The following is a 107159-nucleotide window of genomic DNA, read 5'->3' on the forward strand; positions in this document are numbered from 1 at the left end:
CGACGACGCGGACGCCAGGATCCGGCAGATCGATGAGCTGAGGTACGCCCTGCGGTCGGTGCACAAGAACGCGCCGTGGATCCGCCGGATCTTCATCGCCACCGACTCCACGCCGCCGGACTGGCTGACCGCGCATCCGAAGGTGACCGTGGTACGCGCGGTGGACCACTTCCGCGACGTGAGCGGCTTGCCGGTGTTCAATTCGCACGCGGTGGAATGCCAGTTACAGCACATCGAGGGGCTCAGCGAGCACTTCCTCTACTCCAACGACGACATGTTCTTCGCGCGGCCGGTGCGTCCGTCGATGTTCTTCACCCCGGGCGGGGTGAGCCGATTCATCGAAGCGGACCTGCGGATCGGGCCGGGAAGCAACCACGAGCGGCGCAGTGGTTTCGAGAACGCCGCGCGGGTGAACCGGGCGCTGCTGGCCGACCGCTTCGGTCACGTCATCACCCGGCATCTGGAGCACACGCCCGCGCCGCTGCGGCGCAGCGTGCTGCTGGAGATGGAAGAGGAATTCGCCGCGGACTTCGCGCGCACCAGCGCGAGCCGGTTCCGGGCGGCCACCGACATCTCGGTCACCAACTCGCTGTATCACTACTACGCCCTGCTGACCGGTCGAGCGGTGCCGCAGGAGACGGCGAGAGTGCGTTACGTCGACACGACCAGCTACAACGGGCTGGCCATGCTGGACGGGCTGGCGCGCCATCGCGACGTCGACTTCTTCTGCCTCAACGACGGCAGTTTCCCCGAGGTCGCCGAATCCGAGCGGGTGCGGATCGTCTCCGAGTTCCTGGCCGGGTACTACCCGGAGCCTGCGCCGTGGGAGCGGCTCAGTAGACCGCCTCGTCGTCCGATTCCGCAGTCGACGCCGGGCGCCGCATGACGTGCGGGATGCGCGCGGCGGGCGGGATCACGATGCCGTCCTCCGCGAGCCGCCGCCGCGCCTCCTCCGGCGTAGCGGGGGCGCCGACCGTGCGGCCGCGCTCGATGGGCACCACCGAGTGCACCACGGTGTCCGGGTAGATGTGCACGTAGTTGAAGGCCTGCGCGCCGTCCTGGCCGCGCAGGCCGCCCTGCGCCACGCCGAGATCCTGGCTGTAGCAGGTGGCCGACGCCACCGAGACCGGGATGCCCGCGAAGGTCGCGCTGGTGGAGAAATGCAGGTGTCCGGCGAGGATGGCGCGCACGTCGCTGCCGTCCAGCACGTCGGCCAGCCTGCGCTGGTCCCGCAGTTCCACAGTGACGGCGAGGTCGACCACGCACGGCACCGGCGGATGGTGCATGGCCAGGATGGTGCCGAAGGGCGCGGGCTCGGCCAGCACCGAGCGCAGCCACTCCAGCTGGGCGTCGGAGATCTCCCCGTGGTGGTGTCCGGGAACCGAGGTGTCCAAGGAGATGATGCGCAGGCCGTCGATCAGGTGCACCCGGTCCAGCGGGGATGTCGTGGGGTACTCGCCGAGCAGGCGGGCGCGGAGGGCGGCGCGGTCGTCGTGGTTACCGGTGACCCAGACGATGGGCGCCTGCAAATTTCTCGCGAATGGCTCGACGATCGACTTCAGCTTCGCGTACGCGGCGGGCTCGCCCCGATCGGTGAGGTCGCCGGTGAACACGATCGCGGTCGGGCGGATCCGGCTCGCCGCGGCCTGCTCGAGCAGTTGCCGTAACCGCAGGTCGGCGTCGACATCGCCGTACAGGGGGTCGTCGCCCGCGATGAGATGTGTGTCGCTGAAGTGGAACAACACGTGATCCGGACGCGGATACTCCGCGACTCTGGTGATGGACACCGGACCGAATCCCTCCTGGCGGCTTGCCGCCATTGGCTTGGCTCCGTCGCCACGATAGCGTCGGTTACGGACAGGTTTCCCGACGGTTGGTGAAGACACGCTTGCGGGAAGGTGAGTTTTCGGTGTCGAACGCTGGGCAAACGCAGGCCGGAGTGGTTTTCGTCACTGTCCGAGGGCGTCAGCGGTGCGCAGGGCGTCCACCACCATCGCGGCGTTCACCGTGAAGGGTTCATTGTGGATCGTCTCGCCCGCAGCGGTCGCCCGGTGCGCGATGGCCGAGAGCGTCGCGTCGTCGGCGTCGGCCAGCCCCAATGCGGCGAGTGTGGTCGGCAGGCCCACCTCGGCGCAGAAATCGACCACCACGTCGATCTCGGACGTGGGCGCGCCCTCCAGGACCAGTTGGGTGAGGGTGCCGAAGGCCACCTTCTCGCCGTGCAGGAACGGGTGGGTCTGTGCGGCGGCGGTGAGGCCGTTGTGTACCGCGTGCGCGGCGGCCAGTCCGGACGATTCGAAACCGAGCCCCGACAGCAGGGTGTTGGCCTCGACCACGCGCTCCAGCGCGGGAGTGACGCTGTGGCCGCGAACGGCGGCCAGCGCCTGCGCGCCGTCGGCGAGCAGGGTGCGGTAACACAGTTCGGCCAGCGCGGTGGCGCTGCGCGTGGACGCGCCGCCGCGCATGTTGCGCACCTGCGCGGCGCTGCACGTGCGCGCCTCGAACCAGGTGGCCAGGGCATCGCCCATGCCCGCGGCGAGCAGCCTGGCCGGTGCCTGCGCGACGACCGAGGTGTCCACCAGCACCAGCGCCGGATTCCGCCGGACCAGCTGATACGCCTCGAACTCGCCCGCCTCGGTGTAGATCACCGACAACGCGCTGCACGGCGCGTCGCTGGAGGCGGTGCTCGGGCAGCTGATCATCGGCAGGTCGAGATCGTCGGCGACCGCGCGCGCCGCGTCGAGCACCTTGCCGCCGCCCGCGCCGAGGACGACCGTGCTGCCGGTCTCCACGACGGCATGGGCGATCCGGGCGATCTCCGCCCTGCTGCATTCCCCGCCGGACAGGTGGATCGAATAGGCGATCTTCGCATCCGTGAGCGCGCGCTCCCAGGTGCTGGCGAGCAGCCGGAAAGCGCTGGAGCCGCACAGGATGAGTACCGGGCCGCCGATGCCGAGCCGGGTCATCTCGGCGCCGAGCGCGGCGGTGGCGTCCCGGCCCTGCACGTAATGTCCCGGTGAGGAGAACACGCTCAGCACCTGGCACCTCCCGATCCGAGGGCTGCGAATCGCACGCGCCATCTCAGTCCGACGACACCTCAACGCTACGTGACGCACGGCATTTCGCGGACATGGTCGACGAACACGCAGCGCACCAGGCGGGCCACGGGACCGCGCCGCACGGTGGCGTACGACGCGTCCGCGACCCGGTCAGCTCGGTGTGGTGAGGGTTTCCGGAAGCAGGCGCGGGCGGTCCCGCTCCATGCCGTCGAGCAGCGCGAAATAGCGGCGCAGCATGAGGATCGCGGTGGTGGCCAGGCCCGCGGTGAGTCCCCACCAGACGCCCGCGGCGCCGAGGCCGGCCGGGTAGGCCAGCAGCAGGGCGACCGGCAGGCCGACGCCCCAGTAGCCGATCAGCGACAGCCGGAAGCCCGCGTTGGTGGCCTTGAGGCCGCGCAGCAGGCCGGTGCCGATGTTCTGGGCGGCGTCGAAGAATTGCAGCACGATGCCGATCAGCAGCAGAGTGTGCGCGACCCAGATGGTGCCGGTGTCGGAGGACTCGAGGAACGGGCGCAGCACCAGATCCGGCGCGATCACGTACACCGCGCCCGTCACCGCCGCGATCACCGCGGCATGGCGCAGCGCGAGCCAGGCCAGCGCGCGGGCGTGCGCGTGCTCGTCCCGCGCCACGGCGTGGCTGACCAGGATCGACGCACCGTGCGACAGGCCGATCGCCACCTGGAAGACGATGTAGATGATCTGGTAGACAACGTTGTGCGCGGCCAGCGCCGCCGGTCCGATGCTGCCCATGACGAGGGCGAGCACCGAGAACATGCCCGCCTCGGAGCCGTAGGTCAGCGCGATCGGCGTGCCCAGCCTCAACTCCGCGCGAATCGTCGTCCAGCGCACCGGCAGCGGGGTCATCGGCAGGGTGCGGCCGAGTTCCTGGTCGCGCCACACCATCGCCCAGAACACGCCGAAGGTGATCAGGAACACCAGCGAGGTGGCGACGCCGATACCCGTGAGTCCGAGTTCGGGCAGTCCGGCCTTGCCGTGGATGAAGCCGAGGGCCAGCAGCAGGTTCAGCACCACCGAACCCAGTGTCACCAGCAACAGCGCCTGCGGACGCTGCATGCCCACGGTGTACTGGCGCAGCACCTGGAACCACAGGCAGGGCAGCAGGCCGGGCGCGAGCGCCACCATCAGGGGCCGGGCGTCGGCGAGCACTCCGGGGTCCTGCCCGAGCCAGGGCAGCACCCAACCGAGCCCGATCAGCAACGCGCCGCCGACGAGCCCGGCGACGGTGGCGATCACGAAGCTCGACCGCAGCAGCTCGCGGATCTCCGGATCCGGGGATTCACCGCGCTTGCCCGCCGCGCTCACCGCGGTGGCGATCTGGTTGCCGCTGCCGGTGATCAACCCGACGCACATGGTGCGGATCTGGTTGAACAGTACGATCGCCAGCCCGCCCGCGGCCACCTGCCGCACGCCGAGCGTGCCCATCAGCGCGATGTTGGTGGTGGATACCGCGATCTGGGCCAGCTGGGTCAGTGCGATCGGCGTCGCGAGGGCGGTGAGCCGCCCGCCGTCGCCGCGGAAACTCGTCACGATCACCGGTCCTCCTTCGCAGATGGCGGGCGGGTCGCCCCGCGCGGGGGAAGCGTCGCGCCGTACGAGTGCCCGGAACTCACCGCACCTCCACCAATGTGTTGCGGGCGGCGGGCGTGTAGCGCCGCAGCATGTCCGCGACCTCGCGTTCGGCATCGGCGTCGAGCAGGTCGCGTTCGATCATCCACTCGTCGTCGAACACCGTGTCCAAGTACTTTTCCCCGCCGTCGCACACGATGGTGACCACGGTGGAGCCCGGCGGGAACTCCTCCAGCCGGGTGAGCGCGGCGTGCACCGACCCGCCCGCCGAGCCACCGATCATCAGGCCCAGTTCGGCCGCCACGGCGCGCGCGGTCGCGAACGCCGCCACGTCGGTGACCTTGACGCCTTCGTCCAGCAGCGAGTAGTCCACCGCCGTACCGATGGTGGCCCCCGGCGGGGTGCCGGTGCCCGACTGCCAGTACGGGCCGCCCGGCCCACCGAAGGCGATCGAGCCGACCGGCTCGACGCCGATCACGTAGGGGACGCAGCCGAGCTGGCGCAGCCGGGTGGCGGTGCCGAACAGCGAACCGCCGGTACCCACCGCCGAGAGCAGGATGTCGACCCGCTCGACGTCTTCGAGCAATTCCTCGGCCACCGCGTAGTAACCCACCGCGTTGGCGTCGTTGTTGTGCTGCTCGGTGAAGAACGCGTCGTCGCGCTCGGCCGCCATCGCCTCGGCCAGGTCCTCCCGTGCCGAGGTGGCCAAGTTGTCGTCGCCCTCGTCGGCGACGTACACCAGTTCCGCACCCATTGCCCGCATCGCGCGCAGTTTGTCCTTACATGCGTGATGGTCGACCACTGCGGTGAAGCGATACCCACGTTCGGCGGCAACTACCGCGAGGCCGAGCCCGGTGTTCCCGGACGTGGACTCGATGATATGTCCGCCACTGCGCAGCAAACCGCGACGCTCGGCGTCGAGCACCATCTCGCGCGCCATCCTGATCTTGGCCGCGCCGGTCGGGTTGAACTGCTCGAGTTTCAGTAATAAGCGGGTGCCTGTCGCAGTGGCCGCGAGCTCGAACAGCGGCGTGCGACCGATCAGATCCGTCACGCGCGTGACGAGCGGCATTGCTATCTCCTGGTTCGTGTCGGGGAAGTCGGGCTCAGCTGCCGTCGCGGGTCCAGCGGAAGCGGTCGCCGGGCGCGTCGTGCAGCACGACTTTCGGTGGGATGGGCAGGTCGTGGAAGGCGGACTCGTTCGAATCCATCTGATAACCGGCGGTATTCGGATAGATCAGCAGGTCGCCGACCTCGGCGGGGCGGGGCAGCGGCACCCGGCGCCAGCTGAGCATGTCGGAGTCCAGGCAGGTGGCCGCGCCGACGCTGGTCGGTGTGACGGCGCCCGGCCGCGCGGGCCACAGCAGCGGATCGGGCAGGTACTCGCTGTCGAACCACTGTTCCGAGAGGCTGAGGCTGGTGCCGTCGACGGTGAGCAACCGGTAGGGCTTGCCGTGCGCATGCCTGGTCTTGCTGCCCTGGACGCGGAAGATGGTGCACCCCGCGTGGGCGAGCAGCGCGCGTCCCGGTTCGATCGCCAGGCGCACGGCGTTGTCGCGCAGCCGTCCGGCGAGATGCTCGTGGTCGAGGATCTGGGCGAGCATGGCCGCACCCGGCGCCGGAAAGTGGTACGGATAGTAGGAATCGAAGGATTTCCCGGAGTGGAACCACTGCCTGCCCACGCCCTCGGTGAACTCCATCGCGGCCTCCGCCGCCACGTAGTCGACGCCGAAGCCCCCGCCGATCGATACGGTGGTGGCCGGATGCCCCAGGGTGCGCGCGTGCAGACAGCGGGCGATCAGCGCGCCCGCGAGTTCCGCGCGCGCCACCGCGTCGTAACCGGACAGGTGGAAACTGAAGCCCTCCAGCCGGATCGAATCGTGCCCACCGCACACCGCGAGCGCGTCCTCGATCTCGCCGGAGGTCATGCCGAACCGGCTGGCCGAGGCCGCGGGCAGCACGCGGATCAGCACGCGCGCGGGCGCGCCCTGCGCCGCGAGCGCGGCGAGTCTGCCCAGCTCATCGAGATCGTCCACGGCGATCAGCGCACCGTGCCTGGCGGCCAGCCAGAGCAGCTCGTCCGCCTTGGCCGGGCCGGTCACCATGAGCTCGTCACCGCGCACTCCTTGCGCCAGCGCGGCGGTCAGCTCCCCGACGCTGGCGACGTCCACGCCCGCACCGTGTTCCGCGCACGCCCGCGCGACGCACGCGGCCTTGTTCGCCTTCTTGCCGTAGTAGATCGTGCCGTGTACTCCGGCGTGGGTGAAGGCGGCGTGGAAGGCGCGGATGTTGTGCGCCACCCGCTCCGGGTACATCACATGGAACGGGCCGCCCATCGCGAAGGCGATGTCGCCGAGCAGGGACGGATCGGCGAGCAGGCGGCGCTCCCACGGATCGAGATGCGCGGGCATCGGGGAAGCGCCGATCGCCTCGTGCGCGTCCGCCCCCGGTTCCATGGCGATGCTCGCGTGTTCTAGGTCCACCGGTCGCCTCCGTGCGCTAGTCCCACAGCGGCACCTCCGTGCCACGGCCTTCCGCGATCGCCCGCTCGGCCAGTGCGTGGGCCACCGCGATATCGGTCAGCACGAGCCCGCTGTTGTAGACGAAGACGCGCTCCTCGTCCGAGCGGCGCGCGACCGCACGGCGATTCAGGATCTGCGGCAGCTCGGCGTCCACCGCACGCAGCGTGCCGTCGGGTCCGGCCATGTCGGTGCCGGTCAGCGCCATCTGCTCGGCGCTGGTCGCGATCACCCGGTCGGCGTCGTTCAGCGCCGAGGGCGCGAGCCCGTAACCGACCAGCACCGCCACCGAACCGGGTGCCAGATCACCGGATTCGAGCGCGACCTCGGTGGCCGGGCCCGCAGTGGCCAGCACGACATCGGCGGCGGCGGCCGCCTCGCGCGGATCGGTCACGGTCTCGAGCAAGGCGTGCGGATGGTGTTCGGCGAGTACGCGGTGCACGGCTTCCAGCCCCTCGCGGTGCGTGCCGTAGACCATCAGTTTGCGCAGCTGCGGGTTCGCGGCGAGCAGATGCGGAAGCGCGTTGCGGCCCTGGGTTCCGGTGCCGATCAGCAGGACGCTCTCCGCGCCGCGCCGCACGGTCTCCCGCACCAGCAGGGCCGACACCGCCGGGGTGCGCAGCGCGCCGACCCGCGCGCAGTCCATCATCGCGATCGGCGCGCCGGTGGCGTCGTCGTAGAGCGTGATGGTCGTGTAGTACCGCTTCGTGCTGCGGTCGTGGCCGGGGTCGAATTTGTAGGAGGTCTTCATCGCCACCACGCGTCTGCGGCCGTCGCGGCCGAGCATGGCATAGGCGACCGACCACCCATCCGGGTTGGCGACGCTGAGCTTGCGCGGGTTGTCCGAATCGCCCGCCGCGAAGGCCAGATACGCCTCTTCCACCGCGCGCACCACCGCCGCCGGTGTGATCGGCACGTCGGCGAGGTCGCTGCGGCTCAACACCCGCAGGGGTGTGCTTCGGTCACGCGTGCTCAAGGGGTCCTCGATCATGTCGTACTGCATCCCGCTCATGAGTGCCGCTCTCGACCGGCAGGGTGTCCGCCGCTCGGAACGGGGCCACGATTTGTTGCCCGTAGCCATTCTCGTCGGCTTCCTCGGTCCGCCGCCGTCGTTCCGGAAGCCGGATGTTCACTCGCTTGAGCCACCGGTCGGTGCCGTCGTATCGCGCGGTGAACGGCACCCGGCCGTGCACCGCGACGTCGTTGTCCACCAGCAAAAGCTCGCCGGGGGAGAGCACGGCGGTGACGCAGACGCGTTCGAGCTCCGCGGTGAGTTGTTCGTAGGCGGCGCGGAATTCGGGGTCTGCCTGCTCGAGCGGGGTGTATGCCGGATCGTAGCGCAGGGTCAGCTGGTCGGGACCGGCAGCGCTCCACAGAGTCGGAATCGGTGCGGCGGAATAGGTTTCGTGGCCGCTGCCGTAGGAGACGTCCGGCAGGATCGGCAGTGCGGGCGTACCGAGCAATGCACGCTGCCGGGACGCGAGCTCGATCCGGCGCACCGACGAGACGGTGGTGCCGACCAGGTCCGGATTGCGCAGGCAGCCGAGCATCAGCAGATGTGCGCGCCGCGGGTGGAAGGCGTCCTCGGTGTGCGGGCTCAGCAGAACCTTGCTACTGGCGCCGGACTGTTCGTGCTCGTGACCGGCCGCGGGAACGATGTTGTTGACCAGCCGTCCCTCCTGCTGACCCTGCCAGCCGAACGGCTCACCCGCGCTGCGCGCGAGCAGCAGCATGGCCAGGTCGAGTTCGAACGAGTGCGCGCGCAGCGCCGGATCACCGCTCCAGCGCGCCGCCTCCCGCCAGCTCGGCGGCGTGGGCCCGAATTCGTTGTCCTGCAACGGAAGGCGACCGACGACGGTGGCTCCGGCCGTGGTGGCGGGCGGGCGCATGGTGCGGCGCACCTCGGCGGGCAGTTCCGCGACGCCGGCATCGATCCGTTCGATGAGCGCCGGATCCGTGAGGGTGCGCGCGGCGGCGGCCGGATCGGTGAGGGCGAGGTCGAGTGTGGCGGATATCTCTTTGGCGATTTCGCGCACCGACCGGCCCGCTTCTGCGGACAATTCGCGTCGTTCGAGGTTTTTGGGGTGAAGCGTCTTACGTTCGGAGAGAACGCTTTTCACCGGGTTTCCCTTCTTCGCATCGGTTCGAAAAGCAGGGGTCGCGATTGGTAATGCGAAGGTAGCCCTTCCGGGCTAGTGAAGCAAGGCTTACCTAAGCGATTCGGCGAAAAGATAGCCGAATCGTATGACTTCTGCCCGGTAGCGGCTGCCGGGCGAGGGAGGAATCCGGGACCGCGGTCGGGGGTTTGCGGCCGGTACGCCCTTGCGCTGCCGTTTCGGTGCCGGTATCGGCGAGTCGCGCAATCCATTAGGCTAGCCTGTCCTGATCAATACACTAGTTCGCGGGTACCGCAGTGCGTCGGTTCAGGAAGAAGGCAGTGCAATGGTTTTGAATCGACGACAACTGCTGCGCTCGAGTCTCGGGGTCGGGGCGGTACTGCTGGTGGCCGCTTGTTCCGACGAAGCCGACTCGTCCGGACCGGCGCGGCGCGGCGGCACGTTGCGGGTCGGCGCGCTCGGCACCGCGGCTCGCCTCGAGCGCGACCCGCATGCCAACCTGAGCAACGACAGTGATTTCCTGATCGCCTCCCTGGTCTACGACGCGCTCACCGTGCCGGGCGGCGACCCGAATGTCGTGCCGCGCTTGGCGACGCGATGGGAGGCGGACGCCGACCGGCGGCGCTGGAGCTTCACCCTCGCCGAGAACGCGACCTTCCACGACGGGTCGCCGGTGACGTCCGAGGACGTCGTGTGGTCGCTGCGCAGGCTGCGCACCGTCGGCGGGGCGTCGAAGATGCCGGTGGCCGTGCAGGACATCACCGCCGACGGACCGAACCGGGTGATCCTCGCGGTGCCCGAGCCGAATACCCAACTGCCGCTGCTGGTCCGGTTGATGACCTTCACGGTCAAGAAGGACACCACCGACTTCACCAAGGCGATCGGCAGCGGACCGTTCCGGTTGGAGTCCTACCAGGGCGGAAACGCCCGGCTGGTGCGCAACGACCGGTGGCACGGCACGCCGCCGCTGCTGGACGCCATCGAGATCACCATGTTCGAGAGCGTCACCGCGCTGGGCAACGCGGCGCTCGGCGGGCAGATCGACCTCGCCTCCAACGTCGGCGCCATCGCGGGCCGCACCGCGGAGGGGCGCGGCGACCTGACGGTCGTGCGCCGCCCGAACGACACGATGCTCGGCGTGGCCATGCGGACCTCCGACGGGCCGTTCGCCGACGCACGGGTACGCACCGCCGTTCGGCTGGGTGTCGACCGCAAAGCCCTGGTCACGCAGGTGCATTCCGGCTACGGAACGGTGGCCAACGACATTCTCGGCACCGGCGACCCGCTCTACGACACGTCCATCGCACAGCGCACCCGGGACACCGACCGTGCGAAGGCGCTGCTGCGCGAGGCGAATTTCGACACCGGGCGCAGCTACCCGTTCGTCACCAAGGCCGAGGCGCCCGGCGAGGTCGAATCGGCGAAGGTCATCGCCACTCAGCTCGCCGAGATCGGCGTCCGGCTGGACGTGGTGACCCAGGAGTCGAACGCCTTCTACGACCAGACCTGGCTGAAGGCGCCGCTGTACACCGTCTCCTGGGGAACCAACGATTCCGCCCTCTTCTTTGCCAGCAGACTGCTGGCCGGCGGATCCAACCGGAACGAAACCGATTTCAAGGACGCGGCATTCGACGCGGTCACCGTCAAGGCGCTCGCCGCGCGCAGTGACGCGGAGTACAAGCAGGCCGCGCAGGAGTTGCAGCGCATCCAGTACGAGCGCGGCGGCTACCTGGTCTGGGGCATGGCCGACGGCATCGACATCGCGTCCTCCCGAGTGCGCGACCTGCCCACGCTGGGTGGGTTCGCCCGGGTTCAGCTGGAAAGGGCTTGGCTGGCCGGGTGATCTCCTTCGCGCGACTCCTGCTGCGGCGCGTCACCCTGCTGGTGACGTTGCTGGCCTGCGTCTTCGTCGCCGTGGACCTGCTGCCGGGCAACACCGCCCGCGCGGTTCTCGGCCGGGAGGCCACCCCGGAGCAGATCGCGGCCAAGGAACGCGAACTCGGACTGGACCGCCCGCTGGCGGTGCGGTTCTCGGACTGGATAGCGGGCGTCGCGACCGGCGATTTCGGGCGAACCGCGCGCGGGCGGCCGGTCAACGACCTGCTGGTGGACAAGTTCCCGCCCACGCTGCTGCTCGGCGGGCTCGCGCTCGCGGTGACCGTGCTCGCCTCGCTCGCGCTCGGCGCGTGGTGGACGACCCGTCCGGGCGGTGCGGCGGCGCGGGTGTTGCAGCCGACGACCACCACGGCGGTGGCGATTCCCGAGTTCGTGATCTCCACGGTGCTGATCCTGGTGTTCGCGCTGGCGCTCGGCTGGCTGCCCGCGGTCACCATCACCGGCCGGTCCGGATTCCCGGCGGGCCCCGAGATGCTGGTGCTGCCGGTGCTCGCGCTCGCGCTGCCCCAGATCGGCTGGAACACCAGGGTGGTGCGCGCCGCCCTGTCCGACGCGGCGACCGCGCCGCACGTGGAAAGCGCGGTGCTGGACGGGCTTTCGGGCCGCGTCGTGCTGGCGCGGCACGTACTGCCGTTCGCGTTGCCGACGATCGTCGCCAGTTTCGCCACCACGGTCGGGATGCTGCTCGGTGGCGCCTTGGTGGTGGAGACCATCTTCAACTACCCCGGTCTCGGCGCGGTGCTCGCCGGTTCGGTGGCCGACCGCGACACCGCGGTGGTCGCCGCGGTGGTCGCGCTGTCGGGGGTGGTCATCATGATCATGCTGGCCGTCGCCGACGGCATCCGCAGCTGGTCGTTGCGGGGGCGGCGATGAACGTATCGATCGACCTCGCGCGTCCGGTCCGGCGACGGCTCGGCCGGCTGATCGCCGCTCCCGCCCTCTTGGTCACCCTGCTGGCGGCGCTCGGGCCGACGCTGGCGCCGCACCCCGCCGAGCAGGCGATCGGCATCCCGTTCGGTGATCCCGGCGAGGGCGCGCCGCTGGGCACCGACCGGCTCGGCCGCGACGTGCTCAGCCAGCTGCTCTACGGCGGTTGGGGATTGCTGCTGGTGGCGGCGATCATCGCGGTGCTGGTGACCGGGTTTTCCGGCGTGCTCGGCGCGGTCGCCGCGCTGCGCCCGCGGATCGGCGCGTGGATCGAACTCGGCACCGATTTCCTCCTCCTCGTCCCCGCGGTGCTGGGCATCCTGCTCGTGCTGACCTCGTGGCCGGACGCGGGCGTCCCGGGGCTGATCGTTGTGGCACTGCTGTTCGGAGTTCCCTATTGCGCGCGGATCTTCACGGCCGCCGCGGCGGGGGTCGCGGCCACCGGATACGTCGAGAGCGCGCAAGCAGCCGGGGAATCGCTGGCGCATTTGGTGTTCCGAGAAGTGATCCCGAATCTGCGTGCCGTGTGGACGACTCAGCTCGGGCTGCGTTTCGTCGCGGGCGTCTACCTGGTCAGCACCGCGTCCTTCCTGCAACTTCCCACGACGCTCGGTGCGAGCAACTGGGCGGTCATGGTGCGCGAGAACGCCTCCGGCATGCTGCTCAATCCCTGGGCGGTGCTCGCCCCGAGCCTCGCGATCGCGATCGTCGCGGTGAGCGTGAATCTGGCGGTGTCGGCGTTCGGACGAGGGGAGCGGGAATGAACGTGAGCGTCACGAAGCGGGACGGCCGGACGGCGGGAGCGGATGATGCCGAACCGGTGACCGGCGCCCTCGTCGCGGTCGACGATCTGACCGTGCTCGGCCCGGACGGGCGGGAATTGGCCGGTCCCGCGACGTTCCGGATACCGGCGGGCACGGTCACGGCGCTCACCGGTCCGTCCGGTTCGGGCAAGACGACGGTGATGCGGGCCTTGCTCGGACAGCTGCCCTCCGCCTCGGCGCGAGCGACCGGGTCGGCATCGGTCGCCGGGCACGACGTGTTCACCCTGGATCCTGCCGCACTGCAGCGGTTTCGGCGCCACCACATCGCCTACGTCGGGCAGGATCCGGGTTCCGCGCTGAACCCGCTGCTGCGGGTGCGCGCCCTGCTGCGCGAGGTCGCGCCCAAGGCGTCGGAGTCCACGCTGACCGACACACTGGCGCTGGTCGGCCTCTCGTCGGAGTATCTGCGCCGCCGCCCCGGTGAACTCTCCGGCGGCCAGCAGCGCCGTGTCGCTCTCGCCAGGGCGCTGATCCGCCGGACGGGCGTGCTGGTGCTCGACGAGCCGCTGGCCGGACTGCACGGCGCGCTGCGCACCGACATCGCCGGACAACTCGCGGAGATCGCCCGGGAGCGGTCGTCGGCGATCCTGCTGTCCGGTCACGACACCGCCCTCGTGCACTCGATCGCGGACGATGTGGTCGAACTGGGCGCCGTCCACCCATCCGTGTTCTCGGCTGCGATTCGACGAGAAGCCCGCACGCCCACAGCACGTTTCGGCGTCGCCGCCGAGTCGGCGAAGCACCCGTATGCCTCGTCCGCGGTCCCGGCCGACGGCCCGGCGCTCAGTGGTCGGGCCGAACCGGTGCCGGTGCCGATCGGCGGCGAATCCATCGGCGGACGCGAGCCGAAACCCGCTGTGCCCGAGGCATGCAACGACCGCGTCCGTGACGGCGACGGCGAGCGCGTCCGCGACGGCGACGGCGAGCGCGTCCGCGACGGCGACGGCGAGCGCGTCCGCGACGGCGACGGCGATCGATACGGCAGTCGCGATCACTACGGCGTCCGCGACGGCGACCTCGCCTCGGCTCGGGCGTGGGACGTAGCGGTCTCGCGCAACGGCCGCAGCTCTCCGGCCGTCGTCACGACGGACAACCGGTCGCCCGAGGTCGTGCTGCGCGCCCGGGACATCAGCGCCTCGATCAGCGGACACCAGGTGCTCGCCGACATCGACCTCGCCCTGGGCGCGGGTTCGGCGCTCGCGGTGGTGGGCGCGTCGGGCGCGGGCAAGACCACCTTGGCGCGCGTGATCGCGGGTCTGCACCGGTCGGCGACCGGATCGCTCGAGCTGCGCGGGCACCGGATCGCCGTGGGCGTGAAGAGGCGAATCCGCTATGGAGCGGGCGGCATTCAGCTCGTCACCCAGAACCCCAGGTCCGCGCTCAACCCGCGCCGCACGGTCGCGCAGACGCTCGGCCGCCCGCTGCGGCGGATCGGAGGCGTCGCGCGCCGGGACCTCGCAGGGCGGATCGCCGAACTCCTGGCCGCGGTCGAGCTGTCCGCCGACCTGGCCGACCGCTACCCCCAAGAGCTGTCCGGCGGCCAGCGCCAACGGGTGGCGCTGGCCCGTGCCCTCGCCGCCGAGCCCGCGGTGCTCCTGTGCGACGAGATCACCTCGGCCCTCGACCACACCACCGCGGTAGCGATCATGGGCCTGCTGGACCGGATCCGGGCCGAGCGCGACACCGCCTTGCTGGTCATCACCCACGACATGGCTTTGGTCGCCGAATACTGCCCGGCGCTGCTCGTTCTGGATCACGGGCGCATCGTCGAATCCGGTTCCACCGCAACGGTGCTCGCCGCGCCGGCGCACAACGCCACCGGCGAGCTGCTCGTCTGAGCCGCCCCGGCCCGAGGCCATGCGCACATCCGACACGCGGTGGACCGCGTCACCGGATCACCGCGGGCACGCGCCGTCATCTGGATCATGGAAAGGGTGTTGCGAAAGATCGGCGTCTCGGCCGCCGTCGTGGTGATTCTCGGGCTCGCCGGTTGCGGAATCGACCGCACCCCGATCCCGGAGGGCATTCCGCCCGGACCGGGCACGCCGCTGCCCGTGATCGACCTCGACGCGCCCGGCCGCACGGCCGTCCAGTTGCGCGGCTGGGCCGGCGATCAGGCCGGTCGGCTGGGCATCCCCTCGATCGCCCTGGAGGCCTACGGCTACGCGGCGGCCGTGATGACCAGAGCCCGCCCGGACTGCGGCGTCGCGTGGACGACGCTGGCGGGCATCGCGAGTGTGGAGAGCAAGCACGGCACCCATCGCGGTGCCGAGGTCGGCCCGGACGGTTCGGTCCGCCCGCCGATCATCGGCGTCCCGCTGGACGGTTCGCCGGGCGTCGCGCTGATCGAGGACACCGATGGCGGCGCGCTCGACCACGACCCGGTGCACGACCGCGCCGTCGGTCCGCTGCAGTTCATTCCGGAGACCTGGAAGCGCTGGGGCGTCGACGCCAACGGCGACGGCACCGCCGATCCGCAGAGCATCGACGACGCCGCGCTCACCGCGGCCAGGTACCTGTGCGCCAGCGGCGGCGACCTCACCTCCGAGCACGGTTGGCAGCGGGCGTTGCTCACCTACAACCAGTCGCACAGCTACCTGCTGACGGTGCGTGACCGGGCCGCGAGCTACAGCGTCGGCCGCCGGGTGTGATCGGCCGGTCCCCGGAGTGCCGGTTACCCGCCGCGCGGCCGGGACGATAGGCTCGCAGCGCACGGCCCATCCCGTGAGACCAACCGTGTCAGCAGCCGAAGGAGTGTCGTTTTCGTGGCCATCATCGAACAGGTCGGAGCTCGCGAGATCCTGGATTCGCGCGGAAACCCCACCGTCGAGGTCGAGATCGCTCTCGACGACGGCACCCTGACCCGCGCGGCCGTGCCCTCCGGCGCGTCCACCGGCGAGCACGAGGCCGTCGAACTGCGCGACGGTGGTGAGCGCTACGGCGGCAAGGGCGTGCGCAAGGCGGTCGAAGGTGTGCTCGACGAGATCGCGCCCGCCGTCATCGGCCTGGACGCCGTGGAGCAGCGCACCGTCGACCAGGTGCTGCTGGACCTGGACGGCACCCAGGACAAGTCCCGGCTCGGCGCCAACGCCCTGCTCGGCGTGTCGCTGGCGGTGGCCCGCGCCGCGGCCGAGTCCTCGGGCCTCGAGCTGTTCCGCTACCTCGGCGGTCCGAACGCGCACGTGCTGCCCGTCCCGATGATGAACATCCTCAACGGTGGCGCGCACGCCGACACCGGCGTGGACGTGCAGGAATTCATGGTCGCCCCGATCGGCGCGCCGACCTTCAAGGAGTCGCTGCGCTGGGGCGCGGAGGTCTACCACGCCCTCAAGGCGGTGCTCAAGGCCAAGGGCCTGGCCACCGGCCTCGGTGACGAGGGCGGGTTCGCACCCGACGTGGCGGGCACCAAGGTGGCGCTCGACCTGATCAGCGAGGCCATCGCCAAGACCGGTCTGAAGCTGGGCAGCGACGTGGCGCTCGCGCTCGACGTCGCGGCCACCGAGTTCTACACCTCGGGCAGCGGCTACAAGTTCGAGGGCGTGGTGCGCTCGGCCGAGGAGATGGCGCAGTTCTACGCCGAGCTGATCGGCGCCTACCCGCTGGTGTCCATCGAGGACCCGCTGTCGGAGGACGACTGGGACGGCTGGGTGACCCTGACCGACCAGATCGGCGACAAGGTCCAGCTGGTCGGCGACGACCTGTTCGTCACCAACCCGGAGCGCCTGGAGGAGGGCATCGCCAAGGGCGCCGCCAACGCGCTGCTGGTGAAGGTCAACCAGATCGGCACGCTCACCGAGACGCTGGACGCGGTGGAGCTGGCGCACCGCAACGGCTACAAGACGATGATGTCGCACCGGTCCGGCGAGACCGAGGACACCACCATCGCCGACCTCGCCGTCGCGGTGGGCAGCGGGCAGATCAAGACCGGCGCCCCGGCGCGCAGCGAGCGGGTCGCCAAGTACAACCAGCTGCTGCGCATCGAGGACGCGCTCGGCGATTCGGCGCGCTACGCGGGCGACGTCGCGTTTCCCCGCTTCGCGTTCGAAGGCTGACCTGCGGTGCGAGCGGCGGGCCCGGCGGAGGTGGCGTGCGTGACCTCGCAGGGCCACGGGAGTACCGCGAAGTAGAGACCGAGGCGTGAGATGACGGAGCGACGTGCGCGTGGGACCAGTCCGGCCGGACGCGGGGACCGCCGCACGTCGCGTGCCGCCACGTCCCGTCCGGCCGACTCCGCGGCCAAGCGCGGGCGCAGGCGATCGGAGGCCGCGGAGAAGCCGAAGCCGCGCAAGAGCGCGTCGCGTTCCGCCGCTGACCGGCACGACCACACGTTCCTCGGCCTGTCCACCGGCAAGGCGGTGATCCTCGCGATGGTGGTGTGCGGGCTCGCGCTGACCCTCGCGGTGCCGATGCGCACGTACTTCACCCAGCGCGCCGAGGCCGCGCAGCTGGCGCAGCAGCGCGCGGAACTGGAAGCGGATCTGGCCCGGCTGCGGGATCGTCGCGCGCAGCAACAGGATCCGGCTTTCATCCGCACCGAGGCGCGCGACCGGCTGCGCTTGGTGATGCCGGGGGAGACGCCGTACATCGTGCAGGTGCCCGGCATCGAGGCGCCCGCCCCGCCCCCGGCGCCCACCCGGGCGCGCGAACCCGATCCCTGGTACACCGAACTGTGGCGCAGTATCTCCGAGCCGCAGCCCACACCGGCGGCCGCGCCGCCCGCCGCCCCGCGACCGCAAGCACCGGAAGGACTGGAAGGACCCAGGTGACCGCACCGAACGACCAGGATCTCGCGATCATCGCCGAGCAGCTGGGCCGTGCCCCGCGCGGCGTGCTCGCCATCGCCTACCGCACCCCGGACGGGATCCCGGCCGTTGTGAAGACCGCGCCGCGCCTGCCGGACGGCACCCCCTTCCCGACCCTGTACTACCTGACCGATCCCCGGCTCACCGCCGAGGCGAGCAGGCAGGAATCCGCCGGTGTGATGCGTGCGATGACCGAGCGGCTCGCCGCCGATCCGGAGCTGGCCGCCGCCTACCGCGCCGCGCACGAGAGCTATCTGGCCGAACGGGACGACATCGAATCGCTCGGAACAGATTTCACCGGCGGCGGAATGCCCGAGCGGGTCAAGTGCCTGCACGTCCTGATCGCCCACTCGCTGGCCAAAGGGCCGGGGGTGAACCCGCTCGGTGACGAAGCCGTGGCGCTGGCCGCCGAGCACGGCCTGCGTGGCACCGCGATTCCGGCCGACTGGCCCGCGCCTCGGCCGACCGGCCCGCGAGAGACTGGAGCACAGCGATGAGTGACCGGGTAGCCGCCGTGGATTGCGGCACGAATTCCATCCGCCTGCTGATCGCCGATGTGCTCGGCGACGGGCGCCTGGCCGACGTGCACCGCGAGATGCGCATCGTCCGCCTCGGGCAAGGGGTCGACGCGACCGGCTCGCTGGCGCCGGAGGCGATCGAACGCACCCGCGCCGCCCTGGCCGACTACGCCGCGCTGATGCGCGAGGCAGGGGTCGGCCGGGTGCGCATGGTGGCCACCTCCGCCACCCGGGACGCCGCGAACCGGGAGGACTTCTTCGCCATGGCCCGGGCCGAACTCGGCACCGTGGTCGCCGGCGCCGAGGCAGAGGTGATCACCGGTGACGAGGAGGCGCGGCTCTCGTTCGCCGGCGCGATCGGCGAACTGTCCGAGGCGGCAGGGCCTTTCGTCGTGGTGGACCTGGGCGGCGGATCGACCGAGCTGGTGTTCGGGGACAGTGCCGGGGTGCGGGCCGCGTTCTCCGCGGACATCGGCTGCGTCCGGATCACCGAGCGCTGCCTGGCAGGCAACCCGCCCACCGCCGAACAGGTCGTCGCCGCCCGCGCCTTCGCCACCGAGCGGTTGACCGAGGCGTTCACGCACGTCCCGGTCGACGGCGCCCACACCTGGGTCGGCGTCGCGGGCACCATGACCACCCTTGCCGCGGTGGCGCTCGATCTCCCCGAATACGACTCGGAACGGGTGCACCTCACCCGGCTGGCCATGGACCAGATCCACGACGTCTGCGACCGGCTGATCGCCATGGATCACGATCAGCGCGCCGCGCTGGGCCCGATGCACCCCGGCCGGGTCGACGTGATCGGCGGCGGCGCGGTCATCACCGAGGTGCTCGCGGAGGAATTGTCCCGGCGTGCGGGCATCTCCGAAATGGTGGTCAGCGAGCACGACATCCTCGACGGCATCGCCCTGTCGATCGCCTGACCGCCGCCCAGTAGGAGCCGGTCCGGCGCACGCTCGGTCAGCCCGGCGGAAGGTGTCCGTTCAGCTTCACCTCGGCGTGTGGCTCGTCTCCGGCGCGAACCGCGGTCCCACTCTTGTGGCGAGCCTTGCCGACCGCGATATCGGCGAGCCGGGAGAGCGATTCCTTGTTCCGGGGCACCAGCAGGAACTCTTGCAGCACGTTGGGCACCAGAACGCCCAACCCGCGTTCGGCATGCTCGTACATCCGGATCTGGGTCTCCTCGGGCGCGGTCTCGACCAGCTCCAGACGGATCCACGCGGCGCCCAGCGGCGAGAGCTTGGCCTCGAGTTCCAGCACGTGCGGCGGATTGACGGCGACGACCTGCGTGGTGTCGTTCGCGGTGATCGGCCACACGCCTGCGCTGTAGTGCAGCTTCGAGCCGACCGCGGGCCAGTTGTCATCGACGTCGCGGATGTGCGTCGCGCCGACCACCCAGGCGCAGAACAGCCACCCGTCGGCCAGGACGGCGAAAACCTCATCCGGTGTAGTCGGCACGGTGATTTCCACGTGGACCATCAGCTCAACGCTTTCTGGGTGGGGGCCTCGGCTGGTTTGCCTGTCGCTTGCGGGGTGCCCGGACGTGCGGCGGGCAAACCTCCCTCGCGGCCCGGTCCGGTCGCGCTTGAACAGAACACACGAATCCTCCGCCGCACCGTCTCGGATGGGACGCTTCGGAGCATGCTTGAAGCGCCAACTACGACTACCGACGGCCGGGACCCGGCCGGGGACACCGCCGTGGTCCTCGTCGGCGCCCATGGCGGCCCCGGCTACTCGTCCACCGCGCTGAGCGGCTGGTTCGCCAACCGATTGCTCGATTCGGAACGCCTGCTGTTTCCGGCGGCATGGTGCTGCGGCCGGGCGCTTCGACCTGGCGGGGCACTGGTGGCGCTCGGGCCGGACTTGCCGTGATCACCCGGTTCGCGCCGGAAGCTTTCCGGGCTCAGGAGATGGCACTGTATTTTTTCTCGGTTGGTACCGAAACGTCGATGTCGGGTAATTTCGCCCGGTTCTATGACCCAGATCACGGGTTCGCCTACTCCGGTATCACCGGAAGGGTCTCGGTGCGTGCGGGGCTGATCGTCGCCGCCAGCGCACCGCGGGTCAGCGAACCCTTGGCAGGCGTGCATCGGCGCGCCGCATGGGTACAGAACACCAAGCACAGCAGCACGATCTAAGGAGAACGCGTGACCAACCCCGGGCCACAAGCCGATCCGACGGGTGACGTCTCGTCTCGGTGGGGCGGTTTGTTCCGCACCAAATCCATCGAACAGTCGATTCGCGACACCGACGACCCCGACTCCAAACTCCGCAGGGACCTGACCGCCTGGGATCTCACCGTCTTCGGCGTGGCCGTCGTGGTCGGGGCCGGCATCTTCACCCTCACCGCACGCACCGCGGGCAATGTCGCGGGTCCGTCCGTCTCGCTCGCTTTCGTGTTCGCCGCGATCGCCTGCGGGCTGACCGCGCTCTGCTACGCCGAGTTCGCGTCCACCGTTCCGGTCGCGGGCAGCGCCTACACCTACTCCTACGCCACCTTCGGCGAGCTCGTCGCCTGGATCATCGGCTGGGACCTCATCCTGGAGTTCGCGCTCGCCGTCGCGGTGGTGGCCAAGGGCTGGTCGCAGTATCTCGGTGAAGTGCTCGGCACCACCTCCCCGGTCGCGCACCTCGGCTCGGTGAGTTTCGACTGGGGCGCGGTGCTGCTGATCACCGTGCTCGGCGTGCTGCTCGCGACCGGCACCAAGGTGTCCTCGCGGGTGTCGGCGGTGGCGGTCGCCATCAAGCTGGGCGTGATCGCGCTGGTGCTCGTCGTCGGCCTCACCTACTTCAAGTCCTCGAACCTCTCGCCCTACATTCCGCCGTCGCAGGCCGGTGAGCGGGGTGAGGGCCTGCGGCAGTCGCTGTTCTCCTACATGACCGGCGCCGGGGACAGCAACTTCGGCTGGTACGGCCTGCTCGCCGCGGCCAGCCTGGTGTTCTTCGCGTTCATCGGCTTCGACGTCGTCGCCACGACGGCGGAGGAGACCAGGAATCCGCAGAAGGCGGTGCCGCGCGGCATCCTCGGCTCGCTGCTCATCGTCACCGTCCTGTACGTCGCGGTGTCGCTCGTGCTCACCGGCATGGTGCCCTACACCGAGCTGTCCGGCGGCGACGCGACGCTGGCGACCGCGTTCGGCATCCACGGGGTGACCTGGGCGAAGAACATCATCTCGATCGGCGCCCTGGCCGGGCTCACCACGGTGGTCATGGTGATGTACCTCGGGCAGACCCGCGTGCTGTTCGCGATGGCGCGCGACGGCCTGATGCCGCGCAAGCTCGCGCACACCGGCAAGAACGGCACGCCGGTCCGCGTCACCGTGATCGTCGGGGTGGGGTGCGCGCTGCTGGCCGGGTTCGTCGACTTCGGCACGCTGGAGGAGATGGTCAACATCGGGACGCTGTTCGCGTTCGTGCTGGTGTCGGTCGGCGTGCTCATCCTGCGGCGCACCCGCCCCGACCTGCCGCGCGGCTTCCGGGTTCCGCTGGTGCCGCTGATTCCCGTCCTGGCCGTGCTGTCGTGCCTGTGGCTGATGCTGAATCTCTCCGTGGAGACCTGGCTGCGGTTCCTGGTGTGGATGGCGATCGGCTTCGTCGTCTACTTCGCCTACTCCCGGCGCAACTCCCTGCTCCGGAAGACACCGGCCGCGTAGTCACCTACGGGCCTGTTCGGGCTCCTCGGGTATCGGCGGATAGCCTGACGCGGTGTCGCAGCGTGAGTTGGTTGTTCTCGGTACCGCGAGCCAGGTGCCGACGAAACAGCGAAACCACAACGGGTACCTGCTCCGGTGGGACGACGAGTCGATCCTGTTCGACCCCGGTGAGGGTACGCAGCGGCAGATGACCTACGCCGGTGTCACCGTCACCGGGCTCACCCGGATCGCCATCACCCATTTCCACGGCGACCACAGCCTCGGCCTCGCCGGAGTCGTGCAGCGGATCAATCTCGATCGGGTGCCCCATCCGGTGGATGTCGTCTTCCCGGCGTCGGGCGCGGCGTATTACGACCGCCTGGTCAACGCGACGTCCTACTATCACCGCGCCGAGCTGCGACCGCGTCCGATGATCGGCCCCGGCCCCGTGGACCTGCCCGAGGCGCCGTTCACGGTGACCGCGGTCCGGCTCTCGCATCCGGTGGACACCTTCGGCTATCGGCTCAGCGAGCCGCCCGGCCGGCGCATCCTGCCGGACCGGTTGCGCGCCCTGGGGCTGCGCGGCCCCGTCATCTCCGAGCTGCAACAGCGCGGCAGCGTCGAGTTCGGTGGGCGCACAGTCACTTTGGCGGAGATCAGCGAGCCACGATCCGGCCAGAGTTTCGCCTTCGTCATGGACACCCGGCTGTGCGCCGGTGTCCAGGAACTCGCCGCCGACGTCGACATGCTCGTCATCGAAGCCACTTTCCTGGACGCCGATGAAAACCTGGCCACCGAATACGGCCACCTCACCGCAGGCCAGGCGGCGCGGGCGGCCGCCGACGCCGGTGCCCGCGCCCTGGTCCTGACCCACTTTTCGCAGCGCTACCGCGACCTCGACGAGCACTTCACCGAAGCGGCGAAGTACTTCTCCGGCGAGATCCACATCGCCACCGACCTCGCCCGAATCCCGCTGCCGCCCCGCCGCTGACGGCCCGCCGCAGAATTCGCCGCGCCGAGATCCCCCGCGGACGCTAACACCAGCCCGCCGCCACCGATCTAGTTCTCTGGGACGCCTGCCGACCCGGGTATGGAACTACCGCCACCGGCGCCGGTCAACCGACCACGCCGTCCGGCACCCGGCCACGGCCGACGCCCCGCCACCCCGACGAATTGTCGGAATTCCGGTACAGCCGTACGACTCGGTACGCTGTCCCGGACGCCCCTATAGCCCAATTGGCAGAGGCAGCGGACTTAAAATCCGCCAAGTGTCGGTTCGAGTCCGACTGGGGGCACCACGAAACCACAGGTAGACCGTCTTTCCCGCCGGCCGACTCAGCCGCGTCGGCACCCCGCTCCGCAGTGAGTCCGCAGAAGTTGGTGCTGCCTGGGTTCAGCCCGTCCCAACCGGTCCAGGTCCATCGACCAGGAGGCGGGCTACGACTGCACGATGAAACGGTCGGGCGCACCTGCGCCGTTCAGCCGGGCCGAGGCGACTTTGCCCGCGACGGCACGGAACAGCACGCCGTCCGGGCCGGTCTCGGGGCGGATCGTCTGAGCGGCTTTTCGAGACGAAGGGTGTGCTCGGTCCGGGACACGTCGGTGTCGGCGCAGCGGACCGTGCAGCGCCATCGATCGGTCGGTTGGTTCAGGTGCGTCAGCGCGAAAGGCCGTGGGCGCGGGCGATGATGCGTTCCATGAGTGTGCGGGGGAGGAGGCGGCGGAGGGCGAAGAGGGCGGGGGCATTGCTGCCGATGGCGTAGAGGGGTTGGGGATGGTCGGCTTCGATCGCTTTGACGATCGTGGTGGCGACCTTTTCCGGGGTGATGCCTTTCGCCTGCTTCTCATCGAGTTTCGCCATGAAGGTCGTGAAATCCTCGGTGTGGGGCGAACCCTCGGTGAGGTATTTGGTGCGCCGCTCGCGGAGGCCGGTGTCGATCTGGCCGGGCTCGACGGCGGTGATCCAGACGCCGAAGGGGGATTCCTCGAAGCGGGCGGCGACCGCGAAGCCGCGTACGGCCGCCTTGGTGGCGACGTAGGAGGAGCGGTAGGGCATCGGGAAACTGGCGAGCATCGACCCGACCATCACAACCCGCCCGTACCCGCGTTCGCGCATGCCGGGCAGCACCGCTTTGGTCAGGGCGACCGGGCCCAGCACGTTCAGCTGGAACAGTCGCTCGACGGCGTCGGTGGGCAGTTCGGCGAGCGGGCCGGCCTGGCTTTCGCCCGCGTTGTTGACCAGTACGCCGACCTGGTCCAGACCGGCTGCGAAGGCTGCTATCGAGGTCGAATCGGTCAGGTCGAGCGCTCGGTACTCGACCCCCGGCACGAGGGCGTCGGAGCCGATGGCATCGGGGTTACGGCTGGTTCCGATCACTCGGTACCCCCGCCCGGCAAGCGCGGCGGCCGTGGCCTTACCGATTCCGGACGACGCACCGGTGACCACAGCGACGCTGGACATAGCGCTCCTTTCGACGGCAATACACTGACGATATCGTCAGTTCACCGATTCGCGCTACCTGGGGGTAACTTCGCGACGCCCGCGATGTAGTCGCCTCGGGCGCGCGGCCATCTCGCCACGAGTGCGCCTGCCCGGTCCGCGCCGCGGCGGGAAACGGCAATACAACGCGTGGTGGCGGAACGGGGATTGCCCATTGAATTCTCCATGGCGGCTTCGGGGCCGCACGCGGCAGCACGGCCACGCCGCGTGCGTCGTGCTCCGACCGGTCGCGGGCCTGTGAGCTGGGCGGACGGCTTCGCCGGTGGACGCGAGATGTGCACCGGCGCAGCCGAAATCGTTCACTGGCGGGAAGTCCGCGCGGATGTCGGTGGTCGTGTGATGGGGCTAGTGTTGGCCGGCGCGGTGCAGGCCGGAGACGCTGCCGCGTTACCCCCGACGCCGAGGAGAATGTGGTGGTAGTCGATACCGTCCGCGAGGAACAGGCGATTCGTCAGATGACGGAGCGACTGGTCGAAAACTACACCGAGACTTATTCTCCGGAGCATATCGAGAGCACCGTGGGTGCGGCCCGGCAGAAGTTCGCCGGTCGCCCGGTGCGGCAGTTCGTGCCGATCCTGATCGAGCGACTGGTGCGCCGGGAACTGGAGAAGGCCCCCGAAGCGGAAGTCCAACCCGCGACGGTACCGATGGAGAAGGCTCCCGAGCCCGCGGCGGCCGCTACCGGGAAACTGCCGGATCTGCGTGAGCTGTGGTCGTCGAAGAAGCGTTTCGCGCCGTACGCGGTGGGCGCCGTCGTCATCGTGACGGTGATCGCCGTCGTACTCGCCGTACGGCAACCCGCTCCCGAGGCTCCCGCGGCCGCCCCGGCCCCTGCCGCGCCGCTCACGGTGGTCCACGGTGTGGTCGGGTCGGAGAAGATGGCGTTCTTCCAGGACCCGAAGGTGATCGACGCGCTGGCCCGCAACGGCGTGCGCGTCGAGATCGAGTCCGCCGGGTCGCGGCAGATCGCCACCTCCATCGATCTCACGAAGTTCGACTTCGCTTTCCCGTCCAGCGAACAGGCGGCCGAGCGGATTCAGCGGCAGCGCAACGTGACCGCCAAGTACACGCCGTTCTCCTCGCCGATGGCGGTCGCGACGTTCACCCCGATCGCCGATCTGCTGGCGAAGACCGGAGCGGTGCGACCAGGGCCGGTGTCGACGCTGGACCTGCGCCGCTACCTCGATCTGGTCCGCAGCGGCACGCGCTGGGACGAACTTCCGGACAACACCGCCTACCCGGTGCGCAAGAACATCCTGATCTCCACCACCGACCCGCGCAGCTCGAACTCCGCCGCCATGTATGTGGCCGCGGCGAGCTATGTCGCGAACAACAACACGATCGTGCAGGGCCAGAGCGCCGAGCAGGCGGTCGTGCCCGCGTTGTCGCGGCTGTTCGTCGGCCAGGGTTACACCGAGAACACCACCGAGGGGCCGTTCAACAACTACCTCGCCACCGGGATGGGTCCGACGCCGATGGTCTGGATCTACGAGGCGCAGTACGTCGAGGCGACCGTGCGCGGACAGACCAAACCCGAGATGACGCTGTTGTATCCCGCACCGACGGTGTTGTCCCGGCACACACTGGTGCCGTTCGGCGCGACGGGTGACCGGCTGGGCCGCCTGCTGTCCACCGACCCGGAGTTGCAGCGGCTGGCCGCCGAGCACGGCTTCCGCACCAACGACGGCGCGCAGTTCGCGAAGGTCGCCGCCGAACGCAAGGTCCCGGTCGCACCGGATCTGCTGGACGTGGTCGCCACCCCGACCTACGACACGCTGGAACATCTGCTCGACGGAGTCACCAAGACCTACAACTGAAGCCCGTCGCGCTCGCGTTTCGGTGCAGACGATCCGGGCATCCTCTTGGCATCAGATGCCGCAACCACGGCGGGCATCGCGGCGGGAGGGAAGCACAGTGACAGCGGACGACGGGCCATGGGAGATACCCCCGATCGATGACGCTCCGGACATCGCGCGCGACAGCGCGCCGCAACCGGGAGCGGCGATGGCCGACACCAGGAACTGGCCGGGCTACGGATTGCTGCTGGTCGCCGCGGCGGTCGCGATCGTGTCCGCGGTGTTCGCGGGCTGGGGGTTCGGCCGTCTGTCGGTCGTGGCGGCGATCATCGCCGTCGTCTTCCTGATCGTCGGGGTGGGCCTGATCGTGCTGGAGCAGGTGCGCGCCCGAGCGAAGGCCCGGCAGCACACCGAGCAACCCGCCGCGCAGGCAACCGTGCCGCCGGGATACTGACGATTCTCAATCCCGGGGCAAGAAGCCCGATTCGATGAATTCCCGCACGAACGTGTCCACCACCGTGCGGTCCACCGCCGGGCAGTCCACTCCGGTGCCTGCCAGCGCGGCGCGGCTGTGCGCGTCGGCCCAGTCGATGTGACTGGCCAGCTCCGCGAAATCGGTGCTCAGCAGCGCTGCGCGCACCAGCGAATCGTCGCCCATCGCATCGCGACGCCGGGCCTCCCTGACCAGACCCGCGCGCACTGTGTCCTCCGGCACCGTCGCCACCGGCAGCCCGTGCGCACGCAGACTGGCGAGGATCTCGCCGACCGCTACCGGAGCCCGATTGACCAAGTGGTAGACGGTTTCCGAGCGCGGGCGCACCGAGATCTCGACGATCGCGCCGGACACGTAGTCCACCGGAACCAGGGAGACGGTGGCGTCGCCGACATCGGGCGCCATGCCGAGGGTCGCGGCGGCCCGCACCATGTTCCACAGCGAATCGTCGGTGCTGTTCACGCCGACGCTCGGGCAGCCGCAGATGGTGCCCGGCCGGTAGATGGCGATGGGCACCCCGCGCTCACCGGCCTGGCGGACCAGTTCCTCGGCGGCCCATTTGGAAGCGAGATAGCCGTTGCCGGATACCTGGTCGGCGCGCAGGCGGACGTCCTCGGTGACCACCGGCGCGTCCGGCTTCGTCGCGACGGCCGCGCCCATGGTGGAGACCAGGTGGAACGGCTTGACGCGCCGAGTCGTGGCCAGCCGCAACAACTCTCGGGTGCCCTCGACGTTGGCCTGCCGTAGCCGCGCGTACGGGTCGAGGTGATTGACACGCGCGCCGTTGTGATAGATCGCGTCGATGCTGTCGGCGAGGCGGTCGTAATCACCGGTGTCGAGGCCGAGGCGCGGTGCGGTGAGGTCGCCCGCGACCACCACGATCCGCTCCGCGGCGCAGGTCCCGTTGAGCCGGTAGCGGTTCAGCGCGGTGAGGATCCGGTCGATTCCTTCCTCGGCGTCGTCGGCGCGCACGACGCACCACACCCGCGCTTCGGTGCGGTCCAGCAGTTCTTGCAGCAGATGGGCGCCGAGAAAACCGGTCGCGCCGGTCAGCAGAACCTCCTGCGGCGGTCCGGTGTGCGCGGGATCGCATCCGCCGATGCCGATTTCCGGTTCCAGGACGGCGTCCCGCTCCGGTGTCGCGGCGCTGGGCGCGGCCGCCCCGGCCAACCGCGCGGCGAGGCCGCCGACGGTCGGGGCCGCGAGGATGGCGGACATCGGCACGTCGCGCCGCAACCGGGCCGAAAGCCGCTGGTGCAAGGTGAAGGCGAGCAGCGACGATCCGCCGAGTTCGAAGAAGTCGTCCCCGGCCCCTATCGGGGACACCGCGAGCACGTCGGCGAAGACTTCCGCGATCGAGCGCTCGAGCGGTGTGCCGGGGCGGGAGCCGGTGCGTGCGGCGAACATCGGCTGCGGCAGCGCGGCACGATCGAGCTTTCCGCTGGTGTTCACCGGGAGCGCGTCGAGGGCCAGCACCGCCGACGGCACCATGTACCCCGGCAGTACGCGCGAGACCACCTGACGCGCCGCGTCCGGGTCCACCATGGCACCCGGCGCGGCTACGACATAGCCGACCAGTCGATCTCCGCCGTCGGAGTGTTTGACCGCCACCGCCGCCCGGCCGACCGCCGGATCGGCCAGCAAAGCCGCCTCGATCTCGCCGAGTTCGATCCGGTGGCCGCGGATTTTGACCTGGAAGTCCGTGCGTCCCAAATAGTCCAGAGAGCCGCCACGATTCCAGCGCACCAGGTCGCCGGTCCGATACATCCGCTCGCCGGGGTGCAGCGGATCGGCGAGGAAGCGTGCCGCGGTCGGGCCGGGCGCACCGTGATAGCCGCGGGCCAGCTGAACGCCACCCAGATAGAGCTCGCCGGGTACGCCGACCGGAACCGGCCGCAACCGCTCGTCCAGCACGTGGCATCGCGAATTCCATTCCGGCACACCGATGGGGATGCCGGGTGCGGTGCGGTCGGCGTCCGAGACGGCGTGCTGGGTGATGCTGACCGTGGCCTCGGTCGGCCCGTACAGGTTGTGCAGGCCGGCCCGGCACACCCCCGCGAAGCCGCGCGTGGTCTCCGGGGACAGAGCCTCGCCGATGACGAAAACGGCTCGCAGCGACGACAACTCGTCCGCTGTCGCGTGCTCGGCGAAGATCGTGAGCATCGCGGGAACGAAATCGGTGAGCGTCACTCGATGCTCGGTGATCAGGCGGCACAGCGCCGCCGGGTCGCGGTGTTCGTCCGGCCCGGCCAGGATCAGCCGTGCGCCCGCGCGCGGCGGCAGGAAGTAGCCCCACAGGGACACGTCGAAGGTCGCCGGGGTCTTGTGCAGATACACGTCGGTGGCGTCGACGCCGTATTCGGCCTGCATCCAGGCGAGTTGATGCACGATCGCCCGGTGCGTGACCACCACGCCCTTGGGGCGGCCGGTCGATCCGGAGGTGTAGAGGACGTACGCGGGGTGGTCGGCGTGCCATGGCGCGCGGCGCTCGGCGTCGGTCACGGGCGACGGATCGAAGCGGTCGAGGTCCAGGGTGTCGACGTCGTAGGCGTCGGTGGCCGTGAAATCGTCCGCGCCGGTGGTCAGCACGCACCGTGGCGCCGCCGATTCCAGGACGTACCGGACGCGTTCGGCGGGGTGGCCGGGGTCGATCGGCACCCAGGCCGCGCCCGCCGCCACGATCGCGTACAGCGCGACGACCTGCGGGATCGACCGCCGCATCGCCACCGCCACGACGGTTTCCGGACCGACGCCTTGTTCGAGCAGCCATCGAGTCAGGCGCGCGGACCGCTCGCGCAAGTGCGCATAGGTGAGCGACTCTTGCCCGCACACCACCGCGATCGCGTCCGGTGTCGCCGTCGCTTGCCGCTCGAACGCGGCGGTGAGCGGTTCGGCCGGGACGTCGTGCTCGGACCCCGTACCCCAGAACCGGATTCGCTTGTGCTCGACCGGATCCATGATGTCCAGATCGCCCACCGCGGCGCCGGGATCGGCCGCGACCTGGAGCAGGATGCGGATGTAGCCGTCGAGGAAACGCTGCACGGTGTGTTCGTCGAACAGGTCGGTGCTGTAACCGAACCGGATGATGATCTCGTCCGGCTCGCCGTCGGCGTCGCGGGTGTCGGCCACGCCGATGTGCAGGTCGGTCTTCGCCGTGTCGGCGTCCACGTCCAGGAACGACACGCTCGGCCCGGACAGGTCGAGGGTGGCCTGGGTGAAGTTCTGGAACGCGAAGCCGACCTGGTAGAGCGGGTGCCGCCCCGGCGAGCGCGTCGGGTTGACCGCGTCGACCACGTGCTCGAAGGGAACGTCGGCGTGCGCGAAACCGGCCAGGTCTCGTTCCCTGGTGCGGTGCAGCAGCCCGGCGAAACTCTCGGCGGAATCGGTGCCGGTCCGCGAGACGGTCGTGTTGACGAACATGCCGACGACATCCGCGAGCGCGGGCTCGGCCCGATTGGTCATCGGCACGCCGATGGCGATGTCGGTGCTTCCGGAGAGGCGGGCGAGCAGCACGGCGAGCGCGCAGCGCATGACCATGAACAGGGTGGCGCGGTGGGCGCCGGCGACGGCGAGCAGGTCCCGGTGCAGGGCCGCGGGCACCGAGCGCTGAATGGCCGAGCCGCGTAGCGTGGCCACCGCCGGTCGCGGCCGGTCGGCGGGCAGATCGAGTTCGTCGGGCAGACCGGCCAGCTCACCGGTCCAGTACGAGAGTTGCCGCGACAGCAGCGAATCCGGGTCGTCGCGCGAACCGAGCAGATCCCGCTGCCACAGGGCGTAGTCGGCGTACTGCACCTCCGGTGGCTGCCAAGCCGGCGGCGCGCCCGCGGCCCGGGCCGCGTAGGCCATGGCTACGTCGCGGGCCAGCGGCGCCAGCGACGACCCATCGGCGCAGATGTGGTGCAGGGCGCAGACCAGGACGTACTCGGTGGGCGTGCGCAGCAGCCGGACGCGCAGCGGCACCTCGGCCGATACGTCGAAGCCCTGCCGCAGGATCGAGCGCACCCGGTCGGTCACCGCGTCGTCGGGCACTTCCTCCACCGCGAAATCGGCGGCCACACAGTCGGTGGCGAGGATCTGCTGCCGTGGCCCGGCTTCGTCGGCGGGGTACATCGTGCGTAACGACTCGTGCCGTTCGACCGTGTCGGCGAATGCCGCGCGCACGGCCGGGACGTCCAGCTCCGACAGCCGCAGCGCGAAGCCGATGTTGTCCACCGAGGACGTCGGGTCGAACTGGTTGCGCAGCCAGAACCGCAGCTGGGCGGGGGAGAGCGGGATGCGCGCCGGTCTGGTGCGTGCGCGCAGTGCCGGGCGGGCCGTGTCGAACCGCTGCGAGCGGATCGCCGTCGCCAAGGTGGCGGCCGTCGAATGGTCGAACACCAGCCGCGGCGGTATGCGCATCCGCCAGGTCTCGCTCAAGCGCGCGGCGACCTGGGTCGCCAGCAGCGAATTGCCGCCTGCCGCGAAGAAATCGGAGTCGGCGCCGAACCGCTCCCGGCCGAGCACGCGGGCGAAGATCTCGGCGGCCAGTTCCTCGCCGAGGTCGGCGGCGGGCCGGTGGTCCGGCTCGTCGAGGGCACGTACGCGCAGCGCCGGCCGATCGGCCTTGCCGGTCGGGGTGCGCGGGATCCGTTCCAGGACCGTGATCGTGTTGGGCACCATGTACTTCGGCAGCAGCGCCGCCAGCACGTCCGCCAAGGCGACGGGGTCGGGCACGTGGCCCGGTTCGGGCTGGACGAACGCGGCGAGCGTGGTCTCGCCCGCGGCTGTCTTGCGGTCGACGGTCACCGCCAGCCGGACGCCGGGCCGTGTGGCGAGGATCGCGTCGATCTCGCCGAGTTCGATGCGGAAGCCACGTATCTTCACCTGGTCGTCGGCGCGGCCGAAATAGTCCAGGTGACCGGTGGTGGTGCGCCGGACGAGATCGCCGGTGCGGTACATCCGGCAGCCGGGCGGCCCGAACGGATCGGGCAGAAACCGTTGCGCGGTCAGGCCCGGTCGTCCGTGATATCCCCGCGCGACCCCGGGCCCGGACACGTACAGCTCGCCGACGACACCGGTGCCGACCGGACGCAGCCGGTGATCGAGCACCTGGCAGCGCATACCGCGCACGGCGGATCCGATGGTGAGCGGTGCGTCCGGCGACAGCGCCGGGCTCAGTGTCGCCATGATGGTGGTTTCGGTCGGGCCGTAGGCGTTGTGGAACAGGCGCCCTTCGGTGGCCCAGTGCCGCGGCAACATCGGGGGGCAGGGCTCGCCGCCGACCATGACCGAGCGCAGCGCGGGCAGTCCGGCGGGTTCGATCGAGGCCAGGGCGGAGGGTGTCAGGAAGACATGGGTGATCGCTTGCCGCGCGAGCAGTTCCACCAGGGCGCTACCGCCGTAGACGGTGGGCGGGGCGACGACCAGCGTGGCGGTGCAGGAGATGGCGAGTAGCAGCTCCAGCACCGAGGCGTCGAAGCTCGGCGACGCGAAGTGCAGCACCCGCGCGGGCTCCTCCAGCGCGCGCCGCGCGGCCAGTTCGGCGCACAGCGCGGCGAGCCCGGCATGGGTGACCGCGACGCCTTTCGGGCGTCCGGTCGATCCCGAGGTGTAGATCAGGTACGCGGTTTGGGCGGCCCGCAGGCGTGCGGGCCGTTCGAAGTACGCGATCGGGTTCGGCGGGTTCGCCGCTACCCGCGCGATCACCTGCGCATCGTCCAGTGCGAGCCAGTTCACCTCGGTGGGCAGCGTCGCCGCGTGCCCCGAGCGAGTGAGTCCGAGCGTGGCGCCGCTGTCGATGACCTGAAACCGGATGCGGGACGGCGGAAGTGCCGGATCGATGGGCACGAAGGCGGCGCCGGTCTTGGCGATCGCCCACACCGCGAGCACCGAATCGGCCGAACGCGGGAGTGCCACCGCGACCGCCGTTTCGGGGCCCGCCCCCGAGGCGAGCAGCAAGCGCGCCAGCCGGGACGAGCTGGCGTCGAGGTCGCGGTAGGTGATCTGGGTGTCGTCGCACATCACCGCGACGCGGTCGGGATCGTGTTCCGCCGCGGCGGCGAGCAGCGCGGCGAGCGTGGGCGGGCCCGGATCGGCTGACCTGCGGCGGCGTCCGCCTCGGACGGGTGGACGAGGATCCCGGATACCGCTGGTCATGACTTCGTCCGTTCCGCGTAGCAGCAAACGCGGAGATGCTATAGCCGCCCGGCGGTATTCTTCACCGATGAGAAGGCGCCGCTCACCGACTCCGGCCCCGGCGCTCGCGTCATCCGGCGGCGATCGCCGCGCTGCCGGGCACTACGCGGATTTGCCCGAAGGCGAAGCGCTGGTTTGCGTTCCGATCCCGCGCCTCGCGCACACCCGCGCAAACCGGGGAACTCACCACCCGCGTCGGGGGACGCCCGCTTGTCGCCGTTCGTTCTCGTGCGACCGGTCCGGCGCTCGGCTCGATCGCCGACCGACTGCCGGGCGACCGCACTGAGGACGCACGCCTGCACGGTGTCGACGACCGCGGCGGTGCCCGCGCCCGCAGGACTGGTTCGAACGGCTACCCGCTAACGGGTGCCGTGCCCCTGGCATGCCGTCAGTGCGGTGTTCTTGGTGGCGTTGAACCGGTCGATCGCCGCGTTCAGGGTGTCGGTGTCGGCGCGGCGGTCCAGGGTGTCGGCCAAGGCATCGGTGTCGTCGCGGTAGGCGCGCAACGGGTTCGCGATCGCGGACGGTACCTCTCTGGACACGTTCTGGTCGACCGAGCGCGCATTGTTGCGCAGCGTCGAGACAGCGGTGTCGGCTTTGCTGTTCGTATCGGGGTCGCTGCGGCCCTTTGTGTTGCTGGCATCGATGTAGTCGTTGAACGCCCGCACCGAGCTGCCGTTCGCGGCGAGGAAGGCGTCGCACGCCGATCCGGTCGCGCGTTCGACTGCGGCGGTCCGCGACGACGAGGCGGCGGCCGAGGAGGAGGTGACCTCCGAGGCGTACGCGGCCAGGTCGGTCCGGTTGACCTCGGCGGTGCCGGAAACCTGCTGTGCGCAGGCGCCGATGATCAGCACGCCCACGGTGGTGGCCGTCGCGGCGGCGAGCAAGCCGGCGCGTTCGAGTAGTCGCATGGTCGGTCCCTCACTCCCCTCGGAAGTCCGGCCGGGACAGATGAGCAGAGCCGGACATTCCGACCGTACGTTGTGCGCTCGAGCGACGCGCGCCCGCGCCGATATCGATGGTCAACCGATATCGGCGCGGGCGGCGGTTCAGCTCTGGCCGAGCATGGCCCGCATCTGCTCGATCTCCGCCTGCTGGGCGGCGATGATCGTGCCCGCGAGCGCCTTCGCGTCGGGGTTCGCGCCATCGGCCAGTTCGGTTTCGGCCATGGCGATCGCGCCCGCGTGGTGCTCGATCATCATGGTCAGCCACTGACGGTCGAAGTCCGGACCCGATGCCGCTCGCAGCGCCGCCATCTGCTCGGCGGACATCATGCCGGGCATCGCGTGGCCGCCGTGCCCTTCGCTCGGAGTGGGCGCCGGCTTGCCGAAGCTCTGCAGCAGGGTGGTGATCTGCTGCATCTCCGGCGCCTGTGCCTGTTCGACCTTGGCGGCGAGCGCGCGCAGCTGCTGGTTGTCGGTATGCGTGGGCACCAGCCGCGCCATTTCGACCGCCTGGGCGTGGTGCGGATACATCATCTGCAGGAACATCACGTCGGCGTCGTTGTGCTCGGCGCGCGCGGCTGTGCCGGGGGCGGCCGGAGCGGTCGTCGAGGTGCCGTGCTCGGTGGTGTGCCCGGTGTCGGCGTCGCCGCATCCGGCGAGGCTCACCGCGGCGGCCGCGGCGAGCGCGAGGGGCAGGCGGGTACGGGTGGAGAACATGGGTTGGCTCCTAGCGAAGTGCGAAGTCTGAGGACGGAGTGGACAACGCCGCGACCGTGGTTCGGACACACGGCGGCGGCGGACCTGTCAGATCCGCAGAATCGCCAGTTCAGCCCTGGTGAGCACGGTCCACGGCGGCGGTCGTTCCGGCCGCGGCCGCCAGTGCCGCGGTCGCGCGACACCGTGGCCGGGGCGATCGACCGCCATGCGGTAGAGCAGCACCAACGCGACCAGTGCGACGAGGGAGACCAGGATGAACACGCAGCCGTGCAGGGCGCTGTGCGCGCCGTCGCACCCGCCGCCCGCACAGTGGGAGTCGTCCGCGAGGTGGGCCGCCGCGACCATCGAGCGTGCTGTTTCGGGCCAGGACGCGCGGCTGGTTATCACCGCTGTGACCTGCGCGGCATAGGAATCGGCGGAAGCGACTATCGGCGCTTCACCTGCGCGCGAGGGCGCACTGCTGTCGGGGCGGGTCGCCTGCCGTGGCTGAAGCCGGTCGTGGCCGATCGAAGTGCTGTCCGCGGGCGACGGAACGTCTCGATGGTGCGGTCCGGTCTCGTCATGGTCGGAGGCCGGTCGCGGAGGGGAGGCGGCCGGTGGTGCGCCAGGCCGTTCAGGGCCGCCGGAAGCGGAAGCGGGGACCGCGTGTGCACCGGTGGCGTGGACGTGCCCCCCGGACCCGAAGATCACCGAGTGCATGGCGACCACCCCGGCGAGCAGCGCCAGCACACCGAGCAGCCGGGCGAGCCCGGCGGCGCGGCGGATGCGGCGTTCGACCACGAGAGCCGAGTCTAGTCGCCGCCGATCCGCCGCTGAAAATACCCCTTGGGTGTACCGGTATCTACGGGCTCGCGATGTCGATGACCAGCCTGGTCGGGTTGGACAGCGCGCTGACGCTGAAGGCGGGCCGGTCGGCCTGGAGGCCGATGAACGACTGGGTGGCGCCTTCGAACACCGTCGTCCGATAGACGCCCGCGATGCCGGGCACCGCCGGGTCGACGGCGGGGTCCGGGCCCGCGTAGGGCGTCACGCCGCTGTCGAACGGGTAGGCCGAGCCGAGGATGCGCACTTCGAGGATCGACCGGCCCGCCACGTCCACGGGATTGCCGCTGCCGTCCTGCACCGCCGCGTCGGTGTAGCGGACGAGCCAGCCGGGCGTGCCGACCCCGCCGAGGTCGTAGACCACGCGATCGAAGCCGGGCTGGCGCCCGAGGCGAATGTCGGTCACCGTCAGCGCGGCGTCGCCGGACGCCTTGCCCTGTTTCGGCGCGGTGTCCTGGGGTAGTGGAGCCTGCGCGACCGCGGCCGACGTGCCTGTGATGGAAGCGACCGGGAGACCCGGCGTGGACTGGTCGTCACCACAGCCCGCGAGAAGTGCCGTCGCGACCGCGACCATGAGCACCATCCTGTTGCGCATGGCCCGATGCTACTCAGCGGAAGGGCTCGGATGGCGTAACCGGAGAGTGTTGCGGCTGATTCGCGCTCAGGTGGCCGCACGCGCGGGCGAGTGTGGACGCGGCTGGTCTGCCGATGCGACCACGCTGATTGCTAATCGATTGCCATTCCTGGTGTTCGGAGTGTAAGGGTCCTGGAGCCACGCGTGTACCGGATGCCGTCGGCAGTTCACTTTTTCCGGGGACGCCGACTGGAGCGGATGTCTGCGGCGACGCAAGGTTCCGGTATCGAATTGCGGGGCTGTGGTTTACGGATGCATCAGGGGTTGCTCGCGGGCGGCGGTCCGCAGAGAGGAGGGCGGCGCAGTGTGGCGGCCGAGCCGGGTCCGCTGGCCGGGTCGACGGCGCAGTCGATCTCGCGGACGGTGTGCTCGGGCGTCCGGAGCGTCAGCGGCGCCATGCGCGTCGCGACGATGTCCGCCCGCCACCCTCCCTCGCCGACGAGCGCATGCGGCGGTCGCTTCTCACGATCCGGTGACGACGGGCACATGGCGGTCATGCCCGCTGTTCGTCGCCGCGAAACAGTCTGCCGGCGTGCGCTTCAGCGCGCGCACCGGCTCGCCGCGCAGGTCGCGAGATCGATAGGCCGGGGTGGGCGCGACCAGTGGGCAACGATCTAGCACACTTGAGGTGTGGGACATGTCGAGGACGTACTGAGCCGGCTGCGGCGGTATCCGGACGTGGAGGCACTGAATCTCTACGCCGTGGACGCCGCTGATCGGCTGCTGCTCGACGTCGCGGCCGACGCCTTGGCGACCGCCGATAGCGGAAAGGTAGCCATTATCGGTGACGCCTATGGCGCGCTGACCCTCGGCGCCATCGCGGGGCACGATCTGCGCGACGTCCGGGTGCATCAGGATCTGCTCACCGGCGAACTCGCGCTGGCCAACAACGCTCGCGCGGCAGGTCTGTCGGATCGCTACACCGCGCACCCACTCGGAGCGGGGTTGCTCCATGATGCCCAGGTGGTGCTGCTTCGCCTGCCCCGGGTGCTGGCGGGGCTGGCCGAGGTCGCCGACGCCATCGCGCGCTACGCCGACCCGGCGGTCGAGGTGTTCGCGGGCGGGCGGGACAAGTATCTGACCAAGGCGATGAACGACGTTCTGGCCCAATCGTTCTCCGAGGTGCGCGCAAGCCGGGGCAGGCAGAAGTCGCGGACCCTGCTGGTGGCCGGACCCAAACCGGTGGCGGGTCAGCCGTTTCCGGTGCGCGATCGGCTGGACGAACTGGGTCTCGAGGTGGTCGCGCACGGCGCGGCCTTCTCCGGGGCGCGCCTGGACATCGGCACCAGATTCCTGCTCGAGCATCTGAAGCTGATGAAGCCGGACGCCCGCGACGCCATCGATCTCGGCTGCGGTACCGGCATCCTGGCCGTCGCGCTGGCCACCGCGCGGCCGGGCATCAAGGTGACCGCCACGGACCAATCCGCCGCCGCCGTGGCCTCGGCGCGGGCGACCGCCGAGGCGAACGGTGTCGCCGACCGCGTGTGCGTCGTGCGCGACGACGCGATGTCTTCGGCCGCGGACAACAGTGCCGATCTGGTGCTGTGCAATCCGCCGTTCCACGTCGGCGCGGCCGTGCACACCGGATCGGCGATCAAGATGTTCGCCGAGACCGGGCGGGTGCTGCGCCCCGGCGGAGAGCTGTGGACCGTGTACAACTCACATCTGAACTATCGGGCCGTGGTCGAACGGATGGTGGGCCGGACCGAGGTGGTCGGCCGCAACCGGAAATTCACGGTGACTCGTTCCGTGCGTGGTCTGCACGATCCACGGCAACGGTAGAGTCCGAATTGTCTGGTCTGCGGGACTCCCTCGGGAACCCGCGACGGATGACAAACGTTGGACAGGGCAGTTGGATATCGAGTGGACCATCTCGATGATCAGCGGCAACGACTCCAGAAAGGGACGCCGTTCACATGCGTACCACGAGCAATCTGGTGGTACGAAAACCACTGCACTAGAGTAGCCTTCACCACGGCAGCCGTCCAGGGCTGCCGTAATGCCGATGGAGGCTACCGTGAAGCGAGCCGCTGTCTACCTCCGCCAGTCCGAAGACCGCGACGATGATCAGCTCGCCATCTCCCGCCAGCGCGAGGACTGCCACATGCTCTGCGCCCAGCGTGGATGGGATCCCGTTGACTACGTCGACAATGACACCTCTGCCGTCGGTATGAAGCGGAAACGGCCGTCGTGGGATCAGATGCTCGCCGACATCGACGCAGGCATCATTCAAGCCGTCGTGTGCTGGGACCTCGACCGGCTGTACCGCGAGCCGATCGACCTGGAGTACCTGATTCCTCTGGCTGATCGGATGGGGATAGCGCTCGCTACCGTCACCGGTGATGTCGACCTGTCAACCGACAACGGCCGAATGATCGCGCGCATCAAAGGCGCTGTGGCCCGCGCCGAGATCGACCGGCGATCGGCTCGTCAAAAGCGCAAGATGCGCCAGCTGGCCGAAGCGGGGGAGACGTGGACATCGCGGCGCCCATTCGGTTACAACCTCGACGACACCACGGTCCCGGAGGAGTTGGCCGCGGTGACCGAGGCGTACCAGATGATCCTGGCGGGCCATTCCTTGATGTCGATCGTCCGGGCATGGAACGCGCTCGGCCTGAAGTCGACGCTGGGCAACGAATTCAAGAGCCAGGTGTCGATCCGGAAGATCCTCCAGAATCCGCGCTACGCAGGACTGAGGGCGTACAACGGCGAAATCCTAGGCAAGGCGAAGTGGCCGGCCGCCGTGACGGAGGACGTGTACCGCGCGGTGTGCGACATCCTGGCGGACCCGACGCGGCGCTCCGGAACATCGACGGGCCGCGTGTATCTGCTGACCGGGATCGCGCTGTGCGGGCTGTGTGGTGCCGCAATGGATGTGACGGGCACGACCCGTACGCGGCGTCCGGCGTACCGATGCCGGGGATGCTTCAAGACCCAGAGGCAGGTGGACCTGGCTGACGATCATGTGACCGAGCTGGCGGTTGCTCGGCTCTCGCGTCCGGATGCCGAGGACCTTCTGGTGGACCAGAATCGGCCGGACATCGAGAAGTTGCGGCGGGAGGCTGCCGCGATGCGGGAGAAGCTGAAGACGATCGCGACCAAGTGGGCCGACGATCTGTTGACCGATGAGCAGGTGTCGGCGATGACGAAGCGGGCGAAGGCCCGGCTGGACGCCGCGACATCGGCGATGGAGGACGCGAACCGGGCCAGGTTGTTCAAGGGCGTGGTGGGTAAGGACGCGGGAGAGTTTCGGGGGCTGTTACTTGACCGCCGGCGGGCGATCGTGGACGCCTTGATGGTGGTTACGTTCCAGAAAGCGTCTGGGCCTGGGAAGTTCGACCCGGAATCGATTCGGGCGGATTTGCGGATGTAGAAACAACCGACTGCCCAGTATGAATTCCGGTGGGCCAGTAACCTTCTGGTAGAACATGTTCCATGCTGAACGTTTGCCGATCCGGCGTGATAACGGTTTGGAATTGACCGGACCGTAACCCGCGTAAAGGTATCGTAAAGCTTTCAATCGCAACTATTATCCACTTCACACTGGTGACACGTAAAGAAAGCTGCGTGCACGGCGTCGCGGATAGGTCGGGAGATCGGAAGGTCAGGGGCGTTGTTTGGGGCAGGGCAAACAGAGGGCGAGCTACCTGGGATAGCTGAGCGCCCAACGGTACTGGTCGAATCCGTCGCGGGCATCACGGAAGCGGCGCCCTCAGGAGAGATCTTGGCAGGCGACGTCTGGACTGTCATCGCGACAGTCATTCTCAGACGCGGGAAGGTAGTGAAGGTGCCTTGTTACGGACTGACGACGGCGCAGCAGGTTGCTCTAGACGCCGCCGCAGAAGCGGTCTGGTTGCACGGCCGTGACGTTCTAACCGGTTGGCAGTATCACTCCAGGGTCGGATGGTTCGCCGACATCAGAGTTGCTACCCATCGGCAGTGAGGTCGTCGCGCTCCAGGATGCTGGAGAGTCGGTCTTCGCTGGTTGGCGTGCCCGAAACGTAACTGGGGTCGGGTCGCCCGTCTGGTAAGTACCGCACGGCATCGCTGGCCTTGATCTGTTGAAGCAGAGCCAACAGCATCCCCCGCCCGTTCTCGGACAGCGTCGGGTCGGTCCGGATAGCGGTCTCCGAGTCCGCCTCCGGTTCGGTGAGGATGATTCCCATATCAGCCAGTGCCGCCCGCGCCACCGTTGCCGGTGTGACACCCAGCCCCGCGGCCAGTCCGAAGATCGTGCTCCGACTCAGTGAGGGGTTGTCGCCGCCCGCTACCCGTCCGATGTTGGACTTGCCCAGCTTTTCCCCCCGCGCCTTCGCTCGCGCGACCATCTGTGCGTCGGATAAGCCGTTGAGTCTCTTCTGCTGCTCGATCAGTGCACCCAGGTGCGACTCATGGCGTGTGGCCATGCGGTCCTCCTTCGAGGGCTCAGGCTCTATGTCAGGACATCGACGCGGTCACAGGACACGGCCGGATTGTGGTCGACGTGCCCAGGTGGACACCATAACTATGCCACGCCTTAGTTGGGAAGTATGCAGGTCGGAACGCATTGTTGCGTCCGATGGCCCGGCGTTTGGTTGCTGGGTGGACACCACGCGGTATCGAACTGGCCAGAATTACTGGACACCATGGCCATAGGCGAGTAGCTTCAGATGGACAGGATCCGCTAGCGCAGGAGGTGCCGATGATCCTGAAAGACCACAAGAAGCTCGAAAGGCTGATGGTCGTCCAGGGCGTTAGCCACCGCCAGTTGGCCACCGCAGCGGGGTACAAGGCGCACAGCCACGTCAGCCGCCTGGTTCGCGGCGAAGCTCGCCATGTTGCAACGGACGCCGCCCTCCGGATCGCCCACCAATTGCGGGTGGCCGTGGAAGACCTTTTTTTGCCCGAAGAGACCAGTAATTCTGGCCGTAAAGACCATAAGAGGGCGTCATGACCATCGGTGACGAAAAGTACGAAGCGGCCAAACGGGCATGGATCGAGAAGCAGCTGGAGAACTGCCCGCCACTGAACGAGCGTCAGCGGGAATTGATCCGTTCGGCATTCGCCGCCCACCGTCGCGAGAAGCTCGCCGCCGCGCAGAAGGGAGCGGCGGCATGAGCGACATCGCCCGCATCAACGATGCCTCCCCGTTCGACGCGATTCGTCGTACCCGTCCGGATGGCTCGGAGTACTGGTTGGCGCGCGATCTGTGCAAGCTCGTGCAGTACGAGACGTGGCGGAACTTCGCGGCCGCGATCGACCGCGCCAAGCTCGCCTGCGAGAACAGCGGAGCCGCAGCTCAGGATCATTTTGTCGGCGTCGGCAACATGATCCAGGTCGGCAAAGGTGGACGCCGCGAGGTCGAGGACTTCGAACTCTCCCGCTTCGGTGCCTATCTGACCGTGATGAACGGAGATCCGCGTAAGCCGGAGATCGCCGCCGCCCAGGCGTATTTCGCCATCCGCACTCGTGAGGCGGAAGTGACCGCGCTGGAGCCTCGTCGGCAGGCCGAGCTTGTCACGAAGGCAGACCTCGCCCGCATGGTGCTGGAGATCGAAGAGGAGAAGGCGGTCATGGCCGCCGCCCTGGAGTCGGCCGCCCCGGCCGTCGCCTACCACGATCGGTATGTCGCGAACGACGATGCGGCGACGGTGAAGGTGTGGGGCGCGCAGCACGGTCTGACGCAGCCGCAGGCGTTCGCGCTGCTGGTGGACAGGAAGCTGATCTACCGCGTGCTGATCGGTGAGCGCTGGTCGGAAACGGAGCAGCGGAAGATCGCCGAGTACGAATACCGCGCGTACGCGAAGTATCTCGGCTGGTTCGACCTTCGTCCGCAGCATGAAGCGCCCCGGCATCACAACGGGCAGGTGCGCCAGACGCTGTATGTCCGCCAGCAGTTCGCGTTGCAGGTTGCCGAGAAGTGCGGACTCTCCGGGCAGTTGCGCCTCGATGGCGGTGCGGCATGAGTGACCAGCTGATCACCGCTACCTGCATGGTCTGCGACACCGGCATCCACTGGTTCGAGTGCCCCACGGGCGGCTGGTGGGCGCACGACGTACATCCCACCGACCATCACGACGCCGCGACGCTGGTCGAGGTCGAAGAGGACATGACCAACGACGGCCTGTGGATCACCGTCGGCATCAAGGGCGGTGCGTCGTGATCCTCCTCCTGACTCCTGTCGCCGTCGGCTTGATCCTCTCCTTCCCTGTGCATCTTCTCGTCGCTCACGCGATCAAGAGGGGGCGGAGATGAGCGCGCCCGAGCGTAAGCCGTTCGGCGCGCACGCTGGCCGCGCCTGGACCGGGTTCGCGATCGAGGACGCCTGCCCCTGCCCGCAGGAGCCGTGTGGCCTGGTCGATCCCGGTCTCGCCGACCCGGACTGCCCACACCACCCGCTGGTTCGGTCGAAGTCGTTCCGTCAAGGCCACGCAGCCAAGGACTGCCCCGGCACGCGGATCGGCCAGCTGATCGAGCAGTCGTCGCTCGGCAGCCCTACTGCCCGCGCGCTCCGGCGCGGCGTGTCGGTGGAGGTCGCGCAGGAGATCGTCCGGCGTGCAAATGCAAAGTCTTCCGACTCCCTCGGCGCGGTCCCCCCTGCCGCCGAGGGTGGGCGTCCCGGCGGTGATGGCAGCGGACCCCTCGCCGCGCCCCGCCGCTGGTACGACGCGCTGTTCCTGATCGCGAGTAACCCCTGCTCGAACGGTGATCCGGCAGTGGCTTGCCCCGACGAGTTCGGTGCCGACCGGAAGCGGTGGTGCAGCTACTGCATCGCTGCCGATGCCTTGAATCCCCGCGTGCCCGATCAGGGGGTGCAGCGATGAGCGACCGCGAACAGATCACCGAAACGCTGGCCCGCGCGGCATACACGAAGGGCCGCACCACCGGCCCCGAGTGGGAAACGCTGGACAACGCTTGGCTTCGCGACCACTACCGGGCGATGGGCGAGTACTACGCCGACGCCCTCACTGAGGCCGGTCACCTTCCGGAGTCCATCGGGTTCCTGTTGCTGGCGAAACAGGGCAAGAACCTGCGCATCGTCCGGGATCTCACCGACGCCGCAGGGGCCGAACAGATTCAAGCGGAGTGCCAGGAGCACGCCGCCGCGAACCCGGAGTGGTACGGGAAGTTCGAGTACCTGACCGCCTCTGTCTCCCTCTGCGCGGCAGCCCCCTCTGCCGCTGCCGAGGGCGGGACGCACCCGGAGGGCTCCGGCGAGCTGCAGAGAACCGCTGTCGAGACCGAGGGTGCGTCCCAATCCGACGGGGGTGAGCAGCAGTGAGCGACAACGTGAGCCACTTCCCCGGCTCGGATCTCGCCATCCGCACACTCCACGCGGAGATCGAACGGCTGGCGTCCATCGCGTCGCAGGCGTACATCTCCCGTACCCCGCTGCGGATCGAGCACACCACCGACAGCCACCGCTCGGAGATGCAGTGGTGGCATGACGACAACGGCCTGAAGATCTTCACCTGCGACGGCGGGGTCTACGTCTCCTCGACGCTCCAGTTCCAGTACTGGCCGGACTGGTATGCGCTGTCCAGCCAGCAGGTTCGGGCGATCGCGAACGCGCTGTGGTCGGCCGCTGCCTACGTCGAACCTTCGACCCCCTCATCCCCAGAGACCCCTGCTCCTGGGGATGAGGCTGCACGCCCCGAACCGTCACGTGATGGCGATCTCGGCGGTCCGGGGCGTGCCACCAACTTCCCCTGACAAGGGAAATGGCCGCCGGAATCCGACTCCGACGACCACCAGAAAACAACACGCGAGAAAGAAGTCTACCCCATGAAGACCATCCATTCCCCTGCCTGCCGCCAGAAGATCTCCGAGTGGTGGAGGCAGCCCTTCGACTCCGTTTACCACCGGTTGGCGAGCTTCGCCTACGACCACACCGACGCCGAGATCAGCGACCTGCTGTTGACCATCTTCGATGAGGACCCGGCGGACTCGGACGCCGTCCAGGCCGCGCGGGAGTTGTGGCCGCTGCTGCTGCTTCGAGAGCCCCTGCACACTCCGGAGGAGCTGAGCGACGAACTCGACTCGGTGGCCCGGGATTACGCGCTGCTGAAGATGCGCACCGAAGCGCTGGCAGCGAAGTACCGCGCGTTGGAGCCGTGGTCGGAGCGCTTCGACCGGTACCCGCATGAGGACCCGGAGTTCGGATCGCTGAACATCGACCGCACGGTGCGGGGGTTGCAGTCGGCCGCGCGGTCGCTGGGCGGCTACGCGGCGGAGAGTCTGGCGGAGGCGCGCGAGGACGCCGCGAAGCTGCGGGTGTACGGCGAGACCGCGCCGGCGGTGACCGCGTGACGAAGTACGACCACGGCCCGCTCGACACCTACGAGATCGTCTGGACCTCCGGGCACGTCGAGTACATCCAGGCGCACCAGGTGCTGCTGCCGCCCGAGGACTCGTTCCCGTTCAAGCTCGGTGACGGCGTGTACGGCTCGACGGGAACGGCGACGAGGCCGCGCCGGGGCTGGGCATTCCATGGCGAGATCGACGGCCACTGGCGACTGCTGCTGACAGCGCGGGCTGAGGATATCCGCTCGGTGCGGAACGTCACCCACACCCGCGACGAGGTTGGGGGCGCGTCGTGACCCGCCTGCACATGCCTCACCCGCACATCGGGGAGCGCATCCACAACGCCCTCGAACACTTCCGCCATCGCGTGATCGTCCCGGACGGCCACGACTGGCCGGAATGGCACTACGCCGACGCCAAGCCCGATTGGGAAGACCGAAACGAAGGGGGGAAGTGATGTCCGGCACCGCTTACCGCACCAACATCCGGCCCGGCCGCACGGCGAACATCGACTCCATCTACGCGGTGTGGCCGCCCGCCCGCTACGGCGAAGACGACATCACCACGCACGTCTATGTGTCCTCCTCCCCGATGGTGGGCGACACCGTGGTCCATCCCTGCGACCGCGACGGGAACGTGCTGTCGCTGCAACTGCTGGGGTGCGTGCCGGTCCTCAACCACCGCAAGGCCCTGGAGGCCGCTGGGTATGAGCTGGAGGTGTTCGCGTATGTCCGCGTCTGAGCTGAACGAAGACCAGCGGTGGGAGATCGCGCGCCGCTTGGACAAGATCCCCACGGCCTGCTGGGCGGACCTGTGCATCTGGGCAGTGTTCGCACCGGCGCCCGAGGAGGGCGACGAGCCGGAGGACTTCGTGCCCAACACCGCGGCTGGTGCCCGGTGTGCGATGGACGCCAGCCGGGATGGTGGCTGCTACTGCGGGAAGTTCCGCACCGGGCTGGCGGTGTCCGATGGCCGCTGAGCATCTGCCCTGCGCTTCGACGCAGTACGGATTCGCCTGGGGTCCGGCGGAAGTAACTCGGCTGACGGAGATCGACGGCCGCGTGGTCGTCGGCATCCGCACCGCCACCGGCCAGGAGATCACGGTCTACGTGTCCGCGACCGGCCGTTCCGTTCGGGTGTTCAAGAAGGGCCACGGCGAATTGAAGGCGGTGTCCGATGGCCGCGCGTGAGCCCTGGTTCCGCCCGTACGAGGCCGCCGCCGAGCGCGCCAAGATCGCGGACACCGAGGAAGTCGACATGCACGAGCTGGCCTTCGCCATGGAGGCCGCTGGCTGGTTCGGTGCCCGCCGCTCCCTTCCCCTGCTCGACACCGCCATCGAAGCCCTGGAGGAGTGGTGACCGGTTTCTGGTTGGACCTCCTCGGCGGCACGTGGGAGCTGGTGACCGCAGGGTTCATCGGGCTCGTGCTCGTCGGCATCTGGCTCGGACCCGGCGAGGACTACTCCGGTGCTCCCGTGGACGACGCCGGCGAGGAGTTCGACGACACCGCTGCATGGGACCGCGGCCACGACGAGTGGATCGACCGAGAGGCGGGGGTGTGGTGAGACCCGAATGCGCCTGCACGTCCTGTCTCCCGGAGAACCGGCGTCAGGACAACACCGACCGCATGTACGCGGCGTCGGTGACCGTGATCTGTGTCCGCTGCGGCACACCCGGAACGACGACTGTGGGCCGACTGATCGGCCTGCGTCAGCGCTACCTGTGCATGAAGTGCGACAGGCGGCCGAAGAGGAGCAATCCGTGACCGACACCAATCAGTTGATCGTGAACTTCCGCGGCGGCGTCGGGGAGCTGAAGCCCAACAACCCGGAGGAGATGGCGAAAGCGCGGCTCACCGCAGCCCACTACGCCGAGAACGCCGAGGAGCTGGGGACGTTCCTGGACATGCTCGGCCTGCGTGAGCACTTCGTGAAGCAGCAGCAGCGGCCGAAGCACAACCCGTCCAGCCTGATGCACAACCCGGGCAACTGCCGGAAGTGCGGGGTGCGCATGGTGCCGCGCAAGTCGGCGCAGCCCGGTGACGTCCGCTACGGCGGTCTCGGCCTCTGTGTTCGCCACTACGCCCAGCACCGCCGCGCCGTGCTCAAGGAGGCGCAGTGACCGACAACGAATGGAGGAAGAAGGCGTCCTGCCGTGCGCACTCCTCCGAACTCTGGTTCCCGGAGCGCAGCAACCAGTCCAAGACCGCGGTGGAGATCTGCCATGCCTGCCCGGTTCGCCGCCAGTGCGCGGAGGACGCGGTCAAGCGTGACGAGCGGTGGGCGATCGTCGCGGGCTTCCGGTGCGGCGAGAAGAAGGAGCGGGACGCGCTGAAGGACTGGCTCAACGGCACCGTCGTCCAGGCGCCGAAGCCGCGCCAGACCGTGCGTTCCCGCAGTTCTTGCGAGCGCATCCCGGCCGGACCGGCGAGCGAGCACATGAAGGCGCTGGCCGAAGTGATGCGCTACGACGAACTGATCGCCATCACCGGCCTGACGGCTGGGGTTGTGAGCGGCCTGCTGTACGGGCGCCGCGGTAAGCCGCGCCAGACCGTGCGCAAGGAGGACGCCGAGAAGGTGTTCTCGGTGCAGATCGAGGCGGCGTCATGAAGCGCTACGGCCCGTATGTCGACTACGACAAGCTCGCCGACGGCGCCATCGCCTTGTGCGAGCAGGTGCGTGATGTCGAGCCCGCTGCCACGTTCACCGAACTCGTGGATCGGTGTGTGCGGGATCCGCAGCGGATGGCGCAGTTGTTGATGTGCCTGGCCGTGTGGGTCGACATCGACGGTCCCGCCTCCGCGCTCACTGGCCGTGCTGAAGCGGTCGCCCGAGGACATGTCCGGAGGTCGGCATGACCTACATCCACGACTTCGCCGAGTGGCGGTACGCGCTGCCGGACAACGGTTTCAGCGAGGCCGTGTTCGAGCTGGACCCGTCTGGCCGTATCCGCCTGATCGGCAACGAGATCGACCACGACACCCGAGACCGCTACGGCGTGTTCGGCGCCGACTACTCCGCCGACGACATCGACCAGTTGGCCGACCGCCTCAAGGCGATGGCGGCCCGATCGAGGGGAACCCTTTGACCGACTACAAGATCAAGCGCAACTACCTGGATCAGCCGTGGGTGATGCCGCCCGGCGCTGGCCCGCTGACCGGGGAGTGGCGTGAAGGTAAGGACCGCCGCGGTAAGCCGAAGCGCTGGTGGTATTCCACCGACGCCGTGCCCTACTCGCGGATGTCGGCGGTCGCGAAAAGCCTGGACACCAAGGAGGGGCTTGTCGATTGGGCTGCGGCGCAGGCAGCGGTCGGGGTGATGCTCGATCCGGCGGCGCGCTCGGAGATCGTCACGCTGATCAACGAGTACGACGGTGACCCCTGGAACGCCGACGAAGGCGGGGTCGCGCACTCCGGGAAGGACCGCCTCAAGGCCGCTGTCGAGCAGGCGCGCACCACGGCCGGGCAGCATGTCGCCGCGTCCGCTGGGTCGGAGTTCCACAAGCTCGGCGAGCTGGTGAACCGCGGGCAGGAACCGCGGCTGGTCCAAGACCACCTGAAACCGCTGCTGGCGGAATACAAGGCCGCGGTGGCGCCGATCCGGTTCCTGCGGCAGGAACTGTTCGTCGTCAACGACGAGCTGCGCCGCGCGGGATCGCTGGACTACCTGTTGCAGCTGCCGGACGGCCGGGTCCTTGTGTCAGATTTGAAGACCGGCAAGTGGGATGTGCGCTACCCGATGTCGGTGACGACGCAGATCGCCGGCCTGGCCACCGCCGTGGTCTACGACCAGGAGACGGGGGAGCGGCGGCCGATCCACCCTGACCTGGACACGTCCACCGGGCTGCTGGTGCATTTCCCGATCATGCTGCGCGAGCCGAAGGTCCGGTTCTACGAACTCGACCTGGAGCTGGGCGTGCGGGCCGCCCGAATCGCCCGTGACATCGAGGACTTGAGGAACGCGTTCAAGCGCAAGGGCGCGGAGCCGCGCCCTTTGGAGGTGCTGGTATGAGCCTCGAATTCGAGGAAGCAACAAAGGAAGCCGCGAAGGCCCGAATCGCCCTCACTGGCCCCGCAGGCGCCGGAAAGACCTACACGGCGCTGATGCTGGCGTTCGGGCTGGGCGAGAAGGTAGCCGTCATCGACACCGAACGCGGGTCCGCGTCGAAGTACGTGGGTCGCAACGGGTGGCGGTTCCAGACCATCAAGCCTGTGTCGTTCGCTCCGCTGTCGCTGGTGGAGCATCTCGGCAAGGCGGCCGGCCGTTTCGATGTCGTGGTCATCGACTCCCTGTCGCATTACTGGGCAGGCACGGACGGCATGTTGGAGCAGGTCGACCGCCGCTCCGGTGCGAACAAGTTCGCCTCCGGCTGGAAGGTCGTCGGCCCGGAGGAGAAGAAGATGGTCGACGCCATCCTCGCCTTCCCCGGGCATGTGATCGCCACCCTGCGGGTGAAGACCGAGTACGTGCTGGAAACGAACGACCGCGGCAAGCAGGAACCTCGTCGGGTGGGGTTGAAGCCGATCCAGCGTGACGGGATCGAGCACGAGTTCGACCTCGTCGGCGACCTGGACCTGTCCAACACGCTGACGGTGTCCAAGTCCCGTATCGAGGGTGTGGACATCGGCGCCGCCTACAGCAAGCCGGGTGTGGAGCTGGCGGTGAAGGTGGCTGAGTTCCTCGCCGACGGCGCCGAGGTGCCCGCGGTGATGGAGTACCGGGAGCGGGCTCTTGAGCTCGACTCGGTCGACGATCTGAGGAAGTTGTTCGAGGAAGTCTCGGGCCATCAGCTCGACGGCGCCCCGATGCTGGACGATGGCGGGTTCCCCACGGTGCTGGGTGACTTCATCCGCAAGCGCGCCTCGCAGGTGAAGATGCGCAACCCGGAGGCCGGGTCATGACCGACGAACCCAGGGTGCCGCAGACGCCGAACGACGTGGTGCTCGGCCTGATGAAGCTGTCCCGCCGTCTCGACGAGGTGACAAACGCTCTCAACGAGAAGGACGAGGAAGCCACCCGCAAGCGGGCCGCGCACACCCTCGCCAACTCCGAGGCGTTCATCCGTGCGGAGGGAAGCGTGGACCTGCGCAAGCACAAGGCAGTCGTCGAGACCCATGATCTGCGCTTCGCCGCCGAACTCGCCGAGATGGAAGTGCGCGGTCTCGCGCGGGCCGTGAAGACGCTCACCACCCGCATCGAGGTAGGTCGCTCGACGGGGGCCGCTGTTCGGTCGGACATCTCGATCGCTGGAAGCGGGGTGTATGGGGCGTGATCTATTTCGAGGACATGGAGCGCGAGCGCTTTGGCCACACCATCGACCACACCGGTGTGTATCAGGCACTCGACGGCAAATGGTACGCGTACCACATTTCTCCCGGCGGTGGCTCTGGTTCTGTTGGCTACGACACCGCCCTCGAGGCTCGACGGGAGCTGCTGTCGACGCTGTTCGCGTTCGACCGCATGGACTGGGAGTGGTGGACATGGATGCAGAGCGGCGACCGTGCCCCCCGTGATGTGTTGACCACTCACCAGCAGATGGTCGTCGGCGGCGTGCCGAAGCGCCTGGCGGGCCCGCGCAACGTGCTGCGCATCGATGGGCATCACTACATTCCTCGGTGCATCGACCAGAAATCCACCAGCCCCTTCAAGGGATTCGGTGGACGCACCTTCCGGTGGCGTTGGCTCGACGAGCCCGAAGATGTCGTGCACTTCTCCAACGACGTGATGACGCAGGGCGAGATCCCGGAGAAGATGCGGCACCTGCTGACGGACAACGCCGTGTGGGTCACCTCGGAGCGTGGCGCATGAGTGTGAATCCCCGTTTCCAGGACGTGGTCCGGCAGTCGTGGCCGAAGTCGGGACCGCGCCCGAAGCAGCGCCGCGACACGCGCCCCCGCGAGGATGTGCTGGATCTCGTGCGCGCCCGCTGCAAGGGCCGGTGCGAGCGCTGCGCCCAACCGCTCACGGGCATCCACGGCGGCGACCCGCATCACCGGAAGCCGCGCGGCGCCGGTGGAACTCGCGACCCGCGCATCAATCTGCCGAGCAACATCGTCGCGCTCTGCCGTCCCTGCCACGACTGGATCGAGTCGCAGCGCACGGCCGCGCTCAAGGACGGCTGGCTGGTCCCACGTCGAGCGAACCCGGCACGCAAGGAGATCCGGTCTCGCCTGCATGGCGTCGTGCTGCTGTCCGATGACGGCCGTGTCGAGCCGATCGGGGGTGAGTCGTGAGCTCCTGGACCGACAGCGAACGCGACCTGCTACGCAACGTCCACCACTACCTAGGCCAGGTCCTCGCCAACCCCGCCGGCGGGATCGAGCACCTGCGCGGCGGCCACGGATCCGGCGGTGGGGCAGGGTTCACCTACGAATTCGGGTCCACCGCGATCCGCGGCCAATGGCGTGAGTGGATCCCGGAGCAGTGGAGGCCGGACGGGCGTCCTCGGCGGTGGCGGTCCGGTGCCCTGCTGCTCGTGGCGACCGTCTCCTATACCCGGCTGGAGGCGTGGGCGGAAGCCCAGCCCGCCGGGTTGCGGGCGAAGGCACTCACCTATTGGCAGACCTATCCGGAGTACACGCGAGATCTGCCTGCGTTGGATCGGGTCACGCTCGCTGCGATCGAGGGGCGTCCTGCGCGGAGGCGTGGGAAGTCGATCGCCATCCCCACGTCGGAGCAGTACGCGCTGTTCGGTTCCGTCTCCCCGATCGAAGGAGGGGCAGCGTGAAGCTCGAATTGATCAGTTGCGGCGCTGGCATCCAGTCCGCCACTATCGCGCTCATGGCCTGCCGAGGCGAGCTCGGCCATGTCGACGGCGCGATCTTCGCCGACACCGGATGGGAACCGGCCCATGTCTACCGGCAGCTCGACCGGTTGGCCGTTGAGTTCGAGCGTGCCGGTATCCCCCTCTATCGGGTGAGCAAAGGAAACCTGCGCTCCGACACCCTGGACCCCGATGCGCGGTTTGTGTCGGTGCCGTACTTCACCCGCAACGCCGATGGCAGCGATGGCATGGGCCGCAGGCAGTGCACCAGCGAATACAAGCTCGGGCCGATCAACCGCAAAGTGCGGGAACTGCTGGGAGCGAAGGCGCCGGACTTCCGGTCCGTCCCACGAGGCCGGGTCGCAGTGCAATGGATCGGATTCTCGACGGACGAGATCCACCGTGTCAGCGACCGCGACGAGAACCTGTACACGCGCAAGCGGTACCCGCTGCTCGAGCTGGGCATGTCCCGCAAGGACTGCGAGCGCTGGCTACGCGCGGCCGGGTGGGGTGGCACCGCGAAATCAGCGTGCATCGGCTGCCCGTTCCACGGCAACCGACAGTGGCGAGAGATGCGCGACCAGCGCCCCGACGAATGGGCCGATGCCGTGGATTTCGACCGCCAGATCCGCAAGGGCGGTGCGCGTGCTAGCGCCGGACAACTCGACGGAGAGGCATTTCTACACCGATCCAGGGTGCCGCTCGATATCGCTCCGATCGACCGTGTAACGGCCCACGAATGGGCCGACCGGCAGATCGACATCTTCGACGAGCTCGCCGAGTACGGCGACCCCGACGGCTGCTCGCCGTACGGGTGCCGTTCCGGTGCGGCCGTCCACCCGATCGAAGGAGGGGCAGCATGACCGAGCGCAGATATGCCGACTTTGACGTAATCGCTGACGCCGACGGCGTGATGCATGCCATGGACAACGGGATCGGCCAGTGCATTCGTCACGGAATGGAGGCAGATTGCCTCAGTCGATTGATGCTATTCGGCTGGGCCGATCCGGGCATTCGCATCAACCACCGGAATGGACGTGCGTGATGAACCACGACCAAGTGCGTCACGGATACACACTTCACGACCTCGATGTCCTTGTGCGTCGGGGCATCCTCCGCAACCCGTGGTATCAGGCCGTCGACCGTGACGAGCGGTACGCGACTGGCTGGCATGCAGCGGTCGAACTGCTGTACACCAGCGACACGCCCCCAGAACCTAGGGATCTGACTCACGCGGCCTGGTCGGCAGCGGACCGGTGGACCCGCCGCGATGCGGAAGAGCATGGCGTGCCCCGTTTCCGGGGTGACGACTACGCGGGCCGCACCGACCTGCCGAAGTTCCACGCCTACTGGACGCGCCGGTCGATCGGCGCAGTCGATGAGCCGGTGGTGGAGCGGGTCGCGCTGGCGCAGATCTGGCCCCGACTGAAACCCGACTACCAGGAGGCGCTGCAAGCCCTCGCCGCGTACGAGGACTACGCGGAAGCGGCCGCTGCGCTGGGTTTGCGGTACCACACGTTCTGCACGCGAGTCCGCCACGCCCGCAACCGGTTCGATGAGTTGTGGATGGAGGGGGAGACCCCGCGGAAGCGGTGGCGGGACAAGCGTGTCTGGACCCCCGGTGGGAAGCGGGCCAGCCTGTCGGTGCACATCCGCCGGCGCGCGAACTGCTCGCCGATGCCCCCGGACTCGGCAAGACATCCGGAAGGAGGTGCGTCATGAGCCGGTTGTGTGACTCCTGCCGTGAGTCCTACGAGAAGTGGATCGACTACCGGTTCACCGGTCCTCTCGGCCGGTGGCGGACGGATTCCCCGGACGGCAAGAACGTCGAGCTGTACTGGCAGAGGTCGATGGAGGCGCTGCGTAAAGCCCGTGAGGAGCGGGAGGCATTGTCGCGGTGGCAGTGCGAGCTGATCGTCCGGACCTGCGCCGGGCACCTCGACGTCGAGGAGGCGGTATGACCGACACCTTCCGGCTCCTCATCACCGGCTCCCGTCATTGGCCCGACGAGAACGCCGTGTGGGAGTCCATCGCCATGGCCATCGCGGAGAACCTCCCCGACGGTGGCACGGTCACTGTCGTGCACGGCGGCTGCCCCACCGGCGCCGACTACTTCGCCCACACCTGGTTCTCGCTGCCGATCTGCGACCCCGGCTACCGCGCGGTGGAGGAGGTGTATCCGGCCGAGTGGCGACTGTTCGGTAAGGCGGCCGGGATGCGGCGCAACGCGGAGATGGTCGCTCTCGGCGCCGACCTCGTCCTTGCGTTCCCTCTGCCGGGCGCCCGGTCGCTGTCTCGGGGCACGTGGGATTGCGTGGACCGGGCGCGGATCGCCGGTTTGCGGGTGGAGGTCGTGGCGCTGACGGATGCGCCTCGGGCGGCCTGGGATGAGCCGGGGCTGTTCGAGATCGGGGAGGTGCGGTAGATGGCCGTCAGCAAAAGAGTTCGGTTCGAAGTCCTGCGGCGGGACAACCACACGTGCCGGTACTGCGGTGGCGCGGCGCCGGATGTGACGCTCACCGTGGACCATGTCGTCCCCGTGGCACTCGGCGGCAGTGATGATCCGTCGAACCTGGCTGCGGCGTGCAAGGACTGCAACGCAGGTAAGACCTCGACCAGCCCCGACGCCCCGCTCGTGGCGGACATAGACGCCAAGGCAGTTCAGTGGGCGAAGGCGATGCAGATCGTCGCTCAAGGCCGGGCGGTCGAGCGAGATGAGCGTGAGCAAATCTCCGACCACCTGCTCGACCACTGGGAGGGCAACCGGCCCAACCGCTGGAACTCCTCGGATCTTCCTCACGACTGGATGAATTCGGTCATGGCGTTCCTGGAGGCCGGCCTGGAACTCGGCGACCTCGAAGAGTTGATGTTGATCGCTCTGAACACGCGGACCGCCACCAACAAGTGGAGGTACTTCTGCGGCTGCTGCTGGACCCGCATCCGGCAGGCGCAAGAGCACGCCGCGCGCATCGTCTCCCAATGGGAGCAGGACGAATCCGAGGGCGACGACGAGGACTACGAAGTCAGCGAGGCCGAGCACATCTGGGCCAGCATCGCCGTGCAGTGGCGCGAGACAACCGGAACCCGCCTTCGCTTGTGCATCTGCCTCGAACCATGCGGCAAGGACGAATGCGTCATGCATGTCGCTGGACTCGCCCAGGGTGCGCTCATCGGCATCGCCGAGATCGCCCAGTACATCACCAAGCAGGAGAGCGGCCCAGAGCCGCTGATCGAGGAGGCAACGGATGGCGCGTGAGCACGGTCGAGTGCTGTCCCGGATCTGGCGCGACCCGGACTTCCGGGCGCTGAGCGTCGGGGCGCAGCGGATGTACCTGTTGCTGCTGTCCCAGCCGACGATCAACAACGCCGGCATGCTGCCGCTACAGATCGGGAAGTTCGCGAAGGGCTGCGACAGCACCAGCGAGGAAGATGTCCGGATCGCGTTGGGGGAATTGGCTCGCGCCAACTTCGCCTATTTCGACGAGGACTCCGAGGAGGTGTTCGTACGGTCCTACATTCGGAATGACGGCGTGTTGAAGCAGCCGAACATTGTGAAGAACGCATTGCGTTGTGCAGCGGCCATCGAGAGCGAATATCTGCGGTCGGCTATGGCGATCGAGTTGCGACGGATCGGGCGGGATGACGCCACCGCGAGGGCCGCCGAACTCGACCCCTCGGAGACTGCTGCTGACGACTTCCAGAAGGCTCACGCCAGGGTTCTGGAGGGCCTGGTCACCCCTTTTGAAACCCTTCCCGAACCCTTCCCCGAAACGGAAGGGTTTCGAAACCCTTCCCCGAACCCTGCGGGGAGGGGGAGGGGGAGGGGGGAATCTCCCGTAGGTAGTTCCTCAAGTTCTCAAGCTAAGGAAGCAAGGCGCGAAAAAGCTGCGCCGGCCAAGCCGGACGCGGCCAAGCCGAAGGCCGTCGAGCAGGTCGTGGCCGAGCGCGCCTACGAGCGAGTCGGCAAGGCGCTCAACTTCATGGCCACTCGCCAGATCGTGAAGTGGGCCATTCACGAACGCGGCGCCGACCCGGACACGGTCGAGAACGCAATCGTCTCGATTTACAAGATGGGCAAACCGATCACTCGGCAGGTCGTCGGCCAATTCCTCGACGGCCATTTCCACGCCAACACAAATGGCATTTCGCGGGCGGATCAGAAAGTCCAGGGCTACCTCGAAATGGGCGCTCGCCTCACGAGCCACTCGGATGAGCCGAAGGAGATCACCCGATGATCACCGACGACGACAAGCACACGGCGGCCATGGTTCTGGCCAAGTGTGCGGCGAACGACCCGTGGTTCCCGGCTGGCGGCGAGTCCACCGTCCTCGCCTGGGCGGAGGTGTTCTCCGACTCGGGGCTGGCGCGTGAGGATCTGCTCGCCGGCGTGGCCCGCGCCTACCGCCTGGCGGAGGAAGGCTTCCGGCCTCTCCCGGCTTCGATCGTGCGCCATGCCCGCGCCGCCTACTTCGAGCAGCTGAAAGCGCTGCCGGAGGAACGCCGTGAGCTGATGGAGGAAGCGAATTACATCCTCCAGGACATGGGTGTCTCACCCCCGGACGCGCACAGGTTCGCTCGACGGGTGGCGTTGGGGCGTGAACCGCACTTCCGGTTGACCGACGCCCAGGACGCTGAGTTCCGGCAGAGGTTGGCGCAGCGGCAGCAGTTGACCGCACCGCGGGTGATCGACATGACGAAGTTCGCTCGCCCGGTGGATGAGGCGATCTCCGATGCCTAGCCCGATCCCTGAGGCGTACGCCGACTGCATCGACCTCAAGTGCCACTGGTGCGATGCCGAGCCCGGCGCCTACTGCATCAACCCGATCAATGGTCTGCACCGCGGTACGCCGTGCTGGACCCGGATTCACGACGCGGAGTGCAACCGCGCGGAGAGCGAAACGAGATGAGCACGAAGCCCTTGCGGATCATCCGGGTACCGCAAAGCCCTCCCGGTCCGTCTACGGCCGATCTGGAGCCCGGGAACCCGCATCCCGATCCGACTGCCTGCCCGAGGTGTGGCGCGTACGTCGCCGACGCGGATCTTCATGCGGCGCATCACGACCGGACCGACGAGTGGGTGAAGCGGGTGAACGCCGTTTTGAACGACACGATGCGCCTTCTCCTGACCCGGGAAGGTGTCCCCACTGTCGGGAACGCAATCGCCAGTGGTGGGAAATGCGCTGATCGGACCACCTCCCAGCAAGCCATCGAAGGAGACAACCAGTGACCACCCCACCCCAGATCACCGTCTACGGACGCCCGGCCTGCTCCCGGTGCCACACCACCACCGCCCACCTCAAGCGTCTCGGCCTGCCCTACACCTACCGCGACGTCACCACCGACGAGGCCGCCTACGACGCCGTGGCCGTCCTCGGGTATCAGGAGTTGCCGGTGGTGACGGTCGGGGACATGCACTGGTCTGGTTACCGGCACGAGAAGATCAAGCAGTTGGCGGAGATCCACGCTGCGGCGCCGGATGTGGCGGGGCTGGAGCCGGCGGCCGAGGAGTTCCTGGCGGACGGGGATGCGGCATGACCCAGATTCCGCCTGGAGCGTCCCGACCCGTCCACGGACACCGCACACCTCCCGTTGAGCCCTCCACGGGGCAGCCAGGCGGCCGCATGGGCGGTCCCGTCCCGCACTCGCAACACCCCGCCGGGTGGTACCGCACCATGGACCGCGGATTCGCCGTCGACCACTTCGGGTTTCCCGCCCTCCCTCGCCGCGGTGAACGCCACACCGCCCCAGACGGCAGCGTGTGGGAGTTCGCGCTCACCGGCACCGACTGGTGGGAACTGGCCGAGTACGCGCCGAGCGAGACGGATCGGTCGATCGGCACATTCCACGACGACGCCCGCTCCGGGCGCGAAACCCTCCGCATCATCGACCGCGCACTGTGGGTCGACCACGGCGACGGCAACCTCGACGGCCTCACCCCCGAGCTGCCGATCTGGGCGGACGAGTGGGCGGAACGCATCGTGGCAGCCGTCAACGGGCAGCCTGCCCAGGTGATCACCGACCCCGCCGAGATGGACGCGCTGCCGTGGGGGAGCGTGGTTCTCGCCTATGGGGTCGCGCATCAGGCGTGCCCCGCTGAATTCGGCGAACTCCCGGCGTGGCTCAAGCCGACCGGGATGCGGGCGCAGACCAGCGCCGAGCTGCTGGCCGACACCCGGGGCGCTGGCGTCACCGTCCTGTACGTCCCCACCGAGAACGGAGACGGCCAGTGAGTCGACGTGAGTACCGGGTCCACTACCGCTGCGCACGCATCGGCTGCACCGAGGACGCCTTTCTCATCGCCAGCAACCGCCGCGAAGAGGCCGAGGTCCTCGCCTACTACTCGAAGAACCCATGGCGCTGTGCCCGCCACGCGCTGCCCGAGACCGGAGAGACCCGATGACTGACAGCCTTGCGGATCAGATCCGCGCTCAAGCGGCCATCAGCGCGCGGCCCGGGCAGTTGGTCGCGCTCGAGGCGCTCGCTGCCCAGGTCGCCGAGGTGGAGCATGAGCGAGACGTGCTGCGGCAGATGCTTCGTGCTGCCGCTGTCCAACTGGCACCCGCGCAGCGCCTCCCACTCGGGTACGAGGATTTCGCCGCCACGATCAACCAGCAGGCCGACCGTATCGCGAAGCTGGAGCGTGAGCGGGACGATGCCCGAGGAGTCCTGTCCTGCATCGGGCCCGTGTCGGGGTACGTCGTCGCTATCGACGAGCCTGTCGGCATGGACCTGCCCGAAGGGTTCCGGCAGATCATCCGGGATGAGGGCGATGCCCGAGATGCGGTGAACATGCTGCGGTACAACGACCCCGAGGCCGGTCCGACCGTCACCTATCGGATGTTTGAGCTGCGGGAGGTGCAGCCGTGAGCAACGAATGGAACCTGCTGTGCCGAACCTGTGACGTCACGTGCAACTTCGAATGGAACCACGGCGGTGACCGTATCCAGCAGTTGATCCCGCACATGCAGCTACTCGCCGACTGCGCCGAGAAGCTGGAACCGGCCCGGGAGATCCTCGCCTACCACGTGCGGTGGGAGATCGAGTTCCCGTGGGAGTTGGTGTCGTTCGCCAAACAGCATCACTCCCACGACCTGACCGCGATCGACGAGTACGGGAAGTTGTACGGCGACTGCGGGACCCAATACAGGTGCGAGTGTTGCGGCACCTACCTGCGCTGCAAGAAGCTGGCCGACCACGACGGCGACCACGGGCCGAAGGAGGCACAGCCGTGAGTGAATGCGTCCACCACGAGAATCTGACAATCTGCCGCCCCTCCTCATGGAAGGTATTCAGCCGCAAACCAGCTGGTGATAAGTGGTGCTTCGGCTGCCGGAAGCGTCTGCCTCACGACTGGATCGTTGAGGGCGAGGACGGCGAAACCTACTACGACCCCAACGCCCGCTATGACTGCTCCCGATGCCATCGCGACAGGACGCTTTTCCCGGGCATGGAAAGGACGTGGGACGAGTGACCCAGCCCAAGCCTCCCCGCTGCCGCGCCACCTTGACGGTCCCCCTCCCGGACGACCACCCCTACATCGACCACGCCCTGACCCTGCCGTGCGAACGAGACGCTGGGCACAAGGGCCAGCACCGGTGGGAGGGACCGATCACCTGGGCCACACCGAAGGAGACCCGCGATGCGTGAAGACTCCGAGATGACCGAAGCTGACCTCATCGCATGCGAATGGTCGGACTACCGCAAGGAGTACGGGGTCAGCCGGAACGCGCTCACCGAGGCGCGCAAGGCGTTCGAGGCCGGGTGGAAGGCTGCGCGTGGCGCGAGCTTCGAGGGAGTGCTGCGATGACCGCCGCTGAGATCCGCGCCCAGGCGGTAGCCGTGGTGGTCGAACACCTGAAGCCCGTCACCTACCGGTGCTGTGATGAGTGCGAGACAGCGGAGCTGATGGTGGATGGGTATGTCGATCCGGCCGCCCTGGTGGATGCCCTCGCCCGGGCGGGACTGCTGCCGACGGAGGTGACCGAGTGACCCGGTCCCGCGCGAGCGCGAAGCAGGCGGGCACGAAGTTCGAGACCGCCATCGCCCGTGCCCTCGCTACCGCCCTGGACGACGACCGCATCGAGCGCCGGGCCCGCAACGGCGGCAAGGACCGTGGTGACATCGCAGGCGTCCGAATCCACGGCCAGCGCCTAGTGATCGAAGTGAAGAACTGCGCCCGCACTGACCTTCCCGGCTGGACGCGGGAGGCCCACCTCGAGGCGGGGAACGACGACGCCCTGTGCGGAGTAGTGATCGCCAAACGACACGGTGTGGGTGACCCGATGGAGCAGTGGGTGCACATGACCGTGCGAGACCTGATCGCCCTGATCTCAGGGCACCGACCCGAGGAGGCAGCGTGACCGTCTACGACAGCATCCGCGCCCGCATCAAAGCCGACGAGGAGATCGACGACCAACGGCCATGCGATGAGACCCTGGAGGGTGCTCGAGCGGAGATTGTGGGGGAGATCCTGAAGATCGCCGAGCATTGGGCGGACAAGGCCGAGAGTTGGGGGCCGGAGGAGTCGTTCACGGCGTTGCGGGACATCGTGTGCCAGCAGATCCTGGACGTGCTGAACGCGGGACTGTGGGACGACGACGGCAGGCGGTGAAATGCCGTGTGACCTGGTAAAATTGAGCGTGGCCGGGGGCTCTGACACACCCCGGCCACTGACCGAATCTGCACGACGAGAAGAGAGATTCAGCCAATGAGCAATCCTACCGAGGTGGACGCGCTCAAGGAGTTCTTGCTCGCACAGTGCGACGCCGATAAGGCGCTGCCCGACTCTGCGGTGGAGGCGGTCCGAGCGGTCGTCAACGGCTGGTGCGATCCGTTCGGCCGGTTCAACGCCTCGGAAGCAGACGCGGCCCGCGCCGAAAAGCATCGTGTCCTGGTCCGGTTGGCGCGCATCTGGCAGTTCCATCCTGACTTCCGCCCCGAGTGGGCACCCGCCGAGGAAGGATCGCAGGCATGAGCGACGACACCGAAGCCCGCGAGGAAGCCGAGGCACGTCTCGCCGAGGCGAAGGCGCAACTGGCCGCCGCCGAGGAGGCGTACCGCCAAGTGGTGCCGTGCGAACACCGGACCATGACCATCTCCAACGGCGAAGAGTTCAGCTGCGCCGACTGCGGTGCCGAACTCCCCGACCCGCGCGGTTGCCAGCACCGGCGCATCGACAACGCCAGCGGGCAGTGCGTCGCCTGCGGGGAACGCATGGCCTCCCGCGAGCGCAAGACGATCACTGTGTTGAGCGCACCGAACGCAGCGGCGTGCACCAACCCGGAGTGCAGCGGCGACATCAACGATCCGAACTGCGACAACCCGCACGGCGTGTACGTGCCTGACTTGTCTCAGCAGCGGGAGGTTCCGATCCGGTGGGACTTCACCTACCAGTGCGACCGGTGCCGGAACGACGGCACGGTCTTCACCCCGGAGGGAATCAGCTGGGATTGCGGGCACGACCATCGTGGCGACAGCATCCCCATCCGTGACGAGGTTTCCGCGTGACCTCTGATACCCCGTTGTCCCGCCTGCGTGCCGGGCTCGACCGAGACGAACAACTCGCACGGGTAGCCATCGATGCCGAATTGCCCTTGCCTATTGGTTGGCGAGATCCACAGATCGGGGCACGGTGGAGGTATTCCGAATTCGAGGAGTACGGGCGGACGGTCGGGCAAGTCCAAAACCGCTTGGACTTGAACATCCTTCGTGGCGCCGCCAATGACCAGAAACGGCACATCGCCCGCCAGGACCCCAAAGCGACGTTGGATCGGGTGGAGGCGATACGGACGCTGATCGCCTACCGCGACGAGGCGATGGCGAAACTGGACCAGAGCCAGGCGAAGCTGGACGCCATCCCAGGCGCGGCCCCACTGCCTCCAGATCTGGTTCAGCAGGCTCGCGTCGACCTCGCGGAGTTCGGGGCGTATGAGAAAGCGCTGTCGATCCTGGCCTCCATCTATCCCGAGCCCACCGAGACAGGAGAACCGACGTGAGCCTCGATGAGGTCGGTGTGACACCCCAGCAGCTCCACGAGATGGCAGATGCGGTCACCGCGCGGTACCCGGACGCGATCCTGGTCAAGAATCAGGTGGGGAACCTGTCGGTGCTCGACGGCGGCGAATTCGTGGGGTGGCTGGATCTCCGCTTCGGTGGTGTGGATTGGGACGAGGACACCGACGAGACGGAGACCCCGTGAGAGGCCGCCGCAGAACGCTGCGCGAATGCGAATGGTGTGGTGGCCAGTTCCGCGTCCAGTACCCGACCGCGACAACCCTGTACTGCGGCCGTAGTCACAAGACGGCAGCGGAGAAGCGGCGCAAGCAACTCCGATCCAGGCCGGAGACGCCGTGCCCGATGCCCGAACTGCCTGCCGAGTCCATCCGCGGGCTCGCGCTCAAGGAGGCTCGGCGGCGCGGCGGCGAAGCATGGGCTTGCCAGTGCGGCAACTTCCATATTCTGGACCCCGACTCATACTTGCTGGCCAAGTGGGCGCATACGCTCGAGTCGCTGGGTGAGGTTCTGGACGTCGAGTCCGGGCTGCGGGAGATCATCGGGGAGGAGAAGCCGTGAGCGACAGCCTGACCCGCCGCCTATGGGACGTAGCCAGCATCCTGGCCCGATTCTTCTGGCGGTGCATGAGGACCGGAGGATGGTATTTCGGGCGCACCGGCGCGGCCCTGTTCGCACTCGTGATCGCCGCAACCGCAGCGGCCGGGATATCCGAGGGGCGTCCCGCGCTCAGTCTCGTTCCCGTCGTCGTCGTGCTCGTCGCATATCCGGTGGTGGGATTGTTCTGCCTGGGATACCCGGAGCGCTACGAGGAGACGGTGGGCCGCGCTCGGCAGCTCGCCGCCGCCATGTCGACCGATTCCGCCCGGCCAGCTTCAACACTGGCCCGCGAGTCCGGCGTGAACGTCGGCGCGGCGGTGGCTTTGCTGTGGCGCATGGAGGCGCGCGGCTGGGCGGAGGACTCGCCTGGCGGGTACAGGCTCACCCGCAAGGGAATGCGCGCCTTCGCAAAACCGAGGGTGAGTCTGTGAAGCGCCCGTAGTTGTGTCCGTGACCGGTCGATTCGGCGACTCGAGTTCGTCGCTGTAATCCGCTACCGTGTACCCCGACAATGCAATCAGCACCGCGTCCGCTGGTTTGTCTACCTGAGGCCACTCCTTCTAGCGGGGTGGCCTTGGTGCTTTCCGAGGGCTCGAGTTTGTCGGCACCAACAGCTATCGTGGACCCCGCCCCCGGTACGTGCCATCGCGTCGGCGACAACCGGCGCAACCCCTAAGCCCACCTTTCCCGAGGTGGGCTTAGTTGCGTTCTGGGCGAGCTACATCACCCCTGACCTGCCGATTCCGCGACTCGAGTTTCGCCGACATGATCGATAGACTGCTACACATGGGCAACCGGGAGTGTGTGGCCTGTTCGCGGGCGACGGAGATGTTTCTCTGCTGGGAATGCACGAAGACGCTGAAGTCCCGCCTGGATTCAGTGAAGTGGCTCGCCTCAGAGTTGGACCTCACCCTCGCCCGGCAAGCCCGTGTCACGTCCCCTGGAGATCGAATCGGCGGCACCCCAGAGCAACCCCTCCCGTTCCAGCCCGCCGCCGGTGACACCGCATGGGTTCTGCACAACACCTTGTCCACGTGGGCGCGGGACTTGTGCGAGACACGCGGCATCACCTACCTCCCCCTCGGCTATCTCCCACCGCTCCCGCCGGGCTTCATGGGACCTCTGCGCCGCGGCGAACGCTTCGAGCACCACGTGCAGCCCGACTTCATCGACAGCACATCCGGTATCGCCGCCTGGCTCGCTCACTACGTCACAGCGATCTCCGGGTCCGAGTCCGCGGGGGAGTGCTTCGAGGAGATCTCCGCAGCCGTTGCTGCGGCGCACAGGGCGATCGACCGGCCGCCGGGTCGCATGTACATCGGACCCTGCCGTGAGGAGTTGTCCGGCATCTACTGCGAGGCCGACATTTACGTGACCATCGGCCACGCCGAAGCCCGCTGCCCGATGTGCGGCACAACCCACATGGTGGAGGAGCGGCGAGACATGCTGCGAGAGCAGGTGCGTGGCATCCTCGGCACCGCCGCCGAGCTGTCCCGGCTACTGCCGTGGATCGTGGACTCCCCGATCACCCGCAAGCGGATCACCTACTACGAGCGGATCAAGGCGATCATGCCGCGCAACGTGAACGGCGAGAAGATGTACCAGGTCGGGGAAGTGATCGACGCGCACGTCCAGTTCGAGCTGCGTCATGCGGCGGCGTGAAACACGCTATTGACCAGCGACCTGCATGTATCCACGCATCTGTTACGCTAAGCGCGTCAGCGCGTGTATTGACCGCGCGGCACAGTTAACCATCGGCCATTCGGCCCCACAATCCCCGCAGCGCGTAGAGGGTCGACGTCCTCGCTGCTCCCTGGTGCACCGCAGCCGCACCAGGGCCACGCGCTGCGGCCCCTCTCCCCAGTAGCTCAAGTGTTGTGAGAGCACGCGGCTCGGCCGCGATGGATGGTGCCGTAACGGGTAGCCCTGGGGTCGAACCTTGAATCGCCCCGGATAGCACTGAAGCCCTCACGAGGAGGGCTCCAGGCGGGCAACGTCCCCGAGGGTCCGTCGAAGTTTGCACCCCTGGGCCGCGCTTCTCAGCTTGCCCTCGCATGCCGCGTTGATCAGACGCGCCGCTGGGGTAGTTCAGGATTCGCTAGCTGGTCCGCGGTGCACCACTCGCCAACTCGGTTGCCCGCCCAGGGGGATCTTCAGTGTAGACCCGCCCACCGACAAGGAGCCCCTGTGGATCTGAACGCCATTATCGAAGCGATCCTCGCTCCGCTGGCCGAGGACATCCAGCTGGCCTACGACCACTTCGCCCGGGAGTCCTGATGCCGCTGCGCTTCCGCAAGAAGCCGGTCGAGGTGGAGGCGATTCGCCTCGACAACAAGACCACCCCCGACGATGTGGCGCGCTGGTGCGGTGGTCGGGTCACCTACCCTGGCGGGCGCCACACGGGCGCCGGACCGATCCTGATCGAGATCGACACCCTCGAGGGCGTCATGACCGCGCAGCCGGGCGACTGGATCGTGCGGGGCGTGAAGGGCGAGTTCTACCCGGTGAAACCGGACATCTTCGAGGCCACCTACGACGCTGTGGAGGCTTGATCGTGGACCTGTACTCCCTTATCCGTCTCCTGCTCCATCCCGCCCCCCTGCGGACGCTGGAGGCCGTGTACGTGGCGCCGATCGGCGTGTGGTCGTGGTGAGCCTGCCCGAGCTGACGCCACGGGAGCATGAAGTGGCCGCGCTGGAATGCGACGCTATAGCCGAGTACCTGGAGAAGCTGGCTGGCCTGTGTGACGGCCCGCTGGCAGCCAACCTGTCGGCGCAGCATAGGGCTTGCGCGACGGCGATCCGGGGGCGCGCTGCCCGTCACCGTATCCAGGAGACGCTGTGAGCGACTGGGACGAAGAGGACGACGTCGAGCCCGTGCCGAGCCTTCGAGACCGCCTGTCCTCGCTGAGACGCCGAGCCAAGCGCCGCACAGGCGGGGCACTCAGGGCGATCCACCTGTCCCGCTGGGCCGACGCTCTAGACCCGCCACTGACGCCGTGGTGGCTCCGCCGACCTCTGGGTTACCGCGAGTTCTTTGCGGACCCCATCGAGCCCGCAGAGGGCTACACAGGACTCGCTGAGCACTTCGAGGACGTCCTGCTCTCTCAAATGCGTTTCATGGACGACCAGAAGCGCGACAAGCTCATCCGCGAGGCGTTCACCAACCCAGACCCGGACATGGCGGGCCGGGCTGTGGAGGAACTTCGCTGGATGGGCGCCGAGGGGCGACGGTGAAGTACTGGCTGGCCCGCCGTTTCCGCCGCTGGGCCGACCGCCTCTACCCACTCCCACCGCCTCAGGTGGAGTTCGAGGCCATCCATCTACCCAACAGCCACACCACCGTGTTCCGGGACAAGCGGACCGGGGAGATCACCGGCTGTTGCGGCAGCCGGCCCCGCACCGTCACGTTGGAAGGCGGCGACGGGTCGATGTGGACGCTGAGTGGGCCACCCGAGAAGCCGGAGGACGGAACCGATGCCTGATCTCGCCAACCTGGTGACCATGGACCCGAAGCGGCGCAAGCTGCTCATTGATGGCCGGGAGTTCCCGTGGCTGATCAACGAAGACGGAGTGACCCTCAACAACCTCCCACCCTCGTCCAAGCTGGCCTCCGTGACACTGACCTTCTTCCCGCGTGACGTTGAAGTAGACCAGGCGGAGAAGAAGCTGATCGTCGACGGCGAGGAGTTCCCCTGGTTGATCAACGAGAATGGGCCCACCGTCAGCAACCTCGACGTGCCCGATGAACTCACCAGCGTGACCCTGACGTTCTACGCCAGAGACGTCGAGGTGATCCCGCGGAACGCCGAGGAAAGTGCGGAGAAGCCGCAGGTGGCATGATGCACCCCGCGGTGAAGGCGATCACCTCGCCGAAGACGCAGATCTGGATGAACGGGATCCTGCTGCTGGTCTTCGTAGCCCAGGTTCCTCCAACGGTCCTGTGGTGGAAGGAATCCATCTCCTACATCGCCTACCTGTCGATCTACGCCGTCATCGCGTCCCATTGGGCCGCGCTGGTGGCGGCGTTGTCGTGGTTGTCGAGCAAGCACGTGGAGCAGGAGAACGGCGATGCGTGACCGCTTGGGCGCCTTCATCGACACCGTGACCATGCGCTTCGTGCAGTTCCTGATCAGGGTGTCACGCATCCACATCGGCTGATGTTGCCGCATTCGTGCTGATCGCATTCAATCAGCCGGTTTGTTCCGTCCGTTTCGCCCCGATTCTGCCTAGGAGAACCACATGGCCGCCCTGCTTCCCCTGCTGTGGACCGTCATCAGCTACAACGACTTCCTCCTGCCCCGCCTCCTGTGGGGCGTTGTGAGCACCGGCTCGGCATAACCCCCATCGCTGACGAAGAGGCCTGCGAACCATGGACGTCAACGACCGAATCGCCTACGCCGAGCGCATGCTGGCACGGGCACAGCAGGAAGTCGCCGCCGCAGAGCGGTTCCTGCTGAGCGCACACGAACAAGCGAAATACGAGCAGGACGAAGCGGACAAGGCGCTGATGCGACCCGGCGCATTGATCGCAGAGTTCGGCGGCAAGATGTACTTGTCCATGCGGTGCGCGAGTAGCACCATCCATCGGCAGGACCGGGTTGTCGTGGACCGGGTGGTCCAAACGCTCGGTACCGCCGAACTGCGCTGCGGCTGCGACGCCGTGGCGGAGTGGAACCTGCCGACGGGTGGAGAGACGACCGCGTACCGATACGTCCGGGACGCCTGTGAATCAGCCGAACGTGGCTGCCACCTCGCGATCGTGCGGTCCACCTCGCCCGAGCCGCCCTGTGAGCACTGGCTGAAGGTTCCCCTGACGCTCGACAGGGCCCGACCGCGTGAACCGCATCGTCGCCGCCGGCCTGGCGTGGGAGATGCTGATGGGCAAGCGCATCGCAGTATTCGGCCCCACCAGCGCCTACCTCACCCAGGCCATGGATGAGATCACCCGCTACCTTGAGGGCTACGACACCCCCGGCATCACCTACGGTGCCCACGATGGCGCTGCGGCGATAGAGCACCGGGATGGTGGCTGGATCCGTTTCTTCGCCGCTGATGGGCACTCATACCGCCCCGTAGCAGCGGACGTGCTGTACGTGGACGCACCGGTCTCACTGGTCCATCCCGGTGTGGCGGAACTCGTCGCCGCTTCGCCCAGCGCTGAGGTGATCTACTCATGACCGCACAGCTGCGCTGTCCGGCAGGATCATTGCCATGAGGATTGTCAGCCAGGCCGAGCTGAAGGCCATGCCGCCCGGCACGCTGTACGCCGAATACTCTCCAGGCCGTGGGTGGCCGGATGGGCCGACCGACATCTTCGTCGGCGACAACGAGGGCACGAACGACTTCTACCTCAAGAACCTCGGTAGCCCGGCATCGTCTGGCTCAGGGGATTTGTTCGCGCGCCAGCATGAGATGGACGAGAAGGGTACCTCGTACCCCATCGGTCTCGAGACAGACCGCGAGGGGCTGTACGACGACACTCTTCGGTACGTCATATGGGAAGCGGCCGATGTGGCCGCGATCATCGCGCACCTGTCCTGGCTCGAGAGCGGACAGGGTGAATGGAACGCTACTTGCCGCTACCGGGTTCGCCGCGCGGACGGCCACGTGGTGTTCGTCCATGATGAGGAGGACGCTCGGATGGTCGCGCGTGGCACCGGCGCCATCGAGCGTCTATACGAGCGCCACGAGTCCGAATGGCGGCCGGTGTCGTAGATCTTCCGGTGGAGGTTGCCCGTGCTGTACGTGGTGATCGGCCCACCAGCAGCAGGTAAGAGCACATGGTGCAGGGAGCAAGCCAAACCCAACGATGTGGTCATCGACTACGACCGCCTGGCCTTGGCCCTCAACCCCGACTCGAACCCCGACAGCCACGACCACCCCAAGACCGTCAAGGCTGTCACCAAAGCAGCGAGACAAGCCGCGATCGACAAGGCCATCACCCTCGCCCACGAGTGCGACGTCTACCTAATCCACTCCACCCCCTCCGAATCCCTGCTCGACCGCTACCGCCTCGCTGGCGCCCAGGTCGTCACGATCGACCCAGGCCGCGACATCGTGATGGAGCGAGCCAAGAGGGAACGACCATGGTGGATGCAGCAGGCCATCAAGAAGTGGTACGACGGTCAAGCCTCAACCCCACGACCCAGGTCCACAGCGGCACGGGTCAAGGCGAAGAGGACCACCGCCGAGCGTGGGTATGGATGGGAACACCGCAAGCAGCGTGAAGCCCTGCGCCCCACAGTGGAGGCAGGCAAGGCCACATGCTGGCGCTGTCAATTGCCGATCAAGCCACGCGAACCATGGGACCTCGGACACGACGACAACGACCGCACTCGCTACCGCGGTCCCGAGCACGTATCCTGTAACCGCGGAGCAGGTGGAAGATCTTCAGCCGCCGCCCGTAAATCTTCCGGTCCACCACCCCGCTCACGGGACTGGTAGACCGACCCCGATCGGACCGTAAATCTTACGGCCACCCCGCCGGAAATTTTCCAGCCAGACCGGAAATATTTTGGGAGTGATGACGAACATCGCTCACTCCTGCTACCCCACTAGGGTATCCGGCATAGGGGGAGGGGGTACCCGCGAGAATGAGAGCGCCACGTCGCGACTCTTTTCGGCCAGTCGCTCGCTCTCTCCCTCACAAATGAGGCGGTCCGCCTAGCACGACACGCCCGGATATGTCAACCCATTGACAAGGTTTTTCTTGCCGATTTGACAACTCCGTAAGATTTACGGCGGTATTTGGGCTGAAAATGACCGTAAATCTTACGGTGCACCATATTCGCAGGTCAGAGGGCTGACCGTAATATTTACGGGCCCCCATCCCCGCGGACCAGCCACAAGAGCGGAGGTGCCGGATGCGCGTCTGCGACTACTGCGCCGGAGAAATTGCGGCGTCGGCACCCCGGAACACGAAGTACTGCTCACCGAAGTGCCGCAAGGACAGCCAGCGCGCGCCGGAGTTGGCCGTCGTGCCGCCGGCCGCCGAGTCCGAGCCGGATCCGTTGGTGGAGGCGGTGCGTCGTGAGCTGGAAGCCGCTGCCCGGCTGGATACGTCGCTCGGTCAGCAGGCGCTGGCCGCTGCGGAGCGGATGGGCGCGGCGTCGGGGTCGGCGTTCGCGGCGCTGTCGAAGGAGCTGCGGGAGTTGATGACCGCGGCGACCAAGGGCGCTGCGACCGCGGTGGATCCGATCGACGAGCTGAAGTTGCGCCGTGACCGCAAGTCTGGCTAAGCGGCGCCTGGATCCGGCGTACTTCACGCACCCGCCGTACGTGGAGACCTACGGACCTGAGGTGGCCGACCTGGCGGCATTGGCAGGCTTCTCCCCTGACCCGGAACAGGAGATGGCGCTCGACGTCCTGTTCGCGATCGGTCCGGACGGACTGCCGCTGGTGTTCGAGTTCGCCGTCATCGCACCGCGTCAGAACCTGAAGACCGGGCTCAAGAAGCAGGCGGCACTGGGGTGGCTGTACATCACCGAGGAGCGGACGGTGGTGTGGTCGGCCCACGAGATGGGCACGACGAAGGAAGCCTTCCTCGACCTCACGACGTTGATCGAGGACTGCCCTCACCTGCGGAAGCGGTTGGCGCCGGGGCCGTCGAACGGGATCTACCGCGGCAACGGTGACGAGAGCATCGAACTGGCCACCGGACAGCGCATGCTGTTCCGGGCGCGAACCCATCGCGGCCTGCGTGGCCTGACCGGCGACAAGCTGATCCTCGACGAGGCATTCGCCTTGCAGTCGGTGCATGTGGGTTCTGTGCTGCCGACGTTGGCGGCGCGGCCGCATTCGCAAGTGCTGTACGGCTCCTCGGCGGGGAACGCGCAAGCAGCGGTCCTGCGTGCGATCCGGGAGCGCGGCCGCGTGGGCGGTAGCGACTCGCTGGGCTACATGGAGTACTGCGCCCCAGAGGGTGGCTGCGCGGACGAGAACTGCACGCACGTGTACGGCCAGGCCAAGGGTTGCGCGCTGGACAACCGGGAGAACTGGAAGGTCGCGAATTCGGCGCTGGGGCGGCGGATCACGATGGCGAAGATGCAGGCGTTCCGCGAATCGGAGCCGCCGATCGAGTTCGCCCGTGAGCACATGGGTTGGTGGGAGGAGCCCGCGGGCGCCGAACTGCCGACGATCACAGCAGACCAGTGGCGGGACCTGCGCGACCCGCAGTCCACGCCGAACGACCCGGTGGCGTTCGGGCTGTATCTGTCGCAGGACCGGTCCGTGGCGGCGATCGCCGTGGCTGGCCGGCGCGCGGACTGGAAGATCCACGTCGAGATCGTGCCCGCGAAGAAGGGCGGGGACGCGGATTCGCTTCCTGGCACCGCATGGATCGCGCCCCGGTTGAAGGAGCTGGCCGACCAGTGGAATCCGTGTGCGGTGATCGTGGACGCCTATTCGGCTGCCTCCAGCTTGATCCCGGCGATCACGGAGGCCGGGGTGGATGTGATCACCACCAGCGCGTCGGATATGGCGCGCGCATGCGGCCAGTTCTACGACGCGGTCGTTGAGGACGAACTCCGTCATCAAGGCGCGGCCGCGTTGAAGACCGCGGTGTGCTCGGCGAAGAAACGTAATTTGCGGGACGCGTGGGCGTGGGACCGCGCCGACCCGAACTCTGACATCACCCAGTTGGTGGCCGCCACGTTGGCCGTACACGGGTTGATAGCGCACGGACCGGAAGAGAAGACCGAGACAGAGGTTTGGGGGTTCTGGGAATGACACTGGCCCAAATCTGGCTGCTCGTCGCTGTTCTGGGTGCCGCAGCGGTCGTGGCTGGCGTCGCCTTGCTGGCTGGGGCGCCGTGGGCGCTGATCACCGGTGGTGTGATGGCGATCGTCGGTGCGGTGCTGTTGGTCGACCCGAGCGAGATCCGCGGTAGGCGCTGATGCCGTCTCTGCTGGCCCGCTGGAAGGGCGGGGACGCCGCTCGCTCGGATATGACCTGGGATGAGTACGCGAACCTGGTTCAGCAGTTCCAGTTCAACGGCTATACCTACCAAACGGGCCTCCAGCAGACCCTGGCGGGCACGGACACGGAACGGCCGTCGAACAACTTCGCTGGCCTCGCATCAGGTGCGTACGCGTCGAATGGCGTGGTGTTCGCGTGCATGCTGGTGCGCCAGTTGGTGTTCTCCAGCATTCGATTCCGGTGGCAGAACCTGCGCGACGGGAAACCGTCGGACACGTTCGGTACGCAAGAGTTGGCGGTGCTCGAGGAGCCGTGGACAGGCGGAACCACCCAGGATCTGCTGTCGCGGATGATCCAGGACGCCGATTTGGCGGGCAACAGCTACTGGACGTTGCAGGGCGGCGAACTGGTGCGGTTGCGGCCGGACTGGGTGGAGATCGTCGGCGCGAGACGGTACCTGCCGAGCACGGGGCGTAACCGCAACCGCGGCACTGGTCAGGTCGGCTGGATCAAGAAGGGTTACCTGTACACCGAAGGCGGCGCGGCGTCGAACAATGACTCCGTCGCGTTCACCGTGGACGAGGTGGCGCATTTCGCGCCGATCCCCGATCCGCTGGCGACCTTCGCGGGAATGAGTTGGCTGACGCCGATCTTGCGGGAGATCCAGGCCGACCACGCCATGACGCGGCATCAGCGGAAGTTCTTCGACAACGGCGCCACCCCGAACATGGTGGTCAAGCACGACACCGGTGCCGACATGGAGAAGGTGAAGCGGTTCTCGGAGATGATGGCCGAGAAGCACGCTGGCGTCGAGAACGCGTACAAGACGCTGCATCTCTACCCGGGTGCTGATGCGACAGTGGTCGGCACGAATCTGAAGGACATCGACTTCAAGTCGGTGCGCGGAGGCGGCGAAACCCGAATCGCCGCGGCCGCCGGTGTGCCGCCAGTGATTGTGGGCCTGTCCGAAGGTCTCGCGGCCGCCACCTACTCCAACTACGGCCAAGCCCGACGCCGTCTCGCTGACGGCACTGCGCATCCGCTGTGGCAGAACGTGTCCGGGTCGCTGAACCGGATCGTGCCCCGTACTGATCGCACGAAGAGTGGCGCGGTGCGGCTGTGGTACGACGCCACCGATGTGCCGTTCCTGCGTGAGGACGAGAAGGACGCCGCCGACATCGCCGCAGTGAAATCCCAGACCATCCGCCAGTACATCGACGCCGGATACCTGCCGGATTCGGTGGTGGCTGCGGTAAACGCCAACGACCTTCGTCTGCTCAAGCACAGCGGGCTGTATTCCGTGCAGCTGCAGAAGCCGGGGAGCGACGACACCCAACCCCAGGGAGAGCCGAATGGAAACGAAGACCCTGGCGCGTGAGGACCTGTGCAGGTCCGTCTCGTTCACGCTCACCCGGTCCGGTGAAGACTCTGACGGTGACGGCCTCACCTTCGAAGGCTACGGCGCCGTGTTCAACACCCCCGCCAGGATCGACTCATGGGAGGGCACGTTCGACGAGCAGATCGCGCCCGGGGCGTTCAAGAAGTCCATCCGAGAGCGCACCCCGCGGTTCCAGTTCGACCACGGCCACCACCCGCTGATCGGGTCGATCCCGATCGGGCGGATCACCGACATCCACGAGGACACCTCCGGCCTCTATGTCGAGGCCAGGCTGTCGGACAACTGGCTGGTCGAGCCGATCCGCGACGCTATCGCCGAGGGCTCGGTGGATGGCATGAGTTTCCGCTTCTCCGTGCTGCGTGAGGAATGGCGCGACAAGGACGGCAAGCTCGTCAAACCCGACGAGGTCCTGGATCTGCTGTGGGATGACCGCGAGGGTCGCGGCCCGCTGCTGCGCACTCTGAAGGAAGTCAAGATCGCCGAAGTGGGGCCCGTCGTGTGGCCGGCCTACGAGGCAACATCCGCAAGCGTCCGTTCCAAGGTCATCGACCTGGGGCGGCTGAATGAACCTGAGCAGCGCCGTCTGCTCGCTCGCGCCGTGTTCCTCGCGGACACGGCCGACAGCTCCCCTGAGGAGCGGTCCGACGAAGAGCCGCAAGACACCACTCCGGTGGCCGTTGAGCACTCGGACGAGGACACCAGCACGCCGCAACCCACCCAAGAGGCCGGGGAGCACGAGCCGGAATCCCCCGAACCCGCACCCGTCGATGATGTCGATGCTGCGCGTATGGCTGCGCTGGAGGCGCAGTTCACGCAGGCGTTGAACGAGGTCAAGACGGCGCGGGAATCAACCCCACCCTTAAGGACTCTGAAATGAGTGTCGAACTCACCCATAAGCAGGCGGTGCAGCGCGAGAAGGACATCCAGGACGAACTGGAGCGCCTGAAGGCGAAGACCGAGAAGACAGCGGAGGATCAGGCCAAGGTCGGCCCGCTGGTCGAGGAGTTCCGGAAGGTGCATGCGCACCGCCTGGACCTCGAGCACGACGCAGCCCTGGCCGAGGTTCGCTCCGCTACCGGCGCTCCCCTGAAGGCTGATGACGCCGATCTGGGTCCGGCTCGAGCGGAGACCGAGGTCATCGACCGCACCCGCGGTGCCAGCCTCGGCGGCAAGTACCGCAACCCCTGGGACACCAGCGAGGTCCGCTACGGCCGCAACGGTACCGCCCACGAGTTGCGGGAGCGGGCCCTCGACGCGATCGAGCGGATGCCGCACGCCAGCGACAAGGTGCGTGAGGTCTCCACCAACCTCGTCGAGACCCACGAGGGCACCCGGATGGCGGAGATGGTGCTCACCACCACCTCCCCGGAGTACAGCTCGGCGTTCACCAAGGTGATTCGTGCCCGCGGCCAGATGGCGGCGCTGAATTCCAGCGAGCAGCAGGCCCTTTCGCGCGCGATGTCGCTGACCGACGCCAACGGCGGATACCTCGTGCCGTTCCAGCTGGATCCGACGGTGATCATCGCGGCCAACGGGTCGTTCAACGAGATCCGCAAGATCGCCCGGGTCGTGCAGGTCACCAGCGACGTGTGGCACGGCATCTCCACCGCCGGCGTGACCGGCTCGTGGGACGCGGAAGGTACCGAGGTCTCCGACGATTCGCCGACCATCGACCAGCCTGCCATCCCGGTCCACAAGGGCGCGGTGTTCGTCGCGCAGTCCTTCGAGGTGCAGGAAGACGCCACCGGCCTCGCGGGAGAGGTCGCGAAGATGATCGCGTTCGAGAAGGACCGGATGGAGGCGGTGGCGTTCGTCACCGGTTCGGGTTCGGGCCAGCCGACCGGCATCGTCACCGCGCTGACTGGTACGTCTTCGGTGGTCACCTCGACCACGACCGACACCTTCGCGGTCGGTGACGTGTACAAGCTGGACGGTGCGCTGCCCGCACGGTACGCAGCGAACGGGTCGTGGCTGGGCCATCGCACCATCTACGGCCTGATGCGGCAGTTCGACACCAACGGCGGCTCGGCGCTGTGGGGTCAGCTGGCGGACGCCCGGTCGACAACCCTGCTCGGCCGCCCGGACTACGTGGCAGAAGCCATGGATGGCACCGTCACCGCGCTGGCGGAGAACTACGTCCTGATCTTCGGCGACTTCTCGAACTACGTCATCGCCGATCGTTTGGGCACCACCCTGTCCTACATCCCTCACCTGTTCGGTGCGAACGGTCGTCCGACCGGTCAGTCCGGCTGGTACGCCCACTTCCGTGTCGGTGCGGACTCGGTGAACGACGCCGCGTTCCGCATGCTGAACGTCACGTAGTTCGCGTGAGGTTCAACCCGGAGCGGCTACACGCTGCTCTGGCCGCAATATCCGAGGATGCCTGGTCGCTGCCCAGTGCCTACTCCGAAACTCGTGTCCATCACGGGTACCGGCGTGTGGTGCTGGTCAGCGCCAGGCAGCCCTGGGACCACGCCGCCCTGTTCTCCGACGTCCTCGCCGCGTTCGCGCCGGTCTGGGAGGCGTGGCTGTCGTGGATCGAGCCGGGCGGGTTCATTGCCCCGCACCGCGACGCCGGGCCGTGGCGCGAACGCTGGCAGGTCCCCATCGGTGCCGCCGGTGAATGGCACGGCGACAATCGGTTCCGCCCAGAATCGGGCATCCCGTTCGTGGTGCAGCATTGGGAATCACACGCCGTCGTCAACAACACCGACCAGCCCCGCATCCATCTCGTCCTGGACCGGGATGTGTGGCTGGACCGGGCACCCGAACCGTTCGAGGTCTACCCGATCCCAGACGACATGACCGACCTGGTTCAAAGGAGTCTCACGTGAAGTACAGGTGCATCAACGCATTCGCGACCGGTGACCGGATCTACACCGGCGGGGAGGAAGTCGACGAAGGCGACCAGATCCTCAAGACCCACCGCGGCCACTTCGCTGAAGTGGCCAGTCGGCCGGGAGTGTTCGAAGCCGCGACCGCCGCGCCGGGCGAACAACGCGACCTCACCCCGCCGAGGAAGGCACCGGCCAAGAAGGCGCCCGCGAAGAAGGCCGCGCCGAAGGCGGAGTCGAAGACAGAGCCCGCCAGGTCCGAGAACAAGACGGACGACGGCGATAAGGCGGACGAGAAGTCCACCTCGAGCAAGGCCGAGGCCGAAAAGAACGATAAGGGTGACGATGCGTAGGACCCTGTACGGGCGTTGCCTCGTGCAACAGGCGCTGACATCGGCGGTGCGCACCAACGGCACCGTCAACGGCGCCACCGTCGACCTCGGCTTGTACGGCAACGACTTCCGCACCGTCCTGTTCATCGTGTCTACCGGCACCATTACCGATGGCTCGCACGCGATCACGATGCAGGACTCGCCGGACGGCACCACCTGGACCGCGGTGCCTGCATCTAGGCGGCAGGGCTCGCTGCCCACAATCGTCGCGGCCAACGACGACACCGTATTCGAATTCGGATACATCGTCGGCACCAACCAGTACGTGCGCCTGGTAGCCACAACCTCCGGCTCTACCACAGGCGGAGCGTTCTCGGCGGTCGCCGTGTGCTCCGAGGGCAGCAACTCCGCGGTGGCGCGTTCCTGATGGCCCCGTTCGCGTCCACCACCGAGCTGCAGAACTGGCTACAGGAGACGTCGATCGATACTGCTGCCGCCACTCTCGCGGTGAACATCGCTTCCAGCACGATCCGCACCCACTGCGGGTGGTCGATCAGCCAGGAGGCGGATGTCACCGCGGTGTTGGACGGCTCGGGGTCGCGGTGGATGTGGCTGCCGACGTTGAAGCTCACCGCTGTCACATCGGTGGAGGTGAATGGCGATCCCCTCGTTGCGGTGACGGACTTCGACTGGACCTCCTACGGCAAGCTGATCCACCGCGGTCGCTGGCCGACGACCCCGAGGTCGGTGGAGGTCGTGTACACCCACGGCTACGAAACGGTTCCGGATGTGGTGAAGGGTGTGTGCCTGATGCTGGCCGCGCGCCTGTACAACAACCCGGAAGCGCTGAAGTCCCGGTCGGAGGCGTGGGGCCCGTTCAACGAGAGCGTCTCCTACGCCGACGTTGCCGGTCCGGGTCTGTCGATGCAGGAGATGGAGCTGCTGGGCTCGTTTAAGCTGGAGCATGTCGGGTGAGGTCGCGATTCCGGCTGAAGCACACTGCGGGACACCGCGTGTACAGCGAGACCGGCGGTCAAGACGCGCACGGCAATGACATCCCCGCCTGGGCTGACCCGGTGAACGTGCCGGCGATCTGGTGGTCTCCGTCGTCCTCGGAACCCGCAGTTGCTGGCCATGACCGGGTCTCGGTGGATGTGGTGATGGTCGTCGACTCCTCCCTGAACGTGTCCCCGCACGACCGGATGGTGCTCAACGGGCAGGAGTACGAAGTGATCGGGTTCCCCGAGGACTACGACCACGGCCCCGCCCGGCCAGCGGGACGAAAGCCGATCAACCTGCAGAGGGTGGACGGATGAGCTACGCCGAGCACGTGATCCTGAACCTCGACACGAGTGAGATCACCATCGCGGGCGAGACGTTCCCTTGGTACTTCTCTGGCGCCGAGCCTGCGGTGATCAAAGGAGAGCACGGCGAACCTCTGCCGGGGTTGACCCTGACTATTGCGTGTGCGGATCTCACGGTGATCTCTCCGGGAAAGATGATCAATGGCTGAGTCGCGTATCGAATGGAACCTCGACGCGTTCTACAAGCTCCGCAGCGCGCCCGGTGTTGTCCGAGACCTCGAAGCCCGCGGTCGCGCAGTCCTGGAGGCATGCGGCGGCGAGGCGGCAGGGTATGTGATGACCAGCGAGCAGGGCGACCGGAGTCCTCAAGGGCGCTGGCAGGTGTCGGTGATCGCCGCCACCGAAGAGGCCCGCATCGACAACGGGCGCCACAACACGCTCGTCCGCAACTTCGGAGCTGCACGTGGCTGAAGTCATCGCCGCGGTAGGTGTTGAAGCGTTCTATGTCGCCTACATGAAGGCGCAGCTCGCCTCCCGCAGCGAGACCGCGCGGGTGGCCACCAAAGTCCCTGCCGTACGGCCGGTCCGGATGGTGCGAGTGTCTCTGATCGACACGGTCCGCCAAACCCTCGTGCACTTCTATTCCCGGCTGCTTGTCGAATGCTGGGCCGAGTCCGAGACCGAAGCCGCTGAGTTGGCGATGCTCGCGTACGCGCTCACCAATGCCCTGGAGGGCGAGGTTTCCAGCGGCGAGTTCGTCTCCCAGGTCGTCACCGTCGGCGGCCCCGCGAACAACCCGGACCCGGATGTCGGGCCGCGATATCAGTTCACCGTCGACCTGCTCATGACAGGCGCGGTCATCTAACTTCCCCCGGCAACGGAGGGAGATCCCCATCCATTCAGGGCCTGCGAATCCTGAAGGGACAGACAATGGCTGGTAACTCCGTTGCCAAGATCGGTATCGGCGCACCGCTCGCCACTGGCGGGATCATGGTCGCCGCGGAAGGTACTACCCTGCCGACCGGTGTCTCGAGCGCCACCACCGACTTCACGAAGCTCGGCTACGTCGCCGACGACGGCCTGCGCCCCTCCGGTGAGCGCACCTCCACAGACATCTACGACTGGGCTGGCGACCTCATCTACTCGCCGCAGGAGAACCACTCCACCCAGTTCCAGTTCAAGCTGCTCGCTGCGTTCGACGGTGACGTCCTGTCGGAGGTGTTCGGTGAGGACAACGTCACCACCGTCGGTTCGCTGACCACAGTCGAGGAGACCGGCGAACCGCTGGGCATCCACCCGTGGTTGTTCGACATGCGCGACAAGTCCAAGCGTGTCCGCATTGTTGTCCCGGCCGGGCAGATCACCGCGGTGTCGGAGGACCCGTTCGTCCGCAATGCATTGCAGGCGTTCGACGTCACCCTGACCTGCTACAAGGACGACAACGGCCGCAAGGCCTACCGCTACTACGACGATGGCTCCGCGCCGTCGGCGCCGTCCATCACTTCGCGCGCGCCGTCGGGCAACCTCGCCACCGCAGGCGGGGAAATTCTGTACCTCACCGGTACAAACTTCACCGGCACCACCGCGGCGAGCGTCGGCGGCACCGCCGTACTGGACTTCCAAATCATCGACGACCAGCACTTGGCCATCATCACCCCGGCCAAGACCGCAGGTTCTCACAACATCGTGGTGACCAATGCGACCGGCGCTTCGTCCGGGTTCGCGGTCACCTACGCGTAATTCAGACCCCGGCGGCGCGGTCCACCTCGCAGGCCCGCCGCGCCGCCGGGCCCTATGGGCCTGCGAGGAATGAAAGGGCCTGCGATGCCTTTCCAGATCCCAGAGCCGGGCGGCTCCAAGCCGGAGAACCGGTTCGAGTTCGAGCACAAGGGCAAGACCTACTCGATTCCGAAGCTCGAGTTCCTGTCGGCTGACGCCACGAAGTACGTCGAGGATGTCTCGACGGGGAAGATCCCCGACGCCGGGCTGACCGAGTACGCCCGAACCTTGATGCTCAAGGCCGAGCCGAAGTTGCCGAAGGTCATGCTCGAGGGCCTGTCCCGCGACCAGATACTTGCGTTGCGTGACGCCTGGTTCGAGTCCTCCAAGGCGACCGTGGGGGAATCCTCGGCCTCCGAGAGTTCATAAGGGAACACGAGGAGGCGATCACCGCCGACCTACTCGACCGCGGCCTGCGCGTCAGCGACATCGGGACGGTGTGGTCGTGGTTCGAGTTCCGCTGTTGGCTCAGGTGGCTCGGCGACAAATCCGCTGTCGTGCGTGAGCGCCGTGCCCGCGCGGCCGAAGAAGCCATCCCCGAAGACGAACGCGTGATCGGCGGCCGCGGGGACGCTCTCCCGATCGATCAACTGGAAGCCGCGATCGGCTGGAATTGAAACGAGGTGAGGCGTGGCTGTCGAGTTAGCAACCGGTTACGTCTCACTGGTCAGTGAAACTAGTCAACTTGCTCGCGGCGCCGGGCGGGCGTTCGACCGCATCGCTACCGACGCGCAGCGGCGCCTCGCGCGCGCGTTCGATGCCTCAGCCGACGACATGGTGCGGGCTTTCTCGCAGGCATCCGGTAGGACCTTCGATACCGCCGCCACGCAGATGCGGCAGAACTTCGCCCGTGGTTTCGGGCAGGCCGCAGACGACATGCATCGGGAGTTCGCCCGCGCGTCGACGCGTGCGTTCTCCGGGGCCGCTGGCGAGATGCAGGGCCAGTTCCGGCGCGGGTTCGACGCGTCAGCTGACGATATGCGCCGCGCGTTCGCTCGAGCATCCAACCGGGTCGGCAACGACCTGGAAGATTCGATACGGGACGCCGGGCGAGGTGCGGGACAGCAGGGCGGAGACGCCGCCGCCGGGGGGATCGCGGATTCGCTGAGCGGCAAAGCCGGTGTCATCGGCCAAGCCCTCGGCGCTGTGTTCGCGGTGGCCGGTGTTAGCGCCGGCGGGCTGCTGGCCAAGGCGCTGCAGCGCGGCCTGGAGCATGAGACAGCACTCGATCTCGCGCAGGCCCGCATCGGTGTCGACGACGCCACCATGCACAAGATCGGCACTGCGGCGGGCCGCGCCTACACCGGCGCGTTCGGCGAGTCCGTCGAGGAGAACATCGACACCGCACGCCGCGCGGTGCAATCCGGGCTGCTGGACCCGAACGCGACTGCACAGGAGACGCAGCAGGTCATTCAGCAGTTGTCGGGGATCGCGCAGATGATGGGCGAGGAGATTCCTGCCGTCTCCCGCGCGGCGGGGCAGGCCATCAAGACCGGTATCGCTGGAAGCGCCACAGAAGCCTTCGACCTGTTCGCCGTCGCCGAGCGCAACGGGCTCAACGTGTCCGAGGATTTCTTGGACACGATCACGGAATATGGCACGCAGTTCCGGAAGCTCGGTCTGTCCGGGCCCGAGGCGATCGGCCTGATCAACCAGGCCGTGAAAGCTGGCGCACGCGATTCCGACATCGCCGCGGACGCGATCAAGGAGTTCTCGATCCGCGTCGTCGACGGATCCGAGTCCACTGTCGAGGCCTTCCAAACGCTCGGGTTCGAGGCAGACGATCTCACGAGCAAGTTCGCGCAAGGTGGTTCGGTCGCCCGCACCGCGGTCGGGGACCTTCTGGCCAAGATCCGGGAAATCGAAGACCCAGTCGAACGGAACAAGGTCGCCCTGGCCCTTTTCGGTACGCAGTTCGAGGACCTCGGCGACGCGCTGAACCAGTTCAACCTCGACACCGCCGTGAACTCCCTCGGACAGGTGGCCGGTGCGGCGCAGAACGCCCTGAACACGGTGGGCGGGAACGCCGCGACTTCCATCGAGGGAGCCAAGCGCAGCATCGAGGTCAGCGCTGACGCGATCGGCGCCGCGCTGGCGAAAGCGTTCGGACCCGAACTGGCGAAGGTCGCCGACTGGGTGACCAAGCATCAGCCCGAAATCCTCGGATTCATGGGCAAGCTCGCCGATGGGGCGATCGCCACGGCGGACGCATTCCTCAGTTTCGCCTCGATCTCCCTCAATGCTTTCGCAGACCTCGCTGAAGGCGTGGGGCCCATCCTCGAGCAGACGCTGGACCCGATGGGCAAGGTCGCCGAGGTCATCGGCAAGCTCACCGGCAGCGAAGGCCTCGAGGATCTCGGGCACACGCTGCAGGAGATGGAGAACACGATGCGCGGCGCCGCCGACGGTGCCCGCGACATCGCCGACGGCATCGACAACTCCGCCCGGCCCAGCTTGGACCGGATGCGCGCCAGCGTCGCCGAAAACATCGCCGAGACGCGGCACGCCGCCGAAGTAACCAGAGCGCTGGGGGACACGGTCACCGCCCTGCCCGACGGGCACGACATCATCATCAAGGAGAACACTCCAGAAGTTCAGGCGCGACTTGAGGCACTGGGCTATCGGGTCACTCACATGGAAGATGGGCAGTTCCGGGTCGAAGCCAATACGGCCGAAGCCCAGCAGAGACTGAACGACTTCATCCATGCGAACTCCGGGAAGACTATCCCGGTCGAGATCATGGCCAGCCTCTCGGCGCAGTCCCGGGCACTGAATGCCGAGGTGGATCGCGCGTCTAGAGCTCAACCCGGGACGATGGCGGCGGTCCCGCACTATGCCGACGGTGGCATCCGTGAAGCGAGTATCAGCAACGGAAGCAGGGCAATCCTGTGGGCGGAGGCCGGTCCGGAGGCCTACATTCCGCTGTCGCCGTCGAAGCGGGACAAGTCGGTGCCGATTTGGATGGAAGTCGGGCGCCGTCTGGGGTTGATCACCGCGATGGCGGCGGGCGGCATCGTCCCCGGCAAGGCGTTCGCGCAAAGCCTGGATCCCGCCAAATATCAGATGGGCGGGTTCTCGACCTCGGCGATCGACTGCTCCGGCCTGGTGTCGGCAGTCGTCAACGACGCCCTCGGGCGACCACCGTTCTCCTCCCGCATGTCCACCATGTCCGAAGGCCAGTGGCTGGCCGCCCTCGGCGCGAAGCCGGGACTTGGTGGGCCCGGGGACATCTCGGTGGGCTGGTATGACAACGGCGGAGGAGCCAACGGCCACACGGCCATGACGCTCGGCGACGGAACCAATGTCGAATCCAACGGCAGCGAAGGCGTCGTCGTCGGCGGCAAGGTCGGCGCCGACCACTCGATGTTCACCCAGCGCATGCACCTTCCTGCGGCGCTGCTGCGCGGCGGAGACCTCGGCGGCCCCGCTACCGGCGCGCCTGCCGGGGCAGGGGCTAGCACTGGCGGTTCCGGAGGCGCAGGCGCTACCGGAGGTTTGGGTGGCGGCACTGCCGCAGGCGCGGCCGGGGGAACATTCGGCGGAGTCGAGGTTCCCGCTGGTGTCACACCAGTGTGGATCGTCGGCAGCAATGTGGCGGGCGCATCCAACTTGTCCAGCGCTCCTGCCGGGTCGAGCAGTTCGCCGTCCACGACCGCCGCGCCGTCGGAGTCGTTCGCGCCTCAAGCGTCCACGCAGCCGGCTCCGATGCCCGACATCGGCGCGCGGGCGCTGCAGGCCGGGTCGAACTTCCTGAACGCCAACCTCGACCAGTTCCTCGGGGACATCGGCCTACGCCGTGAAGGAGGAGCCATCCAAGCACTCGCCAAGGTCATCTTCGACGCGATGGCCCGCGCCACCAGTGAAGCGGTCGCCCAGGCCACCCGGAACCCCGGTTCGCTGATCCGGCATGCAGGGCGCCCGTTCTGATGCTGCAGATCATCATCTACGGCTGCGACGGCTCTATCTGGATCGTCCACGGCGATGGTTCCGGGCGCGAGGGCGTACGTCTCGGCAAAGACCAGGTGAAGGGCTTGTTCGCGGCCCCGGTCCGGACCGCGTGGAAGGCCGGTGCCCGCCAGTCCGGCGGCGCGATGAAGGGCATGTGGCACGACTGGCGTGATCTATCGCTCGGCTTCCACGTCGTGGCCGGCCGGAACCAAGAGACCGTGATGTCGAAGTTCCGGCAGGCGTTCGACTATCGCGAAGACGAATGGGATTGGGACGCACGGCTGGCGCGCATCGAGGTGCGCAGCGACCTGTCCACCCGCTCCCTCGACGTCCAACTGTATGAGAAGCGCGACTTCGACCCCGGTATCGACCCGCTGGTCACCGGCCACGGCAACCCCATCCTGCCGCTACGGGCCGGGCAGCCGTTCTGGTACGAGGACGACGAGATCTCCACGTGGTCCACCGCCTCCACCTCCGGCAGCGGATACGTGAAGGTGCACAACCCCACCGACACGGTGATGCGGCACAAATGGATCCTCACCCGCGGCCAATGGACCCTCCCCGATTTCTCGTGGGAGGGCCCGCCCGGGGAGCGGCGGTTCGGTATCAGCAAGCTGACCGGCCGCGACGACCGCAACCGAACCATCCTCATGCCGAACATCACCGCGGTGCAGGGCGGCGCTGTGGTGGACCTCGATCCTATGAAGCTGATGGTCCGAGATGCGCACGACACCAACATCCTCGGCCAGATGCCCGTGCCCGGACGGTACTTCGAGTACTCGATCCCTCCGAAGACCCCACCGACCAACCTTCCCGTGTCGGTGACGGGAGCCCCCGCGGGAGTCGGGGCGATGGTTCAGCTGGTGCAGCCACGGCGCTGGCTGGAAGCGATCGGAGGCCAGTAGATGCCCGCGATCGACCTCGGGGCGAGTCTGCTCGATCAGTGCAACGCCATCTGGGCGGCCACGAAAGCCAATGAGCAGGCCGAACTCAACCTCCGCAAGGTCCCGCCGGTCGTGTGCCTGTGGGACGGGGAGATGCGGCTGCAGCACCTCGTGCAGGCCGAGTACTCCTGCAGCTTCGAGATCATCGACGGCGACACCGGCGCTTACGAACTGCGGCACCCGTTCGATCATCCTGTCGGGCAGTGGCTGTGGGATGAGCAGGGCCGCTTGGACCGCGGCGAGAAACGCAACATCAACATCACCGTCGAATACTGCGGCTCCCGCCTCGGCGGGCTACTGGAATACGTCGAGCTGGAGCAAGATGAGGACGGCGACCAGGTTGTGGTCGCGCGCTTCGCCTCCGACTACGAGCGCCTGAAATGGTATTCGATCTGGGCAAACCCCTATTTTCCCGAATGGATCCAGTGGCCTCAAATTTGGCTCGGGGCGGGCCCGATCCCGTGGCTGCTTTCCGTGGCTCTCGATCTGCAAATCATGCGCGAGGCCGGATCCTACTGGGCGCTGCCGTCGGACCCGATGGACCCGAACCAGCGCGGCCCCATCGAAACTGCGCAGGCCACCTGGTCGACCGTGGTGAAGCCGATCAGCTTCGTCGACTCGATGGCCTCCGGTGCGCTGTGGGGGATCCTCATCTCGAGGTTCAAGAACTTCCACGACGTCGCCAAGGCGCTCATGGAAGACGGCGAGATCACCTGCGTGATCCGCCCGTACCTCGAAGGCGATCCTGAGCCGTGGCCGGGCGCGAACCTGCGCCACGGAACTCGCGTCGTTTCCTTCGAGGACCGCTCCGGCACCTACACCGGCACCAGTCACGGCGGCACGATTTGGGACGGCCTGGTCCGGACGGTCAACGAGTTCGTCGGCGACATGATCGACTCCACCGAATATCTCGTCACCGACACGTCGATCCCACCCGACTACTACATCCCCGGATCGAAACGAACCCAGAAAGAACTTCCGTTCGTCGTCTGGCGTGACGGCGAGGAAACAGGGCTCACCGGATACCGCTACCGCCGCACCCCATCCAAGGGCATACAGGTCGTCACCGGTGGTCACTCCATGCCCGGTGTCAACGAGGCCATCAGCGCGGCGATCCAGATGGCTGGTGACCTCATCGCAGCCATGATCGGTGTCCCGCCGGTCGGCGGCGCCTTGGACGCGATACTGGCTCCCCTCTACACCGACGCCCTGCTCGCCTGGATGGTCGCCAGATCCTCCAGCCGCGCCCAGAACCAAGGCTGGACACGGTACTTCGAGTACTTCCAAGAGGGCAGCAACAAGGCCTACACCCTGTCCAGCCTGATAGTGCTCCGAGCGGGCATCTGGGCGACAAGGGCTTTCGACGCGACCACGTTCTCCGCCGGCGACGGCGCCCCATACCTGATCGGCGAATCCGGGCACGTGTGGCTCGGCGACCGCGCGGGCTACACGATCCGAGGCGACACCTCCGGGCGAATTTATATGGACAGGATTTCCAAGGTGCGGCTGTCCTGGTCCCGCGACGAGCCGGTGGAGTGGACCCTCACTGTCGGCGACGACCGCGCCCTCCAGGATCCGGTCGCCCGTGCCTGGGAACGGATCGAAGCCATCATCTCCGCCCTGCAGCAGCTCGGCGTCGTCTAGGAGAACCGTGGAGCAAAACACCCTCCCACACAACAGCACCCAACTCGGCCTGATCGACGGCAAACGGTTCGAGGACTGGCCGAAATGGGACAGCCAAGGAGTTCCGCTTCGTGAGAACTGCGACCTGAACAACCCGAGGCAGCGGTTCCTCTGGATGTACACCGCGCTCCCCGGCATCAAGGGCGCTCCTCTGCTGATGCCCGTGGACTACTGGGAAATGGTGTCTTGGCGACAGTGCGTGCTCGGTGCCGGGATCGTCGGCGAACCCGGATTGAAGTACGTGCCCCCGCCGACGATGGCCAACCCCTGGACAGCGTCCGGGCGATGGGCCGACCTGAGCGAGCCGGAGGAGCCGCGCGCCACCCTCGCGGAGGTCATGGAACAACACCTCACCGCCGCAGACAAAGCCGAGATTCGCGGTTTCGTCGAGGAGAAGCTGGGCCTGCGGCAGGACATGCAGGGAATCATCAGCTCCAGCCAGTACCGGATCGCCGATCTGGCGAAGCGACTGGACGTCGAAGTGTCCGACATGATCTGCATCCTCGCGGACTTCGGCCTCACCGTCACTGAGCAGTCCCTGGTGGACCGTTCTGTCGCTGATCGCATCGTCACCCACCTGGGGCTGTGATGTTCGACCCGGCTGCGCACACCGTGCCGGAGGTCTTGGCCTACCTGGAAGCGATCGACGACCCCGCAGAGGTCGGGCGCGTACTCGCCGCCGAGCGAACGAGCCTGGCGCGAATGGAGATCCTCAGCCGATTCCCCGACATGAAGGGAGGCAGGACGGTCCCATGACGCAACTCCTCGACTTCTCCGCAGCCCTGATCGACCCGCAAGCCATCAAGGACGCGGGGTACGCCGGAGTGATCGGCTACTTCTCCGAATCGCGGCCCGGCACCAATTTCGGTGCTAAGCCGCTCCCCAAGGACTACTGCGACCGGCTCCGCGCCGCGGGGCTGGAGATAGTGAGCAACTACCAGTACGGCAAGGGCGTGACCGCAGACTGGCGCGGCGGCTACGACGCCGGCGCCCGGCACGCCGAGACCGCGCTGCGCTACCACCTCGCTGCGGGCGGGCCACCGAACCGACCGATCTACGCGCCCGTGGACGACAACCCCGCGCTGTGGGAGTGGAACGAACTGATCGCGCCCTTCCTCCGCGGCTGGGCTTCCGTCGTCGGCCTGGAATGGACCGGGGTGTACTGCAACGCCCGCTGTATCGACTGGGCACTGGAGGACGGCGTCGCCAAGTGGTTTTGGCAGCACAACTTCTCCGGTGATCCGCTGATCAACGGTGATCACCCAGCGGCGCATCTGCATCAAACCGAGATCGACAAACGCCGCGTCGGCGGTGTGGGTGTCGACATCAACGAAGTCTTGGAATCGGACTACGGCCAATGGTCGGCCGCGAGGGGAGCGTCTGTGAAGCCCGAATTCAACGAGGTCGACGAGACCGGTATCTCGCCGAACTGCCACCCCCGCGGTATCGCCACGGTGAAGTGGTTCCTCCTGCACACGCAGGAAGGCAACGGGACAGCCGAGAGCCTGGCCAACTACCTGCAGAACCCGAACTCACAGGTGTCCTACCACTACACCGTCGACAACGCCCGCAACGTCGTCGACGTCGTGGACACCGATCTGTGCTCATGGTCGGTGATGGACGCCAACCCGCGCTCGATCAACCTGTGCTTCGCCGGATCCCGCGCGGCGTGGTCGCGGCAGCAGTGGCTCGACAACATGGGCGACGCGATCGACATCGCCGCCTACCTCACCGTCCAGGACTGCCTGAAGTACGGCATCCCACCGAAGACGATCAGCCCAGACGAGCTGGGTCGCGGCGTGCCGGGCATCGCCGACCACAACGCGGTCACTGTCGGCATGGGCATCGGATCACACACCGACGTCGGCCCCAACTTCCCATGGGATGTGTTCTCGGCGGCGGTCGCACGCTACTCGAATTCCAACCTGAAGGAGGCAGTCATGTCCCTGGCCGACGACGAACTCGGCAAACGGTTCCCCTCGCGGTCGAAGTACCGAGCCAACGACGAAGCAGTCGACACCCTCGCCGGGTTCGTCCTCAACCTCGACGCCCGCATCCACGAAGACCACGTCGAACGCGAAGCCCTCCGCGGCGTGGGCTGGGCGGTCGAGTTGGTGAAGCGCGAAGCCGAGAAGGGCGACGAAAGCGCACAAGCAGTGCTCAACCAGATCAAGAAGTGTGAGGAATGACCATGAGCAAACTGATCTCCGCCCTGCGCGCCGAGCCGGTCCGCGCCATCCTCTACCCGCTTCTGGCGATCCTGGTCGGAGTCCTGGTCACCCGCGGCATCGTCGACCAGTTCTCCGCGGACATCATCATCGGCATCGTCGGCGCAGTGCTCGGCGTTCCCGCCGCTGAAGCCGCGCGCGCCAAGGTGACACCGTGGCCAGCGGCGGAGATGCGTCACGACCGGTGACCGCCGACGACTTCCTGACCGCATTCCCCTGGGATGCGGTCAGTGTCACTGGCCTGTGCGTGGGCATCACCTGGCTGATCGTCACCGGGCGCCTGGTGCCGCGCGCGACGGTGGACCGGCTGCTGGATGACCGCGACCACCGCAACGACTTCCTGGAGCGACACATCGATGCGCAGCAGGCTGTCAAATCCGAACTGGCCCAACAGAACACAGAGCTGCTGAGCACCGCCAAACTGGCGACAGCTCTGCTCAAGGCGGTTGCTCCAAGGGAGACCCATGTGGTTCAAGTCGAGGAGTAACAAAGAATCCGTGCCGACCCGCGAAGCTCGCGAGGGCGCGCAGCGTGCAGAGCAGGAGCTGGAAGAGGTACGCGAGCAGCGGCATGTCGTAGAAGACCTCGCGGCCATCATCGCTGAGGCGATGCGCCGCAACCACTTCGGGGAGCAAATCGAACGATCAATCGCACTCCGGAGGGGTCAGTGAGCATCCGCAAAAACCATGTCGTACTGGCAGTGTCGAGCGCCGCAGGAATCGGCGCCTACTTCCTGGCACCGAATCGTGAGACTGTCGTAGCCGGGTACCTGGCGGCGATAGCACTGCTGGGATGGATCTTCGTCCTGACCTACGGCGTCCGCAGCCACTGGCGCGCGACCGCCGCCGGCCGCGGTGTGATGCGGCTGATGCTGTGCCTGACCCTGATCTGCACCCAGGGCATGGCCACCATTCTCAGCGACTACAGCTACCCGGGCCGCGACATCATCCGGCCGTTGCTGCTTCTCGGGGTGGCGCTGGCAATCCTCGACCTGCTGCTGACGCTGGTGCGAATCCAGCGTGAGAGGGGTGATCGATGACCGCACCTGACGGGAGCAGGCCACCCGGCGCACTCGGAGTCGGTCTGTTCACCGCATGGTCGACGCAGACGGCGGACCGCGCGAAGGGCGAGATGCGCGGCGGTGTCGTCGGCAGCTTCAACAACGCCGGCGCGCAAATGGACAACAAAGTGAAAGCGCCCATCACCTCACACGCCGGTTCGATCGACAACCACGAAGTCCGCATCATCTCCCTCGAAGACGGCGGCACCATGACCGTCTACTCGGGCAACGGCGTGTGGACCAATGTGGGCGGCCGGATCGGCGTGGGAGTGATCTGCGGCGGACAGGCCGGGCAAAGCGGCAACGGCGGCACCGCGCAACGCCTCGGCGGAAACCATGGCGGTTACGCGTACGCCGAGTTCGACGCGGCCGACCTGCCGGCAACAGTCGACGTTACCGTCGGCGCACCTGGCACCTCTGCGGGGCAGGCGGGCGGCATCTCATCGTTCGGCACCTACGTGGTCGGTGCGCTCGGCACAGCCCCGGCGATCCACACCAGCCGCGGTGCGATGGCCTCTGCTTCCGGCCCCGGAGCTGGAGGCAACAACGGCGGCAGCTACGACAACGCCGGTTTCGGCGGGGACGCTTCGGCACTCGCTGCCGGCGGAGCTGGTGGCGCACCGGGCGGTGGAGGCGGCGGCACTGCGGGCCATGGGCAACCGGGCGGCTCGGTGTCGGTCGACTCCCTGACTCCCTGCGGAGGCGGGGGCGGCGGCGCAGGAGGCGGCAACCGTGGCCTGATCAGCACCGCAGGAAATGGCGGTGCCGGGGGTGCGCCCGGCGGAGGCGGAGGAGCTGGCGGCAACTGCGAAATCGGAACCGCAGGCACCTTCGGCGCCGGGGGGGCTGGTCGCGTATTCGTCATTCAATCCGCAGGAGCGTAGATGAGAACTGCCACAGTGCATATCCCGCTCGTCGAGGGCATCTACCCAGGGCGAACGAGGGTTTACAGACTAGATCCCCCCCTCTCGGATCCACACAACGGCCACGTACACGAGTACGTGGCCGTTGTCGTTCAGCCCGACCGCCGGAACCACTATCTCGCCGAAACGCTGGTGTTCGGGGCGAATCCGCTCAACGGCGGCCCGACCGGGCCGAGCATGAAGAAGCTGCCCGGCTCGGCGACGCTCTACTTCGACCCCGGCGATCCGGACCACGGCTGGAAGTACGCGCTGCTCGCCCTGGGCGTCACCGACGTGGTGGAGGCGCCGTGAGCACCGGCGACCGCAAGGTGAAAGATCCCGCTGCGGTCCTGGACTACCTGTTCCGGTGGGGTCCGTCCGAACGCAACAAGGACCCGTGGCTGGACGACGGCGAAACCATCGTCTCCCACAACATTTCGGTCGACCCCGATGGAGAAGGGCTGACCGTCGAGGACTCCGAGGTCACCAATGACGCAAAAGACGTCTTGGTGTGGCTGACCGGCGGCACGAACACCGTCACCTACCGCGTGGTGTGCCAGATCGTCACATCCCTATCCCGGACCGATGTCCGCTCGATGTTCCTGGAGGTCAGGAAGCGATGACCGCTGCCTTCTCTATGCAATTCACCGCCGAGGCCGAGGTGACCCACGCCGACGGCACAACCGATTCCGGCGCCGAAGACGCCATCACACAGGAGGACTAGCGCCGCCGTTGAACGGGCTCGGTGAGCGCACGGCCGACGGGCCACTTCATGAGCACGATCCGGTTGTAGACAACCCCTCGCGGTAAGCCGACCTCTCGCGCCCACTCGGCGATCGTCTGTGTGCGCCCCAGGTGAGTAACGCGGCGGTTATTCGACCGGTTGTTGCCTTGAGTGAGGTTGCCTGCCCAGCGGCAATTCTGGGGGGTGTAGGGGCCATCGTTGTCGATTCGGTCGAGCGTGGTCCCGTCTGGCCGTTCCCCCATGTCGGCGAGGAAGTCCTCGAACTTCTCCCAGCGCGGATCGACCGCGATCCCTCGGCCGCCATACCGGGGACGGTTATCGAGCACTCGGCGACGCATGCTGAACCACGAGACCCATGTGGGAGACCCAGCCAGGCCGTGCCTCTCGGCGCGTCGGTTTCCGCGCAGACTACGGGCGGCGACACAACCACACGACCTGGTGTTGCCGCTCAATAGGTTTCCGGTCGCCACCTCAAGTTCCTGGCCGCAAGCGCACCTGCAGTGCCAGTAGCCGACGGTTGTTCCGTACTGATGCCGCGACGGTGCAGGAAAGGTCGCCGTCAGAGACCCGAACTGGCTCCCCGTCAAGTCCTTTCGATTTCGCGCAGGCGATCGCTTCAGGCAGCCACACGACTTGATGTTCCCAGCCTGCAGGTTGCCGGTGCGGACCTCGAGTTCAGTTCCGCAGTCGCATCGGCAAAGCCAGTAACGCTGCCGCTTCCCACTGAAAAGGATGCGCGGCTCTGCTTCTGACAGCACTGTAAGCCGCTCAAATCGCTGGCCGGACAGGTCAACCCCACGTATTCCCACATTGCAAGTTTACCGGAAGAAGGAGCATTGTCATGACTGCCGGGATAAGCACGACGAACTTGGCCAACAAAGTGTTGGACCACCTGCGCGGCGGCACCGCCTGGACGCAGCCCTCCGGCCTGTATGTGAAGCTCCACATCGGCGACCCCGGCAGCGCTGGCACGTCGAACGCGGCCGCGGTCACTACCCGCAGCCAGGCGACGTTCGCTGCCGCCGCATCGGGTGCGATCGCGCTCACCGGCACCAATCCGTCGTGGAGCATGACCACCACCGAGACGATCTCCCACGTGTCGGTGTGGGATGCCTCGACCTCGGGCAACTTCCTGTGGTCGGCTGCGCTCTCGGCGTCGAAGGCCGTCGTCAACGGTGACACGCTGACCCTGACGTCGCTGGGGTTCTCGCTGACGCCGCTGGCCGCGTAGAGGTGCCTCGGTGCCCGCTCCCACGCGCGTCACCACGAACGGCACCAGCACAGCGCAGGCAGGCTCGACGGCGACGTCGCTGGCCGTCAACTACCCGAGCGGGTCGGCCAACGGCGACTTCCTGATCCTGTGCGTCGGCACCTACCGCAACGCCACCGGCACCTACACCCACACCACCCCCACCGGGTGGACGCTGCTGGAGAACAGCAACCAGAGTGGTGCCAGCGACGCCAAGAACTACAGCGTCTTCTACAGGTTCCGGGGCGCGGAAACCTCCGTCACCCTGAATTTCTCGGTGGCGGTGTACTCGCTGGCTGCGGTGGTGGCCTACCAAGGTTCGACGGTCGACCCGACGACGCCGGTCAATATCGACGGCAGCACGTTCGACAACAGCTCCTCCGCGACGCACACCACACCATCGGTCACCACCACGACCGGTCAGACCGCGCTGGTGGGGTTCGCGTTCGGTGTCCGCACCGCCTCGACGACCTACACCTACACGTGGACGAGTCCCGCCACCGAGGTAGCGGATGCGTCGGTCGTGCTGTCCGGGCTCACCGCAGCGTTCGGTATAACCGCCGGTGTCGATAGCCAGGCCGCCGCTGGAGCCACCGGCACTAGGACGGCAACGAGTTCTGTGGCGGTGAGCGGCCGGTTCACCACCATGGCGGCGATTGCCGGGGTGCCGGTCACCGGAACCGCGTCCACGACTGTCACAGCAGGAACGACAGCCGACGGCGTCCGCGGAGCGCTCGGCGCCGCATCCCTGACCGGAACCGCCAGCCTGACGAGTGAGGCCACGCGCGGCCACAACGCGACGACGAGCACCACCATCACGGCGGGGCTGACAGCTGACGCGCAACGTGGACACAACGCCTCGGCGGATACCTCGATGGTGGAGGTGCTGACCGCCGCGGCGATCGCGAACTACACCACAGCCGCGGACTCGACGGTCACTGCAGGCCGTACCGCTGCGGTGGCGTGGAGCGCCCGAGCGGACGCTGATACTGCGGTCGCTGTGGGCTTGGCAGCGGCTGCGTTCGCCGGGCCGGTGATCGCCGCATCCCTCACCGCCACCGCCACGGTCATTAGCAGCGCGCACCGCGATGCTGTGGTGGTCGCGCCGACGACAGTGTCGGCTGATCTGACAGCGGCAGTCCATCGCGGCACAACCGCAGCAGCGGACATCAACGTCACCGCTGGGCGGACCGCAGCCGTCGACACCCCCGCCAGTGCGGCGCTCACCGTCACAGCCGGGCTGACGGCGGACGTCACGGCGGTGCGGGCGATCCAGGCCGAACCGATGGTCGTGACGGTCGGCCGCGAATCCCGCTTCTCCACCCTCGCCCAAGCCGCCAGCACCACCGTGACGGCGGCACTGACCTCCTCGGCGGTCGTCACAGCAGCGGGAGTGAAGACCTGCAACGGCGAACTCGCGGTCACCGCCACATACACCGCCGGTGTGGCACGAGAAACCCGCGGCCAAGCCGACCTCACCGTCACCGCGACCCGGGCATTGACTCTCCTCGGAGACTTCTTCGTCCCGTCTGGCCGGGCTGTGGCCGCACGGCTCACCGCGTCCGCGCGCATCCCCGGGCAGCCACTGCCGGACACGCCACACGAGCGCGCCATCTACGTCAGTGCCGACGACCGCGACTTCGACATCCCCGACGAGTTCCGCGAGGTCGTCATCCCGGACGAGGACCGCTCCGCCTACATCGCCCGCGCCTGACCTCCTTCAACCAGAACAGGATCTGTCTTGGCTCCTACACTGCTGCCCGCGACGACCGGCCCCTACACCGTCGGTTGCCGCCGCATCTTCCTGACCGACACCAGCCGACCGGACCCGTACTCGAATGCGGCCACCCGGCAGGTCCCGATCATCGCCTGGTACCCGACCTCAACATCGGGCCCGGTGAGCAAGTATCTGTCGAACACCGACAACCTCGACGGACAGATGGCGCTGGCGCTGACCAACGGCCTCGACGGCCGGATGTGCAACAACTTCTTCGGTAGCGTCAGCTGCTTCGGCGTCAACGTCGCCTCGACGATGCACCCGAACATCCGCTCCCGCGACACCCGCGCGGTACTCAACGGCGCAGTGCGAACCGACATCGGCCTACTGCCCGTTGTCCTCTTCAGCCCCGGGTTCGGGCTGCCCGGCCACCACAGCGCCATCCTGGCGCAGGAGTTGGCCTCTCACGGCTACCTCGTGCTCACGATGACCCACATGTGGGAAGCGATCGTGACCGAGCTGGCCTCGAGCGTGGCGGGCCAGAACACCTCCGCCGCAGCGAACCAAAAGTCCATCTCCACCCGAGTCGCTGACTCCCGGTTCATCCTCAACCAGTTGCCGACCCTGCCGAACGGCATCGGCGCCCAGGCTGACGTGAACTCGATCGCCATGGCCGGCCACAGCTACGGCGGATACACCTCGCTCGAGACCGCCTACCACGACGCACGAGTGAAAGCCGTCGCGGTCTTGGACGGCACCGCGGGCTTCGCGAACACCGAGAACCACGCCCAGGACAACGGAATCCAAGCCCCGGTGATGCTGCTGTCCGGTGACGTGATCGCGACCGACAACTACACCGTCGGCGCCGAGCACGCCTCCTGGAACACCTACGCGGCAACGAACCACGGCGACCTGTACCGCTTCGAAGTCACCGGCACCCGCCACTATGCGTTCAACGACGTCGGCCTCCTGGCGTCGGCGCAGAAGCAGCCGGACCTGTGCGGACCGATCGCTCCCGCGCGAGCCATGGAGATCCATCCGCGGTTCGTCAGGGCGTTCCTGGACACACACATCAAGGGCAATCCGGATCCGATCCTCACCCTGCCGGCGTCGGGTTATCCGGAGGTCACTGCGATTTGAGTAGTCGACTACTCAGATGAAAACGCCCAGCAGGTCCTGTGGGACCTACCGGGCGCTTTCGTCATGTTCAGGGGTGGGGTAGACGCGATACATCCATCCACGCGTGTAGGCCGTCACCGCCACGTCCTCTGGCTCGCGTATCCACTCCAGTGGGGCGTTGGCTATCTCCTCGGAGGCTGCCATGGCGGTGCGCTCGTCGGGGTAGGGCCCCAAGTAGTCGTCGAAGTTGTCCCACGTCGATCCGACGAAGAGTGTGAACTGCGTGTCGCTCACGACCCCACCCCTTCCATCCGTGCTCTGCGGATGCGCCCGACGCCGATCATCACGAGTGCGGTGAGGAACATGAATAGATCCAATCCGCCGACGACGATCACTCCTGGAATCCAGGCAGGATTACCCGCCACATAGAAGCCGACGATCACCGGGATCATGATGACCGTCACTGCGCTGTAGGTGAGCAGTCCGCCCCATCTGCCCTCCGAATCGGACATGAGCCAGACCGTCAACCCGATGAACATCAGGATGAACGGAGACAGTGTGATCGTCATACCGAGCGCTGTGTTGCTCATAGCTTCCTATTCTCCCATTACCCCGAAACCTTGCGATAACTGCAGATGCCGATGGGAGAATCGGCGACCATGCAACGCAGATGGCTGCCAGCCGTTCTCCTGACGGCGGGACTCGCCGCCTGCTCCGCCGAGGAAGCGGCCACCTCACCGACAACGACGCCGAACACCAGGATCGTCACGGCACCGAAGACGCCGCCGTACGAACTCTCGGAGAACGGGCGCCAGCTGACCGCACTGGTACGCACCGACGACACCGAACTACTCCGGCTCGTGTTCCGCGAGATCTCAGGCCGGACCATCGCCACCCACCCCCCGGGCGGGTACTTCCTGAACATCGATTGCGCGATCGGCCACGAACCCGGCAAGCCTGCGAATCGACTGGCTGTAGCGAAGATGGCGGTCGGCCAGTTGGGCGCGGCACAAACCGGTTTAGAGGCGGGGAAGTCGACGATCGACTTCAACACTGGCCGCACCTGCCGAGAAGGCGCCGCGCCCACGACATTCGATCGCGCCCGGGTGCTGGATCGGGACTACGCGATCGAACTGTGCCGCGGACGGATTGAGGAGAAGTACGTCGCAGACCAGCGGCCGGTGAAGATGTTCGATGTGAACGTTACCGAGGCGGGCGGGACATGGATCGTCGCTGGTGTCGCGCAGGGGAAGTCGAACGGCGGCACAGAGAAGGCGAAGATGGCGTTCCAATGCTCCACGGTCAACGATGGCCTACTCCGAACAGAGCTGACGAAGTTCGATCCCGTTCGGTAGTCGACACTTGCACGACAACGCCCCGCAGGATTCCGTTCCTGCGGGGCGTTTCGTCATGTCTGGGCGGGAATGAGGTCGCTCGCCCGGAAGTGCCACGGATACCGGCCTGGTGTGTCGTCCACGGCCTGGATCATGACCGCGTCCGGGTCACCGTCCACATCCACTGCGAGGACCTCGAACACCGAGACGGGTGATGCTCGTACCTGCACTCGATCGCCGACCTGAAACGCCACAGGTGGAGGATACCCGGATACAGAACCACCCCCGACCTGGTGCGACAGTCGGGGGTGGGCTGCTTCCGTTCGTGCACTGAGGCCCGTGCGCGACCGAAACTTGGGTGAAGCTCAGTCCTGGCTGGCGATCAGCCGGACGTCCTCGCCGAGCCGACGCTTCGGCGCGTCGACACCGCGCGGGTCCTCGTTCCAGTTGTCGCCAGCGTTGCCGTCCGGACCCGGGGTGTACAGCTCCATGCGTCTATCCCTTTCGTTCGGTTCTTTCTTCGGATCCCCCGACGTTGTGACGGGGGAAGACTTCAGCGCCCGTACTCGCGATAGACGGGCTTGCTGGCCAACGCCCTTCCAGCTCCGGTGATGCGGTAGCCGCGGCCGTTTCCCTGGGCGAGTCCGGAACGTTCGAGTTCGGCGGCGTCCTGGTCGGCGACCCGCTCGGACAGTTCCGTCAGCTCGGACAGCTCCCGCACGGTCAGGCGCCGCTCGGACTCGGCCAGGGCGCCTAGCACCTTGGCCTTGGTTTCAGTGAGCGCCATCGACTTCCCTCCGCAACTCGGTGTCAGTGACGGCGTGCGGGGTGACGTCGATCGTGGGGACGCCGAGTTTCCGTGTGGCCGGGGTGGTGTCGAGCTCGCCGTAGTTGCGGATCTCCACCGGCCAGCCGTCGGGGCCGACGACCGACCACGTGCCGTCCTCGGATTGCAGGAAGCCCAGGGGCTCGTCGTCAGCCATCAGCGCGGATCCGATACGCGGGTGAGGGCAGCGATGAACAGCCGACAGCCGCCGTGTCCACCGTGAGTGGTCAACGCGAACCGTGCGTGTTCCAGGCCGCTGATGAAGCTGTCGTCGCATTTCTGCAACCGCCACCGGTTCAGCTGGTAGGGGGGAGCGACAGCGTTCACCGGTCGGCCCTCGCCGGAACGAAGTGCTTCGCGGCGATGAGCACGTCCATGGCGGCTTTCTTGGCGGCGCACACGGCGGCGTCGCAGTCGATGAGGTCCTGCATCACCTCGTGCGCCTCCTGGACGCCGTAAGGGGTGTCCGGCTCGGGGTGGCATCCACCTAGGCGCCCCAGGGCGGCGGGTAGCCATTCGAAGACCAGCAAGAGCATCAGGGCGATTGCAATAACGACTGCGACGATTCCGGGCATCGGATACCCCTTGGGCGCGTTGTGTGTTCTGTGTGGAGTTGCCCGGCGTCGGGGGAGTCGGGGGGCCAACCCGACGCCGGGTCATGCCGTTTATGTCGGCGTCATGACAATGACACAAATGACATGCCCTTGTCATCACATCCGGCAAATTCGTTGCCTAACCGTGGAATTCCGGCGTCGGAAGGTCGGGGAAGGAGTGCAACGTCCCCTGCGTCTCCACGATCGCGGCCAGCGCCTCACGGGCGAGCGGCTCCGTCGAAGCCATCGCGCCCCAGCCGCTTTCGCTGATGCCGTCGTGACTCAGTCCTGCCCAACGTCCCAGCGCGAGGGTGCCGTGGGTGTTGAACACCAACTGGATCGTGCCGCAGCTGCTGATGCCTTCCTCGGTGGCCGCGTACCAGCCGCACAACGAGCGGTTGCGGATGAGCCGGGATTCACCAACCCATGAATACGAACCGGTGTCGGCATGCGCCGGATCGGATTGTCCGATGATGCGGACGAACTCACCGTCCTGGCGGATCGTGAGCGTCTCCAGCTCGACGCGCTCGACGTCGTCCATCCATGTCTGCCAAGCGGAATACCACGTGCCGGAGAGGTCGAGGGCGGGTACGCCGTGCCCGGCCAAGGTGAGAAGCGAGATGTCCAGAGCGGCGGCCAGCCGGTCGGCCACGTCCAGCGGCGGCTGTGCGGGATTGGCGGCGTCTTCGTAGCGTGCGAGCTGCCGCAGGGAGATTCCGACCGCAGCGGCGAGTTCGGGCTGGCTCATCCCGAGGACCAGGCGGCGGTTCTTGATTACTTCGTATGTCTGCATGGCACGATAATGACGCATCCGGCATCCCCATGTCATGGATTGCAGGTAAGTCGTACGATATGGGGCATGGCCAGACTGATCCCGCCCGTCCCGTACCGGCTGACGATCGGCTCCAGCGAAGATCGCGAACCGTCCGAACCGGTGCGGAGGGAGCCGCTTCGCCTTACCGGCCATGTCCCCCTCGAGGTGGACGGCGGCGGAGACCGTAAGCTTCCCTCTCAAGACTGACTGTCTGCATGAAAGCCGCCCCGAACTCCAATCGGAGTCCGGGGCGGCTTCTTTGTGTTCGGGCGTCAGAGTTCGTAGAGGACGTCAAGGCTGCCGATGAGCCCCACTCGGCTCTCCTCCATCGCCGAGGCGTACCTCTGCCGTTGGGATTCCCACTCCACCAGGACGGACTCCGCCCCTCGGGGGGTGAACCCTCCGTCCGACTCGGCGCATAGCCGATCGACCGCATCCTCCATGGTCATCGCTCCAGAGGTGACCGCTTGGCCGAGGTTCTCGATCACGTCGATCAGCGCCATGCCTTCGATCCTTCCATCTGCATCCCTCCGCCGCGCTCGGTCAGCCATTTCGTCAGCGGCTCCATGAAGTCACGGAGCAGCTCCAGCTCATGAGGCATGTTGCGTGCGCACTCCTCCGGTACGTCGAACCGGATCACCACGGATCTCACCGGATGACGCTGAGCATGTCCGGGCACGCCACATCCACCATGGTGCCGAGGGTGTAGCCACGCTGGTGCGGGTAGTGGTCGACGGCCAGATGCTTGAGCGCCGCAGCCTTCCCGGCGGGGGTGGGGTCGGCGCGCAGGATGCCGCACACCTCGTTGGCGGTGGCGATGATCTCCGGCTGGAACTGACGGTTCACGCCGCCGAGCAGGAGGCGGACCTCCATCTGCTCGCCGTCGGTCCAGCCGGGCCACGGGGCGGCGTCGGCGGGCCACGGAGCGAGGGATAAGCCGGCAGCAGCGAGGGCGGTGAGAGCGACGCGGATCATCCCGGTCTCCTTCGGTTTGAATTGGGGAACTGCCGGGGCGGCGGTGCGCGTTGAAATAGACATAACGGTCCTAGATGGCGTGCTGACCAGGCGCTTTGGCGAGAGGTAGCATCCATGGGAGTCGAGACAACAGGAGGCGTGTTTTGCGTACCACGAGCAATCCGGTTTTCAGGAACCTGCCAAGGCAGGAGGGCGGTGGATACGCCAGCTTCGGTTCGGGCGTGACCTCCGCGGGACAGTTCGGCAACCAGTACGGTCAGCAGCCCCAGCAGTACGGTCAGTATCCGCAGCCGTACCAGCAGGCTCCCCCCGCCGCCCGGGCGATGACCATCGACGACGTGGTGACCAAGACGGGCATCACCCTCGCGGTGCTCGCGCTGTCGGCGATCGTCTCCTACGGCCTCACCAACGCGAACACCTCGCTCGCCCCGCTGTTCGTGATCGGCGGCGGCCTGGTCGGCCTGGTGCTGGTGCTGATCGCGACCTTCGCGAACAAGATGGACAACCCGGTGCTGGTGCTGTCCTACGCCGTCGCCGAGGGCCTTTTCCTCGGTGCGCTGTCGTTCATGTTCACCAACATCGAATTCGGTGGCGTCGGCGGTAGCGCGCTGATCGGTCAGGCGGTGCTCGGCACGTTCGGTGTCTTCGCGGGCATGCTGGTGGTCTACAAGACCGGCGCCATCCGGGTGACGCCGCGATTCACCAGGATCATCGTCGGCGCCATGATCGGCATCCTGGTCCTCGCGCTGGGCAATGTGGTGGCGAGCTTCTTCATCGACGGCGGCCTCGGCCTGCGTGACGGCGGCCCGCTGGCGATCGTGTTCAGCCTGGTGATCATCGCCGTCGCCGCGTTCAGCTTCCTGCTCGACTTCGATGCCGCGGATCAGCTGATCCGCGCGCAGGCCCCGGAGCGGGCGGCCTGGGGCGTCGCCCTCGGTCTCACCATCACCCTGGTCTGGCTGTACGTCGAGATCCTGCGGCTGCTGAGTTACTTCCAGAACGACTAGCCGTTCGGCAAAAGGGCGGTCGCCGGTTCTCCGGCGACCGCCCTTTTTCGTATGCCGATCAGCTCAGACGTTCGATGACCATCGCCATGCCCTGACCGCCGCCGACGCACATGGTCTCCAGACCGAACTGCTTGTCGTAGGTCTGCAGGTTGTTGAGCAGCGTGGTGGTGATCCGGGCGCCGGTCATGCCGAACGGGTGGCCCAGCGCGATCGCGCCACCGGAGACGTTCAGCTTGTCCTCGTCGATCTTCAGCTCCCGCGCCGAGCCGAGCACCTGCACCGCGAACGCCTCGTTGATCTCCACCAGGTCGATGTCGTCGATGGTCTTACCCGCCAGCGCCAGCGCGCGCTTACACGCCTCGATCGGGCCCAGGCCCATGATCTCCGGCGACAGGCCGGACACGCCGGTGGACACGATCCGCGCCAGCGGCGTCAGACCCAGCTCCTCGGCCTTGGTGTCGCTCATGATCACCAGCGCCGCGGCGCCGTCGTTGAGCGGGCAGCAGTTGCCCGCGGTGACGGTGCCGTCCGGGCGGAACACCGGCTTGAGCGCGGAGACCGCCTCGTAGGTGACGCCGGCGCGGGGACCGTCGTCCTTGCTGATCACGGTGCCGTCCGGCAGCGTCACCGGGGTGATCTCCCGCTCGAAGAAGCCGTTCTTGATGGCCTCCTCGGCGCGGTTCTGCGAGCGCACGCCCCAGCGGTCCTGGTCCTCGCGGGTGATGCCGGTGGAGGTCGCCACGTTCTCGGCGGTCTGTCCCATCGCGATGTAGACGTCGGGGATCAGGCCGTCCTCGCGCGGGTCGTGCCAGATGCCCGAGCCGCCCTCGGCGGTCTTCGCGGTGCGCGCCTGCGCCTCGGCGAACAGCGGGTTCTGCGTGTTCGGCCAGCTGTCGGCCGATCCGTTCACATACCGCGACACGGTCTCCACACCGGCGGAGATGAATACGTCGCCCTCACCCGCTTTGATCGCGTGGAACGCCATCCGGGTGGACTGCAGCGACGACGCGCAGTAGCGGTGCACGGTGGTGCCGGGCACGAAGTCGTAGCCGAGTTGCACGGCGACGACGCGGGCGATGTTGAAGCCCTGCTCGCCGCCGGGCGAACCGCAGCCCAGGATCAGATCGTCGATCTGGGCCGGGTCCAGGGCAGGCACCTTGTCGAGCGCTGCCCGCACAATCTGCGTGGTCAGATCGTCGGGCCGCAGGTCGACCAGCGAACCCTTGCGGGCCCGGCCGATCGGGGAGCGTGCGGTCGAAACGATGACGGCCTCAGGCATGAGGACTCCTTGGGTCGGACGGTTCTGACGAACCCTTCGTTCGGTTACTCACGGGTTCGTACCGAATCTACGTCCCGCCGTGGAGTACCGGAAGCGGGTGTCCCGCCCAGCGCCGCCAGCAGTACCGGCAGCAATTGCGCAGCGGCCAGTTCGTAACCCGCCGCCGACGGATGGAAGCCGTCGGCCGCGAAGAGCAGTTCGGGTGCGGCGCGGAACTCGGGGGCGAGCAGGTAGCCCATCCGCACCGGATGCCCGCCCGCGACCGTCGTCGCCACGTGCTGCGCCCTGGCCAACCGCAGGCTCCAGTTGTGCACCACGGTGCGCAGCGGCTGCGGGATGGCCGTGACGGTGCCCAGATTGGGGCAGGTGCCGACCACCACCACCGCGTCGGCGCGCCGCAACCGGGCGACCGCCGCGGCGAGCCTGCGCGCGGAGGCCCGGATCGAATGCTTCTTGGTGACGTCGTTGGCGCCCACGAGGATGACCGCGGCGTCCGGCGGCGGTCCCGCGACGAACATCGCGTCCACTTGACCGGCCAAGCCCTTGGACGTGGCGCCGGAGATCGCTTTGGTGCTCAACCGGACCCGCAGGCCGGTCGCTTCGGCCAGGCCGCGGGCCAGGCGGACGCCCGGCACCTCGTCGGCCACCAGGCAGCCGAGGCCCGCCGCGGTGGAGTCGCCGAAGATCATCAGGTGCAGGTCGGCGTGCTTTCCGGTGCGCCACGGCTCGGGCTCCGCGCAGCCCGCGGTGTAGATGCCGTCCGCTTCCGGCGGCTTCGAGGTGTCCCGGCCGATCGCGCCTCGGGCGACGCCCGCCTGTGCCATGAGCAGGCGATAGGTCGCCCACCACGCGGTGCCCGCGCCCGAACCGGCCAGCACGGCGGCGGCGCCGGTCACCGCCGCGGTACGCCAGCGAAACTGAGGTGCGCTCACGGCAGGAATTTTACGAAATCCGGCCGAAACGACCAGTGGCCGACGGCGTCACCCACGGCCGGTAACCGCTGCGATGTGGTCGCCCGGATCTCTCTCCGTCAGGCCGGGACCAGGAACGCGCCGCGGGCGGGGACGCTCGCGGCGTCGGTGGAAATGGTGACCTCCACCAAGCCCGGTCCGGTGTCCTGGAACAGCGCGTACTGGATGCTGCCGTAGATGCCGGTGACCACCGTGTTGTCGTAGCTGCCCGTGGCGCCGGTGGTGACATTGCGCCACGCCACCGTGGTGCGCACCTCGCACAGCGGCGCCAGCGGATAGATACCGGGCCCGATGCCGGTCACGGGTAGCGCACGAACATTGAGAATGGCGCGACCGGGCCATTCCGGACTGGTGTCGGCCCAGGTGCGGATGCTGGTCCAGCACAGACCACCGCGCGCCAGCGTGGGCACCTGCGGGAACTCGACGGTCGCCGCTTCCGCTTGCGCACCGGATCCGACCACTAGAGCCACCGCCGATCCGGCCAGAAGCATTGCGGCGCGAGCGATGTTCGGCTGCCTCATGGCAGCGATCCTAAGGGTGCGGGCGCCGATTCGCCGGTAGTCCGGGCCCGCTGCGTGCGGCGTGCGCGAACTCACAGTTAGTGCGTCTGCAACGATGGGGTCCATGCGCATCGCGGATCATGTCGTGGATCTCATCGGCAACACGCCGCTGGTCCGGTTGAACTCGGTCGTGGGACCGAACGCGGGGCTGGTCGCGGCCAAGATCGAATACCTCAACCCCGGCGGCAGCTCGAAGGACCGGATCGCGGTGAAGATGATCGACGCCGCCGAGCAGTCCGGCAAGCTGCGGCCCGGCGGCACCATCGTCGAGCCCACCTCCGGCAACACCGGCGTCGGCCTCGCCCTGGTCGCCCAGCAGCGCGGCTACAACTGCGTGTTCGTCTGCCCCGACAAGGTCAGCGAGGACAAGCGCAACGTGCTGCGCGCCTACGGCGCGGAGGTCGTGGTCTGCCCGACCGCCGTGCCGCCGGACCATCCGGACAGCTACTACAGCGTCTCCGACCGCCTGGTCCGCGAGATCGACGGTGCGTGGAAACCCGACCAGTACTCCAACCCCGGCGGCCCCGACAGTCACTACGAGACCACCGGCCCGGAGATCTGGCGCGACACCGATGGCAAGGTCACCCACTTCGTGGCCGGCGTCGGCACCGGCGGCACCATCACCGGCACCGGCCGCTACCTCAAGGAGGTCTCCGGCGGGAAGGTGCAGATCATCGGCGCCGACCCGGAGGGCTCGGTGTACTCCGGCGGCACCGGGCGGCCGTATCTGGTCGAGGGCGTCGGCGAGGACTTCTGGCCGTCGGCCTACGACCCCGCCGTGCCGGACGAGATCATCGCCGTCTCCGACGCGGATTCCTTCGACATGACCCGCAGGCTGGCCCGCGAGGAGGGCCTGCTGGTCGGCGGTTCCTGCGGCATGGCGGTCGTCGCGGCCGTCGAGGTGGCGCGGCGCGACCCGGACGCGGTGGTCGTGGTGCTGCTGCCCGACGGCGGCCGCGGTTACCTGTCGAAGATCTTCAACGACGAGTGGATGAGCTCCTACGGCTTCCTGCGCGAACGGCTGGACGGCACAGCCGAACCGCTCGTGGGTGACGTATTGCGCGGCAAGTCCGGCGAGTTGCCCGACCTGGTGCACACCCACCCGTCCGAAACGCTGCGCGACGCGATCGAGATCCTGCGCGAGTACGGCGTGTCCCAGATGCCCGTGGTCGGCGCCGAGCCGCCGGTCATGGCGGGCGAGGTCGCGGGCAGCGTCTCCGAACGCGATCTGCTGTCGGCGGTCTTCGAGGGCCGCGCCCACCTGACCGATTCGGTGGCCCAGCACATGAGCCCCTCGTTCCCGCTGATCGGCTCGGGTGAGCCCATCTCCGCCGCGACCAAGGCGCTCTCGGACACCGACGCGCTCATGGTCGTCGAGGACGGCAAACCGGTCGGCGTGATCACCCGCCACGACCTGCTCGGCTTCCTCAGCACGGGCAGCCTCGGCAAGTAGGCGAGGCCGCGCTAGGCCGGTCTCCTGCCGCGCACCGTTTCCCGCACGCCGCCGGTGATCAGGTCGGTCCATTCGTCGGCCAGCAGGGCCAGCCGGTACCAGGCGGCGTGCACCCGGGCGTCGGACACCTTCTCGGCGGTGTGCAGCAGATGGCTGGCGTGCACGTGGGCGGCGGCCATGCGGTCGACCGTGGCACCGAGGGATTCGGCGCGCAGATGGTCGGCCGGACGCTTGCGCGGCAGCTGCTCGACCACCCACGCGTCGATGGTCGCCACCAGTTCGGCTCGGCGGCAATCTATTCCGGCGGCGGCCAGCGGATCGCAGTGGCGCTGCCGGTGCAGCGCGGCCAGTGCTCTGGCCCAGGCGACCAGCGGGTGGTCTTCGCCCGAATCGCTCGGGTGACCGCCGAAGGCGGCGACCAGTTCGCGCTGGTCCGGCAGCGTGCGAGCGACGCCGTGCGAGCGCCGCGGCAGGTGGTCACGCACGAACATGGCCGGCTCCCAGTGTATTCGGAACCGAGCGGAGTGCGCTGCGGTCGATCGAGAACGTGTGCATCGTGCACCTCCAATGGGGTGGTGGTGGAGGCATCGCCCCAATGCCCGTGTCCTCCTATATCATCCGCGCTCGCGCTGGCCTGAGGGTGACGCTCGAATGGCACCTGCATGACAAGAGGTAACAATCCTCTACCGCTTCCAGTCCCGATCCTGTGAGGTCTACCGCTGCACCTCCCGATACCTCCTCGCTCGGGTGCGTGAGGTGCGAGAACCTTGACCCGGGGGCGCGCGATCGGTCAGCCGGGCAGGAGCTGATGGGACATGGCGAAGACGGCGGCGCCCGCGCGGGTGTGCTGGCCGGTCTTGCCGCGCAGTTCGGTGAGGTGGTGGGTGACGGTGCGTTCGGGAAGAAGCAGTGCGGCGGCGATCTCGCGGCCGCTGCGGCCACGGGCGGTCAGGCGGAGGACGTCGACCTCGGTGTCGGAGAGGCCGTGGTCGGCGTGGTCGGCGCGGTTCTCGGCGGCCGCGATCACGGCGGCGCAGGCGTCGCCGTCGAGACGGCCCGCGCCGACCTCGGCGCCCAGGTGAGCCGCGGCTTCGGCGGGACGGGCCGCGGGACGATACGGCCGCGCCTCGGTGCAGGCCGCGAAGACGTCCGCGGCCGCGAGTAGTCGGGAGGCGGGCGAAGAGTCCTGCTCGGCCCGGGGATAGCCGCTGCCGTCGAGCCGCTCGTGATGACCTGCCGCGAGCTCGGCCAGATCCGCCAGCCCGGGGCAGCGGCGCAGGATGCGTCCGGTCCAATAGCTGTGCAGCCGAACGCGTTTCCAGTCCGCGCGGCCGAGTGGGCCGCCGCGGTCCCAGACCGCGCTGGACACCGCGGCGCGGCCGAGGTCGTGCAGCAGGGCGGCGGCGCGCAGTGCCGCCCGCTCGTCGGCGGGCACGCCCATCCGGGCGGCCGCGGCCGCGGCGAGTCCGGCGACATGCGCGGAATGGCCCAGCAGGTAGCGGCCTTTCAAGTCGACGATCATGGCCAGGGCCGAGCTGGGCCGGTCGAGTTCTTCGGCCGGAAGCGAGTTCGGCGTACCCGGTTCCGCGGCCAAGACGGCGGCGAGCAGGTCGGGTACGTCGAGCGCCTCTCGGATGAGGGCGGCGTCGCAGACGGCGACCAGGTCGGGATCGAGATGCCCGCCTGCCCGTCGTCGCAACTCGGCGAGAACGATGTGCAGCCGCCGCGCGCGAGTGCCCGAGGCGGCGCGGGGCCGGTCCGGCTCGGCCGCCGGATGCCCGATGCCACTGGGCGAGGTGGCGCCGTGCCCGGTCGCGGGTTCCTTGCCGACCGCGTCGAGCGCGAGCACCGCCTGTTCGGCCACGTGCAGGATTCGGCCGGGAAGCGAGATGGCTTCCCCGCGCAGCTGTTCCGGCGCACCGAGTCCGTCCCAGCGTTCCTCCACCTCGGTCAGCGCGCGAACGGCGGCGTCCGGCAGACCCAGTCGCGACCCGAACGTCCGGACGATCTCGCACGAGGAGCGCAGGGCCTGCTGCGGCGCGCCGGCCGGCATCTGCGCGACGAACCGATTGCGCAGGGCCGATTGAGCCGCGGGCGACCAACTCCCGAACCGGCGCAGCTGCTCGGTGAAGACGCCGGGATCACCCGGATCGAGCACATGGCACGCACGCTGGAAGGCGATGTCGTCGGCGTAGGACTCCGCGTTCTCCGAGGCTCGGCTGGTGCACCCGACCGCGCCGAGCAGGGCGGCGAGGAAGACCGCGCGGCGCTCGGCGTCCGGCAGTCCGATCCGTTCGGCGAGGCCGGTGGCGAGCAGGCAGGTGGCCAGCCCCTTCTCGAACGGCATTCCGGTGGCGAGATCGGTGGTGAGCGACAGCGCCGCGAGCACCTCGGTGGCGCGGATCGACGACATGCACCGACAGTAGTGTCCGCGCGCGGGTCGCGCAGGACCGATTCTCTTCTCCTGGACCGGAATCCGCGTCCCGTGCCGCATGCGGGGAATTAGCCCGTGTGGCACCGGCACGGGGCTCGCTTCCGGCCTCCGGCACGGTGAATTCGATGTCACACAAGCCGGAAATAAATATGGCAATTTGCTCGCGAATGCGGACTTCGAGGCAAGTCTTGGAGGTATAACCGGGCGGGACGCAATCGTGGCAAACACTCGTATCGCCGACAGACAGCGAAGGGAAGGTAATGCGCACCTCCGGTTCGGCCATCGATTACCAGCAGGGGCTGTCCGACGCGTGGAGTTCCGTGGCGACGTTCGTGCCCGAGTTCGCCGGGTTCCTCCTCATTTTGTTCATCGGCTGGCTGGTCGCGAAAGCGACCGCCGCGATCGTCGGCAAGGTGCTGCGGCGGATGGGATTCGACCGGCTCGCCGAGCGCGGCGGCATCCGGCAGGTGCTGTCGCGCAGCCGGTACGACGCCGGTGAGGTCCTGGCGAAGCTGGCGTACTACGCGATCCTGTTGATCGCGCTGCAACTCGGCTTCGGGGTCTTCGGCCCGAACCCGGTGAGCGAGACGATCACCGGCGTGGTCGCCTGGCTGCCCAAGGCGGGCGTCGCGATCGTCGTCCTGGTGGTCGCGGGCGCGGTCGCCCACGCGGTGCGCGACATGGTGGGCGGCCTGCTCGGCGGGCTGTCCTACGGCGCGATGGTCGGCCGGATCGCGGCGGTGTTCGTCTGGGGCGTCGGCATCGTGGCGGCGCTCGACCAGGTCGGCGTGGCCACCTCGGTGACGCTGCCGATCCTGGTCACGGTGCTCGCCACCATCGGCGGCATCCTGGTGGTCGGCGTCGGCGGCGGCATGATCCGCCCGATGCAGCAGCGCTGGGAGAACTGGCTCAGTGGCCTCGAGGAGCAGATGCCCGCGGTCCGCGGACACGCCGCGGCCTACCGGCACGGCCGGGCGGACGCCGCTCGAGAGCGACTGTGGATGGATCAGCAAGCGGCGCGGGGGCAGCAGTGGGAAGACCGGCCCGGCCCCGACGAGGACTGGCTGTGGGACCGGCCGGTCGGTCGCGACGAGGGAGGGCCGTGGCAAGGTGGTCCGGCTCAGCCCTGGGAACA

Annotated in this window: 148 protein-coding genes and 1 tRNA gene (2 of these 149 cut by a window edge); 116 read left to right on the top strand and 33 right to left on the bottom strand. The window is 67.7% G+C overall.

Translation table 11 applies throughout. The features are described from left to right. A protein-coding gene (locus tag LTT66_RS17790) for a stealth family protein (protein ID WP_408638813.1) crosses the window boundary here: on the top strand, positions 1-886 show its 3' portion. The gene continues 578 nt to the left of window position 1, outside the view; the window shows 886 of its 1464 coding nt (coding positions 579-1464); its start codon lies off the left edge, out of view; its stop codon occupies positions 884-886. Here the strand turns inward: LTT66_RS17790 and LTT66_RS17795 are convergent. The 7 genes from LTT66_RS17795 to LTT66_RS17825 form a co-directional block, all read right to left on the bottom strand. Next, on the bottom strand, positions 834-1820 hold the full coding sequence (locus LTT66_RS17795; RefSeq protein WP_408638814.1) for a phosphodiesterase: 987 nt from the start codon (positions 1818-1820) through the stop codon (positions 834-836). The genes LTT66_RS17790 and LTT66_RS17795 overlap by 53 nt on opposite strands. A gap of 129 nt (positions 1821-1949) precedes the next feature. Further along, a complete protein-coding gene (locus tag LTT66_RS17800; protein WP_233068856.1) occupies positions 1950-3029 on the bottom strand; it encodes a glycerol dehydrogenase in 1080 nt (359 codons plus the stop codon). A gap of 180 nt (positions 3030-3209) precedes the next feature. Further along, a complete protein-coding gene (locus LTT66_RS17805; protein WP_233068858.1) occupies positions 3210-4613 on the bottom strand; it encodes an MATE family efflux transporter in 1404 nt (467 codons plus the stop codon). Positions 4614-4686: 73 nt separating this feature from the next. Beyond that, complete coding sequence (locus LTT66_RS17810) at positions 4687-5718, bottom strand: PLP-dependent cysteine synthase family protein (RefSeq protein WP_195152597.1); 1032 nt, start codon at positions 5716-5718, stop codon at positions 4687-4689. Positions 5719-5752: 34 nt separating this feature from the next. Beyond that, positions 5753-7102, bottom strand: coding sequence for an alanine racemase (locus LTT66_RS17815; protein ID WP_233069313.1), 1350 nt, complete (start codon positions 7100-7102; stop codon positions 5753-5755). A 43-nt stretch (positions 7103-7145) separates the two neighbouring features. Continuing rightward, the gene (locus LTT66_RS17820) at positions 7146-8156 is read right to left on the bottom strand and encodes an ornithine cyclodeaminase family protein (RefSeq protein ID WP_233069314.1); all 1011 of its coding nucleotides are present in this window, start codon (positions 8154-8156) and stop codon (positions 7146-7148) included. Then, entirely contained in the window at positions 8128-9285 is a 1158-nt protein-coding gene (locus LTT66_RS17825) for a TauD/TfdA family dioxygenase (RefSeq protein ID WP_233068860.1), read from the bottom strand. Before LTT66_RS17825 ends, LTT66_RS17820 begins: the two co-directional genes overlap by 29 nt. Positions 9286-9607: 322 nt before the next feature. Between LTT66_RS17825 and LTT66_RS17830 the strand changes: the two genes are divergently transcribed. The 9 genes from LTT66_RS17830 to LTT66_RS17870 all read left to right on the top strand — a co-directional run bounded on the left by LTT66_RS17830 (position 9608) and on the right by LTT66_RS17870 (position 19172). Next, positions 9608-11125: an ABC transporter substrate-binding protein gene (locus tag LTT66_RS17830; protein WP_233068862.1), complete on the top strand. Its 1518-nt coding sequence runs from the start codon at positions 9608-9610 to the stop codon at positions 11123-11125. Then, positions 11122-12051, top strand: a complete 930-nt coding sequence (locus LTT66_RS17835) for an ABC transporter permease (RefSeq protein WP_233068863.1) — start codon at positions 11122-11124, stop codon at positions 12049-12051. The genes LTT66_RS17830 and LTT66_RS17835 overlap by 4 nt, the downstream gene beginning before the upstream one ends. Beyond that, positions 12048-12869, top strand: a complete 822-nt coding sequence (locus tag LTT66_RS17840; protein WP_233068864.1) for an ABC transporter permease — start codon at positions 12048-12050, stop codon at positions 12867-12869. Before LTT66_RS17835 ends, LTT66_RS17840 begins: the two co-directional genes overlap by 4 nt. Then, on the top strand, positions 12866-14767 hold the full coding sequence (locus LTT66_RS17845; protein WP_408638816.1) for an ABC transporter ATP-binding protein: 1902 nt from the start codon (positions 12866-12868) through the stop codon (positions 14765-14767). Before LTT66_RS17840 ends, LTT66_RS17845 begins: the two co-directional genes overlap by 4 nt. A gap of 87 nt (positions 14768-14854) precedes the next feature. Further along, entirely contained in the window at positions 14855-15580 is a 726-nt protein-coding gene (locus tag LTT66_RS17850; RefSeq protein ID WP_195094993.1) for a lytic transglycosylase domain-containing protein, read from the top strand. Positions 15581-15694: 114 nt separating this feature from the next. Further along, on the top strand, positions 15695-16981 hold the full coding sequence (eno, locus tag LTT66_RS17855) for a phosphopyruvate hydratase (protein WP_043731780.1): 1287 nt from the start codon (positions 15695-15697) through the stop codon (positions 16979-16981). A gap of 90 nt (positions 16982-17071) precedes the next feature. Then, positions 17072-17695, top strand: coding sequence for an FtsB family cell division protein (locus LTT66_RS17860; protein WP_195067727.1), 624 nt, complete (start codon positions 17072-17074; stop codon positions 17693-17695). Continuing rightward, the gene (locus LTT66_RS17865) at positions 17692-18228 is read left to right on the top strand and encodes a DUF501 domain-containing protein (protein ID WP_233068866.1); all 537 of its coding nucleotides are present in this window, start codon (positions 17692-17694) and stop codon (positions 18226-18228) included. The genes LTT66_RS17860 and LTT66_RS17865 overlap by 4 nt, the downstream gene beginning before the upstream one ends. Beyond that, positions 18225-19172: a Ppx/GppA phosphatase family protein gene (locus LTT66_RS17870; protein WP_233068868.1), complete on the top strand. Its 948-nt coding sequence runs from the start codon at positions 18225-18227 to the stop codon at positions 19170-19172. The genes LTT66_RS17865 and LTT66_RS17870 overlap by 4 nt, the downstream gene beginning before the upstream one ends. A 37-nt stretch (positions 19173-19209) precedes the next feature. Here the strand turns inward: LTT66_RS17870 and LTT66_RS17875 are convergent, their stop codons facing one another. Then, positions 19210-19728: an SRPBCC family protein gene (locus tag LTT66_RS17875; protein ID WP_233068870.1), complete on the bottom strand. Its 519-nt coding sequence runs from the start codon at positions 19726-19728 to the stop codon at positions 19210-19212. Between the two features lie 162 nt (positions 19729-19890). On the opposite strand from LTT66_RS17875, the gene LTT66_RS17880 reads away from it, so the two are divergent. The 5 genes from LTT66_RS17880 to LTT66_RS17900 all read left to right on the top strand — a co-directional run bounded on the left by LTT66_RS17880 (position 19891) and on the right by LTT66_RS17900 (position 23179). Further along, positions 19891-20121 (top strand): hypothetical protein, encoded by a 231-nt coding sequence (locus LTT66_RS17880; protein ID WP_233068872.1) that lies wholly within the window; start codon positions 19891-19893, stop codon positions 20119-20121. Then, positions 20118-20387 (top strand): hypothetical protein, encoded by a 270-nt coding sequence (locus LTT66_RS17885; protein WP_233068874.1) that lies wholly within the window; start codon positions 20118-20120, stop codon positions 20385-20387. The genes LTT66_RS17880 and LTT66_RS17885 overlap by 4 nt, the downstream gene beginning before the upstream one ends. A 9-nt stretch (positions 20388-20396) precedes the next feature. After that, positions 20397-21902: an amino acid permease gene (locus LTT66_RS17890; RefSeq protein WP_233068876.1), complete on the top strand. Its 1506-nt coding sequence runs from the start codon at positions 20397-20399 to the stop codon at positions 21900-21902. Between the two features lie 52 nt (positions 21903-21954). Continuing rightward, entirely contained in the window at positions 21955-22872 is a 918-nt protein-coding gene (locus LTT66_RS17895; protein ID WP_233068878.1) for a ribonuclease Z, read from the top strand. Positions 22873-23102: 230 nt separating this feature from the next. Continuing rightward, positions 23103-23179, top strand: a tRNA-Leu gene (locus LTT66_RS17900). A gap of 359 nt (positions 23180-23538) precedes the next feature. On the opposite strand, the gene LTT66_RS17905 is transcribed toward LTT66_RS17900, so the two are convergent. Continuing rightward, entirely contained in the window at positions 23539-24342 is an 804-nt protein-coding gene (locus LTT66_RS17905) for an SDR family oxidoreductase (protein ID WP_233068880.1), read from the bottom strand. A gap of 452 nt (positions 24343-24794) precedes the next feature. Between LTT66_RS17905 and LTT66_RS17910 the strand changes: the two genes are divergently transcribed. Together LTT66_RS17910 and LTT66_RS17915 are read left to right on the top strand one after the other, a co-directional pair. Continuing rightward, entirely contained in the window at positions 24795-26198 is a 1404-nt protein-coding gene (locus LTT66_RS17910) for a three-helix bundle dimerization domain-containing protein (protein WP_233068882.1), read from the top strand. A 97-nt stretch (positions 26199-26295) separates the two neighbouring features. Continuing rightward, entirely contained in the window at positions 26296-26631 is a 336-nt protein-coding gene (locus tag LTT66_RS17915) for a hypothetical protein (protein WP_233068884.1), read from the top strand. Positions 26632-26637: 6 nt separating this feature from the next. Here the strand turns inward: LTT66_RS17915 and LTT66_RS17920 are convergent, their stop codons facing one another. From LTT66_RS17920 to LTT66_RS17945, 6 genes are all read right to left on the bottom strand, one after another. After that, entirely contained in the window at positions 26638-32805 is a 6168-nt protein-coding gene (locus LTT66_RS17920) for a non-ribosomal peptide synthetase (protein WP_233068886.1), read from the bottom strand. Positions 32806-33203: 398 nt separating this feature from the next. Beyond that, positions 33204-33755 (bottom strand): hypothetical protein, encoded by a 552-nt coding sequence (locus tag LTT66_RS17925; protein WP_233068888.1) that lies wholly within the window; start codon positions 33753-33755, stop codon positions 33204-33206. Positions 33756-33893: 138 nt separating this feature from the next. Next, positions 33894-34505 (bottom strand): DUF305 domain-containing protein, encoded by a 612-nt coding sequence (locus LTT66_RS17930; RefSeq protein WP_233068890.1) that lies wholly within the window; start codon positions 34503-34505, stop codon positions 33894-33896. Between the two features lie 87 nt (positions 34506-34592). Beyond that, positions 34593-35285, bottom strand: a complete 693-nt coding sequence (locus tag LTT66_RS17935) for a hypothetical protein (protein ID WP_233068892.1) — start codon at positions 35283-35285, stop codon at positions 34593-34595. Positions 35286-35346: 61 nt separating this feature from the next. Continuing rightward, positions 35347-35922, bottom strand: a complete 576-nt coding sequence (locus tag LTT66_RS17940) for an AMIN-like domain-containing (lipo)protein (RefSeq protein WP_233068894.1) — start codon at positions 35920-35922, stop codon at positions 35347-35349. 296 nt (positions 35923-36218) lie between these two features. Continuing rightward, positions 36219-36458, bottom strand: coding sequence for a hypothetical protein (locus LTT66_RS17945; RefSeq protein ID WP_233068896.1), 240 nt, complete (start codon positions 36456-36458; stop codon positions 36219-36221). A gap of 133 nt (positions 36459-36591) precedes the next feature. Here LTT66_RS17945 and LTT66_RS17950 point away from each other — a divergent pair, with 133 nt between their 5' ends. Next, the gene (locus LTT66_RS17950; RefSeq protein ID WP_233068898.1) at positions 36592-37743 is read left to right on the top strand and encodes a class I SAM-dependent methyltransferase; all 1152 of its coding nucleotides are present in this window, start codon (positions 36592-36594) and stop codon (positions 37741-37743) included. Between the two features lie 235 nt (positions 37744-37978). After that, a complete protein-coding gene (locus LTT66_RS17955; RefSeq protein WP_233068901.1) occupies positions 37979-39334 on the top strand; it encodes a recombinase family protein in 1356 nt (451 codons plus the stop codon). A 553-nt stretch (positions 39335-39887) separates the two neighbouring features. On the opposite strand, the gene LTT66_RS17960 is transcribed toward LTT66_RS17955, so the two are convergent. Beyond that, positions 39888-40367 (bottom strand): hypothetical protein, encoded by a 480-nt coding sequence (locus LTT66_RS17960; protein ID WP_233068902.1) that lies wholly within the window; start codon positions 40365-40367, stop codon positions 39888-39890. 275 nt (positions 40368-40642) lie between these two features. On the opposite strand from LTT66_RS17960, the gene LTT66_RS17965 reads away from it, so the two are divergent. The 90 genes from LTT66_RS17965 (at position 40643) to LTT66_RS18410 (ending at position 89571) form a co-directional block, all read left to right on the top strand. Continuing rightward, a complete protein-coding gene (locus tag LTT66_RS17965; protein WP_233068905.1) occupies positions 40643-40894 on the top strand; it encodes a helix-turn-helix domain-containing protein in 252 nt (83 codons plus the stop codon). Further along, positions 40891-41058 carry a hypothetical protein gene (locus LTT66_RS17970; RefSeq protein WP_233068907.1) on the top strand — a complete coding sequence of 56 codons (168 nt, stop codon included), beginning with the start codon at positions 40891-40893 and terminating at the stop codon, positions 41056-41058. The genes LTT66_RS17965 and LTT66_RS17970 overlap by 4 nt, the downstream gene beginning before the upstream one ends. Continuing rightward, positions 41055-41906 carry a phage antirepressor KilAC domain-containing protein gene (locus LTT66_RS17975; protein ID WP_233068909.1) on the top strand — a complete coding sequence of 284 codons (852 nt, stop codon included), beginning with the start codon at positions 41055-41057 and terminating at the stop codon, positions 41904-41906. The genes LTT66_RS17970 and LTT66_RS17975 overlap by 4 nt, the downstream gene beginning before the upstream one ends. After that, entirely contained in the window at positions 41903-42103 is a 201-nt protein-coding gene (locus LTT66_RS17980; RefSeq protein WP_233068911.1) for a hypothetical protein, read from the top strand. The genes LTT66_RS17975 and LTT66_RS17980 overlap by 4 nt, the downstream gene beginning before the upstream one ends. An 88-nt stretch (positions 42104-42191) precedes the next feature. After that, the gene (locus LTT66_RS17985) at positions 42192-42764 is read left to right on the top strand and encodes a hypothetical protein (RefSeq protein WP_233068913.1); all 573 of its coding nucleotides are present in this window, start codon (positions 42192-42194) and stop codon (positions 42762-42764) included. Further along, positions 42761-43222 carry a hypothetical protein gene (locus LTT66_RS17990; RefSeq protein ID WP_233068916.1) on the top strand — a complete coding sequence of 154 codons (462 nt, stop codon included), beginning with the start codon at positions 42761-42763 and terminating at the stop codon, positions 43220-43222. The genes LTT66_RS17985 and LTT66_RS17990 overlap by 4 nt, the downstream gene beginning before the upstream one ends. Then, positions 43219-43653 (top strand): hypothetical protein, encoded by a 435-nt coding sequence (locus tag LTT66_RS17995; RefSeq protein ID WP_233068917.1) that lies wholly within the window; start codon positions 43219-43221, stop codon positions 43651-43653. The genes LTT66_RS17990 and LTT66_RS17995 overlap by 4 nt, the downstream gene beginning before the upstream one ends. Positions 43654-43725: 72 nt before the next feature. Continuing rightward, positions 43726-44250, top strand: a complete 525-nt coding sequence (locus LTT66_RS18000) for a hypothetical protein (protein ID WP_233068918.1) — start codon at positions 43726-43728, stop codon at positions 44248-44250. After that, entirely contained in the window at positions 44247-44540 is a 294-nt protein-coding gene (locus LTT66_RS18005; protein ID WP_233068919.1) for a hypothetical protein, read from the top strand. Before LTT66_RS18000 ends, LTT66_RS18005 begins: the two co-directional genes overlap by 4 nt. Beyond that, the gene (locus tag LTT66_RS18010; protein ID WP_233068920.1) at positions 44537-44701 is read left to right on the top strand and encodes a hypothetical protein; all 165 of its coding nucleotides are present in this window, start codon (positions 44537-44539) and stop codon (positions 44699-44701) included. Before LTT66_RS18005 ends, LTT66_RS18010 begins: the two co-directional genes overlap by 4 nt. Beyond that, a complete protein-coding gene (locus LTT66_RS18015) occupies positions 44701-44985 on the top strand; it encodes a hypothetical protein (RefSeq protein WP_233068921.1) in 285 nt (94 codons plus the stop codon). Before LTT66_RS18010 ends, LTT66_RS18015 begins: the two co-directional genes overlap by 1 nt. Continuing rightward, positions 44972-45223 carry a hypothetical protein gene (locus LTT66_RS18020; protein ID WP_233068922.1) on the top strand — a complete coding sequence of 84 codons (252 nt, stop codon included), beginning with the start codon at positions 44972-44974 and terminating at the stop codon, positions 45221-45223. Before LTT66_RS18015 ends, LTT66_RS18020 begins: the two co-directional genes overlap by 14 nt. After that, the gene (locus tag LTT66_RS18025) at positions 45213-45434 is read left to right on the top strand and encodes a hypothetical protein (RefSeq protein WP_043702434.1); all 222 of its coding nucleotides are present in this window, start codon (positions 45213-45215) and stop codon (positions 45432-45434) included. The genes LTT66_RS18020 and LTT66_RS18025 overlap by 11 nt, the downstream gene beginning before the upstream one ends. Beyond that, entirely contained in the window at positions 45421-45603 is a 183-nt protein-coding gene (locus LTT66_RS18030) for a hypothetical protein (protein WP_233068923.1), read from the top strand. Before LTT66_RS18025 ends, LTT66_RS18030 begins: the two co-directional genes overlap by 14 nt. Continuing rightward, positions 45600-45809 carry a hypothetical protein gene (locus LTT66_RS18035; RefSeq protein WP_233068924.1) on the top strand — a complete coding sequence of 70 codons (210 nt, stop codon included), beginning with the start codon at positions 45600-45602 and terminating at the stop codon, positions 45807-45809. The genes LTT66_RS18030 and LTT66_RS18035 overlap by 4 nt, the downstream gene beginning before the upstream one ends. A 196-nt stretch (positions 45810-46005) precedes the next feature. Next, positions 46006-46365: a hypothetical protein gene (locus tag LTT66_RS18040; protein WP_233068925.1), complete on the top strand. Its 360-nt coding sequence runs from the start codon at positions 46006-46008 to the stop codon at positions 46363-46365. Next, entirely contained in the window at positions 46362-46853 is a 492-nt protein-coding gene (locus tag LTT66_RS18045; RefSeq protein WP_233068927.1) for a WhiB family transcriptional regulator, read from the top strand. The genes LTT66_RS18040 and LTT66_RS18045 overlap by 4 nt, the downstream gene beginning before the upstream one ends. Next, the gene (locus tag LTT66_RS18050; protein ID WP_233068929.1) at positions 46850-47101 is read left to right on the top strand and encodes a hypothetical protein; all 252 of its coding nucleotides are present in this window, start codon (positions 46850-46852) and stop codon (positions 47099-47101) included. The genes LTT66_RS18045 and LTT66_RS18050 overlap by 4 nt, the downstream gene beginning before the upstream one ends. Then, positions 47098-47331 carry a hypothetical protein gene (locus tag LTT66_RS18055; RefSeq protein WP_233068930.1) on the top strand — a complete coding sequence of 78 codons (234 nt, stop codon included), beginning with the start codon at positions 47098-47100 and terminating at the stop codon, positions 47329-47331. The genes LTT66_RS18050 and LTT66_RS18055 overlap by 4 nt, the downstream gene beginning before the upstream one ends. After that, positions 47328-48254 carry a hypothetical protein gene (locus LTT66_RS18060; protein WP_233068933.1) on the top strand — a complete coding sequence of 309 codons (927 nt, stop codon included), beginning with the start codon at positions 47328-47330 and terminating at the stop codon, positions 48252-48254. Before LTT66_RS18055 ends, LTT66_RS18060 begins: the two co-directional genes overlap by 4 nt. Continuing rightward, on the top strand, positions 48251-49144 hold the full coding sequence (locus LTT66_RS18065) for an ATP-binding protein (protein WP_233068935.1): 894 nt from the start codon (positions 48251-48253) through the stop codon (positions 49142-49144). Before LTT66_RS18060 ends, LTT66_RS18065 begins: the two co-directional genes overlap by 4 nt. After that, a complete protein-coding gene (locus LTT66_RS18070; protein WP_233059833.1) occupies positions 49141-49515 on the top strand; it encodes a hypothetical protein in 375 nt (124 codons plus the stop codon). The genes LTT66_RS18065 and LTT66_RS18070 overlap by 4 nt, the downstream gene beginning before the upstream one ends. Beyond that, positions 49512-50051, top strand: coding sequence for a hypothetical protein (locus LTT66_RS18075; protein ID WP_233059834.1), 540 nt, complete (start codon positions 49512-49514; stop codon positions 50049-50051). Before LTT66_RS18070 ends, LTT66_RS18075 begins: the two co-directional genes overlap by 4 nt. After that, positions 50048-50476 carry an HNH endonuclease gene (locus LTT66_RS18080; RefSeq protein WP_233059835.1) on the top strand — a complete coding sequence of 143 codons (429 nt, stop codon included), beginning with the start codon at positions 50048-50050 and terminating at the stop codon, positions 50474-50476. Before LTT66_RS18075 ends, LTT66_RS18080 begins: the two co-directional genes overlap by 4 nt. Beyond that, the gene (locus LTT66_RS18085; RefSeq protein ID WP_233059836.1) at positions 50473-50970 is read left to right on the top strand and encodes a hypothetical protein; all 498 of its coding nucleotides are present in this window, start codon (positions 50473-50475) and stop codon (positions 50968-50970) included. The genes LTT66_RS18080 and LTT66_RS18085 overlap by 4 nt, the downstream gene beginning before the upstream one ends. A 53-nt stretch (positions 50971-51023) precedes the next feature. Continuing rightward, positions 51024-51869, top strand: coding sequence for a hypothetical protein (locus LTT66_RS18090; RefSeq protein WP_233069315.1), 846 nt, complete (start codon positions 51024-51026; stop codon positions 51867-51869). Beyond that, complete coding sequence (locus LTT66_RS18095; RefSeq protein WP_233059837.1) at positions 51866-52051, top strand: hypothetical protein; 186 nt, start codon at positions 51866-51868, stop codon at positions 52049-52051. The genes LTT66_RS18090 and LTT66_RS18095 overlap by 4 nt, the downstream gene beginning before the upstream one ends. Positions 52052-52293: 242 nt before the next feature. Continuing rightward, the gene (locus LTT66_RS18100) at positions 52294-52728 is read left to right on the top strand and encodes a hypothetical protein (RefSeq protein WP_233059838.1); all 435 of its coding nucleotides are present in this window, start codon (positions 52294-52296) and stop codon (positions 52726-52728) included. Beyond that, a complete protein-coding gene (locus tag LTT66_RS18105) occupies positions 52725-52967 on the top strand; it encodes a hypothetical protein (protein WP_233059839.1) in 243 nt (80 codons plus the stop codon). Before LTT66_RS18100 ends, LTT66_RS18105 begins: the two co-directional genes overlap by 4 nt. Continuing rightward, positions 52964-53431, top strand: a complete 468-nt coding sequence (locus LTT66_RS18110; RefSeq protein ID WP_233059840.1) for an SLOG family protein — start codon at positions 52964-52966, stop codon at positions 53429-53431. Before LTT66_RS18105 ends, LTT66_RS18110 begins: the two co-directional genes overlap by 4 nt. A gap of 84 nt (positions 53432-53515) precedes the next feature. Further along, positions 53516-54262: an HNH endonuclease gene (locus tag LTT66_RS18115; protein WP_233059841.1), complete on the top strand. Its 747-nt coding sequence runs from the start codon at positions 53516-53518 to the stop codon at positions 54260-54262. Then, the gene (locus tag LTT66_RS18120; RefSeq protein ID WP_233059842.1) at positions 54252-55241 is read left to right on the top strand and encodes a hypothetical protein; all 990 of its coding nucleotides are present in this window, start codon (positions 54252-54254) and stop codon (positions 55239-55241) included. The genes LTT66_RS18115 and LTT66_RS18120 overlap by 11 nt, the downstream gene beginning before the upstream one ends. Next, positions 55238-55744 (top strand): hypothetical protein, encoded by a 507-nt coding sequence (locus LTT66_RS18125; protein WP_233059843.1) that lies wholly within the window; start codon positions 55238-55240, stop codon positions 55742-55744. Before LTT66_RS18120 ends, LTT66_RS18125 begins: the two co-directional genes overlap by 4 nt. A gap of 165 nt (positions 55745-55909) precedes the next feature. Further along, positions 55910-56233: a hypothetical protein gene (locus tag LTT66_RS18130; protein ID WP_233059844.1), complete on the top strand. Its 324-nt coding sequence runs from the start codon at positions 55910-55912 to the stop codon at positions 56231-56233. After that, positions 56230-56541, top strand: coding sequence for a glutaredoxin family protein (locus LTT66_RS18135; protein ID WP_233059845.1), 312 nt, complete (start codon positions 56230-56232; stop codon positions 56539-56541). Before LTT66_RS18130 ends, LTT66_RS18135 begins: the two co-directional genes overlap by 4 nt. Before the next feature lie 86 nt (positions 56542-56627). Further along, positions 56628-57236, top strand: a complete 609-nt coding sequence (locus LTT66_RS18140) for a hypothetical protein (RefSeq protein ID WP_233059846.1) — start codon at positions 56628-56630, stop codon at positions 57234-57236. Then, complete coding sequence (locus LTT66_RS18145) at positions 57233-57406, top strand: hypothetical protein (RefSeq protein ID WP_233059847.1); 174 nt, start codon at positions 57233-57235, stop codon at positions 57404-57406. Before LTT66_RS18140 ends, LTT66_RS18145 begins: the two co-directional genes overlap by 4 nt. Further along, positions 57403-57873 carry a hypothetical protein gene (locus tag LTT66_RS18150; protein ID WP_233059848.1) on the top strand — a complete coding sequence of 157 codons (471 nt, stop codon included), beginning with the start codon at positions 57403-57405 and terminating at the stop codon, positions 57871-57873. The genes LTT66_RS18145 and LTT66_RS18150 overlap by 4 nt, the downstream gene beginning before the upstream one ends. After that, entirely contained in the window at positions 57870-58238 is a 369-nt protein-coding gene (locus tag LTT66_RS18155; RefSeq protein WP_233059849.1) for a hypothetical protein, read from the top strand. Before LTT66_RS18150 ends, LTT66_RS18155 begins: the two co-directional genes overlap by 4 nt. 226 nt (positions 58239-58464) lie before the next feature. Beyond that, a complete protein-coding gene (locus tag LTT66_RS18160) occupies positions 58465-58653 on the top strand; it encodes a hypothetical protein (RefSeq protein WP_233059850.1) in 189 nt (62 codons plus the stop codon). After that, positions 58646-58813 carry a hypothetical protein gene (locus LTT66_RS18165; protein ID WP_233059851.1) on the top strand — a complete coding sequence of 56 codons (168 nt, stop codon included), beginning with the start codon at positions 58646-58648 and terminating at the stop codon, positions 58811-58813. Before LTT66_RS18160 ends, LTT66_RS18165 begins: the two co-directional genes overlap by 8 nt. Next, entirely contained in the window at positions 58810-58995 is a 186-nt protein-coding gene (locus tag LTT66_RS18170) for a hypothetical protein (RefSeq protein WP_233059852.1), read from the top strand. The genes LTT66_RS18165 and LTT66_RS18170 overlap by 4 nt, the downstream gene beginning before the upstream one ends. After that, positions 58992-59366 carry a hypothetical protein gene (locus tag LTT66_RS18175; protein ID WP_233059853.1) on the top strand — a complete coding sequence of 125 codons (375 nt, stop codon included), beginning with the start codon at positions 58992-58994 and terminating at the stop codon, positions 59364-59366. Before LTT66_RS18170 ends, LTT66_RS18175 begins: the two co-directional genes overlap by 4 nt. Further along, entirely contained in the window at positions 59363-59617 is a 255-nt protein-coding gene (locus tag LTT66_RS18180; protein ID WP_233059854.1) for a hypothetical protein, read from the top strand. Before LTT66_RS18175 ends, LTT66_RS18180 begins: the two co-directional genes overlap by 4 nt. A gap of 96 nt (positions 59618-59713) precedes the next feature. After that, positions 59714-59980, top strand: a complete 267-nt coding sequence (locus LTT66_RS18185) for a hypothetical protein (protein WP_233059855.1) — start codon at positions 59714-59716, stop codon at positions 59978-59980. Then, positions 59977-60513 (top strand): DUF7459 domain-containing protein, encoded by a 537-nt coding sequence (locus tag LTT66_RS18190; RefSeq protein ID WP_233059856.1) that lies wholly within the window; start codon positions 59977-59979, stop codon positions 60511-60513. Before LTT66_RS18185 ends, LTT66_RS18190 begins: the two co-directional genes overlap by 4 nt. Next, the gene (locus tag LTT66_RS18195) at positions 60510-61001 is read left to right on the top strand and encodes a DUF6221 family protein (RefSeq protein ID WP_233059857.1); all 492 of its coding nucleotides are present in this window, start codon (positions 60510-60512) and stop codon (positions 60999-61001) included. The genes LTT66_RS18190 and LTT66_RS18195 overlap by 4 nt, the downstream gene beginning before the upstream one ends. Then, entirely contained in the window at positions 60998-61204 is a 207-nt protein-coding gene (locus tag LTT66_RS18200) for a hypothetical protein (RefSeq protein WP_233059858.1), read from the top strand. Before LTT66_RS18195 ends, LTT66_RS18200 begins: the two co-directional genes overlap by 4 nt. 158 nt (positions 61205-61362) lie before the next feature. Further along, complete coding sequence (locus tag LTT66_RS18205) at positions 61363-61578, top strand: hypothetical protein (RefSeq protein ID WP_233059859.1); 216 nt, start codon at positions 61363-61365, stop codon at positions 61576-61578. Further along, positions 61575-62048 (top strand): hypothetical protein, encoded by a 474-nt coding sequence (locus LTT66_RS18210; RefSeq protein ID WP_233059860.1) that lies wholly within the window; start codon positions 61575-61577, stop codon positions 62046-62048. The genes LTT66_RS18205 and LTT66_RS18210 overlap by 4 nt, the downstream gene beginning before the upstream one ends. 355 nt (positions 62049-62403) lie before the next feature. Then, positions 62404-63279 (top strand): hypothetical protein, encoded by an 876-nt coding sequence (locus tag LTT66_RS18215; protein ID WP_233059861.1) that lies wholly within the window; start codon positions 62404-62406, stop codon positions 63277-63279. 614 nt (positions 63280-63893) lie between these two features. Beyond that, on the top strand, positions 63894-64169 hold the full coding sequence (locus LTT66_RS18220) for a hypothetical protein (protein WP_233059862.1): 276 nt from the start codon (positions 63894-63896) through the stop codon (positions 64167-64169). An 88-nt stretch (positions 64170-64257) separates the two neighbouring features. Continuing rightward, positions 64258-64461 carry a hypothetical protein gene (locus LTT66_RS18225; protein ID WP_233059863.1) on the top strand — a complete coding sequence of 68 codons (204 nt, stop codon included), beginning with the start codon at positions 64258-64260 and terminating at the stop codon, positions 64459-64461. Then, positions 64458-64853 (top strand): hypothetical protein, encoded by a 396-nt coding sequence (locus LTT66_RS18230; protein WP_233059864.1) that lies wholly within the window; start codon positions 64458-64460, stop codon positions 64851-64853. Before LTT66_RS18225 ends, LTT66_RS18230 begins: the two co-directional genes overlap by 4 nt. Further along, a complete protein-coding gene (locus LTT66_RS18235; protein ID WP_233059865.1) occupies positions 64850-65101 on the top strand; it encodes a hypothetical protein in 252 nt (83 codons plus the stop codon). Before LTT66_RS18230 ends, LTT66_RS18235 begins: the two co-directional genes overlap by 4 nt. Further along, complete coding sequence (locus tag LTT66_RS18240) at positions 65094-65459, top strand: hypothetical protein (RefSeq protein WP_233059866.1); 366 nt, start codon at positions 65094-65096, stop codon at positions 65457-65459. Before LTT66_RS18235 ends, LTT66_RS18240 begins: the two co-directional genes overlap by 8 nt. Beyond that, positions 65456-65695, top strand: coding sequence for a hypothetical protein (locus LTT66_RS18245; protein WP_233059867.1), 240 nt, complete (start codon positions 65456-65458; stop codon positions 65693-65695). Before LTT66_RS18240 ends, LTT66_RS18245 begins: the two co-directional genes overlap by 4 nt. 293 nt (positions 65696-65988) lie before the next feature. After that, positions 65989-66558 carry a hypothetical protein gene (locus tag LTT66_RS18250; protein ID WP_233059868.1) on the top strand — a complete coding sequence of 190 codons (570 nt, stop codon included), beginning with the start codon at positions 65989-65991 and terminating at the stop codon, positions 66556-66558. Next, the gene (locus LTT66_RS18255) at positions 66497-66796 is read left to right on the top strand and encodes a hypothetical protein (RefSeq protein ID WP_233059869.1); all 300 of its coding nucleotides are present in this window, start codon (positions 66497-66499) and stop codon (positions 66794-66796) included. The genes LTT66_RS18250 and LTT66_RS18255 overlap by 62 nt, the downstream gene beginning before the upstream one ends. A gap of 34 nt (positions 66797-66830) precedes the next feature. After that, positions 66831-67334 carry a hypothetical protein gene (locus tag LTT66_RS18260; protein WP_233059870.1) on the top strand — a complete coding sequence of 168 codons (504 nt, stop codon included), beginning with the start codon at positions 66831-66833 and terminating at the stop codon, positions 67332-67334. 21 nt (positions 67335-67355) lie between these two features. Then, the gene (locus LTT66_RS18265; protein ID WP_233059871.1) at positions 67356-68063 is read left to right on the top strand and encodes an AAA family ATPase; all 708 of its coding nucleotides are present in this window, start codon (positions 67356-67358) and stop codon (positions 68061-68063) included. A 419-nt stretch (positions 68064-68482) separates the two neighbouring features. Beyond that, a complete protein-coding gene (locus tag LTT66_RS18270) occupies positions 68483-68857 on the top strand; it encodes a hypothetical protein (protein ID WP_233059872.1) in 375 nt (124 codons plus the stop codon). Continuing rightward, a complete protein-coding gene (locus tag LTT66_RS18275) occupies positions 68838-70346 on the top strand; it encodes a hypothetical protein (RefSeq protein WP_233059873.1) in 1509 nt (502 codons plus the stop codon). Before LTT66_RS18270 ends, LTT66_RS18275 begins: the two co-directional genes overlap by 20 nt. After that, positions 70343-70513 carry a hypothetical protein gene (locus tag LTT66_RS18280; protein WP_233059874.1) on the top strand — a complete coding sequence of 57 codons (171 nt, stop codon included), beginning with the start codon at positions 70343-70345 and terminating at the stop codon, positions 70511-70513. Before LTT66_RS18275 ends, LTT66_RS18280 begins: the two co-directional genes overlap by 4 nt. Next, a complete protein-coding gene (locus LTT66_RS18285; protein WP_233059875.1) occupies positions 70513-71913 on the top strand; it encodes a phage portal protein in 1401 nt (466 codons plus the stop codon). Before LTT66_RS18280 ends, LTT66_RS18285 begins: the two co-directional genes overlap by 1 nt. After that, positions 71888-72811, top strand: coding sequence for an HK97 family phage prohead protease (locus LTT66_RS18290; RefSeq protein ID WP_233059876.1), 924 nt, complete (start codon positions 71888-71890; stop codon positions 72809-72811). The genes LTT66_RS18285 and LTT66_RS18290 overlap by 26 nt, the downstream gene beginning before the upstream one ends. Beyond that, the gene (locus LTT66_RS18295; protein ID WP_233059877.1) at positions 72808-74256 is read left to right on the top strand and encodes a phage major capsid protein; all 1449 of its coding nucleotides are present in this window, start codon (positions 72808-72810) and stop codon (positions 74254-74256) included. Before LTT66_RS18290 ends, LTT66_RS18295 begins: the two co-directional genes overlap by 4 nt. Positions 74257-74261: 5 nt before the next feature. Then, complete coding sequence (locus LTT66_RS18300) at positions 74262-74768, top strand: aspartyl/asparaginyl beta-hydroxylase domain-containing protein (RefSeq protein ID WP_233059878.1); 507 nt, start codon at positions 74262-74264, stop codon at positions 74766-74768. Continuing rightward, positions 74765-75121 carry a hypothetical protein gene (locus LTT66_RS18305; RefSeq protein ID WP_233059879.1) on the top strand — a complete coding sequence of 119 codons (357 nt, stop codon included), beginning with the start codon at positions 74765-74767 and terminating at the stop codon, positions 75119-75121. Before LTT66_RS18300 ends, LTT66_RS18305 begins: the two co-directional genes overlap by 4 nt. Further along, on the top strand, positions 75114-75527 hold the full coding sequence (locus LTT66_RS18310) for a hypothetical protein (protein WP_233059880.1): 414 nt from the start codon (positions 75114-75116) through the stop codon (positions 75525-75527). The genes LTT66_RS18305 and LTT66_RS18310 overlap by 8 nt, the downstream gene beginning before the upstream one ends. Further along, positions 75527-76075 carry a hypothetical protein gene (locus LTT66_RS18315; RefSeq protein WP_233059881.1) on the top strand — a complete coding sequence of 183 codons (549 nt, stop codon included), beginning with the start codon at positions 75527-75529 and terminating at the stop codon, positions 76073-76075. Before LTT66_RS18310 ends, LTT66_RS18315 begins: the two co-directional genes overlap by 1 nt. A gap of 38 nt (positions 76076-76113) precedes the next feature. Then, positions 76114-76416, top strand: coding sequence for a hypothetical protein (locus LTT66_RS18320; protein WP_233059882.1), 303 nt, complete (start codon positions 76114-76116; stop codon positions 76414-76416). Then, positions 76413-76613, top strand: a complete 201-nt coding sequence (locus tag LTT66_RS18325) for a hypothetical protein (RefSeq protein ID WP_233059883.1) — start codon at positions 76413-76415, stop codon at positions 76611-76613. The genes LTT66_RS18320 and LTT66_RS18325 overlap by 4 nt, the downstream gene beginning before the upstream one ends. Further along, positions 76606-76875: a hypothetical protein gene (locus tag LTT66_RS18330; protein WP_233059884.1), complete on the top strand. Its 270-nt coding sequence runs from the start codon at positions 76606-76608 to the stop codon at positions 76873-76875. Before LTT66_RS18325 ends, LTT66_RS18330 begins: the two co-directional genes overlap by 8 nt. Further along, the gene (locus tag LTT66_RS18335) at positions 76868-77269 is read left to right on the top strand and encodes a hypothetical protein (protein ID WP_233059885.1); all 402 of its coding nucleotides are present in this window, start codon (positions 76868-76870) and stop codon (positions 77267-77269) included. The genes LTT66_RS18330 and LTT66_RS18335 overlap by 8 nt, the downstream gene beginning before the upstream one ends. A gap of 65 nt (positions 77270-77334) precedes the next feature. Beyond that, positions 77335-78144 carry an IPT/TIG domain-containing protein gene (locus LTT66_RS18340; protein ID WP_233059886.1) on the top strand — a complete coding sequence of 270 codons (810 nt, stop codon included), beginning with the start codon at positions 77335-77337 and terminating at the stop codon, positions 78142-78144. An 84-nt stretch (positions 78145-78228) separates the two neighbouring features. Next, positions 78229-78552, top strand: coding sequence for a hypothetical protein (locus LTT66_RS18345; RefSeq protein WP_233059887.1), 324 nt, complete (start codon positions 78229-78231; stop codon positions 78550-78552). 261 nt (positions 78553-78813) lie between these two features. After that, positions 78814-82110, top strand: a complete 3297-nt coding sequence (locus LTT66_RS18350; protein WP_233059888.1) for a phage tail tape measure protein — start codon at positions 78814-78816, stop codon at positions 82108-82110. Further along, positions 82110-83036 carry a hypothetical protein gene (locus tag LTT66_RS18355; protein ID WP_233059889.1) on the top strand — a complete coding sequence of 309 codons (927 nt, stop codon included), beginning with the start codon at positions 82110-82112 and terminating at the stop codon, positions 83034-83036. The genes LTT66_RS18350 and LTT66_RS18355 overlap by 1 nt, the downstream gene beginning before the upstream one ends. Further along, the gene (locus LTT66_RS18360; RefSeq protein ID WP_233059890.1) at positions 83037-84719 is read left to right on the top strand and encodes a Gp37-like protein; all 1683 of its coding nucleotides are present in this window, start codon (positions 83037-83039) and stop codon (positions 84717-84719) included. It begins immediately after the preceding gene. 7 nt (positions 84720-84726) lie between these two features. After that, complete coding sequence (locus LTT66_RS18365) at positions 84727-85347, top strand: phage gene 29 protein family protein (RefSeq protein ID WP_233059891.1); 621 nt, start codon at positions 84727-84729, stop codon at positions 85345-85347. Continuing rightward, the gene (locus LTT66_RS18370; protein ID WP_233059892.1) at positions 85347-85514 is read left to right on the top strand and encodes a hypothetical protein; all 168 of its coding nucleotides are present in this window, start codon (positions 85347-85349) and stop codon (positions 85512-85514) included. The genes LTT66_RS18365 and LTT66_RS18370 overlap by 1 nt, the downstream gene beginning before the upstream one ends. Then, the gene (locus LTT66_RS18375) at positions 85511-86947 is read left to right on the top strand and encodes a glycoside hydrolase domain-containing protein (RefSeq protein WP_233059893.1); all 1437 of its coding nucleotides are present in this window, start codon (positions 85511-85513) and stop codon (positions 86945-86947) included. Before LTT66_RS18370 ends, LTT66_RS18375 begins: the two co-directional genes overlap by 4 nt. A 2-nt stretch (positions 86948-86949) precedes the next feature. Next, positions 86950-87174: a phage holin gene (locus LTT66_RS18380; protein WP_233059894.1), complete on the top strand. Its 225-nt coding sequence runs from the start codon at positions 86950-86952 to the stop codon at positions 87172-87174. Next, positions 87171-87473 (top strand): hypothetical protein, encoded by a 303-nt coding sequence (locus LTT66_RS18385; RefSeq protein ID WP_233059895.1) that lies wholly within the window; start codon positions 87171-87173, stop codon positions 87471-87473. Before LTT66_RS18380 ends, LTT66_RS18385 begins: the two co-directional genes overlap by 4 nt. After that, the gene (locus tag LTT66_RS18390; RefSeq protein ID WP_233059896.1) at positions 87451-87657 is read left to right on the top strand and encodes a DUF7620 family protein; all 207 of its coding nucleotides are present in this window, start codon (positions 87451-87453) and stop codon (positions 87655-87657) included. The genes LTT66_RS18385 and LTT66_RS18390 overlap by 23 nt, the downstream gene beginning before the upstream one ends. After that, on the top strand, positions 87654-88025 hold the full coding sequence (locus tag LTT66_RS18395; protein ID WP_233059897.1) for a putative phage holin: 372 nt from the start codon (positions 87654-87656) through the stop codon (positions 88023-88025). The genes LTT66_RS18390 and LTT66_RS18395 overlap by 4 nt, the downstream gene beginning before the upstream one ends. Positions 88026-88117: 92 nt before the next feature. Further along, a complete protein-coding gene (locus LTT66_RS37095) occupies positions 88118-88930 on the top strand; it encodes a hypothetical protein (protein ID WP_269821960.1) in 813 nt (270 codons plus the stop codon). 117 nt (positions 88931-89047) lie between these two features. Then, the gene (locus LTT66_RS18405; RefSeq protein WP_233059898.1) at positions 89048-89260 is read left to right on the top strand and encodes a hypothetical protein; all 213 of its coding nucleotides are present in this window, start codon (positions 89048-89050) and stop codon (positions 89258-89260) included. Next, positions 89257-89571 carry a phage fiber-tail adaptor protein gene (locus tag LTT66_RS18410; protein WP_233059899.1) on the top strand — a complete coding sequence of 105 codons (315 nt, stop codon included), beginning with the start codon at positions 89257-89259 and terminating at the stop codon, positions 89569-89571. The genes LTT66_RS18405 and LTT66_RS18410 overlap by 4 nt, the downstream gene beginning before the upstream one ends. Positions 89572-89668: 97 nt before the next feature. On the opposite strand, the gene LTT66_RS18415 is transcribed toward LTT66_RS18410, so the two are convergent. Further along, positions 89669-90019 (bottom strand): hypothetical protein, encoded by a 351-nt coding sequence (locus LTT66_RS18415; RefSeq protein ID WP_233059900.1) that lies wholly within the window; start codon positions 90017-90019, stop codon positions 89669-89671. Between the two features lie 515 nt (positions 90020-90534). Between LTT66_RS18415 and LTT66_RS18420 the strand changes: the two genes are divergently transcribed. From LTT66_RS18420 to LTT66_RS18430, 3 genes are read left to right on the top strand one after another with little or no spacing between them, the layout of a single operon-like run. Next, positions 90535-90924 (top strand): phage tail fiber protein, encoded by a 390-nt coding sequence (locus tag LTT66_RS18420; protein WP_233059901.1) that lies wholly within the window; start codon positions 90535-90537, stop codon positions 90922-90924. A 10-nt stretch (positions 90925-90934) separates the two neighbouring features. After that, positions 90935-92656, top strand: coding sequence for a ribonuclease E domain-containing protein (locus tag LTT66_RS18425; protein ID WP_233059902.1), 1722 nt, complete (start codon positions 90935-90937; stop codon positions 92654-92656). Between the two features lie 27 nt (positions 92657-92683). Next, positions 92684-93799: an alpha/beta hydrolase family protein gene (locus LTT66_RS18430; RefSeq protein ID WP_233059903.1), complete on the top strand. Its 1116-nt coding sequence runs from the start codon at positions 92684-92686 to the stop codon at positions 93797-93799. A gap of 45 nt (positions 93800-93844) precedes the next feature. Here the strand turns inward: LTT66_RS18430 and LTT66_RS18435 are convergent, their stop codons facing one another. Then, positions 93845-94072, bottom strand: coding sequence for a hypothetical protein (locus tag LTT66_RS18435; protein WP_233059904.1), 228 nt, complete (start codon positions 94070-94072; stop codon positions 93845-93847). Next, entirely contained in the window at positions 94069-94368 is a 300-nt protein-coding gene (locus LTT66_RS18440; protein ID WP_233059905.1) for a hypothetical protein, read from the bottom strand. Before LTT66_RS18440 ends, LTT66_RS18435 begins: the two co-directional genes overlap by 4 nt. Positions 94369-94638: 270 nt before the next feature. On the opposite strand from LTT66_RS18440, the gene LTT66_RS18445 reads away from it, so the two are divergent. Next, positions 94639-95133 carry a hypothetical protein gene (locus tag LTT66_RS18445; RefSeq protein ID WP_233059906.1) on the top strand — a complete coding sequence of 165 codons (495 nt, stop codon included), beginning with the start codon at positions 94639-94641 and terminating at the stop codon, positions 95131-95133. A 53-nt stretch (positions 95134-95186) separates the two neighbouring features. Here LTT66_RS18445 and LTT66_RS18450 read toward each other — a convergent pair whose 3' ends face one another. The 9 genes from LTT66_RS18450 to LTT66_RS18485 all read right to left on the bottom strand — a co-directional run bounded on the left by LTT66_RS18450 (position 95187) and on the right by LTT66_RS18485 (position 98320). Then, complete coding sequence (locus LTT66_RS18450) at positions 95187-95366, bottom strand: hypothetical protein (RefSeq protein WP_233059907.1); 180 nt, start codon at positions 95364-95366, stop codon at positions 95187-95189. A 111-nt stretch (positions 95367-95477) separates the two neighbouring features. Continuing rightward, positions 95478-95603, bottom strand: coding sequence for a hypothetical protein (locus LTT66_RS37100; protein ID WP_269821961.1), 126 nt, complete (start codon positions 95601-95603; stop codon positions 95478-95480). A gap of 62 nt (positions 95604-95665) precedes the next feature. Beyond that, complete coding sequence (locus LTT66_RS18455) at positions 95666-95899, bottom strand: HTH domain-containing protein (RefSeq protein ID WP_233059908.1); 234 nt, start codon at positions 95897-95899, stop codon at positions 95666-95668. After that, the gene (locus LTT66_RS18460; protein WP_233059909.1) at positions 95886-96095 is read right to left on the bottom strand and encodes a hypothetical protein; all 210 of its coding nucleotides are present in this window, start codon (positions 96093-96095) and stop codon (positions 95886-95888) included. Before LTT66_RS18460 ends, LTT66_RS18455 begins: the two co-directional genes overlap by 14 nt. Positions 96096-96261: 166 nt before the next feature. Beyond that, positions 96262-96513: a hypothetical protein gene (locus LTT66_RS18465; RefSeq protein ID WP_233059910.1), complete on the bottom strand. Its 252-nt coding sequence runs from the start codon at positions 96511-96513 to the stop codon at positions 96262-96264. Positions 96514-96670: 157 nt separating this feature from the next. Continuing rightward, on the bottom strand, positions 96671-97324 hold the full coding sequence (locus tag LTT66_RS18470) for a helix-turn-helix domain-containing protein (RefSeq protein ID WP_233059911.1): 654 nt from the start codon (positions 97322-97324) through the stop codon (positions 96671-96673). 293 nt (positions 97325-97617) lie between these two features. Continuing rightward, entirely contained in the window at positions 97618-97848 is a 231-nt protein-coding gene (locus tag LTT66_RS18475) for a hypothetical protein (RefSeq protein ID WP_233059912.1), read from the bottom strand. Beyond that, complete coding sequence (locus LTT66_RS18480; RefSeq protein ID WP_233059913.1) at positions 97839-97997, bottom strand: hypothetical protein; 159 nt, start codon at positions 97995-97997, stop codon at positions 97839-97841. The genes LTT66_RS18475 and LTT66_RS18480 overlap by 10 nt, the downstream gene beginning before the upstream one ends. Continuing rightward, a complete protein-coding gene (locus LTT66_RS18485) occupies positions 97994-98320 on the bottom strand; it encodes a hypothetical protein (RefSeq protein ID WP_233059914.1) in 327 nt (108 codons plus the stop codon). The genes LTT66_RS18480 and LTT66_RS18485 overlap by 4 nt, the downstream gene beginning before the upstream one ends. A gap of 143 nt (positions 98321-98463) precedes the next feature. On the opposite strand from LTT66_RS18485, the gene LTT66_RS18490 reads away from it, so the two are divergent. Beyond that, complete coding sequence (locus LTT66_RS18490) at positions 98464-99327, top strand: Bax inhibitor-1/YccA family protein (protein WP_233059915.1); 864 nt, start codon at positions 98464-98466, stop codon at positions 99325-99327. 58 nt (positions 99328-99385) lie between these two features. On the opposite strand, the gene LTT66_RS18495 is transcribed toward LTT66_RS18490, so the two are convergent. From LTT66_RS18495 to LTT66_RS18505, 3 genes are all read right to left on the bottom strand, one after another. Next, on the bottom strand, positions 99386-100606 hold the full coding sequence (locus LTT66_RS18495; protein ID WP_233059916.1) for an acetyl-CoA C-acetyltransferase: 1221 nt from the start codon (positions 100604-100606) through the stop codon (positions 99386-99388). A 44-nt stretch (positions 100607-100650) separates the two neighbouring features. Further along, positions 100651-101538, bottom strand: a complete 888-nt coding sequence (locus LTT66_RS18500) for an SGNH/GDSL hydrolase family protein (protein ID WP_233059917.1) — start codon at positions 101536-101538, stop codon at positions 100651-100653. A 98-nt stretch (positions 101539-101636) separates the two neighbouring features. Then, positions 101637-102098: a hypothetical protein gene (locus tag LTT66_RS18505; protein WP_195067709.1), complete on the bottom strand. Its 462-nt coding sequence runs from the start codon at positions 102096-102098 to the stop codon at positions 101637-101639. Positions 102099-102201: 103 nt separating this feature from the next. Between LTT66_RS18505 and LTT66_RS18510 the strand changes: the two genes are divergently transcribed. Then, complete coding sequence (locus LTT66_RS18510; protein ID WP_043697701.1) at positions 102202-103590, top strand: cystathionine beta-synthase; 1389 nt, start codon at positions 102202-102204, stop codon at positions 103588-103590. 11 nt (positions 103591-103601) lie between these two features. On the opposite strand, the gene LTT66_RS18515 is transcribed toward LTT66_RS18510, so the two are convergent. Both LTT66_RS18515 and LTT66_RS18520 read right to left on the bottom strand, forming a co-directional pair. Further along, the gene (locus LTT66_RS18515; protein WP_233059918.1) at positions 103602-104081 is read right to left on the bottom strand and encodes a DUF4254 domain-containing protein; all 480 of its coding nucleotides are present in this window, start codon (positions 104079-104081) and stop codon (positions 103602-103604) included. A gap of 299 nt (positions 104082-104380) precedes the next feature. Then, the gene (locus LTT66_RS18520; protein WP_233059919.1) at positions 104381-106003 is read right to left on the bottom strand and encodes an HD domain-containing phosphohydrolase; all 1623 of its coding nucleotides are present in this window, start codon (positions 106001-106003) and stop codon (positions 104381-104383) included. A 281-nt stretch (positions 106004-106284) separates the two neighbouring features. Here LTT66_RS18520 and LTT66_RS18525 point away from each other — a divergent pair, with 281 nt between their 5' ends. Continuing rightward, positions 106285-107159, top strand: the 5' portion of a protein-coding gene (locus tag LTT66_RS18525; protein ID WP_233059920.1) for a mechanosensitive ion channel family protein. It continues 106 nt past the right edge of the window; only the first 875 of its 981 coding nucleotides appear in the window; its start codon is at positions 106285-106287; its stop codon lies beyond the right edge, outside the window.

It is taken from the genome of Nocardia gipuzkoensis, assembly GCF_021183645.1.
Lineage (GTDB): Bacteria > Actinomycetota > Actinomycetes > Mycobacteriales > Mycobacteriaceae > Nocardia > Nocardia abscessus.

What these genes read in the sequence shown, in the direction of transcription:
- LTT66_RS18015 (WP_233068921.1), top strand. Translation starts at nt 44,701, where the DNA reads ATGTCCGGCACCGCTTACCGCACCAACATCCGGCCCGGCCGCACGGCG.
- LTT66_RS17925 (WP_233068888.1), bottom strand. Translation starts at nt 33,755, where the DNA reads ATGCGACTACTCGAACGCGCCGGCTTGCTCGCCGCCGCGACGGCCACC.
- LTT66_RS17930 (WP_233068890.1), bottom strand. Translation starts at nt 34,505, where the DNA reads ATGTTCTCCACCCGTACCCGCCTGCCCCTCGCGCTCGCCGCGGCCGCC.
- LTT66_RS17870 (WP_233068868.1), top strand. Translation starts at nt 18,225, where the DNA reads ATGAGTGACCGGGTAGCCGCCGTGGATTGCGGCACGAATTCCATCCGC.
- LTT66_RS18050 (WP_233068929.1), top strand. Translation starts at nt 46,850, where the DNA reads ATGAAGCGCTACGGCCCGTATGTCGACTACGACAAGCTCGCCGACGGC.
- LTT66_RS17940 (WP_233068894.1), bottom strand. Translation starts at nt 35,922, where the DNA reads ATGCGCAACAGGATGGTGCTCATGGTCGCGGTCGCGACGGCACTTCTC.
- LTT66_RS37095 (WP_269821960.1), top strand. Translation starts at nt 88,118, where the DNA reads ATGCGCGGCGGTGTCGTCGGCAGCTTCAACAACGCCGGCGCGCAAATG.
- LTT66_RS18165 (WP_233059851.1), top strand. Translation starts at nt 58,646, where the DNA reads ATGCGTGAAGACTCCGAGATGACCGAAGCTGACCTCATCGCATGCGAA.
- LTT66_RS17820 (WP_233069314.1), bottom strand. Translation starts at nt 8,156, where the DNA reads ATGATCGAGGACCCCTTGAGCACGCGTGACCGAAGCACACCCCTGCGG.
- LTT66_RS17845 (WP_408638816.1), top strand. Translation starts at nt 12,866, where the DNA reads ATGAACGTGAGCGTCACGAAGCGGGACGGCCGGACGGCGGGAGCGGAT.
- LTT66_RS17840 (WP_233068864.1), top strand. Translation starts at nt 12,048, where the DNA reads ATGAACGTATCGATCGACCTCGCGCGTCCGGTCCGGCGACGGCTCGGC.
- LTT66_RS18510 (WP_043697701.1), top strand. Translation starts at nt 102,202, where the DNA reads ATGCGCATCGCGGATCATGTCGTGGATCTCATCGGCAACACGCCGCTG.
- LTT66_RS18025 (WP_043702434.1), top strand. Translation starts at nt 45,213, where the DNA reads ATGGCCGCTGAGCATCTGCCCTGCGCTTCGACGCAGTACGGATTCGCC.
- LTT66_RS18250 (WP_233059868.1), top strand. Translation starts at nt 65,989, where the DNA reads ATGGACGTCAACGACCGAATCGCCTACGCCGAGCGCATGCTGGCACGG.
- LTT66_RS18000 (WP_233068918.1), top strand. Translation starts at nt 43,726, where the DNA reads ATGAAGACCATCCATTCCCCTGCCTGCCGCCAGAAGATCTCCGAGTGG.
- LTT66_RS18260 (WP_233059870.1), top strand. Translation starts at nt 66,831, where the DNA reads ATGAGGATTGTCAGCCAGGCCGAGCTGAAGGCCATGCCGCCCGGCACG.
- LTT66_RS18345 (WP_233059887.1), top strand. Translation starts at nt 78,229, where the DNA reads ATGCCTTTCCAGATCCCAGAGCCGGGCGGCTCCAAGCCGGAGAACCGG.
- LTT66_RS18130 (WP_233059844.1), top strand. Translation starts at nt 55,910, where the DNA reads ATGAGCACGAAGCCCTTGCGGATCATCCGGGTACCGCAAAGCCCTCCC.
- LTT66_RS18285 (WP_233059875.1), top strand. Translation starts at nt 70,513, where the DNA reads ATGCCGTCTCTGCTGGCCCGCTGGAAGGGCGGGGACGCCGCTCGCTCG.
- LTT66_RS18215 (WP_233059861.1), top strand. Translation starts at nt 62,404, where the DNA reads ATGGGCAACCGGGAGTGTGTGGCCTGTTCGCGGGCGACGGAGATGTTT.
- LTT66_RS18095 (WP_233059837.1), top strand. Translation starts at nt 51,866, where the DNA reads ATGACCGAGCGCAGATATGCCGACTTTGACGTAATCGCTGACGCCGAC.
- LTT66_RS17990 (WP_233068916.1), top strand. Translation starts at nt 42,761, where the DNA reads ATGAGCGACCGCGAACAGATCACCGAAACGCTGGCCCGCGCGGCATAC.
- LTT66_RS18375 (WP_233059893.1), top strand. Translation starts at nt 85,511, where the DNA reads ATGACGCAACTCCTCGACTTCTCCGCAGCCCTGATCGACCCGCAAGCC.
- LTT66_RS18355 (WP_233059889.1), top strand. Translation starts at nt 82,110, where the DNA reads ATGCTGCAGATCATCATCTACGGCTGCGACGGCTCTATCTGGATCGTC.
- LTT66_RS18080 (WP_233059835.1), top strand. Translation starts at nt 50,048, where the DNA reads ATGAGTGTGAATCCCCGTTTCCAGGACGTGGTCCGGCAGTCGTGGCCG.
- LTT66_RS18105 (WP_233059839.1), top strand. Translation starts at nt 52,725, where the DNA reads ATGAGCCGGTTGTGTGACTCCTGCCGTGAGTCCTACGAGAAGTGGATC.
- LTT66_RS18070 (WP_233059833.1), top strand. Translation starts at nt 49,141, where the DNA reads ATGACCGACGAACCCAGGGTGCCGCAGACGCCGAACGACGTGGTGCTC.
- LTT66_RS18290 (WP_233059876.1), top strand. Translation starts at nt 71,888, where the DNA reads ATGGAAACGAAGACCCTGGCGCGTGAGGACCTGTGCAGGTCCGTCTCG.
- LTT66_RS18220 (WP_233059862.1), top strand. Translation starts at nt 63,894, where the DNA reads ATGCCGCTGCGCTTCCGCAAGAAGCCGGTCGAGGTGGAGGCGATTCGC.
- LTT66_RS18495 (WP_233059916.1), bottom strand. Translation starts at nt 100,606, where the DNA reads ATGCCTGAGGCCGTCATCGTTTCGACCGCACGCTCCCCGATCGGCCGG.
- LTT66_RS18150 (WP_233059848.1), top strand. Translation starts at nt 57,403, where the DNA reads ATGACTGACAGCCTTGCGGATCAGATCCGCGCTCAAGCGGCCATCAGC.
- LTT66_RS18315 (WP_233059881.1), top strand. Translation starts at nt 75,527, where the DNA reads ATGGCCCCGTTCGCGTCCACCACCGAGCTGCAGAACTGGCTACAGGAG.
- LTT66_RS18255 (WP_233059869.1), top strand. Translation starts at nt 66,497, where the DNA reads ATGGGCAAGCGCATCGCAGTATTCGGCCCCACCAGCGCCTACCTCACC.
- LTT66_RS18390 (WP_233059896.1), top strand. Translation starts at nt 87,451, where the DNA reads ATGTGGTTCAAGTCGAGGAGTAACAAAGAATCCGTGCCGACCCGCGAA.
- LTT66_RS17970 (WP_233068907.1), top strand. Translation starts at nt 40,891, where the DNA reads ATGACCATCGGTGACGAAAAGTACGAAGCGGCCAAACGGGCATGGATC.
- LTT66_RS17920 (WP_233068886.1), bottom strand. Translation starts at nt 32,805, where the DNA reads ATGACCAGCGGTATCCGGGATCCTCGTCCACCCGTCCGAGGCGGACGC.
- LTT66_RS17985 (WP_233068913.1), top strand. Translation starts at nt 42,192, where the DNA reads ATGAGCGCGCCCGAGCGTAAGCCGTTCGGCGCGCACGCTGGCCGCGCC.
- LTT66_RS17980 (WP_233068911.1), top strand. Translation starts at nt 41,903, where the DNA reads ATGAGTGACCAGCTGATCACCGCTACCTGCATGGTCTGCGACACCGGC.
- LTT66_RS18280 (WP_233059874.1), top strand. Translation starts at nt 70,343, where the DNA reads ATGACACTGGCCCAAATCTGGCTGCTCGTCGCTGTTCTGGGTGCCGCA.
- LTT66_RS18205 (WP_233059859.1), top strand. Translation starts at nt 61,363, where the DNA reads ATGCCCGAACTGCCTGCCGAGTCCATCCGCGGGCTCGCGCTCAAGGAG.
- LTT66_RS18140 (WP_233059846.1), top strand. Translation starts at nt 56,628, where the DNA reads ATGGGCGGTCCCGTCCCGCACTCGCAACACCCCGCCGGGTGGTACCGC.
- LTT66_RS18065 (WP_233068935.1), top strand. Translation starts at nt 48,251, where the DNA reads ATGAGCCTCGAATTCGAGGAAGCAACAAAGGAAGCCGCGAAGGCCCGA.
- LTT66_RS17815 (WP_233069313.1), bottom strand. Translation starts at nt 7,102, where the DNA reads ATGGAACCGGGGGCGGACGCGCACGAGGCGATCGGCGCTTCCCCGATG.
- LTT66_RS18380 (WP_233059894.1), top strand. Translation starts at nt 86,950, where the DNA reads ATGAGCAAACTGATCTCCGCCCTGCGCGCCGAGCCGGTCCGCGCCATC.
- LTT66_RS18020 (WP_233068922.1), top strand. Translation starts at nt 44,972, where the DNA reads ATGTCCGCGTCTGAGCTGAACGAAGACCAGCGGTGGGAGATCGCGCGC.
- LTT66_RS18420 (WP_233059901.1), top strand. Translation starts at nt 90,535, where the DNA reads ATGACTGCCGGGATAAGCACGACGAACTTGGCCAACAAAGTGTTGGAC.
- LTT66_RS17830 (WP_233068862.1), top strand. Translation starts at nt 9,608, where the DNA reads ATGGTTTTGAATCGACGACAACTGCTGCGCTCGAGTCTCGGGGTCGGG.
- LTT66_RS18340 (WP_233059886.1), top strand. Translation starts at nt 77,335, where the DNA reads ATGGCTGGTAACTCCGTTGCCAAGATCGGTATCGGCGCACCGCTCGCC.
- LTT66_RS17795 (WP_408638814.1), bottom strand. Translation starts at nt 1,820, where the DNA reads ATGGCGGCAAGCCGCCAGGAGGGATTCGGTCCGGTGTCCATCACCAGA.
- LTT66_RS17965 (WP_233068905.1), top strand. Translation starts at nt 40,643, where the DNA reads ATGATCCTGAAAGACCACAAGAAGCTCGAAAGGCTGATGGTCGTCCAG.
- LTT66_RS18245 (WP_233059867.1), top strand. Translation starts at nt 65,456, where the DNA reads ATGATGCACCCCGCGGTGAAGGCGATCACCTCGCCGAAGACGCAGATC.
- LTT66_RS18515 (WP_233059918.1), bottom strand. Translation starts at nt 104,081, where the DNA reads ATGTTCGTGCGTGACCACCTGCCGCGGCGCTCGCACGGCGTCGCTCGC.
- LTT66_RS18370 (WP_233059892.1), top strand. Translation starts at nt 85,347, where the DNA reads ATGTTCGACCCGGCTGCGCACACCGTGCCGGAGGTCTTGGCCTACCTG.
- LTT66_RS18120 (WP_233059842.1), top strand. Translation starts at nt 54,252, where the DNA reads ATGGCGCGTGAGCACGGTCGAGTGCTGTCCCGGATCTGGCGCGACCCG.
- LTT66_RS18055 (WP_233068930.1), top strand. Translation starts at nt 47,098, where the DNA reads ATGACCTACATCCACGACTTCGCCGAGTGGCGGTACGCGCTGCCGGAC.
- LTT66_RS18330 (WP_233059884.1), top strand. Translation starts at nt 76,606, where the DNA reads ATGGCTGAGTCGCGTATCGAATGGAACCTCGACGCGTTCTACAAGCTC.
- LTT66_RS18295 (WP_233059877.1), top strand. Translation starts at nt 72,808, where the DNA reads ATGAGTGTCGAACTCACCCATAAGCAGGCGGTGCAGCGCGAGAAGGAC.
- LTT66_RS18185 (WP_233059855.1), top strand. Translation starts at nt 59,714, where the DNA reads ATGAGCAATCCTACCGAGGTGGACGCGCTCAAGGAGTTCTTGCTCGCA.
- LTT66_RS18485 (WP_233059914.1), bottom strand. Translation starts at nt 98,320, where the DNA reads ATGATCCGCGTCGCTCTCACCGCCCTCGCTGCTGCCGGCTTATCCCTC.
- LTT66_RS18455 (WP_233059908.1), bottom strand. Translation starts at nt 95,899, where the DNA reads ATGGCGCTCACTGAAACCAAGGCCAAGGTGCTAGGCGCCCTGGCCGAG.
- LTT66_RS17810 (WP_195152597.1), bottom strand. Translation starts at nt 5,718, where the DNA reads ATGCCGCTCGTCACGCGCGTGACGGATCTGATCGGTCGCACGCCGCTG.
- LTT66_RS18520 (WP_233059919.1), bottom strand. Translation starts at nt 106,003, where the DNA reads ATGTCGTCGATCCGCGCCACCGAGGTGCTCGCGGCGCTGTCGCTCACC.
- LTT66_RS18190 (WP_233059856.1), top strand. Translation starts at nt 59,977, where the DNA reads ATGAGCGACGACACCGAAGCCCGCGAGGAAGCCGAGGCACGTCTCGCC.
- LTT66_RS17880 (WP_233068872.1), top strand. Translation starts at nt 19,891, where the DNA reads ATGCTTGAAGCGCCAACTACGACTACCGACGGCCGGGACCCGGCCGGG.
- LTT66_RS17875 (WP_233068870.1), bottom strand. Translation starts at nt 19,728, where the DNA reads ATGGTCCACGTGGAAATCACCGTGCCGACTACACCGGATGAGGTTTTC.
- LTT66_RS18170 (WP_233059852.1), top strand. Translation starts at nt 58,810, where the DNA reads ATGACCGCCGCTGAGATCCGCGCCCAGGCGGTAGCCGTGGTGGTCGAA.
- LTT66_RS18505 (WP_195067709.1), bottom strand. Translation starts at nt 102,098, where the DNA reads ATGAGGCAGCCGAACATCGCTCGCGCCGCAATGCTTCTGGCCGGATCG.
- LTT66_RS18270 (WP_233059872.1), top strand. Translation starts at nt 68,483, where the DNA reads ATGCGCGTCTGCGACTACTGCGCCGGAGAAATTGCGGCGTCGGCACCC.
- LTT66_RS18090 (WP_233069315.1), top strand. Translation starts at nt 51,024, where the DNA reads ATGGCCTGCCGAGGCGAGCTCGGCCATGTCGACGGCGCGATCTTCGCC.
- LTT66_RS18460 (WP_233059909.1), bottom strand. Translation starts at nt 96,095, where the DNA reads ATGGCTGACGACGAGCCCCTGGGCTTCCTGCAATCCGAGGACGGCACG.
- LTT66_RS18310 (WP_233059880.1), top strand. Translation starts at nt 75,114, where the DNA reads ATGCGTAGGACCCTGTACGGGCGTTGCCTCGTGCAACAGGCGCTGACA.
- LTT66_RS18360 (WP_233059890.1), top strand. Translation starts at nt 83,037, where the DNA reads ATGCCCGCGATCGACCTCGGGGCGAGTCTGCTCGATCAGTGCAACGCC.
- LTT66_RS17850 (WP_195094993.1), top strand. Translation starts at nt 14,855, where the DNA reads ATGGAAAGGGTGTTGCGAAAGATCGGCGTCTCGGCCGCCGTCGTGGTG.
- LTT66_RS17975 (WP_233068909.1), top strand. Translation starts at nt 41,055, where the DNA reads ATGAGCGACATCGCCCGCATCAACGATGCCTCCCCGTTCGACGCGATT.
- LTT66_RS18440 (WP_233059905.1), bottom strand. Translation starts at nt 94,368, where the DNA reads ATGAGCAACACAGCGCTCGGTATGACGATCACACTGTCTCCGTTCATC.
- LTT66_RS17905 (WP_233068880.1), bottom strand. Translation starts at nt 24,342, where the DNA reads ATGTCCAGCGTCGCTGTGGTCACCGGTGCGTCGTCCGGAATCGGTAAG.
- LTT66_RS17945 (WP_233068896.1), bottom strand. Translation starts at nt 36,458, where the DNA reads ATGACCGCCATGTGCCCGTCGTCACCGGATCGTGAGAAGCGACCGCCG.
- LTT66_RS18475 (WP_233059912.1), bottom strand. Translation starts at nt 97,848, where the DNA reads ATGGCGCTGATCGACGTGATCGAGAACCTCGGCCAAGCGGTCACCTCT.
- LTT66_RS37100 (WP_269821961.1), bottom strand. Translation starts at nt 95,603, where the DNA reads ATGGAGCTGTACACCCCGGGTCCGGACGGCAACGCTGGCGACAACTGG.
- LTT66_RS17860 (WP_195067727.1), top strand. Translation starts at nt 17,072, where the DNA reads ATGACGGAGCGACGTGCGCGTGGGACCAGTCCGGCCGGACGCGGGGAC.
- LTT66_RS18470 (WP_233059911.1), bottom strand. Translation starts at nt 97,324, where the DNA reads ATGCAGACATACGAAGTAATCAAGAACCGCCGCCTGGTCCTCGGGATG.
- LTT66_RS18125 (WP_233059843.1), top strand. Translation starts at nt 55,238, where the DNA reads ATGATCACCGACGACGACAAGCACACGGCGGCCATGGTTCTGGCCAAG.
- LTT66_RS18240 (WP_233059866.1), top strand. Translation starts at nt 65,094, where the DNA reads ATGCCTGATCTCGCCAACCTGGTGACCATGGACCCGAAGCGGCGCAAG.
- LTT66_RS18110 (WP_233059840.1), top strand. Translation starts at nt 52,964, where the DNA reads ATGACCGACACCTTCCGGCTCCTCATCACCGGCTCCCGTCATTGGCCC.
- LTT66_RS18465 (WP_233059910.1), bottom strand. Translation starts at nt 96,513, where the DNA reads ATGCCCGGAATCGTCGCAGTCGTTATTGCAATCGCCCTGATGCTCTTG.
- LTT66_RS17960 (WP_233068902.1), bottom strand. Translation starts at nt 40,367, where the DNA reads ATGGCCACACGCCATGAGTCGCACCTGGGTGCACTGATCGAGCAGCAG.
- LTT66_RS18325 (WP_233059883.1), top strand. Translation starts at nt 76,413, where the DNA reads ATGAGCTACGCCGAGCACGTGATCCTGAACCTCGACACGAGTGAGATC.
- LTT66_RS18030 (WP_233068923.1), top strand. Translation starts at nt 45,421, where the DNA reads ATGGCCGCGCGTGAGCCCTGGTTCCGCCCGTACGAGGCCGCCGCCGAG.